The organism is Streptomyces sp. NPDC025806 (assembly GCF_055558275.1).
In genome coordinates this window covers 55403-168164 of sequence record NZ_JBVHMU010000004.1, presented here as the reverse complement: position 1 = coordinate 168164, position 112762 = coordinate 55403, and the positions used below count along the sequence as shown (strand labels likewise).

General features: G+C 70.1%; 106 protein-coding genes and 3 tRNA genes (2 of these 109 cut by a window edge). 48 read left to right on the top strand and 61 right to left on the bottom strand.

All coding sequences use genetic code 11. From position 1 onward, the window contains the following. A protein-coding gene (gene paaN, locus ACZ4E1_RS10785) for a phenylacetic acid degradation protein PaaN (protein ID WP_467537868.1) crosses the window boundary here: on the top strand, positions 1-1204 show its 3' portion. Its footprint begins 512 nt before the window's first position; 1204 of the gene's 1716 nt are visible here — the last part of the coding sequence; the start codon falls outside the window, past its left edge; the stop codon is at positions 1202-1204. Positions 1205-1209: 5 nt separating this feature from the next. Here the strand turns inward: paaN and ACZ4E1_RS10780 are convergent, their stop codons facing one another. The 3 genes from ACZ4E1_RS10780 to ACZ4E1_RS10770 are packed head-to-tail and all read right to left on the bottom strand — an operon-like array spanning position 1210 to position 4032. Then, entirely contained in the window at positions 1210-2010 is an 801-nt protein-coding gene (locus ACZ4E1_RS10780; RefSeq protein ID WP_467537866.1) for a TrmH family RNA methyltransferase, read from the bottom strand. Between the two features lie 10 nt (positions 2011-2020). After that, positions 2021-3247, bottom strand: a complete 1227-nt coding sequence (locus ACZ4E1_RS10775) for an HTTM domain-containing protein (RefSeq protein WP_467537864.1) — start codon at positions 3245-3247, stop codon at positions 2021-2023. Further along, entirely contained in the window at positions 3244-4032 is a 789-nt protein-coding gene (locus tag ACZ4E1_RS10770) for a DUF5819 family protein (RefSeq protein ID WP_467537862.1), read from the bottom strand. Before ACZ4E1_RS10770 ends, ACZ4E1_RS10775 begins: the two co-directional genes overlap by 4 nt. A 285-nt stretch (positions 4033-4317) precedes the next feature. Here ACZ4E1_RS10770 and paaA point away from each other — a divergent pair, with 285 nt between their 5' ends. From paaA to ACZ4E1_RS10740, 6 genes are all read left to right on the top strand, one after another. Further along, a complete protein-coding gene (gene paaA / locus ACZ4E1_RS10765) occupies positions 4318-5334 on the top strand; it encodes a 1,2-phenylacetyl-CoA epoxidase subunit PaaA (protein WP_467537861.1) in 1017 nt (338 codons plus the stop codon). Continuing rightward, entirely contained in the window at positions 5331-5645 is a 315-nt protein-coding gene (paaB, locus tag ACZ4E1_RS10760) for a 1,2-phenylacetyl-CoA epoxidase subunit PaaB (protein WP_467537859.1), read from the top strand. The genes paaA and paaB overlap by 4 nt, the downstream gene beginning before the upstream one ends. Next, positions 5642-6400, top strand: coding sequence for a 1,2-phenylacetyl-CoA epoxidase subunit PaaC (gene paaC, locus ACZ4E1_RS10755; protein ID WP_467537857.1), 759 nt, complete (start codon positions 5642-5644; stop codon positions 6398-6400). The genes paaB and paaC overlap by 4 nt, the downstream gene beginning before the upstream one ends. Continuing rightward, a complete protein-coding gene (gene paaD, locus ACZ4E1_RS10750) occupies positions 6394-6948 on the top strand; it encodes a 1,2-phenylacetyl-CoA epoxidase subunit PaaD (RefSeq protein ID WP_467537856.1) in 555 nt (184 codons plus the stop codon). The genes paaC and paaD overlap by 7 nt, the downstream gene beginning before the upstream one ends. Next, entirely contained in the window at positions 6948-8045 is a 1098-nt protein-coding gene (gene paaE, locus ACZ4E1_RS10745) for a 1,2-phenylacetyl-CoA epoxidase subunit PaaE (protein ID WP_467537855.1), read from the top strand. Before paaD ends, paaE begins: the two co-directional genes overlap by 1 nt. A 150-nt stretch (positions 8046-8195) precedes the next feature. Then, positions 8196-9365, top strand: coding sequence for an acyl-CoA dehydrogenase family protein (locus ACZ4E1_RS10740; protein ID WP_467537853.1), 1170 nt, complete (start codon positions 8196-8198; stop codon positions 9363-9365). A gap of 113 nt (positions 9366-9478) precedes the next feature. Here the strand turns inward: ACZ4E1_RS10740 and ACZ4E1_RS10735 are convergent, their stop codons facing one another. The 4 genes from ACZ4E1_RS10735 to ACZ4E1_RS10720 form a co-directional block, all read right to left on the bottom strand. After that, positions 9479-9826 carry a rhodanese-like domain-containing protein gene (locus ACZ4E1_RS10735; protein ID WP_467537851.1) on the bottom strand — a complete coding sequence of 116 codons (348 nt, stop codon included), beginning with the start codon at positions 9824-9826 and terminating at the stop codon, positions 9479-9481. Between the two features lie 31 nt (positions 9827-9857). Beyond that, the gene (locus ACZ4E1_RS10730) at positions 9858-10604 is read right to left on the bottom strand and encodes a J domain-containing protein (protein ID WP_223206416.1); all 747 of its coding nucleotides are present in this window, start codon (positions 10602-10604) and stop codon (positions 9858-9860) included. A 249-nt stretch (positions 10605-10853) separates the two neighbouring features. Further along, positions 10854-12365 carry a DUF2252 domain-containing protein gene (locus ACZ4E1_RS10725; RefSeq protein ID WP_467537849.1) on the bottom strand — a complete coding sequence of 504 codons (1512 nt, stop codon included), beginning with the start codon at positions 12363-12365 and terminating at the stop codon, positions 10854-10856. A 162-nt stretch (positions 12366-12527) separates the two neighbouring features. Further along, a complete protein-coding gene (locus ACZ4E1_RS10720) occupies positions 12528-12917 on the bottom strand; it encodes a winged helix-turn-helix transcriptional regulator (RefSeq protein WP_467537847.1) in 390 nt (129 codons plus the stop codon). Positions 12918-13046: 129 nt separating this feature from the next. On the opposite strand from ACZ4E1_RS10720, the gene ACZ4E1_RS10715 reads away from it, so the two are divergent. Then, a complete protein-coding gene (locus tag ACZ4E1_RS10715) occupies positions 13047-13700 on the top strand; it encodes an FMN-dependent NADH-azoreductase (RefSeq protein ID WP_467537845.1) in 654 nt (217 codons plus the stop codon). A gap of 192 nt (positions 13701-13892) precedes the next feature. On the opposite strand, the gene ACZ4E1_RS10710 is transcribed toward ACZ4E1_RS10715, so the two are convergent. Then, positions 13893-13976: transfer RNA gene (locus ACZ4E1_RS10710), tRNA-Leu, on the bottom strand. A gap of 391 nt (positions 13977-14367) precedes the next feature. Here ACZ4E1_RS10710 and ACZ4E1_RS10705 point away from each other — a divergent pair. The 6 genes from ACZ4E1_RS10705 to pknB all read left to right on the top strand — a co-directional run bounded on the left by ACZ4E1_RS10705 (position 14368) and on the right by pknB (position 22545). Next, the gene (locus tag ACZ4E1_RS10705; protein WP_467537843.1) at positions 14368-15219 is read left to right on the top strand and encodes an FhaA domain-containing protein; all 852 of its coding nucleotides are present in this window, start codon (positions 14368-14370) and stop codon (positions 15217-15219) included. A 10-nt stretch (positions 15220-15229) separates the two neighbouring features. Then, positions 15230-15745, top strand: a complete 516-nt coding sequence (locus tag ACZ4E1_RS10700; RefSeq protein WP_188337997.1) for an FHA domain-containing protein FhaB/FipA — start codon at positions 15230-15232, stop codon at positions 15743-15745. Positions 15746-15876: 131 nt separating this feature from the next. Next, on the top strand, positions 15877-17412 hold the full coding sequence (locus ACZ4E1_RS10695; RefSeq protein WP_467537841.1) for a Stp1/IreP family PP2C-type Ser/Thr phosphatase: 1536 nt from the start codon (positions 15877-15879) through the stop codon (positions 17410-17412). A 24-nt stretch (positions 17413-17436) separates the two neighbouring features. Beyond that, positions 17437-18864, top strand: a complete 1428-nt coding sequence (locus ACZ4E1_RS10690) for an FtsW/RodA/SpoVE family cell cycle protein (RefSeq protein ID WP_467537839.1) — start codon at positions 17437-17439, stop codon at positions 18862-18864. After that, positions 18861-20324: a peptidoglycan D,D-transpeptidase FtsI family protein gene (locus ACZ4E1_RS10685; RefSeq protein WP_467537837.1), complete on the top strand. Its 1464-nt coding sequence runs from the start codon at positions 18861-18863 to the stop codon at positions 20322-20324. Before ACZ4E1_RS10690 ends, ACZ4E1_RS10685 begins: the two co-directional genes overlap by 4 nt. A 229-nt stretch (positions 20325-20553) precedes the next feature. After that, on the top strand, positions 20554-22545 hold the full coding sequence (gene pknB, locus ACZ4E1_RS10680; RefSeq protein ID WP_467537835.1) for a Stk1 family PASTA domain-containing Ser/Thr kinase: 1992 nt from the start codon (positions 20554-20556) through the stop codon (positions 22543-22545). Positions 22546-22619: 74 nt separating this feature from the next. On the opposite strand, the gene ACZ4E1_RS10675 is transcribed toward pknB, so the two are convergent. From ACZ4E1_RS10675 to ACZ4E1_RS10650, 6 genes are read right to left on the bottom strand one after another with little or no spacing between them, the layout of a single operon-like run. Then, entirely contained in the window at positions 22620-23384 is a 765-nt protein-coding gene (locus ACZ4E1_RS10675; RefSeq protein ID WP_467537833.1) for a class E sortase, read from the bottom strand. A gap of 55 nt (positions 23385-23439) precedes the next feature. Next, a complete protein-coding gene (locus ACZ4E1_RS10670) occupies positions 23440-24564 on the bottom strand; it encodes a class E sortase (protein WP_467537831.1) in 1125 nt (374 codons plus the stop codon). Then, positions 24561-25208, bottom strand: coding sequence for an aminodeoxychorismate/anthranilate synthase component II (locus ACZ4E1_RS10665; protein WP_467537830.1), 648 nt, complete (start codon positions 25206-25208; stop codon positions 24561-24563). The genes ACZ4E1_RS10670 and ACZ4E1_RS10665 overlap by 4 nt, the downstream gene beginning before the upstream one ends. Continuing rightward, entirely contained in the window at positions 25205-25384 is a 180-nt protein-coding gene (locus ACZ4E1_RS10660) for a hypothetical protein (RefSeq protein ID WP_188341799.1), read from the bottom strand. Before ACZ4E1_RS10660 ends, ACZ4E1_RS10665 begins: the two co-directional genes overlap by 4 nt. A gap of 23 nt (positions 25385-25407) precedes the next feature. Next, positions 25408-26109, bottom strand: coding sequence for a class E sortase (locus tag ACZ4E1_RS10655; RefSeq protein ID WP_467538544.1), 702 nt, complete (start codon positions 26107-26109; stop codon positions 25408-25410). 26 nt (positions 26110-26135) lie between these two features. Then, a complete protein-coding gene (locus tag ACZ4E1_RS10650; RefSeq protein WP_467537829.1) occupies positions 26136-26942 on the bottom strand; it encodes a DUF881 domain-containing protein in 807 nt (268 codons plus the stop codon). Between the two features lie 153 nt (positions 26943-27095). Between ACZ4E1_RS10650 and crgA the strand changes: the two genes are divergently transcribed. Further along, entirely contained in the window at positions 27096-27353 is a 258-nt protein-coding gene (crgA, locus tag ACZ4E1_RS10645) for a cell division protein CrgA (protein WP_188337989.1), read from the top strand. A 275-nt stretch (positions 27354-27628) separates the two neighbouring features. Here crgA and ACZ4E1_RS10640 read toward each other — a convergent pair whose 3' ends face one another. Continuing rightward, positions 27629-28510, bottom strand: coding sequence for a rhomboid family intramembrane serine protease (locus ACZ4E1_RS10640; protein ID WP_467537827.1), 882 nt, complete (start codon positions 28508-28510; stop codon positions 27629-27631). Between the two features lie 97 nt (positions 28511-28607). Continuing rightward, positions 28608-29135: a peptidylprolyl isomerase gene (locus ACZ4E1_RS10635; protein WP_467537826.1), complete on the bottom strand. Its 528-nt coding sequence runs from the start codon at positions 29133-29135 to the stop codon at positions 28608-28610. A 270-nt stretch (positions 29136-29405) separates the two neighbouring features. Here ACZ4E1_RS10635 and ACZ4E1_RS10630 point away from each other — a divergent pair, with 270 nt between their 5' ends. After that, positions 29406-30110 (top strand): DUF5324 family protein, encoded by a 705-nt coding sequence (locus ACZ4E1_RS10630; RefSeq protein ID WP_467537824.1) that lies wholly within the window; start codon positions 29406-29408, stop codon positions 30108-30110. Between the two features lie 123 nt (positions 30111-30233). On the opposite strand, the gene ACZ4E1_RS10625 is transcribed toward ACZ4E1_RS10630, so the two are convergent. Beyond that, a complete protein-coding gene (locus ACZ4E1_RS10625; RefSeq protein ID WP_467537822.1) occupies positions 30234-31040 on the bottom strand; it encodes a hypothetical protein in 807 nt (268 codons plus the stop codon). Positions 31041-31045: 5 nt separating this feature from the next. After that, positions 31046-31219, bottom strand: coding sequence for a hypothetical protein (locus ACZ4E1_RS10620; protein WP_467537820.1), 174 nt, complete (start codon positions 31217-31219; stop codon positions 31046-31048). Positions 31220-31551: 332 nt separating this feature from the next. Here ACZ4E1_RS10620 and ACZ4E1_RS10615 point away from each other — a divergent pair, with 332 nt between their 5' ends. Further along, positions 31552-32571, top strand: coding sequence for a LuxR C-terminal-related transcriptional regulator (locus ACZ4E1_RS10615; RefSeq protein WP_467537819.1), 1020 nt, complete (start codon positions 31552-31554; stop codon positions 32569-32571). Here ACZ4E1_RS10615 and ACZ4E1_RS10610 read toward each other — a convergent pair. From ACZ4E1_RS10610 to ACZ4E1_RS10595, 4 genes are all read right to left on the bottom strand, one after another. Then, positions 32506-33555 carry a DMT family transporter gene (locus ACZ4E1_RS10610; protein WP_467537817.1) on the bottom strand — a complete coding sequence of 350 codons (1050 nt, stop codon included), beginning with the start codon at positions 33553-33555 and terminating at the stop codon, positions 32506-32508. The two genes, ACZ4E1_RS10615 and ACZ4E1_RS10610, sit on opposite strands and share 66 nt — an antisense overlap. Before the next feature lie 50 nt (positions 33556-33605). After that, positions 33606-34349 (bottom strand): 2OG-Fe dioxygenase family protein, encoded by a 744-nt coding sequence (locus ACZ4E1_RS10605; protein WP_467537815.1) that lies wholly within the window; start codon positions 34347-34349, stop codon positions 33606-33608. Positions 34350-34397: 48 nt separating this feature from the next. Further along, complete coding sequence (locus ACZ4E1_RS10600; RefSeq protein ID WP_467537813.1) at positions 34398-35630, bottom strand: argininosuccinate synthase-related protein; 1233 nt, start codon at positions 35628-35630, stop codon at positions 34398-34400. Between the two features lie 279 nt (positions 35631-35909). Then, positions 35910-35982 (bottom strand) — tRNA-Ala (locus ACZ4E1_RS10595). A gap of 183 nt (positions 35983-36165) precedes the next feature. Here ACZ4E1_RS10595 and ACZ4E1_RS10590 point away from each other — a divergent pair. Both ACZ4E1_RS10590 and ACZ4E1_RS10585 read left to right on the top strand, forming a co-directional pair. Next, entirely contained in the window at positions 36166-36714 is a 549-nt protein-coding gene (locus ACZ4E1_RS10590; RefSeq protein WP_467537811.1) for a helix-turn-helix domain-containing protein, read from the top strand. A 138-nt stretch (positions 36715-36852) separates the two neighbouring features. Next, entirely contained in the window at positions 36853-38505 is a 1653-nt protein-coding gene (locus tag ACZ4E1_RS10585) for a protein kinase domain-containing protein (protein ID WP_467537809.1), read from the top strand. Between the two features lie 72 nt (positions 38506-38577). On the opposite strand, the gene ACZ4E1_RS10580 is transcribed toward ACZ4E1_RS10585, so the two are convergent. Continuing rightward, positions 38578-40020 (bottom strand): hypothetical protein, encoded by a 1443-nt coding sequence (locus tag ACZ4E1_RS10580; protein ID WP_467537807.1) that lies wholly within the window; start codon positions 40018-40020, stop codon positions 38578-38580. A 303-nt stretch (positions 40021-40323) separates the two neighbouring features. Beyond that, a complete protein-coding gene (locus ACZ4E1_RS10575) occupies positions 40324-40452 on the bottom strand; it encodes a DLW-39 family protein (RefSeq protein ID WP_003999697.1) in 129 nt (42 codons plus the stop codon). Between the two features lie 325 nt (positions 40453-40777). Here ACZ4E1_RS10575 and ACZ4E1_RS10570 point away from each other — a divergent pair, with 325 nt between their 5' ends. Continuing rightward, the gene (locus tag ACZ4E1_RS10570) at positions 40778-41116 is read left to right on the top strand and encodes a DUF6344 domain-containing protein (RefSeq protein WP_467537805.1); all 339 of its coding nucleotides are present in this window, start codon (positions 40778-40780) and stop codon (positions 41114-41116) included. Between the two features lie 740 nt (positions 41117-41856). On the opposite strand, the gene ACZ4E1_RS10565 is transcribed toward ACZ4E1_RS10570, so the two are convergent. From ACZ4E1_RS10565 to dnaA, 9 genes are all read right to left on the bottom strand, one after another. After that, positions 41857-41930, bottom strand: a tRNA-Ile gene (locus ACZ4E1_RS10565). Positions 41931-42052: 122 nt separating this feature from the next. After that, positions 42053-42721, bottom strand: a complete 669-nt coding sequence (locus ACZ4E1_RS10560) for a DUF3566 domain-containing protein (RefSeq protein WP_467537803.1) — start codon at positions 42719-42721, stop codon at positions 42053-42055. Positions 42722-42739: 18 nt separating this feature from the next. After that, positions 42740-45361, bottom strand: coding sequence for a DNA gyrase subunit A (gyrA, locus tag ACZ4E1_RS10555; RefSeq protein ID WP_467537802.1), 2622 nt, complete (start codon positions 45359-45361; stop codon positions 42740-42742). Between the two features lie 42 nt (positions 45362-45403). Then, positions 45404-47482: a DNA topoisomerase (ATP-hydrolyzing) subunit B gene (gene gyrB, locus ACZ4E1_RS10550; protein ID WP_467537800.1), complete on the bottom strand. Its 2079-nt coding sequence runs from the start codon at positions 47480-47482 to the stop codon at positions 45404-45406. Between the two features lie 274 nt (positions 47483-47756). Beyond that, a complete protein-coding gene (locus tag ACZ4E1_RS10545; protein WP_467537799.1) occupies positions 47757-48314 on the bottom strand; it encodes a DciA family protein in 558 nt (185 codons plus the stop codon). Continuing rightward, positions 48311-49435 carry a DNA replication/repair protein RecF gene (gene recF / locus ACZ4E1_RS10540; protein WP_467537798.1) on the bottom strand — a complete coding sequence of 375 codons (1125 nt, stop codon included), beginning with the start codon at positions 49433-49435 and terminating at the stop codon, positions 48311-48313. Before recF ends, ACZ4E1_RS10545 begins: the two co-directional genes overlap by 4 nt. A 133-nt stretch (positions 49436-49568) precedes the next feature. Next, entirely contained in the window at positions 49569-50444 is an 876-nt protein-coding gene (gene gnd, locus ACZ4E1_RS10535) for a phosphogluconate dehydrogenase (NAD(+)-dependent, decarboxylating) (RefSeq protein ID WP_467537797.1), read from the bottom strand. Positions 50445-50613: 169 nt separating this feature from the next. Continuing rightward, the gene (gene dnaN, locus ACZ4E1_RS10530) at positions 50614-51744 is read right to left on the bottom strand and encodes a DNA polymerase III subunit beta (RefSeq protein ID WP_188337969.1); all 1131 of its coding nucleotides are present in this window, start codon (positions 51742-51744) and stop codon (positions 50614-50616) included. Between the two features lie 1085 nt (positions 51745-52829). Then, positions 52830-54911 carry a chromosomal replication initiator protein DnaA gene (gene dnaA, locus ACZ4E1_RS10525; RefSeq protein WP_467537795.1) on the bottom strand — a complete coding sequence of 694 codons (2082 nt, stop codon included), beginning with the start codon at positions 54909-54911 and terminating at the stop codon, positions 52830-52832. 384 nt (positions 54912-55295) lie between these two features. Between dnaA and rpmH the strand changes: the two genes are divergently transcribed. The 9 genes from rpmH to ACZ4E1_RS10480 all read left to right on the top strand — a co-directional run bounded on the left by rpmH (position 55296) and on the right by ACZ4E1_RS10480 (position 62282). Next, on the top strand, positions 55296-55433 hold the full coding sequence (gene rpmH, locus ACZ4E1_RS10520; protein ID WP_006381191.1) for a 50S ribosomal protein L34: 138 nt from the start codon (positions 55296-55298) through the stop codon (positions 55431-55433). 20 nt (positions 55434-55453) lie between these two features. After that, positions 55454-55825, top strand: coding sequence for a ribonuclease P protein component (gene rnpA, locus ACZ4E1_RS10515; protein WP_188337967.1), 372 nt, complete (start codon positions 55454-55456; stop codon positions 55823-55825). Then, positions 55822-56172: a membrane protein insertion efficiency factor YidD gene (gene yidD, locus ACZ4E1_RS10510; RefSeq protein ID WP_188337966.1), complete on the top strand. Its 351-nt coding sequence runs from the start codon at positions 55822-55824 to the stop codon at positions 56170-56172. Before rnpA ends, yidD begins: the two co-directional genes overlap by 4 nt. 8 nt (positions 56173-56180) lie before the next feature. Further along, on the top strand, positions 56181-57488 hold the full coding sequence (gene yidC / locus ACZ4E1_RS10505) for a membrane protein insertase YidC (RefSeq protein WP_467537794.1): 1308 nt from the start codon (positions 56181-56183) through the stop codon (positions 57486-57488). A gap of 27 nt (positions 57489-57515) precedes the next feature. Continuing rightward, a complete protein-coding gene (locus ACZ4E1_RS10500) occupies positions 57516-58022 on the top strand; it encodes a Jag family protein (protein ID WP_467537793.1) in 507 nt (168 codons plus the stop codon). 106 nt (positions 58023-58128) lie between these two features. Beyond that, entirely contained in the window at positions 58129-58845 is a 717-nt protein-coding gene (gene rsmG / locus ACZ4E1_RS10495; RefSeq protein ID WP_467537792.1) for a 16S rRNA (guanine(527)-N(7))-methyltransferase RsmG, read from the top strand. Positions 58846-59156: 311 nt separating this feature from the next. After that, complete coding sequence (locus ACZ4E1_RS10490; RefSeq protein ID WP_188341449.1) at positions 59157-60233, top strand: ParA family protein; 1077 nt, start codon at positions 59157-59159, stop codon at positions 60231-60233. Then, positions 60230-61360, top strand: coding sequence for a ParB/RepB/Spo0J family partition protein (locus ACZ4E1_RS10485; RefSeq protein WP_467537790.1), 1131 nt, complete (start codon positions 60230-60232; stop codon positions 61358-61360). Before ACZ4E1_RS10490 ends, ACZ4E1_RS10485 begins: the two co-directional genes overlap by 4 nt. A gap of 304 nt (positions 61361-61664) precedes the next feature. Further along, positions 61665-62282: a GNAT family N-acetyltransferase gene (locus ACZ4E1_RS10480; RefSeq protein ID WP_188337961.1), complete on the top strand. Its 618-nt coding sequence runs from the start codon at positions 61665-61667 to the stop codon at positions 62280-62282. 87 nt (positions 62283-62369) lie between these two features. Here the strand turns inward: ACZ4E1_RS10480 and trxA are convergent, their stop codons facing one another. The 7 genes from trxA to ACZ4E1_RS10445 form a co-directional block, all read right to left on the bottom strand. Then, entirely contained in the window at positions 62370-62702 is a 333-nt protein-coding gene (gene trxA, locus ACZ4E1_RS10475; RefSeq protein WP_467537788.1) for a thioredoxin, read from the bottom strand. 49 nt (positions 62703-62751) lie between these two features. Continuing rightward, the gene (trxB, locus tag ACZ4E1_RS10470; protein ID WP_188337959.1) at positions 62752-63729 is read right to left on the bottom strand and encodes a thioredoxin-disulfide reductase; all 978 of its coding nucleotides are present in this window, start codon (positions 63727-63729) and stop codon (positions 62752-62754) included. A 142-nt stretch (positions 63730-63871) separates the two neighbouring features. Then, a complete protein-coding gene (locus ACZ4E1_RS10465) occupies positions 63872-64801 on the bottom strand; it encodes an anti-sigma factor family protein (protein WP_467537786.1) in 930 nt (309 codons plus the stop codon). Then, positions 64798-65511 (bottom strand): RNA polymerase sigma factor SigM, encoded by a 714-nt coding sequence (gene sigM / locus ACZ4E1_RS10460; protein WP_467537784.1) that lies wholly within the window; start codon positions 65509-65511, stop codon positions 64798-64800. Before sigM ends, ACZ4E1_RS10465 begins: the two co-directional genes overlap by 4 nt. 33 nt (positions 65512-65544) lie before the next feature. Then, positions 65545-67263, bottom strand: coding sequence for a protein kinase family protein (locus tag ACZ4E1_RS10455; RefSeq protein ID WP_467537782.1), 1719 nt, complete (start codon positions 67261-67263; stop codon positions 65545-65547). 119 nt (positions 67264-67382) lie between these two features. Next, entirely contained in the window at positions 67383-69626 is a 2244-nt protein-coding gene (murJ, locus tag ACZ4E1_RS10450) for a murein biosynthesis integral membrane protein MurJ (protein ID WP_467537780.1), read from the bottom strand. Positions 69627-69671: 45 nt separating this feature from the next. Continuing rightward, positions 69672-72008, bottom strand: coding sequence for a DUF6049 family protein (locus tag ACZ4E1_RS10445; RefSeq protein ID WP_467537778.1), 2337 nt, complete (start codon positions 72006-72008; stop codon positions 69672-69674). 222 nt (positions 72009-72230) lie between these two features. Between ACZ4E1_RS10445 and ACZ4E1_RS10440 the strand changes: the two genes are divergently transcribed. Continuing rightward, on the top strand, positions 72231-73703 hold the full coding sequence (locus tag ACZ4E1_RS10440) for a CCA tRNA nucleotidyltransferase (RefSeq protein WP_467537777.1): 1473 nt from the start codon (positions 72231-72233) through the stop codon (positions 73701-73703). An 85-nt stretch (positions 73704-73788) separates the two neighbouring features. On the opposite strand, the gene ACZ4E1_RS10435 is transcribed toward ACZ4E1_RS10440, so the two are convergent. The 3 genes from ACZ4E1_RS10435 to ACZ4E1_RS10425 form a co-directional block, all read right to left on the bottom strand. Beyond that, positions 73789-75093, bottom strand: coding sequence for an MFS transporter (locus ACZ4E1_RS10435; protein ID WP_467537775.1), 1305 nt, complete (start codon positions 75091-75093; stop codon positions 73789-73791). Positions 75094-75224: 131 nt separating this feature from the next. Continuing rightward, on the bottom strand, positions 75225-76307 hold the full coding sequence (locus tag ACZ4E1_RS10430; protein WP_467537773.1) for an inositol-3-phosphate synthase: 1083 nt from the start codon (positions 76305-76307) through the stop codon (positions 75225-75227). 43 nt (positions 76308-76350) lie between these two features. After that, a complete protein-coding gene (locus ACZ4E1_RS10425) occupies positions 76351-77031 on the bottom strand; it encodes a PadR family transcriptional regulator (protein ID WP_467537772.1) in 681 nt (226 codons plus the stop codon). Between the two features lie 370 nt (positions 77032-77401). On the opposite strand from ACZ4E1_RS10425, the gene ACZ4E1_RS10420 reads away from it, so the two are divergent. Both ACZ4E1_RS10420 and ACZ4E1_RS10415 read left to right on the top strand, forming a co-directional pair. Next, entirely contained in the window at positions 77402-80143 is a 2742-nt protein-coding gene (locus tag ACZ4E1_RS10420; RefSeq protein ID WP_467537770.1) for a transglycosylase domain-containing protein, read from the top strand. A 109-nt stretch (positions 80144-80252) separates the two neighbouring features. Then, complete coding sequence (locus ACZ4E1_RS10415) at positions 80253-81761, top strand: glycosyltransferase family 87 protein (protein WP_467537768.1); 1509 nt, start codon at positions 80253-80255, stop codon at positions 81759-81761. A gap of 91 nt (positions 81762-81852) precedes the next feature. Here the strand turns inward: ACZ4E1_RS10415 and ACZ4E1_RS10410 are convergent, their stop codons facing one another. From ACZ4E1_RS10410 to ACZ4E1_RS10400, 3 genes are all read right to left on the bottom strand, one after another. Continuing rightward, a complete protein-coding gene (locus tag ACZ4E1_RS10410; protein ID WP_399124395.1) occupies positions 81853-82884 on the bottom strand; it encodes an alanine racemase in 1032 nt (343 codons plus the stop codon). A gap of 146 nt (positions 82885-83030) precedes the next feature. Continuing rightward, complete coding sequence (locus tag ACZ4E1_RS10405; RefSeq protein WP_467537766.1) at positions 83031-84152, bottom strand: lipid II:glycine glycyltransferase FemX; 1122 nt, start codon at positions 84150-84152, stop codon at positions 83031-83033. A gap of 129 nt (positions 84153-84281) precedes the next feature. Beyond that, entirely contained in the window at positions 84282-84602 is a 321-nt protein-coding gene (locus tag ACZ4E1_RS10400) for a hypothetical protein (RefSeq protein WP_467537764.1), read from the bottom strand. Positions 84603-84890: 288 nt separating this feature from the next. On the opposite strand from ACZ4E1_RS10400, the gene rpsF reads away from it, so the two are divergent. From rpsF to rplI, 4 genes are all read left to right on the top strand, one after another. Then, entirely contained in the window at positions 84891-85181 is a 291-nt protein-coding gene (gene rpsF / locus ACZ4E1_RS10395; protein ID WP_005482942.1) for a 30S ribosomal protein S6, read from the top strand. A 74-nt stretch (positions 85182-85255) separates the two neighbouring features. Beyond that, on the top strand, positions 85256-85858 hold the full coding sequence (locus tag ACZ4E1_RS10390; RefSeq protein WP_467537763.1) for a single-stranded DNA-binding protein: 603 nt from the start codon (positions 85256-85258) through the stop codon (positions 85856-85858). Positions 85859-85921: 63 nt separating this feature from the next. Then, positions 85922-86158, top strand: a complete 237-nt coding sequence (rpsR, locus tag ACZ4E1_RS10385; RefSeq protein WP_003949403.1) for a 30S ribosomal protein S18 — start codon at positions 85922-85924, stop codon at positions 86156-86158. Positions 86159-86176: 18 nt separating this feature from the next. After that, positions 86177-86623, top strand: coding sequence for a 50S ribosomal protein L9 (rplI, locus tag ACZ4E1_RS10380; protein ID WP_399124391.1), 447 nt, complete (start codon positions 86177-86179; stop codon positions 86621-86623). Between the two features lie 172 nt (positions 86624-86795). Here the strand turns inward: rplI and ACZ4E1_RS10375 are convergent, their stop codons facing one another. Further along, complete coding sequence (locus ACZ4E1_RS10375) at positions 86796-88142, bottom strand: MATE family efflux transporter (protein ID WP_467537761.1); 1347 nt, start codon at positions 88140-88142, stop codon at positions 86796-86798. Positions 88143-88592: 450 nt separating this feature from the next. Between ACZ4E1_RS10375 and dnaB the strand changes: the two genes are divergently transcribed. After that, positions 88593-90071 carry a replicative DNA helicase gene (gene dnaB, locus ACZ4E1_RS10370; RefSeq protein WP_467537759.1) on the top strand — a complete coding sequence of 493 codons (1479 nt, stop codon included), beginning with the start codon at positions 88593-88595 and terminating at the stop codon, positions 90069-90071. A 45-nt stretch (positions 90072-90116) separates the two neighbouring features. Here dnaB and ACZ4E1_RS10365 read toward each other — a convergent pair whose 3' ends face one another. Further along, on the bottom strand, positions 90117-91226 hold the full coding sequence (locus ACZ4E1_RS10365; RefSeq protein ID WP_467537758.1) for an FAD-dependent oxidoreductase: 1110 nt from the start codon (positions 91224-91226) through the stop codon (positions 90117-90119). Between the two features lie 74 nt (positions 91227-91300). On the opposite strand from ACZ4E1_RS10365, the gene ACZ4E1_RS10360 reads away from it, so the two are divergent. Together ACZ4E1_RS10360 and ACZ4E1_RS10355 are read left to right on the top strand one after the other, a co-directional pair. Further along, positions 91301-91990: a TetR/AcrR family transcriptional regulator gene (locus tag ACZ4E1_RS10360; RefSeq protein WP_467537757.1), complete on the top strand. Its 690-nt coding sequence runs from the start codon at positions 91301-91303 to the stop codon at positions 91988-91990. Between the two features lie 75 nt (positions 91991-92065). After that, a complete protein-coding gene (locus ACZ4E1_RS10355) occupies positions 92066-93475 on the top strand; it encodes a serine hydrolase domain-containing protein (RefSeq protein WP_467537755.1) in 1410 nt (469 codons plus the stop codon). A 46-nt stretch (positions 93476-93521) separates the two neighbouring features. Here the strand turns inward: ACZ4E1_RS10355 and ACZ4E1_RS10350 are convergent, their stop codons facing one another. The 8 genes from ACZ4E1_RS10350 to ACZ4E1_RS10315 all read right to left on the bottom strand — a co-directional run bounded on the left by ACZ4E1_RS10350 (position 93522) and on the right by ACZ4E1_RS10315 (position 98743). Beyond that, entirely contained in the window at positions 93522-93977 is a 456-nt protein-coding gene (locus ACZ4E1_RS10350; protein WP_467537753.1) for a GNAT family N-acetyltransferase, read from the bottom strand. 44 nt (positions 93978-94021) lie between these two features. Continuing rightward, complete coding sequence (locus tag ACZ4E1_RS10345; RefSeq protein ID WP_467537751.1) at positions 94022-94480, bottom strand: MarR family winged helix-turn-helix transcriptional regulator; 459 nt, start codon at positions 94478-94480, stop codon at positions 94022-94024. A gap of 195 nt (positions 94481-94675) precedes the next feature. After that, complete coding sequence (locus tag ACZ4E1_RS10340) at positions 94676-95548, bottom strand: GNAT family N-acetyltransferase (RefSeq protein WP_467537749.1); 873 nt, start codon at positions 95546-95548, stop codon at positions 94676-94678. Positions 95549-95553: 5 nt separating this feature from the next. Next, on the bottom strand, positions 95554-96090 hold the full coding sequence (locus ACZ4E1_RS10335) for a DUF2269 domain-containing protein (RefSeq protein ID WP_467537748.1): 537 nt from the start codon (positions 96088-96090) through the stop codon (positions 95554-95556). A gap of 108 nt (positions 96091-96198) precedes the next feature. Beyond that, positions 96199-96681 carry an NUDIX domain-containing protein gene (locus tag ACZ4E1_RS10330; protein ID WP_467537746.1) on the bottom strand — a complete coding sequence of 161 codons (483 nt, stop codon included), beginning with the start codon at positions 96679-96681 and terminating at the stop codon, positions 96199-96201. Between the two features lie 79 nt (positions 96682-96760). After that, complete coding sequence (locus tag ACZ4E1_RS10325) at positions 96761-97666, bottom strand: LysR family transcriptional regulator (protein ID WP_467537744.1); 906 nt, start codon at positions 97664-97666, stop codon at positions 96761-96763. A 202-nt stretch (positions 97667-97868) separates the two neighbouring features. Beyond that, complete coding sequence (locus tag ACZ4E1_RS10320; protein WP_467537743.1) at positions 97869-98354, bottom strand: low molecular weight protein-tyrosine-phosphatase; 486 nt, start codon at positions 98352-98354, stop codon at positions 97869-97871. A gap of 8 nt (positions 98355-98362) precedes the next feature. After that, the gene (locus tag ACZ4E1_RS10315) at positions 98363-98743 is read right to left on the bottom strand and encodes a phage holin family protein (protein ID WP_188337930.1); all 381 of its coding nucleotides are present in this window, start codon (positions 98741-98743) and stop codon (positions 98363-98365) included. 59 nt (positions 98744-98802) lie between these two features. Between ACZ4E1_RS10315 and ACZ4E1_RS10310 the strand changes: the two genes are divergently transcribed. The 4 genes from ACZ4E1_RS10310 to ACZ4E1_RS10295 all read left to right on the top strand — a co-directional run bounded on the left by ACZ4E1_RS10310 (position 98803) and on the right by ACZ4E1_RS10295 (position 101026). Further along, complete coding sequence (locus ACZ4E1_RS10310; RefSeq protein ID WP_188337929.1) at positions 98803-99120, top strand: cupin domain-containing protein; 318 nt, start codon at positions 98803-98805, stop codon at positions 99118-99120. A 164-nt stretch (positions 99121-99284) separates the two neighbouring features. Next, positions 99285-99497, top strand: a complete 213-nt coding sequence (locus ACZ4E1_RS10305; protein WP_467537741.1) for a DUF5326 family protein — start codon at positions 99285-99287, stop codon at positions 99495-99497. A 235-nt stretch (positions 99498-99732) separates the two neighbouring features. Further along, positions 99733-100458 (top strand): IclR family transcriptional regulator, encoded by a 726-nt coding sequence (locus tag ACZ4E1_RS10300; RefSeq protein ID WP_399124813.1) that lies wholly within the window; start codon positions 99733-99735, stop codon positions 100456-100458. A 100-nt stretch (positions 100459-100558) separates the two neighbouring features. After that, positions 100559-101026, top strand: coding sequence for an SsgA family sporulation/cell division regulator (locus tag ACZ4E1_RS10295; RefSeq protein ID WP_188337927.1), 468 nt, complete (start codon positions 100559-100561; stop codon positions 101024-101026). Positions 101027-101101: 75 nt separating this feature from the next. On the opposite strand, the gene ACZ4E1_RS10290 is transcribed toward ACZ4E1_RS10295, so the two are convergent. Next, complete coding sequence (locus ACZ4E1_RS10290) at positions 101102-102433, bottom strand: YibE/F family protein (protein WP_467537739.1); 1332 nt, start codon at positions 102431-102433, stop codon at positions 101102-101104. A 227-nt stretch (positions 102434-102660) separates the two neighbouring features. On the opposite strand from ACZ4E1_RS10290, the gene thiC reads away from it, so the two are divergent. Beyond that, positions 102661-104439 carry a phosphomethylpyrimidine synthase ThiC gene (thiC, locus tag ACZ4E1_RS10285; protein ID WP_467537737.1) on the top strand — a complete coding sequence of 593 codons (1779 nt, stop codon included), beginning with the start codon at positions 102661-102663 and terminating at the stop codon, positions 104437-104439. A 79-nt stretch (positions 104440-104518) separates the two neighbouring features. On the opposite strand, the gene ACZ4E1_RS10280 is transcribed toward thiC, so the two are convergent. The 3 genes from ACZ4E1_RS10280 to ACZ4E1_RS10270 all read right to left on the bottom strand — a co-directional run bounded on the left by ACZ4E1_RS10280 (position 104519) and on the right by ACZ4E1_RS10270 (position 107978). Then, entirely contained in the window at positions 104519-105379 is an 861-nt protein-coding gene (locus tag ACZ4E1_RS10280; protein ID WP_467537735.1) for a hypothetical protein, read from the bottom strand. 182 nt (positions 105380-105561) lie between these two features. Next, positions 105562-106650, bottom strand: coding sequence for a metallophosphoesterase (locus ACZ4E1_RS10275; protein ID WP_467537734.1), 1089 nt, complete (start codon positions 106648-106650; stop codon positions 105562-105564). 215 nt (positions 106651-106865) lie between these two features. Beyond that, a complete protein-coding gene (locus ACZ4E1_RS10270) occupies positions 106866-107978 on the bottom strand; it encodes a LacI family DNA-binding transcriptional regulator (RefSeq protein ID WP_467537733.1) in 1113 nt (370 codons plus the stop codon). 413 nt (positions 107979-108391) lie between these two features. Here ACZ4E1_RS10270 and hisC point away from each other — a divergent pair, with 413 nt between their 5' ends. After that, positions 108392-109471, top strand: coding sequence for a histidinol-phosphate transaminase (gene hisC, locus ACZ4E1_RS10265; protein WP_467537732.1), 1080 nt, complete (start codon positions 108392-108394; stop codon positions 109469-109471). 23 nt (positions 109472-109494) lie between these two features. Here the strand turns inward: hisC and ACZ4E1_RS10260 are convergent, their stop codons facing one another. Beyond that, a complete protein-coding gene (locus ACZ4E1_RS10260; RefSeq protein WP_467537730.1) occupies positions 109495-109866 on the bottom strand; it encodes a cyclophilin-like fold protein in 372 nt (123 codons plus the stop codon). Between the two features lie 256 nt (positions 109867-110122). Between ACZ4E1_RS10260 and ACZ4E1_RS10255 the strand changes: the two genes are divergently transcribed. The 3 genes in view from ACZ4E1_RS10255 to cydD are tightly spaced (at most 41 nt apart) and all read left to right on the top strand, a layout consistent with a single transcriptional unit that may run on beyond the window. Then, a complete protein-coding gene (locus tag ACZ4E1_RS10255; RefSeq protein ID WP_467537729.1) occupies positions 110123-111628 on the top strand; it encodes a cytochrome ubiquinol oxidase subunit I in 1506 nt (501 codons plus the stop codon). A gap of 20 nt (positions 111629-111648) precedes the next feature. After that, on the top strand, positions 111649-112653 hold the full coding sequence (gene cydB, locus ACZ4E1_RS10250; protein ID WP_467537727.1) for a cytochrome d ubiquinol oxidase subunit II: 1005 nt from the start codon (positions 111649-111651) through the stop codon (positions 112651-112653). A 41-nt stretch (positions 112654-112694) separates the two neighbouring features. Continuing rightward, positions 112695-112762 carry the 5' portion of a thiol reductant ABC exporter subunit CydD gene (gene cydD / locus ACZ4E1_RS10245; RefSeq protein WP_467537726.1) on the top strand. 3427 nt of this gene lie beyond the right edge of the window, so 68 of the gene's 3495 nt are visible here — the first part of the coding sequence; it begins with the start codon at positions 112695-112697; its stop codon lies off the right edge, out of view.

Sequence of the window (112762 nt, the reverse complement as noted above, 5' to 3'; positions counted from 1 at the left end):
GGAGCAGGTCCGCACGCCGGACGCGGCGGAGTGGTCCAAGCCGCAGGGCAAGCGCGACCCGCTGCTGCTCAGCAAGTCGTTCACCCCGGTCGGCCGCGGCATCGCGCTGATGATCGGGTGCAACACGTTCCCGACGTGGAACGGCTACCCGGGCCTGTTCGCCTCCCTGGCGACGGGGAACGCGGTCCTGGTCAAGCCGCACCCGCGCGCGGTGCTGCCGCTCGCGCTGACCGTCCAGGTCGCGCGGGAGGTCCTGGCCGAGGCCGGCTTCGATCCGAACCTGGTGGCGCTGGCCGCCGAGCGCCCCGGCGAGGGCATCGCCAAGACGCTCGCCGTCCGCCCCGAGATCAAGATCATCGACTACACGGGCTCCACCGAGTTCGGCGACTGGCTGGAGACCCACGCCCGCCAGGCGCAGGTCTACACGGAGAAGGCGGGGGTCAACACGGTCGTCATCGACTCGACCGACTCCTACAAGGGCATGCTGTCGAACCTCGCGTTCTCGCTCTCCCTGTACAGCGGCCAGATGTGCACCACCCCGCAGAACCTGCTGATCCCCCGCGACGGCATCACCACCGACGAGGGCCCCAAGTCGTACGACGAGGTCGTGACCGACCTCGCGCGCGCGGTCGGCGGCCTCCTCGGCGACGACGCGCGGGCGAACGCGCTGCTGGGCGCCCTGGTCAACCCGGACGTGAAGGCCCGCCTGGAGGCGGCCGCCTCGCTCGGCGAGGTGGCGCTGCCCTCCCGCGAGGTCACCCACCCGGACTTCCCGGACGCCGTCGTGCGCACCCCCGCGATGGTGAAGCTCGACGGCGCGCGCAAGTTCTGGGAGAACACCGACACCGAGGCGGCCTACATGGGCGAGTGCTTCGGCCCGGTCTCCTTCGCCGTCGCCGTCGACTCCACGGCCGACGCCCTCGACCTGCTGCGGCGCACGGTCCGCGACAAGGGCGCGATGACCGTCGGCGCGTACACGACCTCCGAGGAGGTGGCCGGCGCCGTCGAGGAGGTCTGCCTGGAGGAGTGCGCCCAGCTCTCGCTCAACCTGACGGGCGGGGTGTACGTGAACCAGACGGCGGCGTTCTCCGACTTCCACGGCTCGGGCGGCAACCCGGCGGCGAACGCGGCCCTGTGCGACGGCGCCTTCGTGTCGAACCGCTTCCGCGTGGTGGAGGTCCGCCGGGAGGCCGCCGCCTCCTGACCCTGCTAGGGCGCGTGCGTGCTGTGCGTGCTCCAGTGGAAGAGGGTCATGCCGACGCTGGTCGCCAGGTTGTAGCTGGAGACCTGGGGCCGCATCGGCAGGGAGACGAGGTGGTCGGCGCGCTCGCGCAGTTCGGGCGTCAGACCGCTGCGCTCCGAGCCGAACGCGAGCAGCGCGTCGTCGGGCAGCTCCAGACCGCGGATGTCGGCTCCCTCGGGGTCGAGCGCGTACAGCGGCCCCGCGGGCAGCTCGCCGACGTCCATGCGCGCCACGGCGGTCGCGAAGTGCAGCCCGGCCCCGCCCCGCACGACCGTGGGGTGCCAGGGGTCGAGGCTGCCCGTCGTGACGACTCCGGCGGTCCCGTAGCCGGCGGCGAGCCGGATGACGGCGCCCGCGTTGCCGAGGTTGCGCGGCTGGTCGAGGACGACGACCGGGGTCGTACGGTCCGTGCGGTGCAGGGCGCCGAGCCGCTCGGCCCGCGCGGGGCGGCCCGCGAGCGCGGCGACCCCGGTGGGGTGCAGCCGCGGCACGAGCGCCCGCAGCACGTCGTCCGGCACCTCGACCAGGCGCGCGGCCAGTTCGGGGGCGACGTCCGGGGCGAGATCGGCGGCCAGGGCGAGCGCGGCGGCCCGGTCGACGGCGAGCGCCACGGGCACGTCCGCACCGAAGCGCAGCGCGTGCTTGAGGGCGTGGAAGCCGTCCAGCAGCACGGCCTCCTGGGCGTGCTGCCGCCAGACCCGGACCGCGTCCGGTTCCTGCCCGCCGTGTGCGCCCCGCGCCGCCTGTGTGCCGTTCGCCCCGCTCATGCCGGGAAGCCTACGTGCGGGTGACCGGCACCTCGGACACGTCCGCGGCCCCCTGCGGCCCGTCCGCGGGACGCGGCCCGGGCACCGCGGGCCCGGCCGTCGCGCGCGTGCCGGGGAACAAGCGCTCACGCGCGCGTGCCACGCGCCCGCCCAGCCACTTCAGGAAGGGCGTCGGCAGGAAGACCGCGTCGGCGGCGATCATCGCGAGCGAGAAGAAGGGCAGTCCGAGCACGACGGCGATCCCCAGGTGCTCGATGATCATGAGCACGAGCAGGACGTTCTTGACCCGCCGGTTGAACACGGTGAACGGGAAGGCGACCTGCACGGCGACCGTCCCGTACGTCACGAGCAGCACCATCGGGCCGTACGAGGTCAGCAGGTCGCCCAGGGCGGGCCAGGGCGAGAAGTAGTCCAGGTGCAGCGGGTAGTAGACGGCGCTGCCGTCCTGCCAGCGGCTGCCCTGGATCTTGTACCAGCCCGCGGTGGCGTAGATCAGGCACGCCTCGATCATGATCACCAGCAGGGCGGCGTTGTGCACCAGGTTCGCGACGACGTCGCACAGCAGGCGCGGGTCGCCGTGCGGGGCGCGCCGGTTCAGGAACCACCACACGCCGTGGACGGCCCAGAGCGTCCAGAAGACGAGCAGCCAGCCGCCGCGGACGTCCCCGGTGAAGGTGATCGCCGCCAGGGCCAGGCCGGCCGCCCACCACAGGACGGGCCCGGCGCGGTCGGGCCGGGGCGCGCCGGTACGCGCGCGTGCCGCCCGCCGCGCGTCGAGCGACCACACCTGGCCGCAGCGCGTGAGGACGAGGTAGATCGACATGAGGTGGATGACGTTGTCCCCGCCGTCACCCACGAAGACGCTGCGGTTCTGCAGCGAGAGCACGCCGATCATGAACAGGACCGACATGGTGCGGGTGCGCCAGCCGAGGACCAGCAGGAACGACGCCAGGACGGCCGCCGCGTAGACGAGCTCGAACCAGGCGCGTCCGTCGGACCACATCAGCGCGCTGAACGCGTGGTTCTGGCTGATGAGCTGCTGCGCCAGGTCCCAGCTCCAGGGCCCGTCGGGGCCGTAGAGCTCCAGCCGGTGCGGGTACTCGCGCAGCAGGAACAGCAGCCAGGTCGAGGCGAACCCGATCCGGATCACGGCACTCTGGTACGGGGCGAGCGGGCTCGCGGTGATCTTCTGGAGGGCGGCGTAGAACTGCGCTCCGGCGCGGGCGAGGCGGTTCATCGGGCCTCACCGGCCGGCCCCTGCACACGCACCCGGGCGCCGGTGTCGAGCGGAGCGTCGTACGCGGTCACCGACCACCAGGGGATCTCTCGGTAGAACGGCTTGCGGTCCACCTTCTCCGTGCTCCACTTCGGTGGCTCGATGGTGACGGACTTCGAGCGCACCTGGACGCGTTCGAGCGTCTCGCCCTTCTCCGTCACGCCGAGCCGGTCCAGGCGCAGCACGAGGATGCGGCGCAGATAACGCTCGGACAGGGTGCCGCGCGGTCCGGTGGGACGGTTCTGCGCGTCGTGCGTCGACCCGTAGATGTCCCAGGCGCGGCGCAGTTCGTTCTGCTGGGTGTGGCTGGGCAGCAGGTTGCCGTCGATGGCGGCGCCGTCCTCGGCGGACAGGTCGTACCAGCGGGTCTGCCGCGTGTCTCCGTCGCGCGTGCGCACTTCGCCTCGGGCCTGCACGGCGATGTTCTGCTGGAGCGGGTTCGGGGCGAACAGCTTCCAGTTCTGCTCGAACTCGGGGTACACCCAGTCGTCGACGCCCTGGCCGTACTGCTTGCTCAGCGTGTTCGACGGCGCGACGTGCAGGAACACCATGAGGACGTGGAGTCCGGTGACGAGCGCGACCGCCGCCAGGGCCAGCGCGGCCGTCAGCTGGTAGCCGGGGGCGAGGCCCGCGATGCCGGCGCGGCCGGGCGGGGCCGACTGCGGATCCGATTCCGGCTGCGGCTGCGACTCCGGCTGCGGATCGGGCCGGACGGCCTCGTCCGCCGCCGCTGCTTCCGTGTCCATCGGTGCTCCCCGATCCCGATTCCCTGTTCCCCTGGCCGTTCCCCCGGCCCGCCGTGTCCCCGCGGCGCATCGGAACCGTACTGGGGAGCGAGCGCCAAACACAGTCGACCGCGGTTTTCCACAGGTGAAGGGACGGTGCAGACCGGACTTGTCCACAGGCGGACTGTTCAGGGTTGACACCCTACGGCGCCGGGTCCCACCATTGAACTCGACGAACCGAACGATCGGTCGGGAGCTGACGGAGCCCCCGGCCCCGTCGGTCACCCAAGGTCGAGGGGATCGGGAATGGCGACAGCAGCCCCGCACCACCAGGCAGCCGGGACGCGGCCGGACCAGGCCGCCGACCTCGGCGAGGCCGGCTTCCAGGCCGTCTTCGACGCGGCGGTGGCTGCGGACGAGCGCATCGAGCCCCGCGACTGGATGCCCGACGCCTACCGCGCGACGCTGGTCCGCCAGATCGCCCAGCACGCGCACTCCGAGATCATCGGCATGCAGCCCGAGGCGAACTGGATCACCCGCGCCCCCTCCCTGCGCCGCAAGGCCATCCTGATGGCCAAGGTCCAGGACGAGGCGGGCCACGGCCTGTACCTCTACAGCGCCGCCGAGACCCTCGGCACCAGCCGCGACGAGCTGCTCGACAAGCTCCACAGCGGCCGCCAGAAGTACTCCTCGATCTTCAACTACCCGACGCTGACCTGGGCGGACGTCGGCGCCATCGGCTGGCTGGTGGACGGCGCCGCGATCACGAACCAGGTGCCGCTGTGCCGCTGCTCCTACGGGCCCTACGCGCGCGCGATGGTCCGCGTCTGCAAGGAGGAGTCCTTCCACCAGCGCCAGGGGTACGAGCTGCTGCTCGCCCTGAGCCGGGGCACCGAGGCCCAGCACGCGATGGCGCAGGACGCGGTGGACCGCTGGTGGTGGCCTTCGCTGATGATGTTCGGCCCGCCGGACGACGAGTCGGCGCACTCCGCGCAGTCCATGGAGTGGAAGATCAAGCGCCACTCGAACGACGAGCTGCGGCAGCGCTTCGTCGACATCTGCGTCCCCCAGGCCGAGTCCCTCGGCCTCACCCTCCCCGACCCCGAGCTGCGGTGGAACGAGGAGCGGGGCCGGCACGACTTCGGTCCGATCGACTGGACGGAGTTCAAGGAGGTCCTGAAGGGCAACGGGCCGTGCAACGAGCAGCGCATCACCCAGCGCCGGCGCGCCCACGACGAGGGCGCCTGGGTGCGCGAGGCCGCCGCGGCCCACGCGGCCAAGCACTCCACCAAGGCCACGACACACGAAGGCAGGGCGGCATGAGCGAGACCCCCACCCCCGCGGCGCAGGGCGGCACGGACTGGCCCCTGTGGGAGGTCTTCGTGCGCTCCCGCCGCGGCCTGTCCCACACCCACGCGGGCAGCCTGCACGCCCCGGACGCCGAGCTGGCGCTGCGCAACGCGCGGGACCTGTACACCCGCCGCGGCGAGGGCGTCTCCCTGTGGGTCGTGCCCTCCGCCGCGATCACCGCCTCCTCGCCGGACGAGAAGGACCCCTTCTTCGAGCCCGCGGCCGACAAGCCCTACCGCCACCCGACGTTCTACGAGATCCCGGAAGGGGTGAAGCACCTGTGACGCAGCCTTCCGAGACCACGCTGCCTTCCGAGACGCAGCCGCTGACCGACACCGCGGCCGCCGCCCTCGCCCTCGGCGACGACGCCCTGGTGCTCTCGCACCGTCTGGGGGAGTGGGCGGGCCACGCCCCGGTCCTGGAGGAGGAGGTCGCCCTCGCGAACATCGCGCTCGACCTGCTCGGCCAGGCCCGCGTCCTGCTGAGCATGGCCGGCGACGAGGACGAGCTGGCCTACCTCCGCGAGGAGCGCGCCTTCCGCAACACCCAGCTGGTCGAGCAGCCCAACGGCGACTTCGCGCACACGATCGTCCGCCAGCTCTTCTTCTCCACCTTCCAGCTGCTGCTCCACACCCGACTGGCCGCGACGGACTCGCCGTTCGCCCCTCTGGCCGCCAAGGCGGTCAAGGAGGTCGCCTACCACCAGGACCACGCGGAGCAGTGGACGCTGCGCCTGGGCGACGGCACCGACGAGAGCCACGCCCGCACGCAGCGCGCGGTCGACGCCCTGTGGCGCTTCACCGGCGAGCTGTTCCAGCCCGTTCCCGGACTGCCGGTCGACTGGCAGGAGATCCAGGAGACGTGGACGGCGCAGGTCACGGACGTCCTCCGCCGCGCCACGCTGGCTGTGCCCGCGGGCCCGCAGACCGGCGCCTGGCGCGCCGGAGCCGGACGCCAGGGCCTGCACACCGAGTCCTTCGGGCGGATGCTCGCCGAGATGCAGCACCTGCACCGCAGTCACCCGGGGGCGTCATGGTGACCCTCGCCCACGAGCAGGAGACCCCGCTGGAGGCGGAGTTGCGCCGGCTCGCGGGCTCCGTGCCCGACCCCGAGCTGCCCGTGCTGACCCTCACGGAGCTCGGCGTGCTGCGCGCCGTGCACAGCCTGGGGCCCGGCCGCGTCGAGGTGGAGCTCAGCCCCACGTACACGGGGTGCCCCGCGATCGAGGCGATGTCCGACGACATCGAGCGCGTGCTGCACGAGCACGGGATCCCCGAGGTGACCGTCCGCCCGGTGCTCAGCCCCGCCTGGTCAACGGACGACATCACGCCCGAAGGGCGCCGCAAGCTCCGGGAGTTCGGCATAGCGCCGCCTCGCACCACCCGCGCCCCCGCCGGACCCGTCGCCCTGACGCTGAGCCCGACCCGCCGCACCGGCGCGGACACACCGGCCGAGGAGCCGCTCGCCTGCCCGCACTGCGGCTCGACCGACACCGAGCTGCTCAGCCGCTTCTCGTCCACCGCCTGCAAGGCCCTGCGCCGCTGCCTGGCCTGCCGCGAACCCTTCGACCACTTCAAGGAGCTGTGATGGCACAAGGAGCGGGAAGGGCCCGCTTCCACCGGCTCCGGGTCGCCGCGGTCGACCGGCTCACCGACGACTCGGTGGCTCTGACCTTCGTGGTGCCGCAGGAGCTGCGCGAGGCGTACCGGTTCACCCCCGGCCAGCACCTCGCCCTGCGCCGCACGGCGGACGGCACGACCGAGGGCGCCGAGATCCGCCGCACGTACTCGATCTGCTCCCCCGCCCCGGCCGGCACGGCGCCGGACACGCTGCGGGTCGGCGTGCGCATGGTCGACGGCGGCGCGTTCTCCACATACGCCCACAAGGAGATCGGCGTGGGCGACGAGGTCGAGGTGATGACGCCGGCCGGGCGCTTCGTCCTCGACCCGGCGCCGGGGCACTACGCGGCGGTGGTCGGCGGCAGCGGGATCACCCCGGTGCTCTCCATCGCGGCGACGCTGCTGGCGCGCGAGCCCGAGGCCCGGTTCTGCCTGATCCGCAGCGACCGCACCACCGCCTCGACGATGTTCCTGGAGGAGGTCGCCGATCTGAAGGACCGGTACCCGGACCGGTTCCAGCTGGTCACCGTACTGTCCCGCGAGGAGCAGCAGGCCGGTCTCTCCTCGGGCCGCCTCGACCAGGAGCGCCTGTCGGCCCTGCTGCCGGCGCTGCTGCCGGTCGAGCGGGTCTCGGGCTGGTTCCTGTGCGGCCCCTACGGGCTCGTGCAGAGCGCCGAGCGGACTCTGCGGGACCTCGGCGTGCGGCGGGACCGCGTGCACGAGGAGATCTTCCATGTGGACGACGCTCCGGCGGCGGCCCGGCCCGGGTCGGTGGCCGGGGCCCCCGCCCACGCCACCGTCACCGCACAGCTCGACGGCCGCGCGGGCAGCTGGCCCGTCCAGGACGGCGAGTCCCTCCTGGACACGGTGCTGCGCAACAGACCGGACGCGCCCTACGCCTGCAAGGGCGGCGTCTGCGGTACCTGCCGCGCGTTCCTCGTCTCGGGGTCCGTCCGGATGGACCGGAACTTCGCGCTGGAGCCCGAGGAGACCGAGGCCGGTTACGTGCTGGCCTGCCAGTCGCACCCGTCCACGGAGAAGGTGGAGCTCGACTTCGACCGCTGACCTCGGACGCCGCCCGGCCCTCCGTCCACCCCGGCGCCCCATCCTGTTCCCTTCTCGTAGAACCTGTTCTATCTTGACGCTCCGTCAGATTCCGCTAAGGCCCGGCGGACCGAGGCAGAGCGGCCGGGGCAGGCACGGGAGGGACAGCCGGTGGACTTCACCTTCTCCGAGGAGCAACAGGCGGCCGTCGAGGCGGCGAAGGCGGTGTTCGCGCCGGTCGCTCCCGACGGGGTGCCCAGCCCCTCGCTCACTCCGGGGGCCGTGGCCGAGGACTTCGACCGCGCCCTGTGGGCCAAGGCCGTGGACGCCGATCTGCTGAGCCTCCTCATCGCGCCCGAGTACGGCGGTGCCGGGCTCGACGCCGTCGCGCTGTGCCTCGTGCTGCGCGAGTCGGCGCAGGTCCTGGCCCGGCTGCCGCTGCTCGAGCACTGCGCGGCCGCCACGGCCGTACAGGCCCACGGCAGCGCGGAGTTGAAGCGGGAGCTGCTGCCCGGCGCGGGCCGCGGAGAGCTCGTGCTGACCGTCGCGTCGGCGGGCCGCACGGGCCACGACCCGGCCGAACTCGCGGTCACCGCGCGGAAGGAGAGTTCCGGGGGCCAGGCCGACGGGCCGGCGGGCTGGATCCTGGACGGGGCGCAGACGGCGGTGCCGTGGGCGTTCAACGCCGACCGGATCCTCCTCCCCGTGCACACCGGCGAGGGCGCACCGATGCTCGCGGTCCTCCCCGGCCCAGGCACGCGGACACCACCGGGCCTCACCTTCGCCGAGCAGATCTCCACCACCGGCGAGCGTCTCGCCGAGCTCCGCCTGGACGGCGTACGCGTCGCGGCCCACGACATGATCGAGGCGCCCGAGGCCTGGCCCCGGCTGCACGATCTCCTGGCCACCGGCACCTGCGCCCTCGCCCTGGGCCTCGGCACCGGCGCGCTCCGGATGACGAGCGACTACGCGGGCAAGCGCGAGCAGTTCGGCCACCCCATCGCCACGTTCCAGGCCGTCGCCGTGCAGGCCGCCGACCGGTACATCGACCTGCGGGCCATGGAGGCGACCTTGTGGCAGGCCGCCTGGCGCATCAGCAGCGGGGCCGGGGGCGCGCTGCCCGTCGCCGGTGACGTCGCGGTCGCCAAGACCTGGGCCTCCGAGGGCGTGCGGCGCATCGTGCAGACCGCCCAGCATCTGCACGGCGGCTTCGGCGCGGACACCGACTACCCGCTGCACCGCTATCACGCCTGGGCCAAGCACCTGGAGCTCTCGCTCGGCCCGGCCGCCGCGCACGAGGAAGCCCTGGGCGACCTGCTGGCCGCCCACCCCCTGGGCTGAGAGCACACCCCGACCACGGCACGAAAAAACGGCACGGAAGAAGGGCACGAAAAAGGGCCCCGGTGAAAACCGGGGCCCTCACTCAGCCGCGGACTGCCGCGAGAGGAAAAGGGTCAGAGCACCGCGCCCGGCTTGCCGTCGCCGTCCACGACGGGCCGCCCCGCCGCGGCCCAGGCCTCCATGCCACCGGCCACGTTCACCGCGTCGATGCCCTGTTGCACCAGGTAGGCGGTCACCTGGGCGGACCGGCCGCCGACCTTGCACACCACGTTGACCCGCCCGTCCTGCGGCGCCGCCTGCGTCAGCTCGCCGAACCGGGCGACGAACTCGCTCATCGGGATGTGCAGCGCCGTCTCGGCGTGCCCCGCCCGCCATTCGTCGTCCTCACGGACATCGAGGAGGAAGTCCTCCTCGGAGAGCTCGTCGACCGCGACCGTGGGCACACCAGAACCGAAAACCATGCGTCCGACGCTACCCGAAGAGGAAACGTGCTCAGGCCGAGGTGAGCCGCCGCAGCTCCGCCTCACGCTCCGCGACCTGCGCGAGCAGCTGCTCGGCGATCTCGTCGAGCAGGGTGTCCGGATCGTCGGGCGCCATCCGCAGCATCGAGCCGATCGCGCTCTCCTCCAGCTCGCGGGCCACGACCGTGAGCAGCTCCTTGCGCTGCGCCAGCCACTCCAGGCGGGCGTAGAGCTCCTCGCTCGGCGACGGCTCCCGCTCCGGCGGCACCGGCCCCGCGGCCCACTCCTCGGCAAGCTCGCGCAGCAGCGCCTCGTCGCCCCGCCCGTACGCCGCGTTGACCCGCGCGATGAACTCGTCGCGCCGGGCCCGCTCCGTCTCCTCCTGGGCCAGGTCCGGATGCGCCTTGCGGGCCAGCTCGCGGTAGAGCTTGCGGGCCTCCTCGCTCGGGCGCACCCGCTGCGGCGGCCGCACCGGCTGATCGGTCAGCATGGCGACGGCCTCGGGGAACAGCCCGTCCCCGTCCATCCAGCCGTGGAACAGCTCCTCGACCCCCGGCATCGGCATGACCCGGGCCCGCGCCTCCTCGGCCTTCGCCCGGTCCTCGGGGTCACCGGTCCGGGCCGCGGTCGCCTCGGCGATCAGCGCCTCCAGCTCGTCGAGCCGCGTGTACATCGGCCCGAGCTTCTGGTGGTGGAGCCGCGAGAAGTTCTCCACCTCGACCCGGAACGTCTCCACCGCGATCTCGAACTCGATCAGCGCCTGCTCGGCGGCCCGCACGGCCCGCTCGAGCCGCTCCTCAGGCCGCTCCGCAGCCTGCTCCTCGGGCCGCTCACCAGAAGCCGCCGCCTCGCTGCGCTCCTGAGCCTGCTCGGCCCGTTCCCGCGCCTGCTCCGCTCGCTCCTGAGCCTGCTCGGCCGAGCCGCCCGCGGGCTGCCCGTCCGTGGGCCGCCCCTCCGCCTGCTGCTCTGCCACGTCGCTCTCCGGGGTCGTCACCCGTCCAGCCTAGGCCCTGTCCTGGCCAGGGGCTCACACCCCGGTCTCGGCCGCCGTCCGCCCCTCGCGCACGGCTCGCACCAGCTCTCCGTGATCGGCCTCGGTCCGGTCCGCGTACGCCACGGCGAAGGCCGCCACGGCCTCGTCCAGCTCCTCGTTCTTGCCGCAGTAGCCGGCGATCAGCCGCGGGTCCGCGCTGTGCGCGTGGGCGCGGGCGAGCAGCGCGCCGGTCATCCGCGCGTAGTCGTCGACCTGGTCGGCGGCGAGTGCGGCCGGATCGACGCTCCCCTTCCGGTTCCTGAACTGCCGTACCTGGAACGGCCGTCCGTCCACCGTCGTCCAGCCGAGCAGCATGTCGCTGACCACCTGCATCCGCTTCTGCCCGAGCACCACCCGCTGCCCCTCGTGCCCGGCCTCCGGCGCCGCGAAGCCGGCGGCCGGCAGATGCGGCAGCAGCACGGACGGCCGCGCCTCCTTCACCTGCAGCACCAGCGGCTCGCCCCGGTGATCGAGCAGCAGCACCACGTACGAGCGCGTGCCGACGCTGCCCGTGCCGACGACACGGAAGGCCACGTCGTGGATCGCGTACCGCCCCAGCAGCGGCAACCGGTCCGCGGACAGGGTCTCCAGATAGGGGCCGAGCGCGGCGGCGACGGCCGCGGCCTCGGCGTCCGGGACCGAGCGCAGCACCGGCGGCGCGTCCACGAACCGCCGCCCGCCGCCCGGCACCGCCACCGTCGACTTCGCGGCGAAGCGACCACTGGTGTTGTTCCGCGCCTTCTCCGAGACGCGCTCCAGGGTGCCGAGCAGGTCGTGGGCGTCGGTGTGGGAGACGAGCTCCTCGTCCGCGATCGCGTTCCACGCGTCCAGCGCCGGCAGCTTCGCCAGCAGGCGCATCGTGCGGCGGTAGGCGCCGACGCTGTCGTGGGCGGCCTTGCGGCAGGTGTCCTCGTCGGCGCCGGCCTCGCGCCCGGCGAGCACCAGGGACGTGGCGAGCCGCTTCACGTCCCACTCCCAGGGGCCGTGCACGGTCTCGTCGAAGTCGTTCAGGTCGATGACCAGCCCGCCGCGCGCGTCCCCGTACAGGCCGAAGTTCGCCGCGTGGGCGTCACCGCAGATCTGCGCGCCGATGCCGGTGACCGGGGTGCGCGCCAGGTCGTACGCCATGAGGCCGGCCGAGCCGCGCAGGAAGGCGAAGGGGGTCGCGACCATCCGCCCGACCCGGAGCGGGGTCAGCTCGGGTATCCGGCCGCGCCCCGACTCCTCGACGGCGGCGACGGCGTCCGGCCGGCCCGCGTCCGGTGCGAAGTCCGCGTGCGAGGACCGCGGCACACCCCGCCGCAGCGCCTTCCCCGCCTCCTTTGGCGCGACGGCTCCCGCCGCCCCGTCCCCGGCGCCGCCGGACCGCGCGAATCCCGGCACCCGGGGCAGCCGCCCGCCCGCACCGAAGTCCTGCCCGTCGCCCTGCCGCGGCACCGCCGCCACCGTGTCCCCGGATCCGCCCACGCCGACCGCCTCCCCCGTACATCGCCTTGACCGGCGCATCGCTTCGCACTCTGACCGGTCACGACCGTACCGCCGCGCGAAATCCCCCGTCAGCGCCTGTGGAAAACCCACGGCCTGTGCACAAGCCCCTCACCCGAAGCCGGGAAACAGGCACCGCACCAGGGAAAGACAGTCACCCGAGCCGGGCGAACAGGCCCGGGACTACTCCGAGCAGGCCTTGCCCTCGGGCACCCCGAGATACCGCTCCGCCCAGTTCCCCAGCTCCCGCAGCGCCGGCTGCAAGGCCTCACCGGCCTCGGTCAGCCGGTAGGCGACCCGCAGCGGCGGCCCCGCGTCGACCTCCCGCAGGACGAGCCCCGCGGCCCCCAGCTCGGTCAGCCGGTCCGAGAGCATCCGCTCGCTGATCCCCGGGATCGCCCGGCGCAGATCCGAGAAGTGCACGGGCCCTTCCATGAGGACGGCCACGACCAGCCCGGTCCAGCGCTTGCCGAGCAGCGCGAAGACCCGCGTCATCCCGATGCCGACCGTCGTACACGACCCGGGCACGGCCGCCCGCGCCTCGACTCCCGCGACTTCCCCGTTACCCGCCATGCCCCCAGCGTACTGCTCTCCCGTACAGGGATGAAAAAAAGTAAGTACCTGTGTTATCAATAGCTGCATACTCATCTGCAGCACGTTTTGCGGCGTGACTGCGACACCCTCACCTCCGGGAGAGACCCCATGGCCACGCTTCTGCACCTCGACTCCGCCCTCCTCGCCGGCCCCGCGTCGTCCTCGCGCACCGTCACGGACGCCTTCCGCAAGGCCTGGCAGGAGCAGCACCCCGAGGGCACGGTCGTCTACCGCGACCTGGACACGAACCCGGTCCCGCACCTGAGCGCCCACGCCCACCTGGCCGGTTTCTCCGATCCGTCCGCGCACACCCCCGAACAGGCGGCGGCCTTCGCCGAGCGCGTGAAGCTCATCGAGGAGCTGGAGCAGGCGGACGCGATCCTGATCGGCGCCCCGATGTACAACTACTCGATCCCGTCGACCCTGAAGGCCTGGCTCGACAACGTGATCCTCTTCGGCCGCACCGCCGGCGTGGAGGCCCCGGCCACCAAGGGCACCCCGGTCACGGTCGTCGCCAGCCGCGGCGGCTCCTACGCGCCGGGCACCCCGCGCGAGGGCATGGAGTACGTGCAGAACTACCTGGAGGCCGTGCTGCGCGACACCCTCGCCCTCGACCTCGACTTCATCGTCCCGGAGCTGACGATGGCCCCGCAGAACCCGGCGATGGCCGAGCTGATCCCGCTCTACGAGGCCTCCCGCGAGAAGGCCCTCCTGGACGCGCAGCGCAAGGGCAAGGAGACGGCGGCCCGGCACGCCGCCTGACCCCCGCCGCCGGCACGACCGACCGGCACGACAGAGCCCCGCGGACCTTCAAGGTCCGCGGGGCTCTCGGCTGTCTCACACCGCACATCGGCCCGACGTGAGACAGGACACATCTACAAGTGCATCTATACGTACATCTACGGAAAAGCGAAACGGGCCCATCGTCTTCACGATGAGCCCGTCTCGGCTGTGTGCGCGAGGGGGGAGTTGAACCCCCACGCCCTTGCGGGCACTGGAACCTGAATCCAGCGCGTCTGCCTATTCCGCCACCCGCGCATTGGGTGTGTCCTCCGGCTCCGCTCCCTTTCGGGCCGCGGCGCCTTCCGACATGCAGAAGATTAGCACGCTGCGGAGGGTGGATTCACATCCGTTTCCCGCGGGCAGCCACGGTCACGGGGTGCGGCGACCGGCGACGGCCCACGAGTCACGTCCGCTCCGACCTGTTCCGCAGCCGCGTACGGGACACTGTCCCGAGACCCCCTCTACGATCCCTGTGGACGGGGGCGTGGCAGGGGCTGTGAGCGTCGACACTCATCGACCGGGCGGACAGGGGGAACCAGCCGATTTCCCGACGCGTGGATACGATCAGTAAGCAGTACCAAGTAGGCAGCACGAGCGAGCAAGGCAACAGCGACAAGCAGGACGGCTACGAAGGAGGAGGTGCCCCATGGGAGTCCTGAAGAAGTTCGAGCAACGTCTCGAGGGGCTGGTCAACGGCACCTTCGCCAAGGTCTTCAAGTCCGAGGTCCAGCCCGTCGAGATCGCCGGCGCCCTCCAGCGCGAGTGCGACAACAACGCGACGATCTGGAACAGGGACCGCACGGTCGTCCCCAACGACTTCATCGTCGAGCTGAGCGCGCCCGACTACGAGCGCCTGGCCCCGTACTCGGGCCAGCTCGGCGACGAGCTGTCCGGCATGGTCCGCGACTACGCGAAGCAGCAGCGCTACACCTTCATGGGCCCCATCAAGGTCCATCTGGAGAAGGCGGACGACCTGGACACGGGTCTGTACCGCGTGCGCAGCCGCACCCTCGCCTCGTCCACCAGCCAGGACCGGCCGGACCAGCCGCACCCCGGTGCCGCACCCCGGCCCCCGCAGGCGCCCGGCGGCTACGGGTACCCGCCCGCCGCCGCCCCGCCGATGCCGTCCGCACCGCCTCCCGGCCGCCCGGCGCACGCCCCCTCGGGGCCCGCCGCAGCGGACCGGCGCCCCGGCGCGGGACCGATGCCGGGCTCTCGTACCCGGCACTGGATCGAGATCAACGGCACACGGCACCAGATCTCCCGCCCCACCCTCGTGCTCGGCCGTTCCACCGAGGCCGACGTGCGGATCGACGACCCCGGCGTATCGCGCCGGCACTGCGAGATCCGGACCGGAACGCCCTCGACGATCCAGGATCTGGGATCCACCAACGGGATCGTGGTGGACGGGCAGCACACCACCCGCGCTACGCTCCGCGACGGCTCGCGGATCGTCGTGGGCTCCACCACCATCGTTTACCGGCAAGCCGAAGGGTGAAGCGGGGGCAATGTCAGAGCTGACCCTGACGGTCATGCGGCTGGGTTTCCTGGCCGTTCTGTGGCTGTTCGTGATCGTGGCCGTCCAGGTCATCCGCAGCGACCTGTTCGGCACGCGTGTCACACAGCGCGGCGCACGTCGTGAGAGCGGGCGTGCCCAGCAGGCCGCCCGCCAGGCCGCGCCCCCGCAGCAGCGCCAGCAGCAGTCGGGCGGCGGCCGCCAGCGCCGCGGCGCCCCGACCAAGCTGGTCGTCTCCGAGGGCACCCTCACGGGCACCACGGTGGCGCTGCAGGGGCAGACCATCACGCTGGGCCGCGCGCACGACAGCACGATCGTGCTGGACGACGACTACGCGTCGAGCCGGCACGCCAGGATCTACCCGGACCGGGACGGCCAGTGGATCGTCGAGGATCTCGGGTCCACCAACGGCACGTATCTCGACCGGACCCGCCTCACGACGCCCCAGCCGATCCCGCTGGGCGCGCCGATCCGCATCGGCAAGACCGTCATCGAGCTGCGGAAGTAGTGCTACGTCATGAATGAGCGCGAGCGGAGCGAGCGAGCCGGCGCGGCAGTCCCCGACGGGGACTTCGGCGCGCTCCCGACCGGAGGGTGGGCACCGTGCGGATGTACCCGGAGCCGACGGGCGAGGTGCGCATGAGTCTGTCACTGCGCTTCGCCGCCGGATCGCACAAAGGAATGATCCGCGAGGGCAACGAGGACTCCGGTTACGCCGGTCCCCGGCTGCTCGCGATCGCCGACGGCATGGGGGGCCAGGCCGCCGGTGAGGTGGCCAGCTCCGAGGTGATCTCCACGATCGTCGCGCTCGACGACGACGTGCCGGGGTCCGACATCCTGACCTCGCTCGGCACCGCCGTGCAGCGGGCCAACGACCAGCTGCGCATGATGGTCGAGGAGGACCCCCAGCTCGAGGGCATGGGCACCACCCTGACCGCCCTGCTGTGGACCGGCCAGCGGCTCGGCCTCGTGCACGTCGGCGACTCGCGCGCCTACCTGCTGCGCGACGGCGTGCTGACCCAGATCACGCAGGACCACACGTGGGTGCAGCGCCTCGTCGACGAGGGCCGCATCACCGAGGAGGAGGCCACCACGCACCCGCAGCGCTCGCTGCTGATGCGTGCGCTGGGCTCCGGCGACCACGTCGAGCCGGATCTGTCGATCCGCGAGGTGCGCGCCGGTGACCGCTACCTGATCTGCTCGGACGGCCTGTCCGGCGTCGTCTCGCACCAGACGATGGAGGAGACGCTCGCCAGCTACCAGGGCCCGCAGGAGACGGTCCAGGACCTGATCCAGCTGGCACTGCGCGGCGGCGGCCCCGACAACATCACGGTGATCGTCGCCGACGTCCTCGACATCGACAGCGGCGACACCCTCGCGGGACAGCTCTCGGACGCCCCGGTCATCGTCGGCGCGGTCGCGGAGAACCAGCACCAGCCGCACGACGGCGGCGCCATGGAGACCCCGGCCGGACGGGCCGCGGGCCTCGGCAGGCCCGCGCCCCGGCAGGGCGGCGGCGAGTTCGGCCCGCCCGGCAGCGGCGACCCCGTCGGCTACGCACCCGAGGGGGGCTTCGGCGCGTACGCGGACGAGGACTTCGTCAAGCCGCGGCGCGGCCGGAAGTGGCTCAAGCGGTCGCTGTACTCGGTCCTGGCGCTCGCGGTCATCGGCGGCGGCCTGTACGGCGGCTACCGCTGGACGCAGACCCAGTACTTCGTCGGCTCGAACGACGAGCACGTGGCGCTCTACCGCGGCATCAACCAGGACCTCGCCTGGGTGAGCCTGTCCGCGGTCGAGAAGGACCATCCGGAGATCGAACTCAAGTACCTGCCGCCCTACCAGCGCAAGCAGGTCGAGTCGACCATCGCCGAAGGCGACCTGGCGGCCGCGCAGGACAAGATCGTCGAGCTGTCGGCGCAGGCCACCGCGTGCAGGAAGCAGGCCCAGCGGCAGCAGGCCGAGAGCGAGAGCAACGCGAAGTCCGGTGAGGGCGAAGCGGGCGGCACGACCTCGGGCGGCACCGCGTCCAAGGCCTCGTTCCGCAAGGTGCCCTCGCCCGGCCCGTCGCAGACGCCGTCCGGCAAGGCCAAGTCATCGCAATCTCCCAAGCCCACCCCTGGCCCCACTCTCTCCGAGGAAGAGCAGCAGCTGGCCAAGGCGTGCGCACAGCAGTAGAGCCGTTGGGGGCCTCAGCACGCCATGAGCAGTAACTCCACGACCCATACGTCGACCATCGGCGCCATCGGGGCGCCGAGCCGGCGCAACACCGAGCTGGCGCTCCTCGTGTTCGCCGTGGTCATCCCCGTCTTCGCGTACGCCAACGTGGGCCTGGCCATCGACGGCGAGCTGCCCGCGGGCCTGCTCGGCTACGGGCTCGGGCTCGGCCTGATGGCCGGCGTCGCGCACCTCGCCGTGCGCAAGTTCGCGGCCTACGCGGACCCGCTCCTCGTGCCGCTGGCCACGCTGCTCAACGGGCTGGGCCTGGTCGCCATCTGGCGGCTCGACCAGTCGAAGCTGCTGCAGTCCATCGATCAGGCGGGCAACGCGGCACCGCGGCAGCTGATGTACTCCGCGATGGGCATCGGCCTGTTCATCGTCGTGCTGATCTTCCTGAAGGACCACCGCGTCCTGCAGCGCTACACCTACATCTCGATGCTGGGCGCGATCGTCCTGCTGCTGCTCCCGCTGGTCCCGGGCCTCGGGCAGAACATCTACGGCGCGAAGATCTGGATCCACGTCGGCGGCTTCTCCATCCAGCCCGGTGAGTTCGCCAAGATCGTCCTCGCGGTCTTCTTCGCCGGCTATCTCATGGTGAAGCGGGACGCGCTGGCGCTGGCCAGCCGCCGCTTCATGGGGATGTACCTGCCGCGCGGCCGTGACCTCGGGCCGATCCTCGTCGTCTGGGGAATCTCGATCCTCATCCTGGTGTTCGAGACCGACCTCGGTACGTCGCTGCTGTTCTTCGGAATGTTCGTCATCATGCTGTACGTCGCCACCGAGCGGACCAGCTGGATCGTCTTCGGTCTGATGATGTCCGCGGTCGGCGCCGTGGGTGTGGCGAGCTTCGAGCCGCACATCCAGCAGCGTGTGGACGCCTGGCTCGACCCGATGAAGGAGTTCATGCTCAGCCGGCAGAACGTGGTCGGCCACTCCGAGCAGGCGATGCAGGCCCTGTGGGCCTTCGGTTCCGGCGGCACCCTCGGCACCGGCTGGGGCCAGGGCCACTCCGAGCTGATCCGCTTCGCCGCGAACTCCGACTTCATCCTCGCCACCTTCGGCGAGGAGCTGGGTCTCGCCGGTCTCATGGCGCTCCTGCTGATCTACGCACTGATCGTCGAGCGCGGCGTACGCACCGCCCTCGCGGCCCGCGACCCCTTCGGCAAGCTGCTGGCCGTCGGCCTGTCCGGCGCCTTCGCACTGCAGGTCTTCGTGGTCGCCGGCGGTGTCATGGGCCTCATCCCGCTGACCGGTATGACGATGCCGTTCCTCGCGTACGGCGGTTCGTCCGTGATCGCCAACTGGGCACTCATCGGCATCCTGATCCGCATCAGCGACACGGCCCGCAGGCCCGCGCCCTCGCCCGCTCCCAGTCCCGACGCCGAGATGACCCAGGTGGTCCGACCGTGAACAAGCCCCTGCGCCGTATCGCGATCTTCTGCGGGCTGCTGATCCTGACCCTGCTCATCCGGGACAACTGGCTGCAGTACGTCAAGGCGGACACCCTCGCCTCGGACAAGGACAACCGCCGCGTCCTCATCGCCCGCTACTCGACGCCGCGCGGCAACATCATCGTCGACGGCAATCCGATCACCGGATCGGTGAAGACCAAGAACACCGACCTGAAGTACAAGCGGACCTGGAAGAACGGGCCCATGTGGTCCCCCGTCACCGGGTACTCCTCGCAGGTCGTGGGCGCCAGCCAGATCGAGAACCTCGAGGACGGCATCCTCTCCGGCAACGACGACCGGCTGTTCTTCCGCCGCACGCTCGACATGATCACGGGCAAGCCGAAGGAGGGCGGCAACGTCGTCACGACCCTCGACGCCGCCGCGCAGAAGGCCGCGTACGACGGCCTGAAGAACCGGGGCAAGGGCGCGGTCGCCGCGATCGAGCCGTCCACCGGCAAGATCCTCGCGCTCGCCTCGACGCCGTCCTACGACCCGTCGTCGTTCGCCGGCAACCTCAACGAGGACGCCAACACCTACTCCAAGCTGGAGAAGGACAAGGACAAGCCGCTCGTGAACCGGGCGCTGCGCGAGACGTATCCGCCCGGCTCCACCTTCAAGCTGGTCACGGCCGCCGCCGCCCTGGAGCACGGCCTGTACTCGGGCGCCGACGAGCGCACGGACTCGCCGCTGCCCTGGACGATGCCGGACACGACGACGGAGCTGAAGAACGAGGGCAACCTGCCCTGCAAGGACGCGACGCTGCGCGAGGCCCTGCGGGTCTCCTGCAACACCGTGTTCGGCAAGGTCGGCTCGGACCTCGGCAAGGACAAGATGCGGGAGACCGCCGAGAAGTTCGGCTTCAACGAGGAGCAGTTCATCCCGGTCCGCGCGAGCGCCTCGAACTTCGACAAGGAGATGAACAGGCCGCAGACCGCGCTGTCCGCCATCGGCCAGTACGACACCGCCGCGACGCCGCTCCAGATGGCGATGGTCGGCGCGGCGATCGCCAACGACGGCGCCCTGATGGAGCCGTACATGGTCGACGAGCTCAAGGCTCCGAACCTCGACACGATCGAGAAGCACGAGCCCAAGGAGATGAGCCGCCCGCTCTCGAAGGAGAACGCGCAGAAGCTCCAGTCGATGATGGAGACGGTCGTCAACAGCGGCACCGGCACCATGGCGAAGATCCCCGGCGTGACGGTCGGCGGAAAGACCGGTACCGCGCAGAACGGTGTGAACAACGAGGGCACCCCGTACGCCTGGTTCGTCTCGTACGCGAAGACGAGCTCGGGAACCCCGGTCGCCGTCGCCGTCGTCGTGGAGGACAGTGACGCCGACCGCGGTGACATCTCCGGTGGTGGTCTCGCCGCCCCGATCGCGAAGAGCGTCATGGAAGCGGTCATCAACGGCAAGAAGTGACGTACGTGACGGAAGTGACGTACACATCGACAGGCACGGCCGGGTTCACCTCTTCATGTGAGCCCGGTCACCTGTTCTTCACGAAGTCGCACGTGGCGATACCGGTCCTGTCACGGCTCCCGACGCTGGCCAGGTCACGTCGGGTGAGACGGGTACGGTATGCCGGACGGCACACCGCCCGACCCCGCACGGGACGGACGGAACCGACGGAGAGGGCTGGTAGGTAACCATGGAAGAGCCGCGTCGCCTCGGCGGCCGGTACGAGCTGGGCCAGGTGCTCGGCCGTGGTGGCATGGCGGAGGTCTACCTCGCGCATGACACCCGGCTCGGCCGCACCGTGGCGGTGAAGACGCTGCGGGCTGACCTCGCGCGCGACCCGTCGTTCCAGGCCCGGTTCCGCCGGGAGGCCCAGTCGGCCGCCTCGCTCAACCATCCCGCGATCGTGGCGGTGTACGACACCGGCGAGGACTACGTCGACAACATCTCCATCCCGTACATCGTGATGGAGTACGTCGACGGTTCCACGCTGCGCGAGCTGCTGCACTCGGGGCGCAAGCTGCTGCCCGAGCGGGCCATGGAGATGACCATCGGCATCCTCCAGGCCCTCGAGTACTCGCACCGGGCGCAGATCGTCCACCGCGACATCAAGCCGGCCAACGTCATGCTGACCCGCACCGGACAGGTGAAGGTCATGGACTTCGGCATCGCCCGCGCCATGGGCGACTCCGGCATGACGATGACGCAGACGGCCGCGGTCATCGGCACCGCCCAGTACCTCTCGCCGGAGCAGGCCAAGGGCGAGCAGGTCGACGCCCGCTCGGACCTGTATTCGACGGGCTGTCTCCTCTACGAGCTGCTGACGGTCCGCCCCCCGTTCGTCGGTGACTCGCCGGTCGCGGTCGCGTACCAGCACGTGCGCGAAGAGCCCCAGGCCCCCTCGGTCTTCGACCCCGAGATCACGCCCGAGATGGACGCGATCGTCCTGAAGGCCCTGACCAAGGACCCGGACTACCGCTACCAGTCGGCCGACGAGATGCGCGCCGACATCGAGGCCTGCCTCGACGGCCAGCCCGTCGCGGCCACCGCGTCCATGGGCGCGGTGGGCTACGGCGGCCACCCGGACGACCAGCAGACGGCCATGCTGCGCCCGCAGAACGGCGGCGCGGCCCCGACCTCGATGCTGCCCCCGGTCAACCCGGACGACGGCGGCTACGGCTACGACGAGCCGCGTGGCGGCCGGCGCAAGCAGGGCAAGAGCCACACGTCGACGATCCTGCTGGTCGCGGCGGGCATCCTCGTGCTTGTCGGCGCCATCCTGATCGGCAAGTGGTTCAGCAGCGGCAGCAGCGGCGACGGCCAGGTCGAGGTACCGAGCCTGGTCGGCGAGAGCTTCCCGGACGCCAAGGAGAAGGCGGACCGCGTCGACCTCAAGGTCGTCAAGGGCGAGCCGATGGCCTGCAAGGACAGCCCGAAGAACACGGTCTGCGAGCAGGACCCGGAGAGCGGCAAGGTCGACAAGGGCGAGACGATCACCCTGCGCATGTCGACGGGCGCGCCGAAGCTGACGATCCCGGACGTCACAGGACTGCCGTACGCCGAGGCCGAGGCCGACCTGAAGAGCAAGGGCTTCACGAACATCTCCCGGAAGACCGAGGAGTCGGACCGCAAGCCCGGCTTGGTGATCAAGCAGGACCCGCAGAGCGGCAAGGTCGAGAAGGGCACCGAGATCACCCTGACCGTCGCCACGGAGAAGCAGACGGTCGTCGTCCCGGACGTGTCCTCCGCGAAGAACCTCACCTGTGAGCAGGCCACGGCCACGCTGAAGTCGAACAAGCTGGCGGCGACCTGCACCGAGGAGGAGGCCGCCGATGTCGAGCCGGGCAAGGTCTTCGCCCAGAGCCTCGCGGCGAACTCCGAGGCGGAGCCGGGCTCCACGGTGACCCTGAAGGTCGCCAAGGCGGCCGAGCAGCTGACCGTCCCCGGCGACCTCGGGGGCAAGAAGCTGAAGGACGCCCGCAAGCAGCTCTCCGACATGGGGCTCAACGTCCAGCTGGCGGCGGGCTCCCCGGGTGACGACAACGCGGTCGTGATGGGCAGCCAGCCCGGCGCGAACAGCCCGATCAACAAGGGCGACACCATCACCCTGGTGACGGCGCCCGGCGGTGGCGGCAACGGCGGCAACAACGGCGGCGGCCTCTTCGGCGGCCTCGGCGACGGCTGACCCGCCCGCGACACACATGAGAGGGCCCCGGTCCCCCTGTGGGGGACCGGGGCCCTCTCATGTGCGCTCCGGCGTCAGCGCAGTTCCTTCGGAGGTGTGCGCTCGCTGTCGACCTTCTCGACGCGCTCCAGCTCGCCCCACACCACGTACCGGTAGCGGGAGGTGTAGACGGGCGTGCAGGTCGTCAGGGTGATGTAGTGCCCGGGCTTCTTCTTGCCGGACTGCTTGGGCACCTGGTCGATGACGTCCACGTCGAACTTCGAGGTCTCGGGAAGAATGTCGAAGACCTTGTAGACGTACCACTTGTCCTTCGACTCGAAGACGACCGGGTCACCCTTCTCGATCTTGTCGATGTTGTGGAACTTGGCTCCGTGGCCGTCGCGGTGCGCGGCGAGCGAGAAGTTGCCCTTCTTGCCGCTCGTGGGCAGGACGGCCTTCACCGGGTCCGTGTAGTAGCCGGCCACGCCGTCGTTGAGGATCTCGCTCGACGTGCCCTTCTCGACGAGGACCTCGCCCTTGCCCATCGCGGGGACATGCAGGAAGCCGATGCCGTCCTTGGTGTCGAGAGCGCCGGGGCCCTTGTCCGCGGCCCAGTGGTCGCGGACCTTGTTGCCCTGCTTGTGGGCCTCCCGGTCGGCCATCACGTTCGTCCACCACAGCGAGTACGCGACGAACAGCCCGAGGATCACGCCCCCGGTGATGAGGAGTTCGCCGAAGACGCTGACGGCCGCCGCGATCCGGCCCCTGCGGGGCGGCGGCGGAGATGCGGGTGAGGCGGGGGCGCCGTCGCGCTCCGCGTCCTGCTCGTGGTCGCTCTCGCGGCCGGTCGTCGCTGCCACTGACTGATCGCCCCGTCCTGTGCCGTGCCCGTGATGCCCGCCGCCGGTGTGCGCCCTAGTCGACGAGGGCGTCCGGCTTGCCCTTGCCGCGCGGCCGCTCCTCGACCATCTTGCCCCAGACGATCATCCGATAGGTGCTCGTGAACTCCGGCGTACAGGTGGTCAGTGTGATGTACCGGCCGGGCTTGGTGAAACCGGACCCGGCGGGGACCGGGTCGATCACCGCGGTGTTCGACGGCGGCGTCTGCGGCAGGATGCTCGCCATCTTGTAGACGAAGTACTTGTCGCGCGTCTCGACGACGATCGGATCGCCGGGCTCGAGGCGGTTGATGTACCGGAACGGCTCGCCGTGCGTGTTGCGGTGCCCCGCGATCGCGAAGTTCCCCCGCTTCGCGTCGGGCATCGCCGTCGGGATGCTGTCCTTGTCGTAGTGGCCGACCATGCCCTGGTCGAGCACCTTGGGCTTGCTGATGCCCTCGGCGATCGGCACGACGACGTCCAGCTTCGGGATGTGCAGGATCGCGAAGCCCTGGCCCGGCTCGAAGGTCCCGGGCTTGCCCTTGCCGTTGGCCCAGTCGTCCTCGAGATGGCTGCGGGCGTCTCCGGCGATGTTGTGGGCCCGCACGTTCGACCACCACAGCTGGTACGTGACGAACAGAAGCATCAGGACGCCGAGGGTGATGAAGACCTCGCCGATGGCGCGGCTGGCCAGCACACCGGCGCTCGGGCGCGCGGCCCGTGCGGCACGGCGGGCCTCGACGCGCGTGAGCGGCCTGTCGGCGGGCGTCTCCGGGTCCGCGGCGGGCACGGTGGCCGCGCCGCCCGCATGGCGCCCTCCGCCCTTCCTGGCCGCCTTCCTGCGCGCGGCACGACCGCCGGTGACGACGGGCTCCGCCGCGCGCCGGGTGTCGGCCGTGCGCAGAGCAACCGTTTCGTCGTCCCGTACGGGCGTCTGCGGGTCCGGCTCGTGGAGCTCCGGCTCCGGGTACCAGTCCTGGGCGTAGCCCTCGGGGTCGTACCACTCGGGCTCCGGCTCGGGGGCCGGCTCCTGGACCGGCTGCTGCTGCTCCGGGGCGCCCAGCGGCCGGAACCACGGTGACGGATGCTGCTGCCCCTGCTGCCCCTGTTGCTGCCCCGGCAAGGGACCACCGAGAGGGTCGTCGGGGCGCAGTTCGGTCACGCCGAGGCCCTGCCCACGACGGGCGCGAGACCCGCCGATCTGGCCGGCGCGCCCGCGTCGCCGCACTCCACCAGCCAGTTGGCCAGCATCAGATGCCCGTGCTCGGTCAGCACGGACTCGGGGTGGAACTGGACGCCCTCCACCGGCAGTTCACGGTGGCGCAGGCCCATGATGATGCCGTCCTCGGTACGGGCCGTGACCTCGAGGACGTCGGGCACGGTGTCCGGCTCGGCGGCCAGCGAGTGGTACCGGGTCGCGGTGAACGGGTCGGGCAGGTCCTTGAAGACGCCCTTGCCCTCGTGCCGCACCAGAGAGGTCTTGCCGTGCAGCAGCTCCGGCGCACGGTCCACGACGCCGCCGTACGCGACCTGCATGGACTGCATCCCGAGGCAGACCCCGAAGACCGGGACGCCCGTGTCCGCGCAGTGCCGCACCATCTCGATACAGACGCCCGCCTGCTCGGGGGCGCCCGGACCAGGGCTCAGGAGCACCCCGTCGAAGCCGTCCTGCGCGTGCGCGGTCGTCACCTCGTCGTTGCGCACCACCTCGCACTCCGCGCCCAGCTGATACAGGTACTGGACGATGTTGAAGACGAAGCTGTCGTAGTTGTCGACGACGAGAATGCGGGGCTTTCGCGTGCTCACTGACCGTTCACCGTCACATCGTTGAAGGGCAGCAGCGGCTCGGCCCAGGGGAAGACGTACTGGAAGAGGACGTAGACGACCGCGAGGACGAGCACGATCGAGATCAGCGCCCTCACCCACGCGTTGCCCGGCAGATTCCGCCAGATCCAGCCGTACATGCCGGTCGCTCCTTCCACGCCGTCTTCGTACGCGCACCAGACTAACGGCGCAACGCCTCCGGTTTCCCGGCCTCCACAGGCTGAGTGGCATCAAGATGCGCCCAGACGATGAGCCGGTGGCTGTGACCCCACTCCGGCTCGCACGTCGTGAGCGTCAGATAGCGCCCCGGTTCCTTGTACCCGGACTTGCGCGGCACGGGGTCGATCACGCCCACGTCGCTGGGCAGCGTCTTGTAGGGCTCGGTGTCGATGACGTACGTGAACCAGGTCGTGCCGTCGGTGAGCACGACCTGGTCACCGGGCCGCAGCCTCGGGAAGTCCTTGAAAGGGTCGCCGTACGTGCGCCGGTGGCCGGCGACCGCGAAGTTGCCCTTCTGCCCGAGCCGAGCGGTGCCCGCGTAGTGGCCGAGTCCCTTCTTGAGGGTGCCGACCTCCGTGTTCTGCAGCACGGGCTTGTTCCACGTGAAACCGAACCGCGGGATGTACATCACGGCGAACGGTTTGCCGTCCCGGTACGCGGCCGGCTCGGGCGGCGACGCGTCGGTACCGGCGTCCTCACCGGGCGCGGGGGAGGCGGTCGCGACGGGTCTGCGCGCCCATGCGTCCTGGAGGCCGTCGATCTGGTGACTCATCGCACTGTCGGCCTTCACACCGGTCCAGAACAGTACGTAGACGACGAACAGCACGATCGCGGCACCGACCGTGATGCACAGCTCGCTGAACGTCCGGACGACGACTCGCACCGACACCCCCCGGTGTCCTGTGGCGGCTACTGGCTGACGGGCTTCGCGTAATGGAGATCCACTGTGCCCGAGTAACCGGGAAGAGTCACCGCCCCGTCGTCCTCGACTTTCCAGCCGAGCCCGTACGCGTTGACGTAGAGCATGTAGTTCTGGATCTCCGGGGAGGCGGCGACGGCCTGCTTGAGCTCGTCCGGGTCGCCGATCGCGGTGATCTTGTAGGGGGGCGAGTAGACGCGGCCCTGGAGGATCAGGGTGTTGCCGACGCAGCGCACGGCGGAGGTGGAGATCAGCCGCTGGTCCATGACCTTGATGCCCTTGGCGCCGCCCTTCCACAGGGCGTTCACCACGGCCTGGAGGTCCTGCTGGTGGATGACCAGGTCGTTGGGCTGCGGCTCGGGGTAGCCGGGGAGCTTGGCGGTCGCGTTGGGCGGGGCGTCGTCGAGGGTGACGGAGACGGCCTGACCCTTCAGCTTCTTCGTGCCGGACGCCTTCTCCAGCGCGTCCAGCTTCTTGTCCTCGGCGGAGGTGGAACCGTCGTCGCGCTCGGCGAGAGCCTCGACATCGTCGCGGACGCCGCTGTTCCCCTCCTCCAGTTCCTTGTTCTTGTGGCTGCGCTCCTGAATGAGATCGGAGAGCTTCAGAAGGGACGCATCCGTACGAATATTGGTGCCCTTGGCCGTATTGAAGCTGGTGAAGAAAATCAGCCCGGCAAGGGCGAAAACGCCCACCGTGAGCAGCCGCACGGGACGGAAACGGCCACGCGCGGAACCGGCGCCGCCACCGTGGTCGTGCTCGGCACCGGGCTCGTTCCGGGAGTCGGCAGAATTGGTCAACGTACCCTTATCTCCTTCGACGCCGCGGAAGCACTACGCTAACGGACGCCCGGGGGAGCACTCAGATTCCGTTGAAGTTCCGCTTGTACGCTGCTCCGGAGCCCGTCCACGTTCCCTGCGCGGCCACGCAGCGCATCGACAGGAGAGACCCTCGTGCCGAAGTCACGTATCCGCAAGAAGGCCGACTACACCCCGCCGCCGGCGTCGAAGCAGGCGACGAACGTCAAGCTGACCAACCGCGGCTGGGTGGCCCCGGTGATGCTCGCGATGTTCCTCATCGGACTCGCCTGGATCGTCGTGTTCTACGTGAGCAACGGGTCGCTGCCCATCGACGCTCTGGGCAACTGGAACATCGTCGTCGGCTTCGGTTTCATCGCCGCCGGATTCGCCGTCTCCACGCAGTGGAAGTAAGCCCGGTCCCGGCTTCGGCCCGAGCTTTCCACTGAGCCTTCCACTGAGTTATCCACAGGTTGTCCACATGGGGAAAAGGTCAGACGATCTGTGGATAACCAGTCCGGGATTGACGCCGGTGTGACCGGCGAGGTTACGGTCGACCATCTGTTCGCCCCTTGCCCTTCCTGGGAAAACCCAGGTCAGCGGCAGGGGGCGCGGTCGTCCTCCACGACATGCACAAGATCCGGCACACGCTGTGGACAACGGCGGTCGACATCGGTGGAGGACCGAGCTCAAGTGAGCTGCCCGGTCCGCACGACGACCGTCCCGACGACGGCCAGCAGCACGAGCGCACAGACCCCGTACTGCACGAGGGCGCGGTGCTCCCGCGGGGCGTGAATCATCCCGTACCCGACGACCAGGCCGCCCACGAGACCGCCGATGTGGGCCTGCCAGGCGATGTTGAACGCCGGGTTGAACGTGAAGATCAGATTGATCACCAGCAGTGCGACGACCGGCCGCAGGTCGTAGTTGAGCTTCCGCATGAGGACGGCCGTCGCGCCGAAGAGGCCGAAGATCGCTCCGGAGGCGCCCAGCGAGGGCTCGTTCTGCGCGGCGAGCAGATAGGTCAGGGCGCTGCCCGCGAGCCCGGAGACGAAGTAGAGCGCGAGATACCGGGCCCGGCCGAGGGCGGCCTCCAGGGGGCCGCCGATCCACCACAGGCCCAGCATGTTGAAGGCGATGTGGACAAAGCCACCGTGCAGGAACATCGCGGTCACCAGCCGGTACCACTGCCCCTCGGCGACGCCCTGGGGGGTGGCGAATCCGGGCACCCAGGCCCGCCCGAGCATCTCGAACCGGTTGGTGAAGTGATCGCCGACGGACAGCTGCACGAGGAAGACCGCCAGGCAGATCCCGATCAGCACCTTGGTGACGAGGCGCGGGTCCGCGGCGACGGCGCCGCCGGCGAGCGTGCGCGGCTGCGTCGCGGTGGGCCGGTGCCCGGTGCCCGAACCGCTCCGCACACACTCGGGGCACTGGAACCCCACGGAGGCGCTGACCATGCACTCCGGGCAGATGGGCCGCTCGCAGCGGGTGCAGCGGACCCCGGTGGGACGGTCCGGATGCCGGTAGCAGCCGGGCAGTCCTTCTCCGTCCTGGTGCGTGTCGGCCATGTCGGTCCGTCCCCTCAGGTGAAGCGGCCCCGCCCATCTTTACGGACGAGCGGGGCGAAAAGGTTCCCTGAGGCCGAAGACACGGCCGGGCCGCGCGTCAGCGGGTCTCGACGACCACGGACTCGATGACCACGTCGCTCAGCGGACGGTCGGTGCGCGGGTTGGTCTGCGCGGTGGCGATGGCGTCCACGACCTTCTTGCTGGCGTCGCCGACGACCTCGCCGAAGATCGTGTGCTTGCGGGTGAGCCAGGCGGTCGGCGAGACGGTGATGAAGAACTGCGAGCCGTTCGTCCCCGGGCCCGCGTTGGCCATCGCCAGCAGGTACGGCTTGTCGAAGGCCAGGTCGGGGTGGAACTCGTCCGCGAACTGGTAGCCCGGTCCGCCCGTCCCGTTCCCCAGCGGGTCGCCGCCCTGGATCATGAAGCCGCTGATCACCCGGTGGAAGACCGTGCCGTCGTAGAGGGGGGCCGTGGACGTCTCGCCCGTCTCGGGGTTGGTCCACTCGCGCTCGCCCTTGGCGAGCTCCACGAAGTTCTTGACCGTCTTCGGTGCGTGGTTCGGCAGCAGCCGGACCTCGATGTCGCCCTGATTGGTCCTGAGGGTGGCATAAAGCTGCTCGGCCACGATCTGCCTTCCGTCGTCTCCTGTGCCGTCCCGATCCTCGCACGGCACGGGCACCCCGGCGCCCGCTCGACTGTCAGGGTTGTGCGGGGGTTTCCGGCGGAAAAACCCCACTGGTCCACTGCCGACCGGGCGCGTCCCGCCGGGATCCGTGGCATTGTCGTCGGCAGGCCCCTTTCCGCGCGTTACCACCGCATTGCCGCCTCTGGCAGGCATGATCCGCAAAAGGGTGGAAAGGTGAAAAACCTGTACGCCACCGAGGAGGAGGATCACGTGACCCGCATCGACAGCGTGCGCGCCGCGACCGGCTCGGCGAAGGACAGCGTGCTGCACGCCGCGGACGTGGTGGCGCCCTACGCCGAGACGGCCAAGGACAAGGCCGCTCAGTACACGCACGACGCCCGTGTCGCGCTCGCCCCGCACCTCTCACAGGCCGCCCGGCAGGCGCGCGTCCAGTACGACGCCCACCTCGCCCCGCGTCTGGAGCAGGCGCGCACGCATGTACCGCCGAAGGTCGACCTGGCCGCCCACGAGGCCGCCGCACGCACGCGCCGCGCCGCCCAGCAGGCCGCCGCGTATTCGAAGCCCCGTATCGAACAGGCCGTGGCCGCCGCCCAGCCGGTCGCCGAGGAGGCCGGTGCCCGCAGCGCCGCCGCCCTCGCCGCCCTGCGCAGTCAGGTCTCGGCGGACGAGATCCGTGCCCTGGCCCGCAAGCACGAGCGCCGTCACCGCGGTCGTCGCGCCCTCAAGGGCATCGCCCTGATCGGCCTCCTGGCCGGCGGAGCGTTCGCCGCGTGGAAGTGGTGGGACAAGCAGGCCAATCCGGACTGGCTGGTCGAGCCCCCGGCCGCCACCGAGGTCGCGGACAGCGCACCGCTCTCCTCGGTCGACGGCAGCGGCCAGTCGCACCTCGACCCCGAGGTGCAGGCCAAGCAGGCGGAAGCCGAGGCGGAGGACGGTCCGGACGAGGGCCGCTGAGGCCACGCCGGCCTCGCCCGGACACGCATTGAGCCCCTCGGGCCCGGTCGCCACGACCGGGCCCGAGGGGCTTTTCGGGTGGGGTGGTGGAACGTCACCCTCGTCTCCGGGTCAGGGCCGCGTTCATCGCGTGCACGACCGGCCGGGCCCGCACACCTCTCGTACGCGCGAGACGCGCCACCCGTCGCCGAGGATTCCGCCGCGGGTGGCGAGGAGGGCGGCTGAGCGGGCGCGGATCGCGGTGGTCAGGGCCGGGCCCGACAAGCCCGTCTCCAGGGCCTGGGCGAGGGCCGTCACCGCGGTCCAGGCGCGGCGCGGCGCACAGGTGTGCGGGTGGACGGCCCATATGTCCTGATCCGCCGCCGCGTCGCGGAGGGCGAGGAAGGAGGCGAGGCCGCACTCGGCGAGGGCGAGCACGGGCCCGGCCGTGGGCGGCCTGAGTGCCGGGAAGCGCTCCTGCGGCGCGAGGACCGCGGGCACGCCGTCCGGCGCCAGGCCCATGGCGGCGGCCTCTGCGGTGACCTGGTCGGCGAGCGCGGCCCAGTAGGGTCCGTCATCGCGGACGACTGTGAGGCCGGTGCCGAGCGTGGCCGCGGCCAGGGCGATCGTGGAGGCGAGGCCCACGTCGTCGGGGGCCCAGCTCAGGGCGGGCGGTCCGGCGTGGACGAAGGGGAACAGGCTCGGCAGCCCTGCCGCCTGGTAGGTCTTGCGGGCGCGCGCGGTGATCGCGGGGTCGCTGTGTCCGAGGACCGCCGTGCAGCCGAGGCCGACGACCGTGGCGGCCACGTCCGGGGTCTCGTCGTGCACCTGCCAGTCGACGGCGCCCGGCTTGGCGGCCCGCGCCCGGGCCAGTTCGCGGAGCAGGACGGCGCCCCAGGCCGCCCGCGGCCCGGTGAGCGGGGCGATGACGGCGACGCGAGGTGCCGGCACGGAGGTCAGCCCCAGATGAGCGAGTCACCGGATGCGGCCGTGACCACCGCACCCCGCTGACCGGCGTCGACGCCGGCCGCCACCGCACCGCCGAGGGCGAGAGCGGCGACCAGTACGGTGAGCAGCCCGCGGAAGGCGTACGGGCGGCGCGTGCGGGCGGCAGTCTGGGCAGCAGGCACAGGAATCCTCCTGGAACGGGGCTCGGTGGGTGTGCGCCCAGCATGTTCCGGTGGGGTGATCCGTGGCTACGCCTGACGGGGTTCCGGGTCCGGCCATGGCCTGGAGCGGACCCACGCCGACGACTCCATGCCTCGACCGGCCCGTGAGGCCCGAGGCCCGACGCCCGACGCCCGACGCCCGACGCCCGCCCGTAGCGTTCAGCCCCCGTCCGCATGGCGAACCATGCCTGGCAGGGGGAGACCCGGCTCTTTAGGATCTTGGCAGGCATTGGGGCCGCGTCACGGAACGGGACCCCTGGGCTCCCGACCGTGCGCGCAAGGGGGGGGTTCAGGTGGAGGACGTCGTACGCGCGCGGGCGCGGGAGATCTATCGGGCGGCGCTGGACGCGGCCGACTGGCATCCCGAGGCGCTCGTCGAGGCCCGGGGCTGGAACGGCACCGAGTTCGCGGAGGCACTCCAGCTGCTCGGCGAACTGGGTCTGTTCACCCCGTCGTCCGACACGAGGAGCGGGTGGACGGCACTCTCGCCCGACACCGCGCTGCGCAACCTCCTGCTCGAGGAGGATCGCAGCACCGGCGCCTACCTCGACGCCATGCGGCAGACCAGGGCGGCCCTCGACCGGCTCGTGGTGGATTTCCACCCGCTGCGCGTCCGTGGCCTGCTCGACGCCCAGCTGGAGGTGGTGACGGGGGCGGCGAACGTGTCGGCCGCGCTGGAGGACGCCTCGCAGCGGGTCGAGGACGAGGTGCTCTCGCTGCACCCCGGCCGCGCGCTGCCGACCGAGATGATCGAGGCGGGCCTGGAGCGCGACCGGCTCGCCCTCGGCCGGGGCGTGCGCATCCGCACGATCCATCTGGGGGCGGTGGCCGCGGTACCGCACATGACCTCGTACCTGCGGCGGCTGAACGCCGAGGGTGCGCAGGTGCGCACCGCGCACACCCTTCCCCTGCGGCTGATCGTGCTGGACCGCTCGTCGGCCATCGTGCCCGCGCCTCGGCCCGCGGACGGGAACGACGAGGAGATCGCGGCCGTCGTCCTGCGCGGCGAGACCCTCGTCGGGGTGTTCCGGGAGATCTTCGAGCACTGCTGGGCGTCGGCGAGTGTGCTCGCCGACGCCCATGACGAGCCGGACCGGCCGGACGACGGGAGCGGCTGGCTGCCGTCGGGCCGCCACCGCGAACTGCTGCGGATGCTGGCGGGCGGCCTCACGGACGAGGCGATGGCCCGCAAGCTGGGCCTGTCCGAACGCACGGTCCGCCGCCTGGTCGCCGAGCTGTCCGAACGGCTAGGCGCGGCGAGCCGGTTCCAGGCCGGGGTGTGTGCCGTCCGTTCCGGCTGGCTCGACGACTGATCCGAGGGCGTCCTCGGGCTGCGGTGCGGGCCCGGCGGTGGTCCGCACCGGGGCCGCCGCGGCAGGCTCTTCGGGCTCCGCCTCGGGTGCGGGCTCGGCCGCGGTGCGGCCCCACGACGTACCGACGAGGACGAGGACGGCGCCCGCGAGTCCGAGCCAGCCCGGCCGGTCGCCGGCGAGCGTGATGCCGACGACCGCGGCCCAGACCGGCTCGGTGCCGAGCAGCAGGCTGACCCGGGACGGGGAGGTGCGCCGCACGGCCCACATCTGCACGAAGAAGGCGAACAGGGTGCAGAAGACGGACAGGTAGAGCAACCCCAGCCAGCCCGTCGCGCTGAGGTCCGCGGCGGCCCTCCAGGGTGCGGTGCCGGTGCCTGGCACCGCGCTGAGCAGCGCGAACACCAGGACCGCGGAGGAGAGTTGGACCGTGGTCATGGACAGGGAGTCGGCGCCCTGCGCGGACTTCATCCGGGACATCGCGAGGACGTGCACGGTCCTGGCGACCGCGGCGCCCAGCATCAGCAGGTCGCCGAGGGACGGCTGGGTGAAGCCGGCGCCCTGGGTGAGGAGCACCACGCCGAGCACCGAGAGCGCCGCCGCCGCGACGAACGATCGGGGCAGCGGGGTCCCCCGCAGCCTGCTCTCCGCGATCGGCGTGAGGATCATGGTGAGGCTGATGATGAGCCCGGCGTTGGTCGCCGAGGTCTGCACGACGCCGTACGTCTCCAGGAGGAAGATCCCGGCGAGGATGAGGCCCAGGGTCCCCGCTCCGCGTATCTGTGTGCGGTCCATGGCGCGCAGCTTGCGCCGGCCGACGGCGATGAGCGCGGGCAGGACGACGGCGAAGCGCAGGACCAGTACGGCGAGCACGGTCTGGGCGGTGGTGACCTCCTTCGCGGCCAGATAGCTGGACCCCCAGACCACCGCGACCAGCAGGACGGGCAGGTCGGTCAGCCAGGCACGGCGGGGCGCGGTGGCGGGCATGGGGCTCCTCGGTGGCTCGGGAAAGCGGGCGTAGGGGGACGGCGTACGCGTCAGCGCGCGGTGTAGGCGATCACCAGGACGTCGCGGTGCGCGGGGAGGCTGGGGTCCTTCGGCTGTACCGGGGTCACCGAGTGCAGCGTGCGGCGGTCGTCGCCGAGCAGGATGTCGCCGGGCCGGGACAGCGTAGTGGTCATGAGGTGCTCGCCCTCGTCGGTGTACACACCGCTCTCGCCTCCGGTCACGTTGGTTCGGCCGATCATCAGCGAGGTGATGAAGGTGACGCCGTCGCGGTGCCGCCCCTCGGGTGCGGGCTGGCCCGTCTGGTCGGCGGACGCGGCGATGCGGTACGGGTGGAGCTTCACGTTCCACGCGGTGGTGCCGTCGGCCGCGCTGAAGATCCGGCCGAGCTCGACCAGGACCGAGCGCAGCAGCGGGTCGGTGGCGAAGGACTCGGTCAGCGGGTCGAAGATGCGCTCGACGCCGCCGTTGAGCGGGTTGACGTCGGTCTCCTGGCGGTACGGCCCGTGCGGCAGGAGCGTGAGTTCCGCGGTGGCCGGGTCGAGGTCGAACTGTCCGTAGCGGCGGTGGCGGTAGGTGCCGCCGTCGGCCATGTGCGTGTCGAGGGTCAGCTCGTCCCAATGTCGGGCGAAACGGTTCCACTCGGCCGGGTCCGCGCCGACGAGCGCGGAGAAGTCGGCGGCGGGGATCAGGTGCCCACCGGGGCCGGTCAGGGCCTCGACGGCCTCGGCGGTGACGGGGTGGGTGGCGACGGGATGGGCGATGGCGGTGGCCATGAGGTGCTCCAGAGGAAGTGCGGGGTGGCGTCGGTCCGGTCTGCCGGGTCAGACGGTGGCGAGCAGCGTCGGCTGCGGGGCGAACGGCGCGGACTCGGCGGCGATCGTGCGCTCCTCCCACAGCTCGCGGTCGCGCAGATAGAGCGGGCTGCGGGCGCTGATGGACCGGGTGTCGGCTCCCCCGGTGCGCAGCTGCCAGGTCACGGACCCTGTGGTGCGGGCGGCGCAGCTGTCGATGAACGCCTGGACGGACAGCCGCAGTTCGCCGAACCAGCGGCCCTCCAGGACCTCCCGGGTCCACACCTGCTCCAAGTGCCGCTTCTCCCGGATGAGTTCGGCATCCAGGCAGGCGCTCTCGATGTGCCGGTAGGTGTTCAGGAGCAGCCAGGCGGCCGGCATCTCCCGGATCTCCAGGACCTTCTCGCCGTGATCGAGGTGCTCAAGGCCCGAGTAGCGGCCGAGGCCGTACGCGCCGACGCGCCGGTTCAGCTGGTCGATCATCTCGGTCAGCCCGAGGGGAACGCCGTCGACGGCGACCGGCAGGCCGTGCTCGAACGCCACGGTCAGGCGCTCCGTCTCACCAGGAGCGGCGGTGGGCCTGCTCCAGGAGTACATCTCCTCCGGCACCTCGTGCAGCTCGGGATCGTCGAGGATGCCCGACTCGAACTCCCGGCACCACAGATTGGAGTCGCCGCTGACGATGCGCCCGGCCAGCAGCCCGACGCCCGCTTCGCCCAGCTCGGCCAGCTTCTGCTCCCGGGTGACCGGGTCCAGGTCGTACGGGCTGCCGAAGGCACCCTCGTAGCCGAGCAACCCCAGCGCCCCGTTGAGTCGGCGCAGCGTGTTCTGCGAGCGGTTGGCGGTGTGCAGTACGGCCTGCGCGCTGATGTCGCGGGCGAGGTCGACCGCGGCCTGGGCGATGAGCGGGCGGCTGAGGCTGGAGCTCACGGGATGGATGCCCAGGTAGACGGCTTGTGCGGCGATGGCGGGTGCCACGTGCCGGGCGGCGAACTCCTCCCGCCGGTCGAGGATGTGGATCCGGGCGCCGAGCGCCTCGGCCACCTGGCGCTTGTAGGTGCCGGACTCGTCCTCGCCGATGTCGATGCTCACCGCGTGGATCTCGCGGACGCCCATCCGCCGCAGCCGCAGCAGTAGGTACGAGCTGTCCAGGCCACCGCTGAACAGGGTGACGACGGGCCGGTCCGGATCCAGCGACGCGAGCTGCGCGAAGGACCGGACGAGCGGGGGACGGAGGTCTTCTCCAACCAGATTGCTGATCACGTGATCGAGCCTCGCGGCTGCGCCGGGTCACGGACAACGGTTTCCGCCGACCGCCACCGGCCATGACCGCACCAGGAACGGGAGGGCCACCCCTCAGCCCGGGTACAGGTACAGGAGGCACCGCGGAATCAGCAGGCGCAGCAAACACCGCCGGCCCCCGAGCCCCCGGGCTCATGAAGCCGCCCGTCCGTACAGCCGCGCCGGCACCGTCGCACGGAAAACCGGGACAAAAAAGACCCCCCTGATCGCGTTTCCGCAGATCAGAGGGGTCTGTGCAAGTGGAGCCTAGGGGAGTCGAACCCCTGACATCTGCCATGCAAAGACAGCGCTCTACCAACTGAGCTAAGGCCCCGAAAACAACGCACCGCACCGGAAGATTCGCGCTCCGGGCGGGCATCGCAGACCAGAGTACCGGGTCACCCCCCGGGTACCGCAAAAGGATTGGGGGTCCCGGCGGGCGACCACTCTCCGTAAGATGCCCCACGTGCTTCGCGGCAGCGAAGCGCCGTACTTGGGGAAGCGATGGGGAGACGCAATGGACGCCGCACAGCAGGAAGCTACCGCGAGAGCACGGGAGCTCCAGCGCAACTGGTACGGGGAGCCGCTGGGGGCGCTCTTCCGTCGGCTGATAGAGGACCTCGGCCTGAACCAGGCCCGTCTCGCGGGCGTGCTCGGACTGTCCGCGCCCATGCTCTCCCAGCTGATGAGCGGCCAGCGCGCCAAGATCGGCAACCCGGCCGTGGTCCAGCGGGTGCAGCTGCTGCAGGACCTGGCGGGGCAGGTCGCGGACGGCAGCGTGAGCGCGGTCGAGGCCACCGAGCGCATGGAAGAGATCAAGAAGTCCCAGGGGGGTTCGGTGCTCAGCAACGCCAGTCAGGCCACGTCCAGTTCGGGTGCGCCGACGGTGAAGCGCGTGGTGCGTGAGATCCAGTCGCTGCTGCGCTCCGTGTCCGCCGCCGGCGACATCATCGAGGCGGCCGACTCCCTCGCCCCCACCCACCCGGAACTGGCAGAGTTCCTCCGGGTGTACGGCGCCGGACGCACCGCCGACGCGGTCGCCCACTACCAGTCGCACCAGAGCTGACCCCGGGCGAGCCCGACGCCGGCCGCCGCCGCGTGACCACCCGCCCCGGCGGCGGTCGCGCGGCGGACCGGAGGACCGTACGTGACGTCCGAAGGGCCCGTGCCCCGCACGGCCCCGGGAGGGGAGCGACGCACGACCATGGGTGAGGTCTTCGCCGGCCGGTACGAACTGGCCGACCCGATCGGCCGTGGGGGAGTGGGCGCGGTCTGGCGCGCCTGGGACCACCGGCGCCGTCGCTACGTCGCGGCCAAGGTCCTTCAGCAGAGCGACGCCCACACGCTGCTCCGCTTCGTGCGCGAGCAGGCCCTGCGCATCGACCATCCGCACGTCCTGGCCCCGGCGAGCTGGGCCGCGGACGACGACAAGGTCCTGTTCACCATGGATCTGGTCGCGGGCGGCTCGCTGGCGCATCTCGTCGCCGACTACGGCCCTCTGCCGGCCGGGTTCGTCTGCCTGCTGCTCGACCAGCTCCTGGCCGGCGTCACCGCCGTGCACGCGGAGGGCGTGGTCCACCGTGACATCAAGCCCGCCAATATCCTGCTCGAGGCGACCGGCACCGGCCTGCCCCATCTGCGCCTGTCGGACTTCGGCATCGCGATGCGCAAGGGCGAGCCGCGGCTGACCGAGGCCGACTACGTGGTCGGGACGCCCGGCTGGTTCGCCCCCGAGCAGGCGCTGGGTGCCGAACCGGACTTCCCCGCGGATCTCTTCGCTGTGGGGCTCGTCGCCCTCTACCTCCTCGAAGGGGCCAAGCCCGACGCCCAGGCCCTGATCGAGCACTTCGCCGAGCGAGGCACGCCCAGCGCTCCGCGCGGAGTACCGGGACCTCTGTGGGGCGTCCTGGCCGGACTGCTCCAGCCCGATCCCGAGGCCCGCTTCCGCACCGCCACCGGGGCGCGCAAGGCGCTGCTCGCAGCCGCCGAGCTGCTGCCCGAGCCCGGCCCCGACGATGAGCTCATCGAGGTCTTCGACCAACTCGGCCCGCTCCCTCCGGGGTTCAGCCCCGACGGGCCGGCCGTGCGCGGGCGCAGGGCCCGCCCCCTGAACGCCACCGGCAGCCCTGTTCGGCCTCAGACGGCCGATGACCTGCGCGAGGCCTCCACCTCCGTATCGACCACGCCGGCCGCCCCCACGGCCCCTGTGATGCCCGCCGCACCCCTCATGCCCCCTGCTCTCGTCGTACCCCCACCCCCAGTTCCGCCACCGCTCCCGGAACAGCCCGCGTCCCTGCGCTCCGTACCGCAACCAGCACCGGATTCGAGGTCCGGGTCCGCTGTCGGCGCTGAGCCCGGCCGGCCTCTGATGTCGGAGACGGGCAGCTTCCATCTCCCGCCCCCGTCGCCCCGCGACGAGCCGCTCCCGCCACCTCCACCACCGGTGCCTCCGATGCCCGTGCTTTCCCCGTCGGTCGGGGCGGCTCTCGGCGCCGCCGAACCCGAACCCGAACCCGAGCCGGAGGCCGACCCCAAGCCCGCGCCCGACAGCACGGGATTCCGTCCGCTCGATCCCACGCCGCCCCCACCGCACCCCGAGACCTTCCACGACCGCTCCCCTCAGCCGGCCCCTGCGGTGACCACCGTGGTCCCGGACGAAGAAGGCCGTCACTCTCTGTACACCGCTCGCGGCCAAGAGGTTCCACAACCAGCGCCCCGACCTCGACCCGAGCCCCGAGACGTCCAGGCAACGGCTCCACGACGCAAACCGGGCCCTCCCCCTGCCGTGGCGATCCCCGTCCTCCTCGTCGCCGCCCTCTGCTTCGCCGTGGGAATCTGGGCCCTGACCCAGGCGTGAGCAGGCGCGGAGGAGTCCCAGAGGAGTCACCGGAAACGGGGAACAGCAGCTCCGACGGGAGCCGGCGGGGACTCAGCCTCGTACGCGCACTCTCCGCACCGCGACCACCCGCCAGATCCCCATCCACAGCACCAGCGCGGTGCCCGTCCCCACCCCCGCGAGCCCCCATACCCGCATCAACGGCCGACCCTCCGCCGAAGCGGCAGACGCTGCGCCCCCGGCGCCTCCGCCGCCTCCGCCGCCGGTCCCGCGCCCCGATCCGGCCGCGGTCGTGGGCCCCGCGGACCCGCCCCCGGACCGCTCCCCTCCGGCACCAGCCCCGCCGCCGCCCACACCGAGGTCCGCCCACTGCGCGCCGCCGTCCCCCCGCTGCGCCGCCGCCCGATCCTGCGCCGTCACCTGGAACTCCCCCGGGTCCCGCACATAGTCCGGAGCCCGACCCGACTCCCCCTCCACCCTCACCTTCAGCGTCACGTCGGACGCCTTGTCCCCGAACTTCCGCGCCATCGCCGGGTTGAGCGTGACTTCGAGGTAGTACCAGCCCGCGAGCCGCATCGCCGCCTGGTCGTCCGGCACGAGCCGCCGGTTCTCGTAGGCGACAGGAGGCAGCGGGTCGAACCCCGCCGAGGTCGGCTCGCCCGCGTACACGGCCTGCTCCGCCCCGACCTGCGCCCGGGCCGGATTGAACAGCTCCACCTCCAGCGCGCCCGGCACGGCTCCCCTGCCCCCCGCGTCCCCCGCCGAACTGCCCAGCTCGGCATCGACGAAGAGCTGCTGCCCCCAGTCCACCGGAACCCGGTAGAAATGGCTCTGCCCCGGCCCGATCCGGTCCGTCCACACGCCGTCGTCCAGCGCCTTCGCATCGTTGAACCCGGTGCCGCCCGCACGCCGCCGGCCGGCCCCCGACGCCGCGCCCGCGGGCGGGGACCCGGACGGCCAGGTCGTCGCACCCGCGCCCGGACCCGGCGTGACCAGGCCCGGCTCGGTGGCGACCCGCAGCTCCAGCCCCCACTTCTCCCGCGTCGACGCCGCCTCGGACGCCCGCTCGACGACGACGTAGTACGTCCCCGCCGACTGGCAGCGCAGCCCACCCGGCCGGACGAGACGCCCGGCGGCCGCGGCGATCGGCCGCGGAGAGGCCCCGGACCGGAAACCGGCCCGCGCCGAGTCGCAGCGATTCCCCTTGGTGTCCTGAAGCGAGACGGTGATCCCGTCGGCGTAGGCCACCTTCACCGACGAGCCGATCGGGGGCACGGCGACGACGGAGGCGTACGCGTCGGCGGCGCCGTCCAGCTCGACGCGGTAATAAGCGATGCCGCTCGCGCCCGTGCCGAGCGTGCTCCGGTAGCTCTCACCAGCCGTGAGTCGCGGTGCGTCAGCGCTGTTCGCAGCCGCGCCGATCTGCCGGGCACCCTGGGCGTAGACGTACGGGGCCTCGGACGCCGGTGCCGCCACCGCGGCGCCGGGCACCACCGGTACCGCGCAGACCCCGAACGCAACGGCCCCGGCGGCCACCGCGACCGCCCGACTCCGCAGCGTCCGGCCACCGCGCTCGTACGGTCGCGATGGCCTCTTCAACCCCGGCCGCTTCATGAGTCCCCTCATGGACGGTCATCCTGCCGTTCCCACCCGCGCACTGTCCGCCCAGCGGAGCAATCCCGCCACAGCCCCACGACTTTGCTCACGCAAGGGGGTGCGTCACGTCCGTGAATACCGCCGCCGCGCGATGCCCGCAACACGGGACGAACCTCCTCCGGGCAACACAAAGCCCCGGCCGCTGCTGCGACCGGGGCCTGCGAAGAGTCTGTTGTCGAAGACTCACGAACCCGTGGGCACGGAGTCAGTCGCCTCCGTCCACAGGTCCTGCTCGGCGCGATCCGCCTGGATCTGGCGGTACACGAGGAGCCCGCCGATGGCGGCCAGTGCGACCAGGAGAAGCTTCTTCACCGCGCGACCTCGTCTTTCCTTGACGTAGGGGACCTCTGGCGCCCGACTATACACACCGACCGATACCGATCGGTGACCTGGATCAGCATCAACTCCCGCCCTGATCACAGCAGTAGATCCGGAGTCCGCAGCTCCGCGAATCGCCCGTCGATCACTCCCAGGACGGGAAATCCTTTTCAAATACGGCCATACCTGGTCACTTGCACCCATCCGAGTGGTGTTCATCTGAAGATCGACGCGCCACGGGCGTCGCTCCCGCACTCCGGACCCCGCGTACACATCATTGGGAAAGTACGCAAATCGCCCAACCTGAAAGTGAGGGGCCATGACCAAGAACAAGGTCATGACGCTGTGGACCATCGTCATCTCTGCCTTCATCGCGCTCTTCTCGGCGCTCGGTCTCGTCTCCCCGGCCGCCGCGGCCACTCCCGTCCAGCAGTCGGAGGAGGTTCAGGCTCCGGCGCCGCAGGCCGACCCCGCTCCCGCGGCCGCAGCGGCTCCCTTCTGGGCCGTCAAGAGGTCACTGCCACCGACGATGAAGCAGCGCATCCGCGCCGAGGCCCACGGTTCCTCCCCCAGCTGCCGCCACCGCCCGCCGGCCGACATCGACCAGCGCGCCGCAGAAGCCGAGCTGGCCACACCGGACCTGCCGCCGGCGCCGTAGCCCAGCAGGCACAGAGAATTCAACAGGACCAGCACGAACAGCAGACCCAGCGCAGAACAGCACGACCCGCAAGACCCGCAGGAACAGCAGGAACAGCAGGAACAGCAGGACCCGAACTAACAGCAGGTCCCGAAGTAACAGCAGGACCCGCAAAACCAGCAAGCGCAGCAAGAACAGCACCACCAGCACGACCTGTACGACGACGTGTACGACCAGCAGTAGCGAAAGAACGACGTAGCGAACTACACGCAGCACTCTCAGCGGTCACAGCACTTGCAGGACCGCAGTAGCGCAGGACCGCAAGCTCAGAAGAAACAGAAGAAGCAGTAGAGAAGGCTCAGAACCAACCCGCCGGCACGTCCAGCGGCGAGGCAGCACGGCCCCGTGCCCACGCTCCACCAGCTCCACCAGGGACGGGCCCGCAAGACCGCGCACAGAGCAGCCCGAGCTGCCAGAGCAGCCAAAGCGCTCGTACACGCGCGCGTGCCCGCCAGACAACCTGCCCCTGTACGGCCGGAAGACAGACGGTGCCGCACTCAGGCCCCCGAGCCGGTCAGCCGGAACAGCCCCGCACAACCGAAAAGCCCCACACACAACCGAAGAGCAGCACCGCACAGACGAGGCCCCAGCCATCACTCCCGGCTGAGAGGGCCCCTTCGGCATGCCCGGACCGTACGGGCCGGCCCGTACCCGAACAGCAAAAGACCCCCAAGCGTTTCCGCTTGAGGGTCCTCGTGCTGTGGGGCTAACAGGATTTGAACCTGTGGCCTCATCCTTATCAGGGATGCGCTCTAACCAACTGAGCTATAGCCCCGCCGCGCTCTGCGGTGTGTGTCCCGCGCGCTGACTCCTGAAGATTAGCGCACAGGGGGGCCAGTCCCAAAATCGATAGTCCCGGCCCGCCCACCAGCGGCTACGCGAACGCGTGAACCGCGCTCACTCGTCCTCGGCGAGCGTGAGCTCGATGCCGCCGACGAAGCCGGCGGAGAGGTTGTAGATGAACGCGCCGAGCGTCGCGAGCGCCGTCGCCAGGACGACGTCGATGACCGCGATGACGGTCGTGAACATCAGCACGCGCGGGAGCGACAGGAACGACTGCAGGTCGAAGCCGTTGGACTCGTTGGAGCCCGTGGCCTCGGAGATCGTGCCGCCGACCGTCGAGAAGACGCCCATGGCGTCCATGACCATCCACAGCACCGCGGCCGCGATGATCGTGCAGATGCCGAGCGCGATGGACAGCAGGAAGCTGACCTTCATCACCGACCACGGGTCGGCCTTGGCGACCCGCAGCCGCGCCTTACGCGTGCGTGGCGTCGTGCGGGCGCCGGTGCGCGGGCGGCGCACGGCCCCCGCAGGCGCGTTCTGATACGCCTGCGGCGGGTGGTACGGCTGGCCGGCCTGCTGGGGCTGCTGACGCTCCCCGGGCAGGGCGCCGCCGCCGTCCGCGTAACTCTGGGTCTGCGGACCTCGGGTGTCCGTCACAGTTCCCCCCTGGGATCCATGAGACTCGGGCGAGTCTTTCGCATCATGAGCGGAGCCACGGCCGCCCTCGGTTTCCGTACCGGTGGATGTCCCGGTAGAGCCCGCGCCCGTGGCTCCGCTCACGATGACTCACTCCTCGCGCTACTCGGCCGAGGGCTGCCCGCCCTCGTCCGCCGTTCCGGAGGCCGTCTCGTCCGGGGTCGATTCGTCGGTCACGACATCGTCCGCGTCCTGCGGGACATCGCCGTCGACTTCCTCGGCCTCGCGACCGGCCTCGGCATTACGAGCGATACCGACGACGGCATCGCGCTTGCCCAGGTTGATCAGCTGGACGCCCATGGTGTCACGGCCCGTCTCCCTGACCTCGTTGACTCGCGTACGAATCACACCGCCGGACAGCGTGATGGCGAGGATCTCGTCGGTCTCCTCGACCACCAGGGCGCCGACGAGGGAGCCGCGGTCCTCCACGATCTTGGCGGCCTTGATTCCGAGGCCACCGCGACCCTGGACGCGGTATTCGTCGACGTTGGTCCGCTTCGCGTACCCACCGTCGGTGGCGGTGAAGACGAACGTACCCGGCCGGACGACATTCATCGAGAGCAGCTCGTCGCCCTCGCGGAAACTCATGCCCTTCACACCCGAGGTCGCACGGCCCATCGGGCGCAGCGCGTCGTCCGTCGCGGTGAACCGGATGGACTGCGCCTTCTTGCTGATGAGCAGCAGGTCGTCCTCGGACGAGACGAGCTCGGCGCCGATCAGCTCGTCGTCCGAACCGTCCGCGGCCTCGCGCAGGTTGATCGCGATGACACCACCGGAACGGGGCGAGTCGTAGTCCTTCAGAGGCGTCTTCTTGACGAGGCCGGCCTTGGTCGCGAGGACCAGGTACGGCGCCGCTTCGTAGTCGCGGATCGCGAGGATCTCGGCGATGGCCTCGTCCGGCTGGAAGGCCAGCAGGTTCGCCACGTGCTGACCGCGTGCGTCACGGCCGGCGTCGGGCAGCTCGTAGGCCTTCGCGCGGTAGACGCGTCCCTTGTTGGTGAAGAAGAGCAGCCAGTGGTGCGTCGTGGACACGAAGAAGTGGTCGACGATGTCGTCTTCCTTGAGCTTCGTGCCGCGCACGCCCTTGCCGCCGCGCTTCTGGGAGCGGTAGTCGTCGGTCTTGGTGCGCTTGACGTAGCCGCCGCGCGAGATGGTGACGACGATGTCTTCCTCGGCGATGAGGTCCTCGATGGACATGTCGCCTTCGAAGGGCACCAGCTTGGTGCGGCGGTCGTCGCCGAACTTGTCGACGATCTGCTGCAGCTCTTCGCTGATGATCTGGCGCTGCCGCTCGGGCGAGGCCAGGATCGCGTTGTACTCGTTGATCTTCGCCTGGAGCTCGTCGTGCTCCTGGACGATCTTCTGGCGCTCCAGGGCGGCCAGTCGGCGCAGCTGCATCTCGAGGATGGCGTTGGCCTGGATCTCGTCGATCTCCAGGAGGTCCATGAGGCCCGTTCGCGCCACGTCCACGGTGTCGCTGCGCCGGATGAGGGCGATGACCTCGTCGATGGCGTCCAGGGCCTTCAGGAGGCCGCGCAGGATGTGTGCGCGCTCCTCGGCCTTGCGCAGGCGGAACTTCGTCCGGCGGACGATGACCTCGACCTGGTGCGTCACCCAGTGGCGGATGAACGCGTCCAGGGAGAGGGTGCGCGGCACGCCGTCGACGAGCGCCAGCATGTTGGCGCCGAAGTTCGTCTGCAGGTCGGTGTGCTTGTACAGGTTGTTCAGCACGACCTTGGCGACCGCGTCCCGCTTGAGGACGATGACCAGGCGCTGGCCCGTACGGGAGCTCGTCTCGTCGCGGACGTCGGCGATGCCGCCGATCTTGCCGTCCTTGACGAGGTCGGCGATCTTCTGGGCGAGGTTGTCCGGGTTGACCTGGTAGGGCAGCTCGGTGACCACCAGGCACTGGCGGTTCTGGATCTCCTCGACGGCGACGACCGCGCGCATCGTGATGGAGCCGCGGCCCGTGCGGTACGCCTCCTCGATGCCCTTGCGGCCCACCACGAGGGCGCCGGTCGGGAAGTCCGGGCCCTTGATGCGCTCGATGAGGGCGTCCAGGAGCTCCTCGTGGGAGGCCTCCGGGTTCTCCAGGTACCACTGGGCGCCGGCGGCGACCTCGCGCAGGTTGTGCGGCGGGATGTTGGTCGCCATGCCGACCGCGATACCGGCGGAGCCGTTGATCAGCAGGTTCGGGAAGCGGGCCGGCAGGACGGTCGGCTCCTGGGAGCGGCCGTCGTAGTTGTCCGTGAAGTCGACGGTCTCCTCGTCGATGTCGCGGACCATCTCCATGGACAGCGGCGCCATCTTGCACTCGGTGTAGCGCATGGCGGCCGCCGGGTCGTTGCCCGGAGAGCCGAAGTTTCCGTTGGAGTCGACCAGCGGCATGCGCATCGACCACGGCTGGGCGAGGCGCACCAGGGCGTCGTAGATCGAGGAGTCGCCGTGGGGGTGGTAGTTGCCCATGACGTCGCCGACGACGCGGGCGCACTTGTAGAAGCCCTTCTCGGGCCGGTAGCCGCCGTCGTACATGGCGTACAGGACGCGGCGGTGGACGGGCTTGAGCCCGTCACGTACGTCGGGCAGCGCGCGGGACACGATGACGGACATCGCGTAGTCGAGGTAGGAGCGCTGCATCTCCGTCTCGAGCCCGACGGGCTCGATGCGCATCGCGACCTCGCCCTGGCCCTCTTCGGGAGTGCTGGGAGTGTTCTCGTCGGCCATTGCTGGTGAAGATCCTTTCTGCGGCGGTCAGCTGAGACCGACTCAGATGTCGAGGAAGCGGACGTCCTTGGCGTTGCGCTGGATGAACGAGCGGCGCGCCTCGACGTCCTCACCCATGAGGACCGAGAACAGATCGTCGGCCTGGGCGGCGTCGTCGAGCGTGACCTGGCCGAGGACGCGGTGCTCCTGGTCCATGGTCGTGATGCGCAGCTCCTCGGCGTTCATCTCGCCGAGACCCTTGAAGCGCTGGACCGAGTCGTCACGGATGCGCTTGCCGGCCTGCTTGCCCAGCTCGATGAGCGCGTCGCGCTCGCGGTCCGAGTACGCGTACTCGAAGTCGTCCCGGCCCCACTTGATCTTGTAGAGCGGCGGGCGCGACAGGAAGACGTGACCGGCCTCGACCAGCGGGCGCATGAAGCGGAACAGGAACGTCAGCAGCAGCGTGTTGATGTGCTGGCCGTCGACGTCGGCGTCCGCCATCAGGATGATCTTGTGATAGCGCAGCTTCTCGATGTCGAAGTCCTCGTGGACTCCGGTGCCGAAGGCCGAGATCAGCGCCTGGATCTCCTGGTTCTGCAGGATCTTGTCGATCCGCGCCTTCTCGACGTTCAGGATCTTGCCGCGGATGGGCAGGATGGCCTGGTACTGCGGGTTGCGGCCGGACTTGGCCGAGCCGCCGGCGGAGTCACCCTCGACGATGAAGATCTCGCACTTGGTGGGGTCGTTCGACTGGCAGTCGGAGAGCTTGCCCGGCAGCGAGGCGGACTCGAGCAGGCCCTTGCGGCGGGTCAGGTCGCGCGCCTTGCGGGCCGCCACGCGCGCGGTGGCCGCCTGGATCGACTTGCGGATGATGTCCGCGGCCTCGTTCGGGTTCCGGTCGAGCCAGTCGTTCAGGTGCTCGTGGACGACCTTCTGGACGAAGGTCTTCGCCTCGGTGTTGCCCAGCTTGGTCTTCGTCTGGCCCTCGAACTGCGGCTCGCCGAGCTTGACCGAGATGATCGCGGTCAGACCCTCGCGGATGTCGTCACCCGTGAGGTTGTCGTCCTTCTCGCGGAGCAGCTTCTTCTCGCGCGCGTACTTGTTGATGAGCGCGGTCAGCGCGGAGCGGAAGCCCTCTTCGTGGGTGCCGCCCTCGTGCGTGTGGATCGTGTTCGCGAAGGAGTAGACGCCCTCGCTGTAGCTGCTGTTCCACTGCATCGCGACCTCGACGGACAGGAGCTTTTCCTTGTCCTCGGCCTCGATGTCGATCACGGAGGGGTGGACCGGCTCGCCCTTGCGCGAGTTGAGGTACTTCACGAAGTCGACGATGCCGCCTTCGTAGTGGTACGTCACCGAGCGCGGCTCGAAGGCGGTGTCGTCCGTCGCCTCCTTGGCGTCCGCGCCGGCCGTGGCCTTGGCGGACTCGCGCTCGTCGGTGAGCTTGATCGTCAGGCCCTTGTTGAGGAAGGCCATCTCCTGGAAGCGCCGCGAGAGCGTCTCGAAGGAGTACTCGGTGGTCTCGAAGATGTCGCCGTCGGCCCAGAACGTGACCGAGGTGCCGGTCTCGTCGGTGGCCTCGTGCTGCGCGAGGGGCGCGGTCGGGACGCCCATCTTGTAGTCCTGCGTCCAGCGGTGGCCGTCGGTCCTGATCTCGACGGACACGCGCGTGGACAGCGCGTTGACGACGGAGACGCCGACGCCGTGCAGACCACCGGAGACGGCGTAGCCGCCGCCGCCGAACTTGCCGCCCGCGTGCAGGACGGTCAGGACGACCTCGACGGCCGGCTTCCCCTCGGAGGGGATGATGCCGACGGGGATGCCGCGGCCGTTGTCGATGACGCGGACGCCGCCGTCGGGAAGGATCGTGACGTCGATCGTGTCCGCGTGACCGGCCAGCGCCTCGTCGACGGAGTTGTCCACGACCTCCTGCACCATGTGGTGCAGACCACGCTCACCGGTCGAGCCGATGTACATGCCAGGTCGCTTGCGGACCGCGTCCAGCCCTTCGAGGACGGTGATCGCGCTCGCGTCGTAGGAGGCGTCTGTCGCTCCTACGTTCGCGCGCGCGTCAGCGTCGGTGGTCGGGATGTTCTCGTTGGGGTTGCCGGAATCGGCCACGAAGCGCCCTTTCTGGCACAGCACAAGCCAAGCTCCCGGTTGGTGGCCGGAGCGGCTGCGGCGTGTTTGTTCGGTAAGCCCTGTCAGCGTTGCTCGGTGCGTCCCACAAGTGGGGCGGGATTGCTCTCCAGTGTACCGGTAGCACTGACAGTGATGGGGGTTTGCCGGTACCTGAGTCCGCATGTGCCGCCCTCAACCGGTCTCGGCCGACTCCCCCTATGCGGAGCGGGGCTCCAAGAGGCTCACAGCGGCACTCAGCGCTTCGGGGTGTCAACCCCCAGCAACCGTGGCCGACCTGTCACCCGTAGGTGTCGTCGTGACCGGTGCTTCCAGGGGCGCGCAGAGGGCCGTAGCGACGAGGTCCGGAGCCCGGGTTCTTGATGTCGATACGGCGCACGGTGCCGTGGCCGAGATCCTCGTTCAGCCTTCTGACCAGCTGCGGAGCCAGCATGCGGACCTGCGTCGCCCAGGCCGTCGAATCGCACTGCACGACCAGGACGCACTCGTCCTCGTCGTACTTCTGCGGCACACAGTGCTTGGCGAGGTCGTCGCCGACGATCTGCGGCCAGCGGCCCATGACACCGCCCACCGCGGCCGGGGTCTCCCAGCCGCGCTCGGTGATCAGCCGGTTGATGGCCGCGCCGAGGCCCATCGGGTCGCGGCCGTCGGCCCGCGCCCCGGAACGCAGGCCGCCGCCGCGGCGGACCTGCTTCTTCTGCTGCGCGGAGGCTCCACGCGCGCGTGCGGCCTCTTTCGCGGCGCGCAGGGCCACGCGCGCGAGGTCGACACCGGACGGCTCCGGCGCCGGCTTCGACTCGGGGCCGGGCTGCTCCGAGCCGGACGTCTGGTCGCTCACAGCCGCTCCACGGTCCCCTCGGACACCGCGTACCGGGTGCCCGTCAGCACGTCCGGCACGTCGTCGTCGACGGCGGCCGTCACGAGGACCTGCTCGCCGGGTGCCACAAGCTCCGCGAGACGCTCCCTGCGGCGCGCGTCGAGCTCCGCGAACACGTCGTCGAGGACGAGCACCGGCTCGTTCCCCTCCGCCCGCAGCAGGTCGTACGAGGCCAGGCGCAGGGCCAGCGCGTACGACCAGGACTCGCCGTGACTCGCGTAGCCCTTCGCCGGCAGCCGGCCGAGCTTGAGGAGCAGCTCGTCGCGGTGCGGGCCCACCAGGGTCACCCCGCGCTCGATCTCCTGCTTGCGGGCGCCTTCCAGGGCGGCGAGCAGCTGCTCGTAGAGCTCCTCGCGCGCGTGGCCGACGAGTTCGGGCGAGGACGGCTTGTACTCCAGGGCGAGCGGGCCGCCGCCGGGCGCCAGCTGCTCGTACGCCTTGTCGGCCAGCGGCTCCAGCGTCGCGATCAGGTCGAGACGCTGGGCGAGCAGCTCCGCGCCGACGCGCGCGAGGTGCTGGTCCCACACGTCGAGCGTGGACAGGTCCATGGTGCGGCCACCGTGCCGGCGGGCGAGGGCGGCGGACTTCAGGAGCGTGTTGCGCTGCTTGAGGACGCGGTCGTAGTCGGAGCGCACGCCTGCCATACGGGGCGAGCGGGCCGTGATCAGCTCGTCCAGGAAGCGGCGCCGCTCACCGGGGTCGCCCTTGACGAGCGCGAGGTCCTCGGGCGCGAACAGGACCGTGCGCACGATGCCGAGCACGTCACGCGGCCTGACCTGCGAGGACCTGTTGATACGGGCGCGGTTGGCCTTGCCCGGGTTCAGCTCCAGCTCTATCAGCTGCTGGCGCTCGCCCTGACGCACCTGCGCCCGGATGACGGCGCGCTCGGCGCCCATGCGGACGAGCGGGGCGTCGGAGGAGACGCGGTGGCTGCCGAGGTTGGCGAGATAGCCGACAGCCTCGACCAGGTTCGTCTTGCCCTGCCCGTTGGGCCCCACGAACGCGGTGACGCCCGGTTCGAGCGCCACCTCGGCCCGGGCGTACGAGCGGAAGTCGGCCAGCGACAGATGCGTGACGTGCATGGTCGTGGGCCGACCTCCCCCAACGTGCTCGGTGATGCGGTTACTGCAGGTGCTTCGGTCGCGGCGTCCACACCTGTGGACGCCGCCGCACCGGTCTACAGCGGTGGACTACGTTCTCGACTGCTTCTGTGGACTACTTCTTCTCGACGGCGTGGCCGCCGAACTGATTGCGCAGCGCCGCGATCATCTTCATCTGCGGCGAGTCCTCCTGGCGCGAGGCGAAGCGTGCGAAGAGGGACGCGGTGATCGCGGGCAGCGGCACCGCGTTGTCGATGGCGGCTTCCACGGTCCAACGGCCCTCGCCGGAGTCCTGAGCGAAACCGCGCAGCTTGTCGAGGTGCTCGTCCTCGTCCAGGGCGTTGACCGCCAGGTCGAGCAGCCAGGAACGGATGACCGTGCCCTCCTGCCAGGAGCGGAAGACCTCGCGCACGTCGGTCACCGAGTCCACGGCCTCCAAGAGCTCCCAGCCCTCGGCGTAGGCCTGCATCATGGCGTACTCGATGCCGTTGTGGACCATCTTGGCGAAGTGGCCGGCGCCGACCTTGCCCGCGTGCACCGAGCCGAACTCGCCCTCCGGCTTCAGGGCGTCGAAGACCGGCTGGACCTTCGCGACGTCCTCGGCGGAGCCGCCGTACATGAGCGCGTAGCCGTTCTCCAGGCCCCAGACGCCGCCGGAGACACCGCAGTCGACGAAGCCGATGCCCTTGGCCGCCAGCTCCTCGGCGTGCTTCTCGTCGTCCGTCCAGCGCGAGTTCCCACCGTCGACGACGACGTCGCCGGGCTGCAGGAGCTCACCGAGCTCGTCGATGGTGGACTGGGTCGCGGCACCGGCCGGGACCATCACCCACACCACGCGGGGCCCCTGGAGACGGCCCACGAGTTCCTCGAGGCTGTGGACGTCCGCGAGGTCGGGGTTGCGGTCGTAGCCGATGACGGTGTGGCCTGCGCGGCGGATGCGCTCGCGCATGTTGCCGCCCATCTTGCCGAGGCCGACGAGACCGAGCTCCATCAGTGGTGATCCTTACGTTGCGACGGGGCGAGAGGTGGTGTGCACCGGTACGAGCACGCACGCGTCGCGCGGGGCTCGTACCGGGTCCGAGCCTAAACCCGGACCCCCGTGCACACCTGTGGACGTAGCCGCGCGGGCGAACCCGGGCGGCCACCTCCGCTCAGCCGTCTCAGCCCGACAGCCGCACCGGCATGATCAGGTACTTGTACGCGTCGTCCGCCTCGGCGTCCACGGCCGGCTTGCCGCTGAGCAGCGCGGGCTTGGTGGACGTCGTGAAGGACAGCTGGGCGACCGGGGAGTTGATCTCCTTCAGGCCGTCCAGCAGGAACTGCGGGTTGAAGGCGATCGAGATGTCGTCGCCCTCCAGCTGTGCGTCGAGACGCTCCACAGCCTGTGCGTCGTCGCTGGAGCCGGCCTCCAGGATGAGCACGCCCTGCTCGAAGCTGAGCCTCACCGGGGTGTTCCGCTCGGCGACGAGGGCCACACGCTTGACGGCCTCCTCGAAGGGGGCGGTCTCGATGACGGCCACGGAGTTGAACTCCGTCGGGAACAGCGTGCGGTACTTCGGCAGGTCGCCTTCGAGCAGCCGGGTCGTCGTGCGACGGCCGGCGCCCTCGAAGCCGATCAGGCCCTCACCGGCGCCGGAGCCCGACAGCGCGAGCGTGACCGTGTCACCGCTGGTCAGCGCCTTGGCGGTGTCCAGGAGCGTCTTGGCGGGCACCAAGGCGACCGCGGACGCCTCCGGGTCCTCCGGCTTCCACAGGAACTCGCGCACCGCGAAGCGGTAGCGGTCGGTGGACGCCAGGGTCACCGTGTCGCCCTCGATCTCGATGCGCACACCGGTGAGGACGGGCAGCGTGTCGTCGCGGCCGGCGGCGATGGCCACCTGCTGGGCGGCGGCGGCGAAGATCTCGCCCGGGACGGTGCCCGTCGCGGTCGGCATCTGCGGCAGCGCCGGGTACTCCTCCACAGGGAGGGTGTGGAGTGTGAATCGCGAGGACCCACAGACCACGGTCGCTCGTACACCGTCTGTGGAGATCTCCACCGGACGGTTGGGGAGGGCGCGGCAGATGTCGGCGAGGAGGCGGCCGGAGACGAGCACCGTGCCTTCCTCATCGACCTCCGCGTCCACCGAGACGCGTGCCGAGACCTCGTAGTCGAAGCTCGACAGGCTGAGTGCGCCCTCCTCGGCCTTCAGCAGAAGGCCCGCGAGGACGGGCGCAGGCGGTCGTGCCGGGAGGCTGCGCGCCGCCCAGGCCACCGCCTCCGCGAGTACGTCGCGTTCCACCCGGATCTTCACCGTAAGCCGCCTCCTGCTATTGCCTGGCTGCTCTCGCCCTGCGTTCGTCATCGGTCTGCGGTCTGCGTCGGCAGACGTGGTGTCGCTCGGCCCACAGCTGGGGAGAACACCGGGGACCAGTCTGACGCACCGCGCTGACAGTCGTTGCCCGCCTCGGTCAAGTCGCGTCGAGGCGCGGTCGGGGTCCCGGCGGCAAGTTGTGCACAGCCCCCACTTCGAAACGAATTCCCAGCTCTCTCTAGTTGGGAGTAGTAGTAGGGGCTGTGGAAACCGTGGATAACTGCCTTTGCGCAGGTCAGGCCCGGTTTTTTGTCCACCGAGCCTGTGGGTCGAGCCGGTGGACAACCCGCCCTCGCTGTGGACGGCGAAAAGTTCTGCACACGTGATGCACAGGCAGGGGCGACTTCTCCCCAGAGTCGTCCCCAGCTTCGGGCGGGTTCCCCACAGGGTGACAAGGGCGATCGGTGTGACGCCTTTCACTCGCCCCGGTGACGAGGCGCGTCGGGTTGCCGAACAGTGGACAGCCGTGTGGAGAAGCTCCTGATCGCTGTGCACAACCGCTGTCATCCTGTGGGTCGGCGGTGGACAACGAAATGCACAGTCTGTGGAGGAAATCTCTGTCCACAGCCTGTGGATATCTTTTGTCCACGAATCCACAGCCACCTGACCTGGACTGATGATCTGTCACCAGGCCTGCCTGTGGATGGGATCTGGACAACTTTGCGGTCCCCAGGGTGTGGATCGCAAAAACCCGGCAGATCTGTGGAGAACTCCCGTAACCAGCCCGGTAATCGAACACCGGCGGGCTGTGGACGGCGGCGCGGCCGGCGCCGACGAGGCGTGCGGACCCCTGCCGACGGCATGAAAGAGGGCCGGAGAAGGCTGCCGGAGGGCGTGTGAGCGCCGCCGGAGGGCGCCGGTGAGCGCTGTCGGAGGGCTGGTGAGCGCCGCCGGATGCCTGGAGGAGGGCATGAAAAGGGCGCCCCGGAGTCGTTCCGGAGCGCCCTGGAGGGTGCTGGAGGCCTGGGAGAGGACCTGGGAGAGGACCTGGGAGAAGGCCGGCGGGCCGTGAGCGGGGAGAGCCGTCAGCCGTTCTTGATGCGGTTCGTGAGCTCGGTGACCTGGTTGTAGATGGAACGCCGCTCGGCCATCAGCGCGCGGATCTTGCGGTCCGCGTGCATCACGGTCGTGTGGTCGCGACCGCCGAACTGCGCGCCGATCTTCGGCAGCGAGAGGTCGGTGAGCTCACGGCACAGGTACATCGCGATCTGCCGGGCCGTCACCAGGACGCGACTGCGAGAGGACCCGCACAGGTCCTCGACGGTGAGGCCGAAGTAGTCCGCCGTCGCCGCCATGATCGCCGAGGCCGTGATCTCCGGGGCCGAGTCCTCGCCGCCGGGGATCAGGTCCTTGAGGACGATCTCGGTCAGCCCGAGATCCACCGGCTGCCGGTTCAGCGAGGCGAACGCCGTGACCCGGATCAACGCCCCTTCCAGCTCACGGATGTTGCGCGAGATCCGGGACGCGATGAACTCCAGCACCTCCGGAGGCGCGTTGAGCTGCTCCTGCACCGCCTTCTTGCGGAGGATCGCGATACGCGTCTCCAGCTCGGGCGGCTGGACGTCCGTGATGAGGCCCCACTCGAACCGGTTGCGCAGCCGGTCCTCCAGGGTCACCAGCTGCTTGGGCGGCCGGTCGCTGGAGAGCACGATCTGCTTGTTCGCGTTGTGGAGCGTGTTGAAGGTGTGGAAGAACTCCTCCTGCGTCGACTCCTTGTCCGCGAGGAACTGGATGTCGTCGACCAGGAGGATGTCCATCTCGCGGTACCGCTTGCGGAAGGAGTCGCCCTTGCCGTCACGGATCGAGTTGATGAACTCGTTGGTGAACTCCTCGGAGCTCACGTACCGCACGCGCGTGCCGGGATAGAGACTACGGGCGTAGTGCCCGATGGCATGCAGAAGGTGGGTCTTGCCGAGGCCGGACTCCCCATAGATGAAGAGGGGGTTGTAGGCCTTGGCCGGCGCCTCGGCCACGGCGACCGCGGCAGCGTGGGCGAAACGGTTCGAGGCGCCGATCACGAACGTGTCGAAGAGGTACTTGGGGTTCAGGCGCGCGGTCGGCTCCCCGGGGCCCGCGGCCGGCGCGGGCTGCGCGGCCAGCGGGCTCGGGGCGCCACTGGGCACACCTCGGCCGCCGCCGGGTCCGCTCGGGCCACCGTCCTGGGCGTGGCGCCCGGTGTCCTGCGCGTGCCGGCCGCCGCCCCTCGACGAGGTCTCGCCCGGCTCCCGCCGCTGCGGCCGCTCGTGCGAGGGCCGGGAGGAGTGCGACCCGTCGTAAGAAGAGCGCTCCTCATAAGAAGCGCGCTCTTCGTAGGGTCCGCGGTCCTCGTAGGAGGGCCGCTCTTCATAGGAGGGGCGTTCCTCGTACGAGGAGGGCTCGGGCTGCTGGCCGTACCGGCCGCCACCGCGCTCCGGCTCGTACCCCTGCTGCTCGTAGGGCGGGCGCTCCTGCTGCCGGTAGTCGTGCTGCGGCTGCTGCGGAGGCGTCGCGTACGGGTCGCGCTCGGGGAAGCCGAGCCGCGGCTGCTGCCAGCTGTACTCGTCCTGCTGGGGGCGCGGCCAGGCGCCCGGCTGGGGGCGCTGGTAGTCGGGGTAGGCGGGACGCGCGGTGGGCAGCGGGTCCTCGCGGGGCGCCTGGGGGGCCGGCTGCTCGCCGCGGCCGCCCTGCCCGTGCTCGTCCATGCCGCGCCGCTCGTACCCGCCCTCGTAGGTCTCACGGCCGTCGCGCTGCTCGTACGGGTCGTGGGCCTGGCCGCCCGGGGAGGGCTGCGGCTCGGTGTCCTCGTAGCGGTGCTGCTGGGGCTGCGGGGCGGCCGGTGCGGGGGCCTCGCCCACGGAGTCGTCGACGGTGATCGCGATCCGGATGGGTCGGCCGCACTCGCGGCTCAGGGTCTCGCTGACGACCGGGGCGAGCCGGCCCTCGAGTACGCCCTTGGCGAATTCATTGGGGACGGCCAGCAGGGCCGTGTCGGCGACGAGTGCCAAGGGCTGGCAGCGCCGGATCCAGTGTTCGTCCTTCGTCTCGACGCCCTGCCCGCGGCCTTCCCCGAGGAGTTGCTCCAGAACTCGTGGCCACACTGCGGCAAGATCGGCAGGTACGTCAGCCACAGGGCACGCTCTCTCGCTGGTCCCACGAACGTGTGGTTCTCGGGACGGATCGGGAAGAAAATCGGGTGGGGTGGGGGGAAGGGAACGAATCGGGGTCCGGCCACGGTAGTCAGCGCGACCGTCGCGGTTCAAGTTGTTGTCCCCAGCCTGTGGACAGTGTCCCTCACGCGCTGTCGGTTTGACCGGATGGCGTAGCCGCGCGTACCGTAACCAGGTCGAGTTGTCGATGGCTGCTGCCGCCTGCCTCCGATGGGCAAGGTCACGAACCGGGCATTGTTGCGGTACGTGTAGCGGTGCACTCGGGCGTATTGCGAGCTTCTCGTGGGCGCACGGTGACAGCCAGGCGATGTCCCGCCACCACCCGATTTCTTCTGGAGCCCCCGAGTGAGCAAGCGCACCTTCCAGCCGAACAACCGTCGTCGCGCCAAGACCCACGGTTTCCGCCTTCGCATGCGGACCCGCGCCGGTCGTGCGATTCTCGCCAACCGTCGTGGCAAGGGTCGCGCCAGCCTGTCCGCCTGATCTCGTAATCAGGTCATGACGTGCTGCCTACCGAGTATCGGCTGAGGCGGCGCGAAGACTTCGCGACCGCGGTACGCCGAGGACGTCGGGCTGGACGCCCGCTTCTCGTCGTCCATCTACGCAGCGGTTCAACGGACCCGCACGCGCCTGGGGAGAGCGTTTCCCCGCCGCGTGCGGGTTTCGTCGTGAGCAAGGCAGTAGGTGGCGCCGTCGTACGGAACGCGGTGAAGCGCAGACTTCGGCACCTCATGCGCGACCGAGTGGCTTCGTTGCCCCCAGGTAGCCTGGTAGTCGTACGCGCGTTGCCCGGTGCGGGCGACGCCACCCACGCACAGCTGGCCCGAGACCTGGACGCCGCACTCCAGCGGCTCCTGGGAGGGGGCGCGCGATGAAGTACCCACTGCTCGCCTTGATCAAGATCTATCAGTGGACGATCAGTCCGCTCCTCGGTCCGGTGTGCAAGTACTACCCGTCGTGTTCCCACTACGGCTTCACGGCCATCGACCGGCACGGTGCGATCAAGGGAACAGCCCTCACCGCCTGGCGCATCCTTCGGTGCAATCCGTGGTCGCCCGGCGGCGTCGACCACGTTCCGCCGCGCAAGCGTCCGCGCTGGCACGAGATGCTCCGCAACGCCTTGCGCGGGGACAAGAAAGCGGCCCCCGTCGTTGACGGCGACAGACAGCCTGCCCAGGACACCCCGTCCACAGCGACCCCGCCCCATGCCCAAGGAGCCTGATCAGGGACATGATTTCCGATATCGTCAACGCGATTTCCGGCGTCTTCGCGTTTCTCACCTACCCGGTGTCCTGGGTCATCGTCCAGTTCCACAAGGTCTTCGGGGCCATCTTCGGGCCTGACTCCGGCTGGGCCTGGGGCCTGTCGATCGTCTTCCTGGTGGTGCTGATCCGCATCTGCCTGATCCCGCTCTTCGTGAAGCAGATCAAGGCCACGCGGAACATGCAGCTGCTCCAGCCGCAGATGAAGGCGATCCAGGAGCGCTACAAGAACGACAAGCAGCGTCAGTCCGAAGAGATGATGAAGCTGTACAAGGAGACGGGTACCAACCCGCTCTCCTCGTGCCTTCCCATCCTCGTGCAGTCGCCGTTCTTCTTCGCGCTGTACCACACGCTCTCGGGCATCGCCGACGGCAAGAAGGTCGGCGTCATCACGCAGTCGCTGCTCGACAGCGCGCAGAAGGCCCACATCTTCGGTGCCCCGCTCGCCGCGAAGTTCACGGACAGCGCCGAGGCCGTCGCCAAGATGGGCGGCTCCTCGCTGACGGACGTGCGGGTCGTCACCGCCGTCATGATCGTTCTGATGTCGGCGTCGCAGTTCTACACGCAGCGCCAGCTGATGACCAAGAACGTCGACCTGACGGTGAAGACGCCGTTCATGCAGCAGCAGAAGATGCTGATGTACGTCTTCCCCCTGATCTTCCTGTTCATGGGCATCAACTTCCCCGTGGGTGTGCTCGTCTACTGGCTGACCACCAACGTCTGGACCATGGGTCAGCAGATGTACGTGATCAACCGGAACCCCACCCCGGGCAGCAAGGCCCAGGCCAAGATGCTCGAGGGCCTGCAGAAGCACGTCATCACGCACAGCGCCACGCGGACCAAGCGCGAGAAGACGATCGTCAAGGCCATCGTCGCCAAGGGCCGCGACCGCAACGAGTACGAGCGCAAGTTCATCAACGGCCTGACCAAGGCCCAGCTGGCCGCCCAGGCGGACGGCACCGTGGTGAAGAGCACGGCCGCGACCGCGGTTCTGGACGAGGACGGCGCCCCCAAGGCCGCCGGCCCGCAGAAGCGGCAGCAGCCCAAGCGTCAGTCGAAGTCGCAGCGCCAGTCCGGCCCCACGCAGGGCGCCGAAGACGCGGCCTCTGCCAAGACGTCGCTGGAGAAGAAGGACACGCCCGAGGACGCCGCTCCGAAGGCCAAGCAGGCCGGTGACGGCAAGCAGGCCGGCGGGACCTCCAACGGCCGCAGCCGCGCCAAGTCCAACCAGCGCAAGGGCCAGCCGCCGCGCTCCAAGTCCTCGTCCAAGAAGTAAGCCTTGACCCAAGAAGGAGCCCCTCCAGTGACGGAAGGCACCACCTCTCCCGAGGGTGGCGACACCCTGACCCGCCTCGAGCAGGAGGGCGAGATCGCCGCGGACTACCTCGAGGGTCTGCTGGACATCGCCGACCTCGACGGCGACATCGACATGGACGTCGAGGCGGACCGTGCCGCGGTCTCCATCGTCAGTGACGGCAGCGGCCGCGACCTGCAGAAGCTGGTCGGCCGCGACGGTGAGGTCCTGGAAGCCCTCCAGGAGCTGACCCGCCTCGCGGTGCACCGGGAGACCGGAGACCGCAGCCGCCTGATGCTGGACATCGGCGGCTACCGCGCCCAGAAGCGCGCCGAGCTCACCGAGCAGGGTGCCAAGGCGGCGGCCGAGGTGAAGAACAGCGGCGAGCCCGTCAAGATGAAGCCGATGACTCCGTTCGAGCGCAAGGTCGTGCACGACGCGGTCAAGGCCGCCGGTCTGCGCAGCGAGTCCGAGGGCGAGGAGCCGCAGCGCTTCGTCGTCGTGCTCCCCGCCTGAGCGGTACGACGCTTCCCGGCCCCGTCTGTTCGCAGGCGGGGCCGATCTTTGTCAGCCTGTTAGTCAGCCACCCATTGCGGTAGTGCGGTACGGAAGGACGGTCCCCGTGACGGAGGCAGCAGAACTCCCCCCGGCCCCGGAGCAGGCCCGGGCGGTATTCGGCGACCGCTACCAGGACGCGGTCCGGTACGCGGAACTCCTCGCCGACGCGGGAGTGCAGCGCGGCCTCATCGGCCCGCGCGAGGTGCCGAGGCTGTGGGAGCGGCACATCCTGAACTGTGCCGTGCTCTCTGAGGTCGTCCCCGAAGGCGTCACGGTGTGCGACGTCGGCTCGGGCGCCGGCCTGCCGGGCATCCCGTTGGCCCTGGTCCGCCCCGACCTCAAGATCACACTGCTGGAGCCGCTACTGCGGCGGACGACCTTCCTCACCGAAGTCGTCGAGCTGCTCGGGCTCGACCACGTCACGGTGGTGCGCGGTCGGGCCGAGGAGGTCCTCGGCAAGCTGACGCCCGTGCACGTCGTCACCGCACGAGCCGTCGCACCGCTGGACCGTCTCGCGGCCTGGGGCGTACCCCTGCTGCGTCCGTACGGAGAAATGCTGGCGCTCAAGGGTGACACCGCCGAGGAGGAGATCAAGAGCGCCGGCGCCGCCCTGAGCAAGCTGGGCGCGGTGGCGACCTCGGTCCTCCAGGTGGGTGAGGGAGTCGTCGACCCGCTGTCCACCGTGGTCCGCGTCGAGGTCGGCGAGAGCCCCGGGGGTGTGCGCTTCGCCGCCAAGCGAGCCAAGGCCGCCCGTACTGGACGTGCCCGTCGTAGGCGTTGAGTTGCCGGCCGCCTGTACCGGTCGGCCCGTGGACGAGTGCCGCTGATCCACTCTGACGAACAGCGGTACTCCACAAAAGCTGTCCCCCGTACGCATTTCGGGGTGTCGCGCCGGGTGGCATCGGCCTGCGGTGCATCGTGTTTCACGTGAAACGTCGCTCACTGCTGCAGGGCATCATCAGTCGCGGTCGCGCTGCGGCCGCCCCCCGCGACCGAAAACCTCTGGGATCCCTCGCCAAGGGCATGGAGTTGTCCACAGAAGGGGTTTCATCCACAGAAGACAGGGCCTCGCTGGTTCTCGACCCCGAAGGCATGGGAGGCTCTGTTCATTGCGAGCCTGAAGTCGAGGAGAGTGAATCCTTGCGGTCCGACGCCAACATCGCGGGACCGATGACCGATCCGGTCCCCGGTCCCCGTACCGAGTCGGCGGGGGAGGATGTTTCACGTGAAACACCGACCCCGATGGACGACACACCCATCGGTCGCGCTGCCCAACTGGCAGTGGAAGCTCTCGGTCGCGCGGGCGAGGGCCTGCCACGTCCTGAGCAGACCCGCGTCATGGTGGTGGCCAATCAGAAGGGCGGCGTCGGCAAGACCACGACGACCGTCAACCTCGCCGCTTCGCTCGCGCTGCACGGCGCCCGCGTCCTGGTGATCGACCTGGACCCTCAGGGCAACGCCTCCACGGCACTCGGCATCGACCATCACGCCGAAGTTCCCTCCATCTACGACGTCCTGGTCGACAGCAGGCCGCTCGCGGAAGTGGTCCAGCCCGTCCCCGACGTCGAGGGTCTCTTCTGTGCCCCGGCGACGATCGACCTCGCCGGTGCCGAGATCGAGCTGGTCTCCTTGGTGGCACGCGAGAGCCGGCTGCAGCGGGCCATCCAGGCGTACGAGCAGCCGCTCGACTACGTCCTGATCGACTGCCCGCCCTCGCTGGGTCTGCTGACGGTCAACGCTCTGGTCGCGGGGGCCGAGGTGCTGATCCCGATCCAGTGTGAGTACTACGCGCTGGAGGGCCTGGGGCAGCTGCTGCGCAATGTGGACCTCGTGCGCGGCCACCTCAACCCGAACCTGCACGTCTCCACGATCCTTCTCACGATGTACGACGGGCGCACCCGGCTGGCCTCTCAGGTCGCCGAAGAGGTCCGCACCCACTTCGGTGAAGAGGTCCTGCGCACGAGCATCCCGCGCTCGGTCCGCATCTCGGAGGCTCCCAGCTACGGGCAGACCGTGCTGACCTACGATCCAGGGTCGAGCGGTGCACTCTCGTACCTCGAAGCGGCGCGAGAGATGGCGCTGCGCGGGGTGGGGATCCACTACGACGCCCAGCAGGCCCACTCGGGCACGCAACTTGACCAGCAGAGCACGCCGGAGGGTATTCAATGAGCGGACAGCGGAGGGGACTGGGCCGAGGCCTCAAAGCCCTGATTCCGGCGGCTCCCACTTCTGAGGACTCGGTGTCCGCAGGCCCGGCGGGCGGCGTCTCGACGTCCCCCAGCACGCTGCCGACGCTGACGTCGGAGCGCGGTGTGGCGGCGGCGAAGCTGGCCTCGCTCCCGCAGGCAGCCGTTTCGCTGGAGCAGACCACTGTTTCACGTGAAACAGAGGAGCCCACCGCGTCGAGCGCTCCGGCCGCCGGCGCCGAGACGTCCGAGGTGGCGTACTTCGCCGAGCTGCCTCTCGACGCGATCACCCCGAACCCGCGGCAGCCGCGCGAGGTGTTCGACGACGAGGCTCTCGCGGAGCTCGTGACGTCCATCAAGGAAGTCGGGCTTCTGCAGCCGGTCGTCGTGCGGCAGGTCGGCCCCGAGCGCTTCGAGCTCATCATGGGTGAGCGGCGCTGGCGGGCCAGCCATGAGGCGGGACTGGAGCGGATTCCGGCGATCGTCCGGGCCACCGACGACGAGAAGCTTCTGCTCGACGCGCTCCTGGAGAACCTCCACCGGGCCCAGCTGAACCCGCTCGAAGAGGCGAAGGCGTACGAGCAGTTGCTCACCGACTTCAACTGCACGCACGACCAGCTGGCCGACCGCATCGGCCGTTCGCGGCCGCAGGTCTCCAACACGCTGCGTCTGCTGAAGCTGTCGCCGGCCGTGCAGAAGCGCGTGGCCGCGGGCGTGCTGTCCGCCGGTCATGCCCGCGCCCTGCTGGCCGTGGAGGACTCCGAGGAGCAGGACCGCCTCGCGCTGCGCATCGTCGCCGAGGGGCTCTCGGTGCGGGCCGTCGAGGAGATCGTGACCCTGATGGGCTCGCACTCCAAGAGCATGACGCGGGCCAAGGGGCCCCGGGCCGGGGCGCGGGTTTCCCCGGCGCTCACCCAGCTGGCGACGCGCCTGTCGGATCGCTTCGAGACGCGCGTGAAGGTCGACCTGGGCCAGAAGAAGGGCAAGATCGTCGTCGAGTTCGCCTCGATGGAGGATCTCGGCCGCATCCTCGGCACGCTGGCTCCGGGCGAGGGCCCGGTGCTGCAGAACGGTCTGCCGGAGACGGCGGAGGCCGACGACGAGGACTGAGTCACCCCTCGCTCGACAGGGCGGGCCGTGTCCGGTGTGTACCGGAACACGGCCCGCTCTTTGCTTTCTTACGGTATCGGTGGAATCTCATCGTGGTTACGATGCGACGGGGGAAGGACGGAGCCATCCGGTAGCACCTCTGAGAGGAAGCAGTGGTCATGCGATCGGTGAGTCGCAGCGGACTGGTGACCGCAGGTCTCGGCCTGGGCGCTGTCGGCGGTTTCGTCGGCGGTCTGCTCAGGGAACGGAGCGCTCTGACCGCCGCCCGGGTCGCGGCGGGAGAGGGAAGCGAGGAACTGTCTTCATGGGGCGTCGCCTCTTACCGCTCACGTTGGACAACCTTCCGGACCTTCCCAAGCGCTGTCGCTCGTGCGTCTTCTGGGAACTGGACCCCGTCAGCGGCGAGGCAGCGGTAAAGGCCGGTACCCCGGGGCTGGAGAAGGAAGCCTGGATCTCCGCGGTCCTCCTCGAGTGGGGCTCCTGTGGCCGCGTGGTCTACGTCGACGACAACCCGGTCGGCTATGTGCTCTACGCCCCGCCCGCCTATGTGCCGCGCTCCACGGCTTTCCCGACGAGCCCCGTGTCGCCGGACGCCGTCCAGTTGATGACCGGCTGGATCGCGCCGAGTCACCAGGGCCAGGGACTGGGGAGGGTCATGGTGCAGACCGTCGCCAAGGATCTGCTGCGCCGCGGCTTCAAGGCCATCGAGGCGTTCGGTGACGCGCGCTGGAAGGAACCGGCCTGTCTCCTCCCCGCGGACCATCTGCTCGCGGTCGGCTTCAAGACGGTGAGGCCCCATCCTTCGTACCCGCGGCTGCGGCTGGAGCTGCGTACGACGCTCTCCTGGAAGGAAGACGTCGAGATGGCACTGGACCGACTGCTCGGGGCAGTGCAGAAGGAGCCGGCGCTGCGCCCCCTGTGAATGCCGAAGGGACCAACCCAGAGGGCTGGTCCCTTCGTGTTTCACGTGAAACATCGGCTGCCGACCGCGGGACGGCGGCGCATCGCCTTAGTCGGCGATGAACTCCTCGAGGTCACGCACGATGGCGGCCTTCGGCTTGGCACCGACGATGGTCTTGGCGACCTCGCCGCCCTGGTAGACGTTCAGGGTCGGGATCGACATGACGCCGTACTTGGCGGCCGTGCCGGGGTTCTCGTCGATGTTGAGCTTGACGATCTCGATCTTGTCGCCGTACTCAGCCGCGATGGCCTCGAGCGACGGCGCGATCTGGCGGCACGGACCGCACCACGCGGCCCAGAAGTCCACCAGGACGGGCTTGCCGCTCTTGAGGACGTCCTCGTCGAAGGAGTCGTCCGTCACGTTCTTCAGGTTGCCGGCCACAGCTGGCTCCTCTTTTTCTCGGGGGGAATGCGGGAGGGGAGTTCTGGGGTCAGACGTTCGCGGTCTGGGTCTGCTCGGGCTCGGCGGCCTCGCCGTCGGCGAGCGCGGCGAGGAAGCGCTCGGCGTCGAGGGCGGCGGAGCAGCCCGTGCCGGCGGCCGTGATCGCCTGGCGGTAGGTGTGGTCCACGACGTCACCGGCGCCGAAGACACCCGTCAGGTTGGTGCGCGTCGAGGGGGCCTCGACCTTCAGGTAGCCCTCGTCGTCGAGCTCGAGCTGGCCCTTGAAGAGCTCGGTGCGCGGGTCGTGGCCGATCGCGATGAACAGGCCGGTGACGGGCAGCTCGGACGTCTCGCCCGTCTTCAGGTTGCGCAGCGTCAGGCCCTCGAGCTTCGGGTCGCCCTTGATCGCGGCGACCTCGCTGTCCCACACGAACTTGATCTTCGGGTCGGCGAAGGCACGCTCCTGCATGGCCTTGGAGGCGCGCAGGGTGTCGCGGCGGTGCACGATCGTCACGGACTTGGCGAAGCGCGAGAGGAAGGTCGCTTCCTCCATCGCGGTGTCGCCACCACCGATCACGGCGATGTCCTGGTCCTTGAAGAAGAAGCCGTCACAGGTCGCGCACCAGGAGACGCCACGCCCGGAGAGGGCGTCCTCGTTGGGCAGACCGAGCTTGCGGTGCTGGGAGCCGGTGGTGACGATGACGGCCTTCGCACGGTGCACGGTGCCCGCGGTGTCCGTCACGGTCTTGATCTCACCGGTGAGGTCGACGGCCACGACGTCGTCCGGGACGAGCTCGGCGCCGAAGCGCTCGGCCTGGCCGCGCATGTTGTCCATGAGCTCGGGGCCCATGATGCCTTCCTGGAAGCCCGGGAAGTTCTCCACCTCGGTCGTGTTCATCAGCGCGCCACCGGCGGTGACGGCGCCTTCGAACACCAGCGGCTTCAGCGACGCGCGCGCGGTGTAGAGCGCCGCCGTGTAGCCGGCGGGCCCGGAGCCGATGATGATCACGTTACGGACGTCGCTCACGGCTGGATTCCTCGTCTCTGCGGGACTGCTGCGTACTGCCGGGGGGAGCCTCTTCGCCGGACTCTCACCCCACCCAACGGATCCTACGGGGCGTGCATTCCCAACGTGTCCGAGCGCACGTCGGGAGTGCGTTCGGACCGGGTCAGCCGCGGTCGTAGGAGTGGGTGTAGAGCAGCTCGCCCGGTGTCGCCGAGGACTTCTGGGCGCAGGAGGCGTCCACCACGAAGGCCGTGACCCGGTGCTCCGGGTCGCTCTTGTGGGGCAGCACGACGAGGTACGCCTTCTTCCCCTGGTACGTGCCCTGCTCGGACGCCAAGGGGGCCTCGGTGCGGTGGGTCCCCCGCTGGACGCAAGGCGGCACGTCGTCCGACGCGAGCTTCGGCACAGGAGAGTCCGACCGCGGGGTCTTGGGCCCGCTGTCCTGGGTGCTCAGAGAGCGGTCCTTGGTCTTGCGGTCGAGGAGCTCGGTGACCTTGTTGCCGAGCGTGCCCGCTGCCAGGGTTCCGGGCTCCGGTGCCTGGGTGGCGGCCGGCGACTTGTGGGCGGTGGGTGTACCGCCTCCACCACCGCTCTGCAGCAGCAGCGTCCCCATACCGATCGCGGCGACCGTGAGCACCGTGCCGATGGCGGCTGTGGTGCGCCGGCGGACGCGGCGGGTCTTGCGGCCCGGGCCGGTGCTGGTGCTGCGGGCATGTCCGGTGGGGCGGTCGGCGGACCGTGCCGTGTCGGGCGTTGTTTCACGTGAAACACCGACGGTTTCACGGACGGGATCTTCGAGCCCGTCGCGCCCCGCGTGCTGCTCGTCGTCGGGTGCGAGCGTGTCGAGGAAGGCCTCTGCCGCGAGCGCCGCGTCGATGCGGCCCGCGATGTCCTCGGGCATCCGGGGCGGGCCGGGCAGGGTCCCGAGCATGCCGCGGATCTCCTGCAGGGACGCGTAGACGTCCGCGCAGAGCGGGCAGCCGTCGAGGTGGCGTCGGATCTCCGTCGTGCGGGACGGCGGCAGCAGGCCCTCGGTGAGATCGGAGATCTCCGTGACCTCAGGGTGCTCCGCCGTGCCGGTCGTGGAAGTCACGCTCGTCCACCTCCGCCCTTCACCGCAGCCGAATCATTGGGTCCTGCCTCGCCCGGCGGCCCCGCTGCAGGTGGGACGGATGTCCCCTGCGTCCGGTTCCGTCCGGCCGACGGGTTCTCTCCGTCGGCCTTCCCGCTCCGCTCGGCGCGGAGGTGAGTGAGCAGGGGCAGCAGTTTGGCGCGGCCACGTGCGCAGCGGCTCTTGACCGTGCCGATGGGGACGTCGAGGACCTGCGCGGCCTCCGCGACCGGGTACCCCTGCATGTCCACGAGGACGAGAGCCGCCCGCTGATCGGCCGGGAGCGAGCGCAGGGCTGCCAGGAGCTCGCGGTGCAGATCAGCACGCTCCGCCGGAGCCTCCGCCGACTCGTGCGGCTCCAGGAGCTGCTCCAGGCGCTCGGTGTCCTCCATGGGGGCCGTCCGGCGGGAGGCCGTCTTACGGGCCCGGTCCAGACAGGCGTTCACGGTGATCCGGTGCAGCCACGTCGTCACCGCCGACTGCCCGCGGAAGGTGTGGGCGGCACGATAGGCGGACACCAGGGCGTCCTGGACCGCGTCCGCCGCCTCTTCCCGGTCGCCCAGGGTGCGCAGCGCGACGGCCCACAGCCGGTCCCGGTGCCGCCGCACGATCTCGCCGAACGCGTCCTTGTCCCCCGCGACATGACGCGCGAGGAGGTCCTGATCGCTCGCTTCGCCGTAGGCGTCGTCCACTGCCGAACCCCCTCCCCCTGGTGTTCTGCTCCGTCAGCCGGTGAACTTCACTTCCGTGATGCCCTGCTTGTACCCGGCGCCGCTGTAGCCGTCCTGGCCGGCGTGCGGCAGCGCGGTCAGCCAGACGAGCACGTAGCGGGTCTTCACCGGCTTGTCGGCCTTGATCTCCGCGGAGTCCTTCGCCGTCTGTGTCCGGGAGCCGATCCGCTTCAGGCCGCTGACCGCTCCCGGGCTGAGGGAATCGGAAGCGTACAGGGACACGGTCGTGTGGTCACCGCTGTAGCGCAGCCCGATCGTCGCCGCCGAGACGTCCTTGGCGGAGCCGAGGTCGTAGACGATGCCGACGCCCGGCTTTATGACCATCGGCGGGCCGTCGAGGAAGGACTTCGTGCGCCAGAACGTCGAGCGGTCCCCGTCGTAGGTCTTGCCGACCTCGCCCGCGGCCTGGGCGCTGCCCTCGGCCACGTACTCCTGGGCACCCGAGATCGCGAGCGGCGCGGCGGGCTTCTTCTCGCCCTTCTCGCCGCCGTCCGTGGTGTGCGTCGTGTCCGTGCCATCGCTCTTGCCGCGATCCATGAGCGCGTCCGCCAACTGCCAGCTGCCCAGGCCCAGGGCGGCGATGAGGAGCGCCGAGACGGCCCACTTGAGGGCCTTGCCGGTGCGGCTCTGCAACGGGGGCGGAGGCGCCGGCACGGGCTGGGTGGCGACACTCGTGCGGCCGTAGTTGCCCTGCTGGTAGGTGGTCCGCTGGTACTCGGGCGGCGCCGTGAACGCGGGCTCCGGCGGGCGGATCTTCGGCATCTCGCCGATCGCCTTCACCAGGTCCTCCGGCGTGGTGCACGGAGGCTCCTGACGGGACGCCGTCGCCCCGTCGTTGGCGAGCGCGCGCATGGCGAGCTCGGCGAGGCCGCGATGGACACCGGCCCGCACCTGGTCGGGCGCGATGAGACCGACGCCCTTGGGCAGCCCCGACAGGCCGTACGCGTCGTTCTCGTAGGGCCAGCGCTGCGTCAGGGAGGCGTACAGGAGCGCGCCGATCGCCTCGGTGTCGGTGCGCTGCGGGGTGTCGGAGGAGATGCCGCGCAGGGCCGCGTTCACAGCGAGGCCGCGGATGCGCCACTGGCCGGTGGAGGTGCGCAGCACGGCGCTCGGCGTCAGGCGCAGATGGGCGAGGCCCTCGCGGTGCGCCGCCGCCATGGCGAACGAGACCTGACTGACCATCTGGTAGGCGTCGTGCGCCTCCAGAGAGCTCGCGGCCAGCAGCGCGGTCAACTCCGTGGCGTCGGGCAGCCACTCGTGGACGACGTAGACGAGCTCGTTCTCCTCGACCGCGTCCAGGACCTGGACGAAGCGAGGGTCACCGAGGAGGGCCGACGAACGAGCCGCCGCGAGCACCGAGCGGGCCCGCGGATGGTCGGCGGGCAGCAGGTGCACGCCGACGGCGCGCCGCAGCTTCTCGTCGACCGCACGCCAACTGCTGAAACCGTCCAGACGGGTGACACATTCTTCGAGCCGGTAGCGCCTGGCGAGCTTGTGGCCGCTGTGCAACTCGGGAGGCGAGGACGTGGCGGGGCTCAGGTGCGTACCCGTCTCCGCGGTGTCCACGACCTCCTCCTGCGCCGGTGCGTCCTGCTCTTCGGTCTTGGCCACCCCGTCGGCCGTCGCCTGTTCCGCCTTGTCCGTCTCGGCGGTCAGCGGCTCGTCGCCGCCGTTGTCGGCCACGTCGACGGCAGCCGTGCTCCGTTCCGCCACCGTCGTTCCTGCCTCCCCATCCGTTGCACTCACTCCGACGCCAAAGCCAATTGTGCCCACAGTCCGACGCTATGCACGACACGCGGTGCTCGTCGAAGGTTGTAGGCGCATCCGGCCGACTAGCGACCGAGGCGACCGCGGACCATCCCGACCATCGAATTCAGCTCCTCGATGCGCATCTTGCGGGCCGCCACGTAGAACACGGCGAGCAGCGCCGCGCCACCGACGACCAACGCCGCGATGGAACCGAACACGCCGTGGCCGAGCACTTCGGTGAGCGCGTACCCGATTCCGCCGCCGATGACCGCAGCGGGCACGGATGCGAGGCAAAGTCGTGCGTAGGTCCGCACGACCTGGCGGCCGTCGAGGTCGCCGCCGAGCCGGTTGCGCAGGCGCCGCCAGGCGATGCCGACGCCGATCGCGTACGCGAGACCGTAGGAGAAGGCCATGCCCACGACGGCCCACTGCGCGGGCAGGATCACGTAACAGATGGCCGAGGCCGCCGCGTTGACCGCCGCCACGATGACCGTGTTGTAGAAGGGCGTCCGGGTGTCCTCGTAGGCGTAGAAGCCGCGGAGCACCACGTACTGCACGGAGTACGGGATGAGGCCCAGGCCGAACGCCATGAGGATGTACCCCATCGACTGGGCGGCCTCGGTGCCGCTGGAGCTGAAGAGCAGGGTGCACATCGGGACGCCGAGCGCCACGAACATGAAGGCCACCGGGACGATCGCCACCGCCGAGGTGCGCAGACCCGAGGAGATGTCGTCGCGGACCGCGCCCGGGTCGCCGTCGTGGGCCGACCGCGAGATGCGCGGCAGCAGAGCGGCCATGACCGAGACGGTGATGATCGCCTGCGGCATGCCCCAGATCAGCTGGGCATTGGAGTAGCCCAGGATGCCGGTGCCCTTGACGTCCGAGGCCTTGCCGGCCGCGGTCGCGAGCTGGGTGACGACCAGGACGCCCGCCTGGTTGGCGAGAACGAACAGGACGGTCCACTTGGCGAGCCGGACGGCCTTGCCGAGACCGTGGCCCTTCCAGTCGAACCGCAGGCGGAAGCGGAAGCCGGTCTCGCGCAGGTACGGGATCATCGCGAGGGCCTGGACGACCAGGCCGAGCAGCGTGCCGACACCGAGGAGGCGGACGCCCTCCGGCGGGATGGTGTGCACCGTCATGTTCGAGTCGGCAGCGGTCCCGTAGACCCACAGGAACAGGCCGAACGTGGTGATCATGACGATGTTGTTGAGGACCGGGGTCCACATCATCGCGCCGAACTTGCCGCGGGCGTTCAGGATCTGACCCATGACCACGTGCACGCCCATGAAGAAGATCGTGGGCAGGCAGTAGCGCGCGAAGGTGACGCCGACGTTGTTGGCCGCCGGATCGTCGGCGACCGAGGTCGACATCAGCTTGATGAGCAGGGGCGCGGCGAAGACGACGATCGCGGTGATCGCGGCCAGCGCGACCATGACCAGCGTCAGCAGGCGGTTGGCGTAGGCCTCGCCGCCGTCCTCGTCCTCCTTCATGGAGCGGACGAGCTGCGGCACGAACACCGAGTTCAGACCGCCGCCGACGGTCAGGATGTAGATCATCGTCGGCAGCGTGTACGCGACGGTCCAGGTGTCACCGAGCAGGCCGGCGCCGAGCGCGGCGGTGATGACCACGGTCCGGACGAATCCGGTGAGCCGGGAGACGAGCGTGCCCGCCGCCATCACCGCGCTCGACTTCATGAGGCTCGCGGCTCGGCCCGCCTTCTTCGGCGCGACGGCCGGTGCGGCCGCCGGCGTGGGGGCGGGCACCGCTGCCTTGCCGAGGTACTGGGTCTGGTCGTCGACCGCAGGCCCGGTGGCGGCGCGCCCGCCGCCGTAGCCCGGCTGCTGGTCCCGGAACAGGTGCGCGAAGGCGTCCGGCTCCTCCTGCTCCTCGCCGGCCAGCGTCACGAGGTCGTCGACGCCCACGAACTGCGTCGTGCGCGCGTCGTCGCCGTACGGGAGGTACTGGGTGGGGCCCTCCGGCTCCGGCGCGGGCGTCTGGGCCCACACCCGGGGGTCGGGCTGGTACTGGTTCGCGGGCGGCGGGTCGTACAGCGGCTGCGACTGGTACGTGCCGGGGGGCGGCGGCGGGTGCGCGGCGCGGTCGTACAGCGCCTCGGTCACCGGGTCCTGGGCCGCGAGGTCGTTCGCGCGGTACGGGTCCTGGTCGTAGGCGTCCTGCAGATAGGCGTCCTGCGGGTACGCGTCGGGAGCGGGCTGGGGCGGCGGCACCTGCCCGCCGGCCCCGTGGGCCCCGGTGCGCGGGTGGCCATCGCCCGAGGCAGAGCCGCCCGAGCCCTGGCCACGGTCACCGTTGTACGGCGCGTTCATGGATACCCCACCTCATCGTCCCCGGCCCACCGGCCACGACATCGCTCAACGGTCCACTCTCTCACCCGGGCCCGACGGGGCCGTGCTTTCCGAAGCGGTGTCAGCGGTCGGGTCACTCGCCTGCTGCGGAACCTGCGCCTGAGGGGTGGCCCCCGGCACCTCCTCGGGCGCGCCGTCGGCATCCTCCTGCGCCTCGCCCTGCGGAGCGTCCTCGCCGTCGCGGTCGGCGGCGGCGCGCTTGCGCTGGATGTACATCCGGAAACCGGCCAGGACCAGCAGCAACACACCGCCGGCGATGACGAGCATCACGGTCGGGGTGATCTCCGTGACGTCGACCTTGAAGTCGAGCTCCTCGCCGTACGGCTGCCCGTCCTCGGTGTAGAGCTGCGCGTGGACGGTGATCGGACCGGTCGCCTTGGCCGTCGTGGTGAACTTCACGGACTGGCTGTGGCCGCTCGCGATCGTCACCACCTTGTCCTCGAAGTCGTGGTCGCCGACCTTCAGGCGGGTGCCGTTGTCGGAACGCAGGCGCAGGACGAGATGGTCGACGTCCTGCCACAGGTTGTTCTGGACCGACACCGGGATGGTCGCGCTGCGGCCGGAGAGCCGGACCGTGGACTTCTCGATCAGTTTGACCTGGCCGGTCAGCCCGGACAGATACGTCGAGACGCCGTCCCGGAAGGACCGGGAGTCCTTGGCACGGCCGCGCCAGGACGTGGACATCTCGCGGTCCATCGCCCGGCCGAACGGCGTCGCGACGCGGGACTCGTCGGTCAGGACGACCTTGAAGTTCTCCAGATCGCGCTGGGTGGCGGCGATCTGCTCGAAGGCCGGCCGGGAGAGCTCCTGGCGGCGCAGCGACGCCGGGTAGGACCGCGTGGAGGGGACACGGGTCGTCGCACCCGGATCGGGCTTGGCCTTGGCCGCCGCGCTCAGGGACTGGGACTGGGACCAGCCGCTGCCCTGCAGGTCCCGTACGGCCCGGGCCATCGCCTGGGCCTGACTGGCCGACGGCATGCGCTGCGGGGCGATCACGACGCTGCGCTGCTTGTCGGTCTGCATGTTGAGCATCAGGCTCTGGGCGAGGAACTCCTGGACCGCCAGCGTCGCGTTCTCCGCGCCCGTCATGTCGCCCCGGAAGGCCGTGGAGAGGCGCGCGTCGCTGACGATCGCCGTGGCGCCGCCTCCGATCGGGCGCGCCGCCGAGGGCGTGTACGGCAGGTTGCCGGCCTCACGGAGAGAGTCGCTGCGCGCGATGATCTTGTCGGCGCCGGCCGATGTGGCGACCTTCACGACGTCCGGGTCGAGGGCGCCCTCGGCGGGCCAGGCGTAGGACGTGTCCGGCCGCACGTGCAGCACCGTGTCCACGGTCGCCACGGCGGCGTCCGTGGCCGCCTTGAGGTGGCCGAGCGAACCGCCGACCTTCGTGCCCGAGTGCGCGAGCGAGGCGAGGTCGGGATCGGCGAAGGGCAGCGTCACGACCTTCTGGTCGCGCACCGCCGTCTCCAGCTGCCCGAGCCACTCCTTGGCGACGGCCTGGTCCTTGCCGGACGTGAGCTTCCCGTCCGCGCCCTTGATCTTGTACGACTCGGTCATCGCGTCGACCGAGGCCAGGAGATCGGGGTCGATCACCCACGTGACGTCGAGCTCGCTGCCCAGTGCCAGCATCTGCTGGAGCCGCCCGCCGGGGCCGATCTCCTTGGCCAGGCTGTCGTCGTCGAAGACCGGCGTCTGCTCCTCGTTCGTGCCCGTCTCGGCCGTGAGGTGCGTGTCGGAGATGAGCGGCCACAGGACCGTCGTCCGGGTCCGGGTGTCCGCGCCGCCGGGCTGCCAGGGCAGGAACGTCCGCTGGATGCCGAGCGTCTGCTGGAACCGCTGCGCGGCCGTCTGCCCCATGAGAGCCACGCTGATCTCGTAGACGCCGTCGGCGCCCAGGTGCAGCTGCTTGACCGGTACCGAGAGGGTGAAGTCCTGCGGGACCCCGGGGTCGAGGCGAGTGAACTTCTGCGCGTACTTGCTCGCGACTTCCGTGCCGTCCGGGACGCCGCCCGTCGATCGCCGTGCGGCGCCGTCGATCGCTGTCCGGCCGCCGTAGGACGTGCCGACCCGCAGCCCCACGTGGGCGTCCGTCACGGCCTGCTTGCCGTGGTTGGTGACCCGGCCCCGGACGGTGACCGTGCCGCTGTCGTCAGGAGCGGTGGGCGAGAGCGAGGTCACGGCGACATCGACGGTGTTCGTCCCCGTGGCGGCCGTCACGGCCGCGGGGGAAGACGCCTGGGCCGCGGTGGCACCGGGCAGCAGAGGCAGCGCCGCGAGCAGCGGCGCGGCGGCCAGTGCCGCTCCGGTGCGCCGCAGCAGTCGGCGGGCAGGAGAGGGATTCATCCCTGGGAAGTCTGCCGCCTCGGCCACGCGCTCGTCCGTCCCTCGTCGTCGTCAGTGGTCGCAGATGTGTCCACGCATGGTAACGAGGCGCGCTGTGGCTCAGTGCCTGGGTCCGCCTCACAAGATCGTGGAGACAGGGTAGGGGCGCGGCGGGCCCGGTCGCGCCACCGCCCCGGCAAACGGTTCGGCCGGGGGTGCCGGGGGCACGTACCCTGTCCTGTTGTGCCGAACGCCAATGAAGACAACGCCAGTGCCCTGAGCGAGGTGCAGCACCGCGCCGTCAGCGAGCTGCTGCGGGTTTCGCCCGTCGCCGACGAGCTCGCCCGCCGATTCCAGGAGGCCGGGTTCTCTCTCGCCCTGGTCGGCGGTTCGGTACGCGACGCGCTGCTCGGCCGGCTCGGCAACGACCTGGACTTCACCACCGACGCTCGCCCCGAGGACGTCCTCAAGATCGTCCGTCCCTGGGCCGACGCGGTGTGGGAGGTCGGGATCGCCTTCGGGACCGTCGGCTGCCAGAAGGATGCGCGGGTCGACGGCGTCGACCAGAGCTTCCAGATCGAGGTCACGACCTACCGCTCCGAGGCCTACGACCGCACCTCGCGCAAGCCCGAGGTGTCCTACGGCGACTCCATCGAGCAGGACCTGGTCCGCCGCGACTTCACCGTGAACGCGATGGCCGTCGCACTGCCGGAGAAGACCTTCGTCGACCCGCACGGAGGTCTCGAGGACCTGGCCGCCCGGGTCCTGCGCACGCCCGGCACGCCCGAGGAGTCCTTCTCCGACGACCCGCTGCGGATGATGCGCGCAGCCCGCTTCGCCGCGCAGCTCGACTTCGAGGTGGCCCCCGACGTCGTCACAGCGATGACGGAGATGGCCGACCGCATCGAGATCGTCTCCGCCGAGCGCGTCCGGGACGAGCTGAACAAGCTCATCCTCTCGGCGCACCCGCGCAAGGGCCTCACCCTGCTCGTCGACACCGGCCTGGCCGACCGAGTTCTCCCCGAGCTGCCGGCCCTGCGCCTGGAGCGTGACGAGCACCACCGGCACAAGGACGTCTACGACCACACGCTGATCGTGCTCGAGCAGGCGATGGCGCTGGAGACGGACGGCCCGGACCTGACGCTGCGCCTCGCGGCCCTGCTGCACGACATCGGCAAGCCGCGCACCCGCCGCTTCGAGAAGGACGGCCGCGTCTCCTTCCACCATCACGAGGTGGTCGGCGCCAAGATGACGAAGAAGCGCATGACCGCGCTCAAGTACTCCAACGAGCTGGTGAAGGACGTCTCGCGCCTAGTCGAGCTGCACCTGCGCTTCCACGGGTACGGCACGGGCGAGTGGACCGACTCGGCCGTGCGCCGTTACGTGCGCGATGCGGGCCCGCTGCTCTCGCGCCTGCACAAGCTCACCCGCTCCGACTGCACGACGCGCAACAAGCGCAAGGCGAACACGCTCTCGCGGGCGTACGACGGGCTCGAGGAGCGCATCTCTCGGCTCCAGGAGCAGGAGGAGCTCGACTCCATCCGCCCGGACCTCGACGGCAACCAGATCATGGAGATCCTGGACGTGCGCCCCGGCCCGGTGATCGGCGAGGCGTACAAGTTCCTGCTGGAGCTGCGTCTGGAGAACGGTCCGATGGAGTACGACGCGGCCGTGGCGGCTCTCAAGGAGTGGTGGGCCGAGCACTCGCAGGGCTGAGTACACACAGGCAGACGGGGCGTTGTTTCACGTGAAACAACGCCCCGCGGCATGTCCGGAGCCGGCCTTTCGGGGGCGTTCCTTTTCAGGAGTCGTGGTCGTGCGGCGATGTTTCACGTGAAACAGCGTCCTCGGGGCGGCGGCCGACGCGGGCCATCACCACGCAGACCGCTCCGTACAGCGCCGCGACGAGAACCACGAGAGGGACGGACCGGCCGTCGGGCGGGAGCATCAGCGCCGCGACTCCGGCGGCTCCGACGAACGAGACGTTGAACAGCACGTCGTAGACGGAGAAGATCCGGCCCCGGAAGCCGTCGTCCACCGAGGACTGGACGAGAGTGTCCGTGGAGATCTTCGCGCCCTGGGTGGTGAGTCCGAGGACGAAGGCGGCCACCAGCATCGGCGGAGGTTCGAAGGCGAGGCCGAGGGCGAGCTCCAGGACAGCGGCGACGCCCGCGCAGATGGTGATCCATCCACTGGGTCCGAAGCGTCCGGCCGCCGCCGGGGTGACGATCGCCGCGACGAAGAAGCCGGCCCCCGACACCCCCACGGCGAGGCCGAGCAGGGCCAGCCCCTGGGACTCGGTGGACGACCAGGCGTACCGGCACAGCATGAGCACCATGACGAGCAGGGCGCCGTAACAGAAGCGCATGACGGTCATGGCGGCCAGAGAGCGCGTGGCGGCGGGTCGGGAAGCAAGGTGCCGCACACCGGAGAGCAGGTCTCGTGCGGTCCCGGCGAGGGCGACCCTCAGCCGGGGCTGCACCAGCTCGGGATCGGGGCCGAGCAGCTCGGCGTCCATGGACAGGGACGCCAGCGCCGCGCAGAGGTAGAGGAAGGCACCGAGCAGGACGACGGCCGCGTCGGAGTCCGAGGCGATCACGCGGACGCCGAAGGTCAGGCCGCCGCCCAGCGTCGCGGCGAGGGTGCCGGCGGTCGGGGAGAGCGAGTTCGCGATGACGAGCCGGTCGTCGTCGACCACGCGCGGCAGCGCGGCCGAGAGTCCGGCGAGCACGAAGCGGTTGACCGCCGTCACGCACAGGGCGGAGGCGTAGAAGAGCCAGTCCGGGGAGTGGAGCAGCATCAGAACGGCTGTCGCGGAGGCGAGCAGCACGCGCAGGAGGTTGCCGTAGAGGAAGACCTGGCGGCGGCGCCAGCGGTCCAGCAGGACACCCGCGAACGGCCCCACGAAGGAGTACGGGAGGAGCAGGACGGCCATCGCCGAGGCGATCGCGGCGGGCGAGGTCTGCTTCTCCGGAGAGAAGACGACGTACGTGGCGAGTGCGACCTGGTACACGCCGTCGGCTCCCTGGGAGAGCAGTCGCAGCGTGAGCAGGCGCCGGAAGTCGCGCAGGCGCAGCAGGAGGCGCAGGTCACGGACGACAGCCATGGGGCACAGCCTCACACACGAGGAAGGCCCCCGGAGGCACGACGTGTGCGATTCCGGGGGCCAGTGCAGCCCTCAGGCCGCGGGTGCTCGGCACGTTTCATGTTTCACGTGAAACACCCGCCTGGAGAAGGTCAGCGCTCGACCTCGCCCTTGATGAACTTCTCGACGTTCTCGTAGGCCTCGTCGTCGAAGTACTGAACCGGCGGGGACTTCATGAAGTACGAGGACGCGGAGAGGATCGGGCCGCCGATGCCGCGGTCCTTGGCGATCTTCGCGGCGCGCAGGGCGTCGATGATGACACCCGCCGAGTTCGGGGAGTCCCAGACCTCGAGCTTGTACTCCAGGTTCAGCGGGACCTCGCCGAAGGCACGGCCCTCGAGGCGGACGTACGCCCACTTGCGGTCGTCGAGCCACGCGACGTAGTCGGACGGGCCGATGTGGACGTTCTTCTCGCCCAGCTCACGGTCGCGGATCTGCGAGGTGACGGCCTGGGTCTTCGAGATCTTCTTCGACTCGAGGCGGTCACGCTCGAGCATGTTCTTGAAGTCCATGTTGCCGCCGACGTTGAGCTGCATGGTGCGCTCGAGACGGACACCGCGGTCCTCGAACAGCTTCGCCATCACGCGGTGCGTGATGGTGGCGCCGACCTGCGACTTGATGTCGTCGCCGACGATCGGGACACCGGCCTCGGTGAACTTGTCCGCCCACTCCTTGGTGCCGGCGATGAAGACCGGGAGGGCGTTGACGAACGCGACCTTGGCGTCGATGGCGCACTGCGCGTAGAACTTCGCGGCGTCCTCGGAACCCACGGGCAGGTAGCAGACGAGAACGTCGACCTGCCGGTCCTTGAGGATCTGGACGACGTCGACCGGGGCCTCGGGGGACTCCTCGATCGTCTCGCGGTAGTACTTGCCGAGGCCGTCGAGCGTGTGACCACGCTGGACCTGGACGCCCGAGTTCGGGACGTCGCAGATCTTGATGGTGTTGTTCTCGGAGGCGCCGATGGCGTCGGCCAGGTCGAGGCCGACCTTCTTCGCGTCGACGTCGAACGCGGCGACGAACTCGACGTCACCGACGTGGTAGTCGCCGAACTGGACGTGCATGAGGCCGGGGACCTTGGTCTCCGGGTCAGCGTCCTTGTAGAACTCGACGCCCTGCACCAGCGAGGCGGCGCAGTTACCTACGCCGACGATGGCTACGCGAACCGAACCCATTCCGGTTGCTCCCTGTGTGTACTGGTGAAGTCCTGATCGGACTTCACATGGCGGTGTCGTCGGACGGATCCGGCCGGGTGCTGTCCCGATGCCGGGGCAGGCCGCCCGTCTCTCCAGATGTGTCCTGCTGAGCTGCGTCCCCCGGACCCGACCGTTGCTGGTCGCGACCCGCGCGCTCGCTCTCGATGAGCTCGTTCAGCCAGCGCACTTCGCGCTCCACGGACTCCATACCGTGGCGCTGCAGCTCGAGCGTGTAGTCGTCCAGGCGCTCCCGGGTGCGGGCGAAGGAGAGGCGCATCTTCTCGAGGCGCTCCTCCAGCCGGCTGCGACGGCCCTCGAGGACGCGCATCCGCACGTCGCGCGACGTCTGCCCGAAGAAGGCGAATCGCGCGGCGAAGTGCTCGTCCTCGTACGCATCGGGGCCGGTCTGCGAGAGCAGTTCCTCGAAGTGCTCCTTACCTTCCGCCGTCAACCGGTAGACGATTTTGGCGCGACGCCCTGCGAGCGGGGCCGCGGGAGCGTCCTGGGGACCGCCACCCGACTCCTCGATCAACCAGCCGTTGGCGACCAGCGTCTTGAGGCAGGGGTAGAGGGTCCCGTAACTGAAGGCTCGGAAGACTCCAAGCGACGTGTTGAGTCGTTTGCGCAGCTCATAGCCGTGCATCGGAGACTCGCGGAGCAGTCCGAGGACGGCGAACTCGAGGATGCCGGAACGCCGGCTCATGTCGCCTCCTCACTGCCGCGGGCCTGTGTATCGACTCTTTATGTCGAGCTGATGTATCGGCTCGATACATCCCGACGATAGAACGAGGTCACGGTTGGGACAAGAGGGATCACGGTGAACGGCGTCACATCACCGATTCGTAGGAAGCAACTTGCCTGATTTGGGGTGAACTTCGCCTCTCGGTGGGTTTTGACGGTGCGTAGTCTGTCCGCCATGCAGACCACCGGGAACCAAGCGATGCCTGAGGGCGTCGTCGTCCCCGGTGGAGTACGGGTGAGTGCCGGAACGGGCTCGTCCGTAGTTCGGGGGGACCGGAAACCAGCCGCCGTCCAGGTGCGACAGCCGCGCCTGCCCTAGGAGTAGTCGTTCGATGAGCGAGCACCGTCGCAAGCCCCCGCAGCCGCAGGGCGGCGGGCGCGCCGCGGCCCGTCGCGGAGCATCCGGAGCATCGTCTGGGCGCCGTGCGGCGCCGCGCGACAACACTGTGTCACCGTCTGATTCCTATGGAGGCGGCGGAGAGGCCTCCTGGGGCGGCCGCGCGGAGGCGCGTCGTGCCGCGCAGCGCGGTGCCGGAGGAAGCCGGCGCAGGGCGCCCGAGGGCGCCGCGGGCCGTGGTGGAGCCGGTGGCGGCGGACGCCGCGGCGGAGGCGGCCCCGGTGGGCCCGGTGGGCCCGGCCCGAACGGGCCCGGACGCGGCAGGGGTCGTGGGCCGGCCCGCCCGGAGAAGAAGAGGTTCATCGACTACCCGCGCGCCTACAAGGACGGCTGGCGCCGCTGGGTGCCCTCCTGGCGCCTGGTGACCGGACTCGGCCTGGGCTTCCTCGGCAGCGTCATGGCCGTCGCGGGCGTCGCGTACGCGCTGGTGGGCGTCCCGAACGTGGCGATCGCGGCCAAGCAGCAGAACAACGTCTACTACTGGTCCAACGGCAAGCCGATGATCGCGACCGGTGGTGTGACCAACCGCCAGATCATCAAGTACGCGGACATCCCGGAGGAGATGCGCTTCGCCGTGATGTCGGCGGAGAACAAGACCTTCGAGACCGACAAGGGCATCGACCCGATGGGTATCGCCCGTGCCGTGGTCAACATGGCCAAGGGCGGCGAGACCCAGGGCGGCTCGACGATCACCCAGCAGTACGTGAAGAACGCGATGCTGGACGACCAGTCGCAGACCGTCTCCCGCAAGTTCAAGGAGCTGCTCGTCTCCATCAAGGTCGGCCGGACGGTCGACAAGGACGACGTGATGGCCGGCTACCTGAACTCGGCGTACTACGGGCGCGGCGCGTACGGCATCCAGGCGGCTGCCCGCACCTACTTCGGTGAGGACGCCTCGGACCTCGACGCGAGCCAGTGCGCGTTCCTCGCGGCCGTGCTCAAGGGTGCGACCTACTACGACCCGGCCGGCTCGCCGGGTATCGACCCGGTCAACGCCACGGCGGACAAGAACCGCGCGCGTGCCACCGCGCGCTGGAAGTGGATTCTCGACGAAGAGGTCAAGGACGGCCGACTCACCCAGGCTCAGCGGGACAAGTTTCACGAGTTCCCCAAGCTGCAGAACCCGCGCTCCAACGCCCAGCTCGGCGGTCAGATCGGCTATCTCGTCGACCTGGCCAAGGCGAGTGTCCTCAGGAAGGGGGACATCACCGAGCAGGCGCTGAGCAAGGGCGGCTACGAGATCCACACGACCTTCAGCCAGAAGAAGGTGAAGCAGCTCGAGAACGCGGTCAAGAAGGTCCGCAAGGAGAACCTCGACCCCAAGCGCACCTTCCAGGGCAAGAAGGTCGACACGCACGTCCAGTTCGGTGGCGCCTCCGTGAACCCCAAGACCGGGGCCATCGAGGCCATCTACGGCGGTGAGGACGCGACCAAGCACTTCACCAACAACGCCGACGTCACCGGTGTCCAGGTCGGTTCGACCTTCAAGCCGTTCGTCCTGGCGGCCGCCTTCGAGTACGGCGTCAAGGACCCGGAAGCCGGCAACGACCAGGACGAGAGCACCCGCACGATCGTCTCGCCGAAGAGTCTGTTCAGCGGCAAGAACGGGCTGAAGATCAAGGACTACGACGGCACCATCTGGCGGAACGAGAAGGGCGAGGAGTGGAACCAGGAGAACGACGGCAAGCAGTCCTACAACCCGCCCAGCTACCAGATCGACCTGCGTGAGGCCATGCGCGAGTCCGTGAACTCGGCCTATGTGCAGCTGGGCATGGACGTCGGCCTCGACAAGGTGAGGGCGACCGCGACGCAGGCCGGCCTCCTGGAGGACAGCTTCGCGGACTCCAACTACCCGTCCTTCTCCCTCGGCACCTCCGACCCCAGCGCGATCCGTATGGCCGGCGCCTACGGGACGTTCGCGAACAGCGGTCAGCAGAACGACCCGTACTCGGTGAAGTCCATCGACCACGAGGGCGAGACGATCTACCGGCACGACGACCCGCCGAAGCGCGCCTTCGACAACAAGGTCGCCGACAACGTCACCGACGTGCTGAAGACCGTGGTCGACAAGGGCACCGGTACCGCGGCGAAGCTGCCGGGCCGTGACGTGGCCGGCAAGACGGGTACGACCGACGGCAACAAGTCGGCCTGGTTCGTCGGCTACACGAAGCAGCTGTCCACCGCGATCACGATGTACCGGATGGACGACAACGAGAAGAACAAGAAGCGCGAGTTCCTCGAGATGTACGGCACCGGCGGTCAGGACAAGATCCACGGTGCGTCGTTCCCGGCGGAGATCTGGCACGACTACATGGCGCAGGCCATGGAGGGCCAGCCCTTCGAGTCGTTCCCGACGCCGGAGCCCATCGGTTCGGTCGTCGGCAAGCCGAGTCCTTCGCCGACCCCGTCGATGACGACGTCGCCGTCCTCGTCCGCTCCGGCGACCCCCTCCCCGAGCCAGTCGACCGAGAGCACGTCTCCTTCGCCTTCGGAGACCTGCAACAAGTGGAAGGACTGGACGTGCACGACTAACGGCGGCACGACCAACGGAGGGACGACCGACGGCGGGACCACGGATGGCGGAGTCACTCCGGATCCGTCAGGCAGCGCCACGGACACCACCGGGAGCACACGGGGCAACGGCAACGGAGGTGGCCTCTTCGGAGGCACAGGCTGAGTGAACACGCTGTGTTTCACGTGAAACACAGCGTGACCGAGGTCGACGAGGGCCGCCACACCATTCCGGTGCGGCGGCCCTCGCCCTGTACTCAGGCTCGTACGGCAGGATGTGCGGCATGCCCAGTGCAGAGACGACGCAGGTGAAGCCGGAGGAGCCGGAGCAGGTGCGGCCGACCAGGGAGGACAAGGTCGCCGCCGCCGGCAGCGAGTTCCTCGGGGGCCCGATCGGATGGCGGGCCCTGACCGGCCGGTCCTGGTGGACCCCCGTACGGGTCATCGCGCTCGTCATGATCGGCATGTTCGCGCTCGGCATGGTGCAGAAGTTCCCCTGCTACGACGGTGCCTGGTTCTACGGCGCCAGCTCGCAGTACACGCACGCCTGCTACTCGGACATCCCGCACCTCTACCAGGGCCGTGGATTCGCCGACGGCCTCATCCCGTACTTCGACCGGCTCCCCGGCGACATGGAGTACCTCGAGTACCCGGTGCTCACCGGTGTGTTCATGGAGGTCGCCGCCTGGCTCACGCCCGGCAGCGGCACCATCCAGCACCAGGAGCAGGTGTACTGGATGGTCAACGCCGGGATGCTGATGATCTGCGCCGCGGTCATCGCCGCGTGCGTGGCCCGGACGCACCGCAGGCGGCCCTGGGACGGCCTCCTGGTCGCTCTCGCGCCCGCGTTCGCGCTGACGGCCACCATCAACTGGGACCTCTTCGCCGTGGCGCTCACGGCCGCGGCCATGCTGATGTGGTCCCGTGGCCGCGCGCTCGCCTTCGGCATCCTCATCGGGCTCGCCACGGCGGCCAAGCTCTACCCCGCCCTGCTGCTCGGGCCGCTGTTCGTCCTGTGCTGGCGGGCCGGGAAGTGGCGGGAGTTCGCGGTGGCCGCGTCCGGCGCGGTCGTGGCCTGGCTGGCCATGAACCTCCCGGTGATGCTCATGGCGCCGGACGGCTGGTCGAAGTTCTACACCTTCAGCCAGGAGCGGGGCGTCGACTTCGGCTCGTTCTGGCTCGTCATCTCCCAGCACATGGACACCCCGCTCGACACGGACGTGGTGAACACCCTGGCCTCGGCGCTCATGGTCCTGGCCTGCCTCGGTGTCGCGGGGCTCGCGCTGACCGCGCCGCGCCGCCCGCGCTTCGCGCAGCTCGCTTTCCTGGTCGTCGCGGCCTTCATCCTCACCAACAAGGTCTACTCGCCGCAGTACGTCCTCTGGCTGATCCCGCTCGCCGCCCTGGCCCGGCCCAAGTGGCGGGACTTCCTCGTCTGGCAGGCCTGCGAGGTCGTCTACTTCCTCGGGATCTGGCTGTACCTCGCGTACACGACCAGCGGCGACAAGCACCAGGGCCTGCCGACCGACGGCTACCAGGCCGCCGTGATCATCCACCTCCTGGGCACGCTCTACCTCTGCGCGATCATCGTGCGCGACATCTGGCTGCCCGAACGCGACGTGGTGCGGCGCTCCGGCGACGACGATCCGTCGGGCGGGGTGCTGGACGGGGCCGAGGACCGGTTCGTCTTCGGGCACGCGGCCTACATGGCGTGGGAGAAGGAGCACGAAGCGGAGCCGCCGCCACCGGTGAACTGGGGCAAGGACCCCGACAGTTCGCCCTGAGCGAACAGCCCTCAGAGCGGACGCTGAGCACGCGGAAGGGGCCGGACACCACATGGTGTCTGGCCCCTTCCGTTTGGCTCCGTGGTGCCCGTCAGCGGTCCACGAGACGGTCGAACTGCGTGGTGGTGTGCCGCAGGTGAGCCACCAGCTCCTCGCCGACCTGCGGCTCGGGAGCGTCCGCGGGCACGAACAGGATCGACACCTGCATGTGCGGGGGCTCGGCGAACCAGCGCTGCTTGCCGCCCCAGACGAACGGCGCGAGGTTCCGGTTCACCGTGGCGAGGCCGGCGCGGGCGACACCCTTGGCGCGCGGCATGACGCCGTGCAGCGCCTTAGGGGCCTCCAGGCCCACCCCGTGCGACGTACCGCCCGCCACGACCACCAGCCAGCCGTCGGAGGCCGCCTTCTGCTGCCGGTAGCCGAACCGGTCGCCCTTGGCGACGCGGGAGACGTCCAGCACGGCGCCGCGGTACTCGGTCGCGTCGTGGTCGCCCAGCCACAGCCGCGTGCCGATGCGCGCGCGGAAGCGGGTCTGCGGGAACTGCTGTTGCAGGCGCGCCAGTTCCTCGGCCTTGAGGTGGCTCACGAACATCGTGTGGAGCGGCAGACGGGCCGCCCGCAGCCGGTCCATCCAGCCGATGACCTCCTCGACGGCGTCCGAGCCGTCGGTGCGGTCCAGCGGCAGGTGGATGGCGAAACCCTCCAGCCGCACGTCCTGGATGGCGTGCGCGAGCTGCGGCAGGTCCTGCTCGCTCACTCCGTGCCGCTTCATCGAGGACATGACCTCGATGACGACACGGGCACCGACCAGGCCATGAACGCCGTCCACGGAGGAGACGGAGCGGATGACGCGGTCGGGCAGCGGCACCGGCTCCTCGCCGCGCCGGAACGGCGTCAGGACCAGCAGGTCACCGCTGAACCAGTCCTTGATCCGGGCGGCTTCGTACGTGGTGCCCACGGCGAGGATGTCCGACCCCATACGGGTCGCCTCCTCCGCGAGGCGTTCGTGGCCGAAGCCGTAGCCGTTGCCCTTGCAGACGGGGACGAGCCCCGGAAACTGCTCGAGCACGTGCTTGTGGTGTGCCCGCCAGCGCGCGGTGTCGACATAGAGCGTGAGCGCCATGGCCGGTCCCGGAACCTTTCTCGTGGCTGCGGTGTATCAGAGGTATGAAGAAACTTTGGAGCTACGTGAATTGTGCCGGGTCCGCCGCGAAAGCGAAGCGGGTGGGGCCGGGGAGGACCTGTGACGGTCCCCCGCACGGCCGCCGGTCAGCGCCGCGACATGTAGATGTCGAGCGCCTTGTGCAGCAGCTTGTTGAGCGGGAAGTCCCACTCGCCGAGGTACTCGGCGGCCTGCCCGCCCGTGCCGACCTTGAACTGGATGAGGCCGAAGAGGTGGTCCGTCTCGTCGAGCGAGTCGGAGATGCCGCGCAGGTCGTAGACGGTGGCACCGAGCGCGTAGGCGTCGCGCAGCATGCGCCACTGCATCGCGTTCGAGGGCCGGACCTCACGGCCGATGTTGTCGGAGGCGCCGTAGGAGTACCAGACGTGCCCGCCGACGACGAGCATCGTCGCGGCCGACAGGTTCACCCCGTTGTGCTGGGCGAAGTACAGCCGCATGCGGTTGGGGTCCTCGGAGTTGAGGGCCGTCCACATCTGCTGGAAGTACGAGAGCGGGCGCGGCCGGAAGTGGTCGCGCGTGGCCGTGATCTCGTACAGGCGCTGCCACTCGGCGAGGTCCTGGTAACCGCCCTGGACGACCTCGACGCCAGCCTTCTCGGCCTTCTTGATGTTGCGCCGCCACAGCTGGTTGAACTGCTTGTGGACCTCTTCCAGGGAGCGGTTCGCGAGCGGCACCTGGTAGACGTAGCGGGGCTGCACGTCGCCGAAGCCGGCGCCGCCGTCCTCGCCCTGCTGCCAGCCCATGCGGCGCAGCTTGTCGGCGACCTCGAAGGCGCGGGGCTCGATGAAGTCCGGCTCGATGTCGCGCAGGCGCTTCACATCCGGGTCCTGGATGCCCTTCTTGATGGAAGGGGCCTCCCAGCGGCGGATGATGACCGGCGGGCCCATCTTCACGGAGAAGGCGCCCTGCTGCTTGAGGTGCGCGAGCATCGGCCGCAGCCACTCTTCGAGGTTCGGCGCGTACCAGTTGATGACCGGGCCCTCGGGCAGATAGGCCAGATAACGCTTGATCTTGGGCAGCTGGCGGTAGAGCACCAGACCCGCGCCGACCATCTCGCCGGTCTTGTCGTCGAACCATCCGAGGCTCTCGGAGCGCCACTCCGACTTCACATCTGCCCATGCGGGGACCTGCATGTGGCTAGCCGACGGCAGGCTCTGGATGTATGCCAGATGCTGCTCGCGGCTGATGGTCCTCAGGGTCAGGCTCATTCGGGGCGCTCCTCGGGCTGGTGTGTCCCCATGGGTACAGGGGCTCCGGCTCTCGCGCCGAAGCCTACTGCGCCCTGCGAGCGCCCCGACTGGCCGTATCGAGGTCAGTCTTCGTCAGACCGTGTCACCTCAGCCGATGACACCGCCGAAGAGACCTCCGTGCGCCATGCCGATGAAGAAGCCGACCGCCGAGGCACCGAGCCCCAGAATCATCCCGAAGCGCTCGCGGGTCGTCTCGGAGATGAACTGTCCGTACGCCCCGGTCAGGATCCCGACCAGCCCCGCCCAGGAGCTGAGCAGGTGCAGCCCGCTCCAGATCGAGGTGATGATCGCGATCGCGCCGAGCACCACCGTCACGCCGAGCAGCGTGTCCTGGAGCGGGTGGGGCTTCCCGTCCGTGGCGAGAAGAGAGCCGGCCGTGGTGCTGTTGGGTCGCATTGCTTGTGCCATGAGGGCACCTCCTGCGGAAGGCGGCGCATCGTAGCGCCATACACACCCGATGTGTACAGAGTGCGGCCGTCCGCTGCCGGATTTCAACCGGAAGCCGAGGTGCGGGTAGTCTGTACCGTCTGCATCGGTGTCTGTCCACATCCCGACCAGGGATGCAGGCCCGCTGATCTGCTCGGCCCTCTTCGACGAGGGCCGATTGTCAGTGGTCCCCGATACCGTTGCTACGCATAACAACCCTCCTGCCACGGAACGACCGTGGCCGCTGAGTCCAAAGGAGGTGGGTTCCACATGCGTCACTACGAGGTGATGGTCATCCTCGACCCCGATCTGGAGGAGCGCGCTGTCGCCCCCCTGATCGAGAACTTCCTCTCCGTCGTCCGTGAGGGCAACGGAAAGGTGGAGAAGGTCGACACCTGGGGCCGTCGTCGTCTCTCGTACGAGATCAAGAAGAAGCCTGAGGGCATCTACTCGGTCATCGACCTGCAGGCCGAGCCTGCGGTCGTCAAGGAGCTCGACCGCCAGATGAACCTGAACGAGTCGGTCCTCCGGACCAAGGTCCTCCGCCCCGAGACCCACTGAACTTCCTAGTTCAGCGGCACTCGGGATTCGAGTAGCAGCAAGCAGTCCGCAGCAAACCCGCCGAGAGGTTTTCCATGGCAGGCGAGACCGTCATCACGGTCGTCGGCAATCTTGTCGACGACCCCGAGCTGCGCTTCACCCCCTCCGGTGCGGCGGTCGCGAAGTTCCGTGTCGCGTCCACTCCCCGCACCTTCGACCGTCAGACGAACGAGTGGAAGGACGGCGAGAGCCTGTTCCTGACCTGCTCGGTCTGGCGTCAGGCGGCGGAGAACGTCGCGGAGTCGCTCCAGCGAGGCATGCGCGTCATCGTGCAGGGCCGGCTGAAGCAGCGGTCCTACGAGGACCGTGAGGGCGTCAAGCGCACGGTCTACGAGCTGGACGTCGAGGAAGTCGGCGCCAGCCTGCGCAGCGCCACGGCCAAGGTCACCAAGACCAGCGGTGGCGGTCGCGGCGGCCAGGGTGGCTACGGCGGTGGCGGCGGCCAGCAGGGCGGCGGCTGGGGCGGTGGCTCCGGCGGCGGTCAGCAGCAGGGTGGCGGCGGTGCTCCCGCCGACGACCCCTGGGCGACCGGTTCGCCGGCCGGCGGCGGCCAGCAGCAGCAGGGCGGCGGCGGTGGCGGCTGGGGCGGAAGCTCCGGCGGCTCCGGCGGCGGCTACTCGGACGAGCCCCCCTTCTAGGGACCAGTGCCCTTCCGGGGCCGGGCTCGTACCCACACTTCTTGATCACACAGGAGAAACACCATGGCGAAGCCGCCTGTGCGCAAGCCGAAGAAGAAGGTCTGCGCATTCTGCAAGGACAAGGTCACGTACGTGGACTACAAGGACACGAACATGCTGCGGAAGTTCATTTCCGACCGCGGCAAGATCCGTGCCCGCCGCGTGACCGGCAACTGCACGCAGCACCAGCGTGACGTCGCCACGGCCGTGAAGAACAGCCGTGAGATGGCGCTGCTGCCCTACACGTCCACCGCGCGATAAGGGAAGGGTGACCGAAAAATGAAGATCATCCTGACCCACGAGGTCTCTGGCCTCGGCACCGCCGGCGACGTCGTCGACGTCAAGGACGGGTACGCCCGCAACTACCTGGTCCCGCGTGGTTTCGCGATCCGCTGGACCAAGGGTGGCGAGCAGGACGTGGCGCAGATCCGCCGCGCCCGCAAGATCCACGAGATCGCGACCATCGAGCAGGCCAACGAGATCAAGGCCCAGCTCGAGGGTGTCAAGGTCACGCTGGCCGTCCGCTCCGGCGACGCCGGTCGTCTCTTCGGTTCCGTCACGCAGGCTGACGTCGCTTCGGCGATCCAGACCGCCGGCGGCCCGAAGGTCGACAAGCGCCGCGTCGAGCTGGGCTCGCCGATCAAGACGCTGGGCGCCCACTCGGCGACCGTGCGTCTGCACCCCGAGGTTGCCGCCAAGGTCAACGTCGAGGTCGTCTCTGCCTGAGCCCTGCTCTGAGCAGCGCTGAAGCGAATGTGGGGCCGCACCCTCCGGGGTGCGGCCCCACATGCTTGCCGGGGTGGGATCAGGGCAATGGCGCACCCGGGGTTTCACGGCCCCGGCGCGGTGTTTCACGTGAAACGGTGCCCCATGGCGCGCTTGCGGCCGTATCGGACGGTCAGCGGGTCGCGCCGGTGATGGCCCAGCGGCCGGAGCGGTAGCGCATCCAGAGGGTTGCCATCCGTACCGCCATCATCAGGGTCATCGCACCCCAGAGGGCGGTGAGGCCGCCACCGAGGACCGGTACCAACAGGGCGACCGGGGTGAAGACGGCCAGGGTGATCAGCATGGCCCAGGCCAGGTAGGGGCCGTCGCCCGCGCCCATGAGGACACCGTCGAGCACGAAGACGATGCCGCAGATCGGCTGGGACAGGGCCACGACGACGAGGGCGGGCAGGGCGGCGTCCTGCACGACCGGGTCACTGGTGAACAGCGGCACGAAGAGCGGGCGCGTGAGGATCACCAGGACACCGAGGACCACGCCGGACGCGATGCCCCACTGGACCATGCGGCGGCACACGTCGCGGGCGCCCTGGGCGTCGTCGGCGCCGAGGTATCGCCCGATGATGGCCTGGCCCGCGATGGCGATGGCGTCGAGGGCGAAGGCCAGCAGGCTCCACAGCGACAGGATGATCTGGTGGGCCGCCACGTCGGCGTCGCCGAGCCGGGCCGCGACCGCGGTGGCGATCATCAGGATCGCGCGCAGCGAGAGCGTGCGGACCAGGAGCGGCGCGCCGGCCTGGGCGCAGGCTCGGATGCCGGCCGCGTCCGGGCGGAGCGAGGCGCCGTGGCGCCGGGCTCCCCGGACGACCACGACGAGGTAGACGACGGCCATGCCGATCTGGGCGATGACGGTGCCCCAGGCGGAGCCGGCGATGCCGAGGTCCGCGCCGTAGACCAGGCCCGCGTTGAGCGCGCCGTTGGCGATGAAGCCGGCGACGGCGACGTAGAGCGGGGTTTTGGTGTTCTGCAGGCCGCGCAGGACGCCGGTGGCGGCGAGGACGATGAGCATCGCGGGGATGCCGAGGGCGGAGATCCGCAGATAGGTGACCGCGTAGGGCGCGGCGGTGTCGGAGGCGCCGAAGAGGTCGATCAGAGCGGGAGCGGTCGGCAGGACGACGGCGATGACCGCGGCCCCGAGGATCAGGGCGAGCCAGATGCCGTCCATGCCCTGCTGGATCGCGGCGCGCAGATCACCGGCGCCGACCCGGCGGGCGACCGCGGCGGTGGTCGCGTAGGCGAGGAAGACGAAGACGCTGACGGCGGTCGTCAGCAGGGCCGAGGCGACGGCGAGGCCGGCGAGCTGGGACGTGCCGAGATGGCCGACGATGGCGCTGTCGGCCATGAGGAAGAGCGGCTCCGCGACGAGTGCGCCGAAGGCCGGGACGGCCAGGGCGACGATCTCGCGGTCGTGCCGGCGCCGGGCGGCCTTGGGTGTCGCGGGAGCCTGTGTCATGGGCACCAATCTAATCTTCCACAGGTAAGAGATGCAATTGCCTTGAGACCCTTACTTGTGGAGGTCTTCCGCGTGTCGCGCGGTGGTATCCACAGAGATCTTGCGCCGACCGGGGAAGTTTTTCTTCTGCACAGCCGGTGGACGGTAAAAGAGCAGGTCAGCGACTGTGTGCAGAAAGGCCTGAGGGCTTGTTCACAGGGCTGTCCACCGTGTCGTGCACAGGTTTTCCCCAGTTGTCCACAGCGAGAGGCCCGTCGTCCACACCGCCTGTGGATAACCAGATTGGCTGACGGTGCCCGCGCGCCTACCGTGGTGCGGCGCCCACCGTGTCCTGACACCGCGGAAACCTCGCGGATCCGACGCGTCAGAAGCGGAATCGGGCCCCTGTTTTGTCAGTGTCGTGCCGTAGGAATGAGAGGCACGGCGAGGTCCGCTCGGCGGACGGGAGGAGGTGGCCCGGTGAGTATCTCCGAGCCATTGGACGACCCCTGGGCCGACAGCGGTCCGAGTGATCGTCTGCCCCCCACCCGCCGTCGGCGGGACGGCGGGCGAGGTCCGGGAGACCAGCACGAGCGAGGCCGGGAAGAGGGTGGCTGGGACGAGGGTCCGGCCACCTTCGAGCGCGTTCCGCCGCAGGACCTGGACGCCGAGCAGTCCGTGCTCGGCGGCATGCTCCTGTCGAAGGACGCGATCGCCGACGTCGTCGAGGTCATCAAGGCGGCGGACTTCTACAAACCCGCCCACGAAACGATCTTTCAGGCGATTCTCGATGTCTACGCCAAGGGCGAGCCGGCCGACCCGATCACCATCGCCGCCGAGCTCACCAAGCGCGGCGAGATCAACAAGGTGGGTGGCGCCTCCTATCTGCACACCCTCGTCCAGACGGTGCCGACGGCGGCGAACGCCGAGTACTACGCGGAGATCGTCCACGAGCGAGCGGTCCTGCGCCGTCTGGTCGAGGCGGGCACGCGCATCACGCAGATGGGATACGCGGCCGACGACGAGGTCGACGAGATCGTCAACAAGGCGCAGGCCGAGATCTACGCGGTCACCGAGCAGCGCACCAGTGAGGACTACCTCCCGCTCGGCGACATCATGGAGGGCGCGCTCGACGAGATCGAGGCGATCGGTTCGCGCAGCGGCGAGATGACCGGTGTGCCGACCGGGTTCACCGACTTCGACTCGCTGACCAACGGCCTGCACCCCGGCCAGATGATCGTCATCGCGGCCCGCCCCGCGATGGGCAAGTCGACGCTCGCCCTGGACTTCGCCCGCGCGGCGTCCATCAAGCACAACCTGCCGAGCGTCATCTTCTCCCTCGAAATGGGGCGCAACGAGATCGCGATGCGTCTGCTGTCGGCTGAGGCGCGGGTGGCCCTGCACCACATGCGCTCCGGCACGATGACGGACGAGGACTGGACGCGCCTCGCGCGCCGGATGCCCGAGGTCTCGGCCGCTCCGCTCTACATCGACGACTCGCCGAACCTGTCGATGATGGAGATCCGCGCCAAGTGCCGCCGCCTCAAGCAGCGCAACGACATCAAGCTCGTGATCATTGACTATCTCCAGCTGATGCAGGCCGGTGGTTCCAAGCGTTCCGAGAGCCGTCAGCAGGAGGTCTCGGACATGTCGCGAAACCTGAAGCTGCTCGCCAAGGAGCTCGAGGTCCCGGTCATCGCGCTCTCGCAGCTGAACCGTGGTCCCGAACAGCGCACGGACAAGAAGCCGATGGTGTCCGACCTGCGTGAGTCCGGCTCCATCGAGCAGGACGCGGACATGGTCATCCTGCTGCACCGTGAGGACGCCTACGAGAAGGAGTCCCCGCGCGCCGGCGAGGCGGACATCATCGTCGGCAAGCACCGTAACGGTCCGACGGCCACGATCACCGTGGCCTTCCAGGGCCACTACTCCCGCTTCGTGGACATGGCGCAGACCTGATCCAGGGCGGCCGCTCAGCCGGGGCCGGATCCAGCCGGGCCGGAGTCAGCCGGGCTGGAAGAACGCGAGCATCTTCTGGGCGGCGTCCGGCGCCATCAGCATGTTCTGGAGGTCCGTGGACATCCGGGCGGCGGCGCCGGTCCGCTCGAACATCTCGCGCTCGTACACGCTGACCGCCGCGGCGAAGTCGCCCGGGTGCGCGGCCAGCGCGAGGCCGAGCCTGGCGCCGTCGAGCAGTGCCATGTTGGCGCCCTCGCCCACCGGCGGCATCAGGTGCGCGGCGTCGCCGACCAGCGTGACGTCGGGCGCCGACGGCCAGGTCAGGCCGACCGGCAGCGTGAAGACCGACCGGGGCACGACCGTGTCGTCGCAGGCCTCGATCAGCGCGGTGAACCGCGCGTCCCAGCCGGGGAGCAGCTCGATCAGCCGCGCCCGGGCCGCCGCCGGGTCGTCGAGCGGTATCCCGCTGGTGGCGAACCAGTCCTCGGGGGTGCCGTAGAAGCTGAGGCCGATGCGCACGCGACCGTCGCCGTTGCGCTGCGCCGCCAGGGACTTTCGGTCGCCGAGCACCCAGTAGGTGCCGCGTCCGACCATCGCCGCGAGCTCGGGGTGCGTGCGGTCGATGTCGGGGATGCCGATCTCCACGACGTTCTGACCGATGTGCGCCGGCCGGGCGGTGGTGAGCAGCGGGCGGACCCGTGAGTGGGCGCCGTCCGCGCCGATCAGCAGGTCGTACGGGGCACTGGAGCCGTCTGCGAAACGCAGCAGGCCGTCGTCGGCGGACGTGAACGCGTGTCCCCAGCGCACCGTGCCCTCGGGCAGGGAGTCCAGCAGCAGATCGCGCAGATCGGCGCGGTCCACCTCGGGCCGGGCGAGCGGGGCGTCGTCGGGGGTGTCCTCCTGGAGGAGCAGGGTGCCGTCCGGTTCGAGCAGGCGCATGTCCTGCCCCTCGGCACGGGCGATCTTGTGGAACCCGTCCATGAGGCCCGCCTCGCGCAGCGCCCGCTGTCCGGAGTGGATGTCGAGCATGCCGCCCTGGCCGCGCGCGTGGCGGGACGTCTCCCGCTCGTAGACGACGGCCTCGATGCCGTTCACCTGGAGGACCCGGGCGAGGGTCAGGCCGCCCAGGCCGGCTCCGACGATCGTGATGGTCATGGTCGTCTCCCCTTCAGTGATACACCGTATCTGCCGATACACTGTATCGCCCCATGCGTTGTATGGTGAGCGGCATGTTGGTGTGGGAGAGGCCGGAGCCGCCGGAACGACCGGTCCCGGCCCCGTTGAGCAGGGAACGGATCGTGCGAGCGGCGATCCGGCTGGCCGACGCGGACGGCCTGGACGCGGTGTCGCTGCGCAAGGTCGCCACCGTGCTCGACGTCCGCCCGATGCGGCTGTACGGCTACATCGACAGCAAGGACGAGCTGCTCGACCTGATGGTCGACGCCGCCCACGCCGAGATCCGGCCGGACGGAGACGGCTGGCGGGAGGTGCTCCGGTCCCTGGCCGAATCCACCCGGCACGCCGTTCACCAGCACGAATGGCTCGCCGATCTCCTGGGCGGCCGGCCCCAGCTCGGGCCGCACGCGCTGGCCACCGGCGAGAGCGTGGTCGCGGCCCTGGGCGAGGTCGACCTGGACGCCGTCATGCCGCTGGTCGCCGCGGTCAACGCGTATGTGATCGGGGCGGTGCGCCGGGAGATCGCCGACCGGCGTGCCGAGCGGTCCACCGGGATGGACGAGAAGAAGTGGCAGGCCTCGCTCGGGCCTTACCTGGAACGGAGCTTCGCCACCGGCCGGTTCCCCGCGCTGGCCACCGTGGTGCACGACGCCGCCCATCTGGACGCCGACGCCACCTTCCGGATCGGCCTCGACTGCCTGCTCGACGGCATCGCCGCCCGGATCGCGCGGATCGCGCGGTGACGCGCGGCCGATCGGCCGCACGGGCCGGGCGGTAATCGGCTCGACGGGCGCGCGTGCGCACGATGAACTGGGGCGATGACGACATCGCCGGTGTCCCCGGTACCCCAGGCAACCCCGGAAGAACTCCTGCCCGCCACGCGGCGCGCGCTCCTGCACCGCATCGCCGTGGCCCAGAGCGAGGGGCGCGCCCCGTCGCTCGTCGCCGCGGTCGCCCGGGACGGCGCCCTGGTGTGGACGGGGTCGCGCACCTCCGTGGACGGCCACGGCCCGGACGAGAACGTGCAGTACAGGATCGGCTCGATCACCAAGACGTTCACCGCCGTGCTCGTGCTGCGGCTGCGTGACGAGGGTCTTCTCGATCTGGGCGACCCGCTGGAGAAGCATCTGCCGGGGACCGGCGCGGGCGAGGTGACCGTCGCCGAACTCCTCGCACACACCGGCGGGTTGGCCGCCGAGACGCCGGGCGAATGGTGGGAGCGGTCGTCGGCCGAGCTCCGGCCGACGCTGGCGGAGGTCCTCGGCGAGCAGCCGTTCCGGCACCCGGCGGGCCGCCGCCACCACTACTCCAACCCCGGTTACACGCTCCTGGGTTCGCTGGTCGAGAAGCTGCGTGGGGCGCCCTGGGCCGAGGTCCTCCGGCGGGAGGTCCTCGAACCGCTCGGTCTGACCCGCACCAGCGCCGATCCGCAGGCCCCGCACGCCGGGGGATGGGCCGTGCACCCGTACGCGGATGTGCTGCTGCCCGAGCCCAGCCAGGATCTGGGCCTGATGGCACCGGCGGGGCAACTGTGGTCGACCACCCGGGACCTGGCGGTCTTCGCCGCGTTCCTCGTGGCCGGGGACGAGCGCGTGCTCGGGGCGGACTCGCTGCGCGAGATGCGGGCGCCGGCCGCCCCCACGCTGCCCGGCGACTGGGGCGCCTCCTACGGCCTCGGTGTGCAGGTGGCGCGCCGCGACGGGCGCACGCTCGTGGGGCACAGCGGGTCACTGCCCGGATTCGTCGCCGGGCTCTGGTTCTGCGAGGAGGAGGGGCTCGCCGCCGTCGCGCTGGCCAACTGCACGTCGGGCGTGCCCGCGGCGTCCGTCGCCGCGGAACTCCTCGCGATCGTGGCCGACGCCGAACCGAGGATCCCCGAGCCCTGGCGGCCCCTCCCCGAAGTGGACTCCTCTGTCCTGGAGTTGGCCGGGCCCTGGTACTGGGGCACCCAGGTGGTGGCGCTCCGCCTCACCGACGGCGACGGAGTCACACTGGGCCCCGTGGCCGGCGGCGGACGCAGCTCCCGCTTCCGCACGAACGGCGACGGCAGCTGGACCGGGCTCGACGGCTACTACGCCGGAGAGGTCCTGCGGGCCGTACGGCGGCCGGACGGCTCGGTGAGCCATCTCGACCTCGGTTCGTTCATGTTCACGCGCGCGCCGTACGACACGGACGCGCCGGTGCCCGGCGGCGTGGACCCGGAGGGCTGGCGCGGTCTTCCGCGGTGAGCTCGATGAGGAGCGGCCGCCTGTTTCACGTGAAACAGGCGGCGCCTCAGAGCTGGAGCTTGAAACCCACGTGCGAGGCCACGAAGCCGAGGCGCTCGTAGAAGCGATGGGCGTCGGCGCGGGTCACGTCGGAGGTCAGCTGGACCAACTGGCAGTCCTGGCGCCGGGATTCCTCGACGGCCCAGGTGATGAGCCGTGTCCCCAGACCGCTGCCGCGCTCGTCGCCGTGCACGCGCACGCCCTCGATGATCGAGCGCGTGGAGCCTTTGCGGGAGAGTCCGGGGATGACGGTGAGCTGCAGGGTGCCGACGACGCGCTCGCCGCGCACGGCGACGACGACGTGCTGGTTCGGGTCGTCGGTGAGGCGGGCGAGCGCGGTGAGGTACGGCGTGAGGTCGTCCGGTGACTCGCGCGTGGCTCCCAGCGGATCGTCCGCCAGCATCGCGACGATCTCTGGGACGTCCTGGGCCACGGCCGGCCTGATCTCAAGATCTTCTTCCATGGGCCGCAGCCTAGGCGGACGGCAGCGGTGCCTCACGCCCTTTTCTACACAGGCGTGCGGAGTCCCTCGACGGCCCGGACGAGCGGAGCGAGCTCGGGGTTCTCGGCCGCGGCGTCGAGGGCTTCGCGCAGGGCGGCCTCGTTGGTGGGGCGGGCTTCGGCGAGGAGCTGGAGTCCCTGGTCGGAGACGTTGGTGTAGATGCCGCGCCGGTCGGTGGGGCACAGGTAGCGCATGAGCAGGCCGCGGTCCTCGAGGCGGGTGACGAGGCGGGTGGTGGCGCTCTGGCTGAGGACGACGGCGTCGGCGACCTGCTTCATCTGGAGGTGGCCGCCCTCTCCGTCGTGCTGGCGGCTGAGGACGTCCAGCAGGGAGTACTCGCGCACGCTCAGGTCGTGGCGGGACTGCAGGGCGCGCTCGATGTGGGCCTCGATCCTCCCGTGGAGCAGGGAGAGGGCGCACCAGCCCTGAGCGAGGGCGGTGAGTGCGGGGTCTGTGGCGGTCATGTCGGGTGGATCCTCCGTTCCGGAGTGGCTGCACACCAGGGTAGTCGATGACGTGAAATTGCCAGCGTCTGCAAGTAATCAGGAGTGGCGTCCACAGTCGGCCCTCGCGCCGCCCCGGCTCACGCGCACGGATCCGCCCCCGAGCAGCCACGGTCACACGGTGCTCGGGGGCGGATCCGGTCCGGCCGCGTTGGTTCAGCCGGCGGCCACCGTCAGCGGGGCGAAGCGGCGGGTCCAGTCACCGGGGAGGTCCGGCGCGGCGAAGTTCATCACCGCGTTCATGGAGACGCCTTCGAGGCCGCGCTCCTTCAGCCAGGCGAGCAGCTCCTCGTGGCGTACGTCGATGTCGGTGCGCAGCGGCCGGTCGGTGCCCTCCGCGAGCGAGGCGACCAGGGCCTTCGCGGTCTCGGTGTCGCGGGCGACCAGCGGGCCGACGACATGGGTGTCCATGTTGGGCCAGGCGGCTGCGTAGCCGGTGATCCCGGTGCCGTCCTCGGCGACGCGCAGCTGGTCCGCGAAGGCCGGGAGGCGGGTGATGACGTGGGTGCGGTCGGAGCCGAAGACCTCGGCGTCCAGCCGCAGGATCGCCGGAAGGTCCTCGGCGGTGGCCGGACGGGTACGGACCGGGGAGTCCGTGCCGTCCGGGGACGGGGTGAACCGCCCGCGCACCATCTCGGCCCGCCCGGTGACCTTGAAGCCCAGCTCCTCGTAGAGCGGCTGTCCGTACGGCGTCGCGTGCAGGGTCAGTGGCGTGGTGCCCGCCGACTCGACGATGTGCCGCATCAGGCGCCGGCCGACCCCCTTGCGGGCGTGGCGCTCCGCGACGAGGACCATGCCGATGGCGCTGAGCTCGGGCCGCTCCCGGGGTCCGTAGTCGGTCACGACGCAGGCGGTGACGAGTCCGCCGGCGGGGTCGTCGATGCCGTAGCCGGTTCCGGCGGCGAGCAGCAGACCCCATTTGTGTTCCTCACGCGGCCAGCCTCGGTCCTCGGAGAGGTCGGCGCAGGCCTGGAGATCACGCGGGGTGAGAGGGCGGATGGGCAGGTCGGAGAGCGAAGGTGTCGACACGCAGGTCAGGCTGTCGGATGCGGCACCCCGCCGTCCACCGTTTTGCGGGCGGCGACCCGGTGCTTTCGGCCACGTCGGGTCAGGCCCCAGGGCTTGAGCACCGAGAGGGCCGTCATGAAGACGTACGAGGTCAGCGAGACGATGGGCCCGGCGAGGAGGTCGCTCGCGCGGGACAGCTGCCCGCCTGTCGCGAGCGTCGTGACGGCGTCGTTCACACCCGGCCGCAGGGCGAAGACCGATGCGGCGGTCGTGGCGAGCGTGAGCCAGAACTTGACGTAGACCCATCGGTGCCGGGCCAGGCCCCACGGCGTGCCGAGCGAGAGCACGAGGCCGCTCAGCAGGGTCAGGAGGGCGAGCGGGATCACTAGCCAGTCCGCGAAGAGCTTCATGGCGCGGGCGGAGGCCTCCACGGACGGGCCGGCCCCGGTGGTCGTCGCGGTGACGGCCAGCGCGAGCAGCCCGAGCGTGACGCCCAGCCAGGAGGCGGAGGCGGCGACGTGGACCACGAGGAGTGCCCGTCGAGGGCGGCGCGGAAGTTTCACGTGAAACACGGTGCCGCGCACCGGCCCCGGGCACGTCTGACAGCGGGAGTATCCCCGTGTACTGGCTCAGGCGTACGGGGCCGTCCCCCCTGGCCCGCCTCGGGCGGATCAGCCCAGATCGGGAGCGTGCATCGCGCGTACGCCCTCGATGTTGCCGTCCAGGTAGTGGCGCAGGGAGAGCGGGACGAGATGGACCGAGGCGATGCCGACGCGGGTGAACGGCACCCGGACGATCTGGTACTCCCCGCACGGCTCGTCGATCTCGGGGCCGTGCCGCTGGGCGAGGTCCATCGACTCCAGCCGGCAGACGAAGAAGTGCTGGACCTTCACGCCGGTGGCGCCGCCGTCGTCACCGATGTGTTCGACGGTGTCGACGAAGCAGGGCACCACGTCGGTGATCTTGGCGCCGAGCTCCTCGTGCACCTCGCGGTGCAGGGCGTCCACGACGGTGGTGTCCTCGGCCTCGACGCCGCCGCCGGGGGTCACCCAGTACGGGTCGATACCGGGCTTGGTCCGCTTGATCAGGATGAGGTGGTCGCCGTCGAGCAGGATGGCGCGTGCGGTGCGCTTGACCACGGGTCGTACGGTCATGGGAGAAATGTGGCCCCGACGGTTCCACGTGAAACATCCCGCACCGTCCTTGTCTCTCCTCGCCCCTCTTCGTCCGTCCTCACGTCCAGTCGACGGCGGCGCGCAGCAGCCATTCGTGCGCCCGCGCGATGTGCGGCAGAGCGAGTGTGCCGGTGCGCACGACGAGGAAGTACGTGCGCAGGGGCGGCACGGGCGGGTCGAGCAGCGCGACGAGCTCCCCGCTCTCCAGGGCGGGTGCGGCCAGATAGCGGGGTACGACCGCGAGGCCGGCGCCCGAGGCGACGCAGGCCAGCACCGCGCGCAGATCGGGGACGACGACCGTCCCGGACACGGCGGGGCGCGCGTCGAAGACCGCGGTCCAGTAGCGGGAGACGAGCGGAAGCGACTCGTGCACCTCGACGACCGGGAACTTCTCCAGGGAGGGCGCGGCGTCCCGGTGCAGCTTGCCCGGGCCGATCCGGGCCGCCCATCGCGGTGCCGCGACCAGGACGTGCTCCTCGTCGCAGAGCGGGGTCGCGGTGAGCAGGGTGCCGCGCGGCCGGGCGGTGGTGATGGCCAGATCGTGATGCCCGGCGCCGAGCCCCTCGAGTGACTCCTCGGCCGTGCCGAAGCTCGCCCGCAGTGCGATGCCGTGGCCGTCGTCGCGGGTCAGTGCGGTCAGGGCGGGCAGGGCGCGCTCGGCGGTGAACTCCGGTGGCCCCGCGAGGTGCAGGGTCCGTACGGAGGACTCCTCGTCGAGTCCCGCCTCGGTGATCTCCACCAGGGCGTCGAGGTGCGGGGCCGCCTTGTGGGCCAGCTCGTCGCCGATGGTCGTGGGCGTCACGCCGCGGGCCTGCCGGAGGAACAGCGGGCGCCCCAACTGGCGCTCCAGGGTGCGGATCTGGGAGGTCACGGCGGGCTGCGAGAGCCCGAGCAGTGCGGCGGCGCGGGTGAAGGACCCGGCTCGATGGACGGTCACGAAGGTGCGCAGCAGGGCGAGATCCATGGGTGACGGCGTCCCTCCCCTCCGGAGTCCCGGTCGCGCCCCACTATAAATATGTCGATAGGTCTCTGTCGCTACCGTGATTGGACACTGACACAGAGTCAACTAGCCTTGTTGATGCGGTTCTTCGCGCGCAGAACCGGGACGGTCCGAGCCACGAGGGGGGAGGCTCGGACCGTCCGTCATGTGTGGCGGGGACCCGGCGCTAGGCGCTGAGCCGGGCGCGTACGGCGTCCAGAAGGCCGTCGCTCGCCGCCTCGACGAGCTTGAGGCAGTGCGCGAAACCGGCCGCGTCGCCGTAGTACGGGTCGGGGACGTCGAGATCGTCCGGGTCGGCGGACGGATCGAAGGAGCGCAGGAGCCGCACCTTCTCCGCGTCCTGCGGTGTCGGGGCCAGCCGGCGCAGCGTGCGCAGGTGCCCCGCGTCGAGGGCGACGACCAGGTCGAGCCGGTCGAACCAGTCGCGCCGGAACTGACGGGCGGTGTGCCCCGAGCCGTGGCCGGCCTCCCGGAGGACGTGGACGGTGCGCGGATCGGCGCCGTCGCCCTCGTGCCAGCCGTCCGTGCCCGCGCTGCCCACCTCGACGAGGTCGGCGAGCCCGGCCTCCCGGACGCGGGAGCGGAACACGTGCTCGGCCATGGGGGACCGGCAGATGTTGCCCGTGCAGACGAAGCAGACGCGGAAGGTCATGGCGGGCGTCAGTCCTTGTCGTCGGGCAGCACGACGTTCAGCGCCCACGAGACGATCGAGATGATCAGGCCGCCGAGGACCGCGGTCCAGAAGCCGTCGACGTGGAAGCTGAGGTCCAGCTTGTCGGCGAGCCAGGAGGTCAGCATCAGCATCAGGGCGTTCACGATCAGCGTGATCAGGCCCAGGGTGAGGATGAAGAGCGGGAAGGTGAGCACCTTCACGACGGGCTTCACGAGGAAGTTGACCAGACCGAAGATCAGGGCCACCAGAAGCAGCGTGCCGACCTTCTTGCCGGTGCTGTCCCCGGTGAGCGTGATCTTGTCGAGCAGCCAGACGGCGACGGCGAGGGCCCCCGCGTTGGCGAGCGTCTTGACTACGAAATTCTTCATGTGTCTGATCGTGGCAGACAAGGGCGTTGACGAGGGTGGACAGGGGTGGACGAGCAGCGATGAAGGCATTCCGGCTGGACGAACTGGAGGCGGAGCGGGCCGCCAACGACGGCGCGTATCTGCAGTTTCTGCGCGAGCGGAACATGTCGGTCGGCCTCTACGCGCTGAACGCGGGGGAGCACGACCCGCAGCAGCCGCACCAGCAGGACGAGGTCTACCTCGTGGTCAGCGGTCGCGCCTCGATCACCGTCGGCATGGAGACCACTCAGGTCGGGCGCGGCAGCGTCGTGTACGTCCCGGCCGGTGTGGCCCACAAGTTCCACCACATCAGCGAGGACCTGCGGGTGATGGTCGTCTTCTCGCCGCCGGAGGGCTGAGCTCCCCGCCGCGCGGCCGATGCCGGACCCCAGGGTTCCCTCAGGGTCGGGTCAGGGGAGGACAAGGGATCCGAGGCCCCCGATCGGCTCTTCGGCATGTCAGCATCGAGTACAGGACGTCGGAGGAGCCCCGTCGGGGGACCGCGAACGAAGGAGCGAGGGCCGTGCGAGAGATATTCGTGAGCATGCCGTGGTGGGTGAAGTGGGTCGCGGTGCCGATCATCGCCCTCCTGGTGTTCGGCGGGCTGATCTTCAGCATCATCAACTTCGTCGTCTGGCTGCTGTTCAAGGTGCTGGTGTTCGCCGCGATCGTCGGTGGACTCGTCTACGTCGTACGGAAGTTCATGGCGGGGTCCTCGTCGCGCAGCGACTGGTGACCCGGGCGCAGGACACACCCGAGGCCCCCGGTCGGCGCGTCGCGCGAAGGTTCGCACGACCGGGGGAAGTTTCTGTTCCGGGCCTACGCCCGGTGCCGGCCACGGTTTAAAGTCCGGATTCCGACGGCTTCACCCCCGTGAGCCCTGGGTATGCGGGGGCCTCACGCATCGGGAGCGAACCTTGGCCACGGCTGCTGACTCCGCACCCCCAGCCCCGCAGACACTCATCGGCTCCGTGCAGCGCGCCATGCGGCTGCTGGAAGCGGTCGCGGCGCACGAGGACGGGGCCCCGGCCAAGCAGCTCGCCCGGGAGGCCGGCGTCGCCCTCCCCACCGCCTACCACCTGCTGCGCACGCTCGCCCACGAGGGATATCTCCGCAAGGAGCAGGGTCTCTTCGTCTTCGGTGAGGCGGCCGAGCGCCTCAGCAGCGCGGCGGCCCAGCAGAATCGTCGCAGCATGATCACCGACGCGCTGCGGCACTGGCGGGACACCATCGGCGTCCCCGTCTACTTCGCGGTCTACCGCGACGGTGAGATCGAGCTCGTCGACGTCGCCGACACTCCGGCCAACCCGGCCGTCGAGGAATGGGCCGACTTCCGCGAGACGGGCCACGCGCACGCGATCGGGCAGTGCCTGCTCTCCCAGCTCGACGACCGCGCGCGCCGGGACCACCTCGACCGTTACCCCGCACGGTCCATCACGCCGTACTCCGTTCGTGACGATCAGTCACTGCTGCGCAAGCTGAACGGGGTCGGACGGATGGAACCGCTCGTCGAAAGACAGGAGTACGCGCTCGGAACGGCCTGTGCCGCGTTTCCCATCACCATCGGCTCGACGGCGGCCACTCTGGCGGTCTCCCTCCCAGCTCATCAGGCCGAGCGGCTCCTGCCGGTGGCACGCCGGCTGCAGCACGAGATCGGGCGACTCGTAGCGACACTCGCCTTCTCTATCAGCATCTGAAAACTCACTCCTTGTGATCCTCTGTGTACGTTGAGCAAGATGCGAACAGTGTCAGGAAGCTCATTCCTGGCCAATCGGCGGCAAGTTGACGGGGTAGGCGATGCGCGAGTCGGTACAAGCAGTTCAGGCAGAGGTCATGATGAGCTTCCTCGTCTCCGAGGAGCTCTCGTTCCGGATCCCGGTGGAGCTCAAGTACGAGCCCACCGATCCGTACGCGGTGCGGCTCACCTTCCACCTTCCCGGAGACGCTCCGGTGACCTGGGCGTTCGGCCGCGAGCTGCTGGTCGACGGGGTCAACGGGGCGACCGGCGACGGCGATGTCCGGGTCTCCCCCGTGGAGCCGGCGGGAGGGCGTGACACCGACGAGCTGCCCGGCGAGGTCCACATCCGGCTGCAGGTCGGCAGCGACCAGGCCCTGTTCCGGGCCGGGGTCGCGCCGATCATCGCGTTCCTGGACCGCACGGACAAGCTGGTCCCGCTCGGCCAGGAGCAGGCGATGGCCGATTTCGAGGCCGATCTCGACCAGGCCCTGGACCGGATCCTGGCCGAAGAGCAGAGCGCGGGCTGACTCTCCGGCAGCCTGCGGGACGGCAGACGTAACGCTTCAGCAGCGCGGTGCGCCCGAGCAGTTCCGCGTGCGGATTCAGTGCTTGCGTCGCCGCCCCCGGCCGGACCGCCCCGGTACGGCCTTCGCGGGCTCGTGGGACCCGGGACGGTCGGCGGACACCACCAGAGCGGCCAGCAGGGTCGTCACCGGCACGGAGGCGACCAGGCCGATCGAGCCGACCAGCGTGCGCACGATCTCCTCGGCGACCAGTTCGCTGTTGGCGAGGTCGGACACGCTGCTCTGTGCGATCGAGAAGAGCAGCAGGAGCGGCAGCGCCGCGCCCGCGTACGCGAGCACCAGCGTGTTCACGACCGACGCGATGTGGTCGCGGCCGATCCGGATGGCCGCCCGGTACAGACCGCGCCGGCCCATCGACGGGTTCGCCTCGTGCAGCTCCCAGACGGCCGAGGTCTGGGTGACCGTCACGTCGTCCAGGACGCCGAGCGAGCCGATGATGACGCCGGCGAGCAGCAGACCGCTCATGTCGATGTCCGGGTACAGGCCGTGGATCAGGCCGGTGCTGTCGTCCGTGTTGCCGGTCAGCGCGGCCCAGCCGATGAACAGCGAGCCGAGCAGGCCGATCAGCAGCAGCGACACGAGGGTGCCGAGCACCGCGACGGAGGTGCGGGCCGACAGGCCGTGACACATGTAGAGCGCGATGAGCATGATCGCGCTGGCCCCGACCACCGCCACCACCAGCGGGTTCGAGCCCTGGAGGATCGCGGGGAGGATGAAGAAGGTCAGCACCATGAAGCTGATCGCGAGCGCGACGAGCGCCATGACCCCGCGCATGCGGCCCACGACGACCACCGCCAGGGCGAAGATCCCGGCCAGCAGCGTCATGGGGATCTTCCGGTTCGCGTCCGTGACCGAGTACTGAAGATTCTTCGGGGCGTCCGGCGCGTAGGCGACGATCACCTGCTGGCCCTCGTTCAGTTGACGGGGCGAGTCGGGCTGTACGACCTCGACGAACGTACGGCCCTTGTCCTTGCCGGTGTCCACGCGCACCGTCGCGTTCTCGCACTCGCCCGCGGCGGCGCCGGGCTTCCCGTTCGCGGGCACGGCGCCCGGGGCGCCGCTCGGCGCCCCGCCCGAGGCGTGCACCGACTTGCAGTCGACCTTCTCGATCCTGGTCACCGTGGCCTGCTGCGTCTGCCGGTCGAAGCCCACACCGGTGCGGTCGTGGGCCGGTGCGCCACCCGGCCACAGCACCGCCAGGCCCACCACGACCGCCACGGAGAACGGGATCAGGATGGCCGCGATGACCTTCCGCAGATGCCGGGACACAGGGGCCGCCGGGCCGTGGCTGTGGGAGTGCCCGTGCGGCGGCGGGGACTGGGGAGGCGCGGGCTCATGCGTCGTGGTCACCGCCCGATCATCGCAAGAACGGGAGGGGCCCTCTGTTCAACGTGTCCGACATGACGCTAGCGTGGGGGCACCTTTGCAAACGCGGGAGCTCGGAGCACCGGGCTGAGAGGGCGCTGACCTTCGTCCCAGCGCGTGTTTCACGTGAAACGTGAAACGCCGTGGACGAGAGCCGCTGCGTCGACCGCCGAACCTGTTACCGGGTAATGCCGGCGTAGGGAGTAGGTCTCATGACCACAACGGACGCACGCACGCCTGCCTCCAACGGCTCTGAGCCGGAGGCCGGGAAGTCCATCGGCTGGCACAAGGGGTACATCGAGGGCTCCCGCCCCGACCTCAAGGTGCCGGTCCGCCAGGTGCACCTCACCAACGGGCAGGACGTCACGCTGTACGACACCTCCGGCCCGTACACCGATCCGACCGTCGACACCGATGTCCGCAGGGGCCTCGCGCCGCTGCGGGAGAACTGGATCATCGGCCGCGGAGACACCGAGGAGTACGCGGGACGCCCCGTCCGCCCCGAGGACGACGGCATCAAGCACACCTCGCCGCGCGGCGGTCTGCGCAACCTCGACGCGGTCTTCCCGGGCCGCCCGCGCCAGCCGCGCCGGGGCCGCGACGGCCAGGCCGTGACCCAGCTCGCGTACGCCCGCCGGGGCGAGATCACCCCGGAGATGGAGTACGTGGCGATCCGGGAGAACGTCGCGCCCGAGGTCGTCCGCGACGAGATCGCGGCCGGCCGGGCGGTCCTGCCGGCGAACGTGAACCACCCGGAGATCGAGCCGATGATCATCGGCAAGCGGTTCCTGGTGAAGGTCAACGCCAACATCGGCAACTCGGCCGTGACCAGCTCCATCGAGGAGGAGGTGGAGAAGATGACCTGGGCGACCAAGTGGGGCGCCGACACGGTCATGGACCTCTCCACCGGCCGCAACATCCACACCACCCGCGAGTGGGTGCTGCGCAACTCCCCCGTGCCGATCGGCACCGTGCCGCTCTACCAGGCCCTCGAGAAGGTCGACGGCCGGGCCGAGGAGCTGACCTGGGAGATCTACAAGGACACGGTCATCGAGCAGGCCGAGCAGGGCGTGGACTACATGACGGTCCACGCCGGCGTCCGCCTCCCGTACGTGCCGCTGACCGCCAACCGCAAGACCGGCATCGTCTCGCGCGGCGGCTCGATCATGGCCGCGTGGTGCCTCGCGCACCACAAGGAGAGCTTCCTCTACGAGAACTTCGAGGAGCTCTGCGAGATCCTCGCGGCGTACGACGTCACGTACTCGCTCGGCGACGGCCTGCGCCCCGGCTCCATCGCGGACGCCAACGACGAGGCGCAGTTCGCGGAGCTGCGCACGCTCGGCGAGCTGAACTCCATCGCCAAGCGGCACAACGTGCAGACCATGATCGAGGGCCCGGGCCATGTCCCGATGCACAAGATCAAGGAGAACATCGACCTCCAGCAGGAGATCTGCGAGGAGGCGCCGTTCTACACGCTCGGCCCGCTGACCACCGACGTCGCCCCGGCGTACGACCACATCACGTCCGGGATCGGCGCCGCGATGATCGCCTGGTGGGGCACCGCGATGCTCTGTTACGTCACGCCCAAGGAGCACCTGGGCCTGCCGAACAAGGACGACGTGAAGACCGGCGTCATCACGTACAAGATCGCGGCGCACGCGGCCGACCTCGCCAAGGGGCACCCCGGCGCGCAGGAATGGGACGACGCGCTGTCGGACGCCCGCTTCGAGTTCCGCTGGGAGGACCAGTTCAACCTGGCCCTCGACCCGGACACGGCACGGGAGTTCCACGACGAGACGCTCCCGGCCGAGCCCGCGAAGACCGCGCACTTCTGCTCGATGTGCGGTCCGAAGTTCTGCTCGATGAAGATCTCGCAGGACATCCGCCGCGAGCACGGCTCGACGAAGTCCGAGGTCGAGGCGGGCATGGAGCAGAAGTCGAAGGAGTTCGCGGCGAGCGGCAACCGCGTGTACCTCCCGCTGGCCGACTGACCCGACCCGGTCACCGACGGAGCGCCCCCGGCCCCGGCCGAGGGCGCTGCGGGAGCACGGCCCCGTGCGCCGCCGGACCTCAGTCCGGGCGGTGCTCGGGGCCGCCGAAGTCCGGGCTCGTGAAGTCCGGGCTGGAGAAGCCGGCGCGCTGGCCCGTGGCCGTGCCGCCGCCGCTCTCCGGGCTCGTGAACCCCGGCCGGTTGTAGCCGAGCTGCGGCATGCGTCCGGCGGGGCCGCCGTGGCCCCCGCCGAGCGGTGTGCCGCCCTCCGGCGGGTCCGTCTGGGCCTCCCGCAGGAACGGCACGATGCCGCGCTCGAGCAGCGCCTCTCCCCAGGCCTCCCTGGCCCGCGCCAGAGCCTCGTCGGCCTCGTCCGGCGTACCGGCCCGCACCGACGTCGAACCGTTGCGCAGCGCCGCGAGGAGCAGGCAGACGGCCGCGACGAGGATGCCCGCCGCGGTGCAGGCCGCGAAGATCCAGCCCGCCATCAGCATCGTGTCGGCGAAGTCCGGTGCCGGGTCGAGCATCTTCAGGATGTAGCCGACCAGCAGGAAGATCGCGGCGGCCGTGCCCGCGAGGACCGGGGCGAGGACGACGGCCACCGCGGCGACGCCGGGTCCCGCCGTCTCCGCGACGAGCCCCATCGGACCGGTGCCCTGCGTCGCGGCGGGGCTGTCTCCCTCCCCTTCGGGACGGACGGGCCGCGGGGCGGTGCGGATGTCCTCGCGGACCTTGAGGAAGTGCTGGTACTCGGTGGCGGCCGCGGTGTTGATGAGTGCGGCGGCGCCCTGCGCCATGGTGCGCAGTTGTTCGGGGTTGAGCCGCCTGCCCACGGCGGCGAGTTCAGGGCGGTCGGTCGCGGTACGCAGCGCCTCATCGAGGATCCGCTCGAACTCGGGGCGGTCCTCGTTCAGCAAATGCGGAGCGCTGTTCATGTGCATCCCCCGATGCTCCGTAGGGCTTGGTGGCCCGCATGGTTACGAGCCGTAGGGCAGAAACGGAGGGGAGCCTGCTACGGATAAGCCGATGGTAGAGCGGTCACGGCACGCGGTGACAGGGGGTTTCCGGAAATTGGCCCGGTGGCCAGCCGGATCCTCCGCTTACGCGCCTGCCCGATCAACCGTCATTCATCCATGGGGAGTTGCTGGACCAGCAGCTTTCCGGCCATGGTCACGCCACCGTCCATGGCGATCGCCAGACCGCCGGCGTACACGTGCGGTCCTTCGACGGCCGGCCTGCTGTCCTCGCCGTCGGCGTCCTCGCCGCCGACCTCGCCCAGGAGGTACGGGATCGGGCTGTGACCGTGGACGACGCGCGAGCCGCCGTACGCGCCGAGCAGCTCGCGGACCGCGCCGGGCCCGGACTCCTCGTCGCGGAACGCGAAGCGCTTGGTGAACTTGCGGAACAGGTCCCAGCACTCGTCCGCGTCGTTGCGCGTGAGGGTCTCGCGGACCGTGTCGTTGACCGCCTCGATCGAGTCGCCGTAGTCGAGGTAGGCGGTGGTGTCGGAGTGCATGAGGAGGTGGTCGTCCTCCAGCTCGATCGCGTCGAGCCGGGACATCCACTGGAGGTGCACGTCCTGGAGGCGGTCCATGTCGGACTTCTGCCCGCCGTTCAGCAACCAGGCCGCCTGGAAGGTGGCGGTGCCCGCGCCGGAGTTGACGGGGGTGTCGCCGAAGCGCTTGGCGCCGAGCAGCAGCAGCTCGTGGTTGCCCATGAGCGCCTTGCAGTAGCCGCCCGCCGCGGCGGCCTCGGCGGAGAGGCGCATGACGAGGTCGATGACGCCGATGCCGTCGGGGCCGCGGTCGGTGAAGTCGCCGAGGAACCACAGGCGCGCGTTGCCCGCGGCCCAGTTGTCGTTCTCGTCGAGCAGGCCCTTGTCCCGCAGCGCCGCGATCAGCTCGTCGAGGTAGCCGTGCACGTCGCCGACGACGTACAGCGGGCCGAGGCCGTCGGCCGCTCGGGCCGCCGGCGCGGGCTGCGGGAGCTCGACCTGGACGGTGTCCCCGCGGTTGATGACCGGGAGGTTCCGCTCGGTCGGGGTGTAGCCGTCCGGGTAGGCCGCGGTGTCCTCGTCGGAAGCCGGGCCCGGTCCGGGAACGGGGTCGGCGGGCACCATGCTCGTCGGTACGTCGTGGACGTACGCGGGAACACGGAAGTCACGCAGCGTCTCCGTGCGCGCTGCGGATCCCTGACCGGCCCCCTGAGTCATCGACCCCTCCACCCTTGCGCCGCCTGTGCACCGGATCGGACTGCCTGGTCGCAGCGGCCCGCGGTGTCGTGCGCCCATCATAGGAACGCCGCTCGGGCTGTGTGATGCACCAGGGGTGGTGAATCCGTGACGGACGGCTGTTCACCGTGCTTTTCTCCCGAATTGGTGTGGACTTTTCCTCTCGGTCAGGGGCGCGCGGAGGCGGCGGGCGGCGGTCAGCCCTTGCCCGGGGAGCGGGGCGGACTGACGGTGGTGCGGTGCGGGCGGCGCTGCGAGGAGGCGCGCACGATCAGTTCGGTCGGTATCACCTGCTCGACCGGCTGGTCGGACTCGACGCCCTCGATGGCGTCGATCAGGAGCTGGACCACGGCCGTGCCGATGCGCCGGGGCTTCAGCGAGAGCGTCGTGATGGGCGGCTCGGTGTTGGCGTACATCGTGGACTCGCTGCAGCAGACGAGCAGCAAGTCGTCCGGGACGCGCAGGCCGTAACGGCGGGCCGCGGCGAGCAGGTCCGTGCCGTTGGGGTCGAAGAGGCCGTAGACGGCGTCCGGGCGGTCGGGCCGGGCGAGCAGCCGGTCGGCGGCGACGGCGCCGGCGCACGGGTCGTGCGCGGGGTAGGACTCGTAGACCGGTTCCTGGCCGATCCGCTCGCACCAGCGCAGGTAGGCGGAGGTGGACAGGTGGGTGTAGGTGTCCGTGGTGGTGCCGGTGAGCAGGCCGATGCGGCGGGCGCCGGCCTCGGCGAGATGGTCGAGGATGCCGAGGACGGCGGCCTCGTGGTCGTTGTCGACCCAGGCGGTCACGGGCAGGGTGCCCGCGGGACGTCCGTCGGAGACGACCGGCAGGCCCTGGCGGACCAGCTCGGTGACGACCGGGTCGTGGTCGGAGGGGTCGATGACGACGGTGCCGTCGAGCGCGACGTTCGACCACACGTCGTGGCGTGAGGTGGCGGGCAGGATGACGAGGGCGTAGCCGCGGGCGAGCGCGGCCGAGGTCGCGGCTCTCGCCATCTCCGCGAAGTACGCGAACTCCGTGAAGGTGAAAGGTTCATCCCCGTACGTCGTCACGGTCAGACCGATGAGGCCCGACTTCCCGGTACGGAGGGTGCGGGCGGCCGCGGAGGGGCGATAGCCCAACCGGTCGGCGACCTCGCGGACATGGCGTCGGGTGGCGTCGGGGAGCCGGCCCTTGCCGTTGAGCGCATCGGAGACAGTCGTGATGGAGACCCCGGCGGCGGCGGCAACGTCTCTGATGCCCGCCCGTCCCTGCCGGGTGCCCCTGCGGGTGGTCTCCGCCCGGCTCACCTGGTGCTTCCCTGCTGCTGTCATGGCGAGCCGATAGTAGGGCTCATGCGGCTGCATGGCGGGGGCGCATATGCCGGGGTTGACAGGCACGTTTCTGCAAGGTGATACATCGTCAATGACCATGGATTGAAAGGCAGTTACTGGCTCTGACTGTAATACCTCACTTGTCGGTACGCGTGGGCCTGCCAAGTCGGCGATGTTGCGAACAGGTCTCAACTCACCTTCACGGGTGATGCGCGCCACGGCGCGAGCCACCGGCGCACGCCAGGGCGCCGAGCGCTCCCCCCTGGGACGTACGCCTCGGGTGTGCCGCCGGTGCGCCCGTCGCACGCCGCCCGGGGGCCCCTCGAGCACCTCCTTGCCCCGCCCCCATTGGGGTGCGCGCCGAATCCTCTTAAGGTGTGCAGTATTGGAACGGTGGCCTTAGGAGGACTGCGGTGAGCGAGACGAACCCCAAGCTGCGTGCCGAGCTGGCGGGTGTCCCCGCCTACAAGCCGGGCAAGCCCGCAGCTGCCGGGGGCCCGGTGGCATACAAGCTCTCCTCCAACGAGAACCCGTATCCGCCGCTCCCCGGCGTCATGGAGCGGGCGATCGCCGCGGCCGGCACCTTCAACCGCTACCCGGACATGGCCTGCACGGGTCTGATGAACGAGCTGGCGGACCGGTTCGGCGTGCCGGTGACGCATCTGGCCACGGGCACCGGCTCGGTCGGCGTCGCCCAGCAGCTGCTGCAGGCGACCAGCGGGCCCGGCGACGAGGTGATCTACGCCTGGCGGTCCTTCGAGGCGTACCCGATCATCACGCAGATCAGCGGCGCGAAGTCCGTCCAGGTGCCGCTCACCGACGGTGAGGTGCACGACCTGGACGCGATGGCCGACGCCATCACGGACCGCACGCGCCTCATCTTCGTCTGCAACCCCAACAACCCCACGGGCACCGTGGTGCGCCGGGCCGAGCTGGAGCGCTTCCTCGACCGGGTGCCCTCCGACGTGCTCGTCGTGCTCGACGAGGCGTACCGCGAGTTCATCCGGGACGCCGAGGTGCCGGACGGTGTGGAGCTCTACCGGGACCGGCCCAACGTGGCGGTGCTGCGCACCTTCTCCAAGGCCTACGGCCTGGCCGGGCTGCGGGTGGGCTTCGCCATCGCCCACGAGCCGGTGGCCGCCGCGCTGCGCAAGACGGCGGTGCCCTTCGGCGTCAGCCAGCTCGCGCAGGACGCGGCCGTGGCCTCGCTGCGCGCGGAGGACGAGCTGCTCGGCCGGGTCGGCACGCTGGTGTCCGAGCGCACCCGCGTCGTGACGTCGCTGCGCGAGCAGGGCTGGACGGTGCCCGAGACGCAGGCGAACTTCGTGTGGCTGCGGCTCGGGGACCGGACGATGGACTTCGCGGCGGCCTGTGAGGCGGCCGGTGTCGTGGTGCGGCCCTTCGCCGGTGAGGGGATGCGGGCCACGATCGGCGAGACCGAGGCCAACGACATCTTCCTGCACGCGGCGCAGCAGTTCCGCAAGGAGCTCTGACCGCCCGGCGGATCAGCGCCGGATCAGGCCAGTTCGACGCGGATCGGGTCGCCGCCGCGCACCGTCGCGAGCACCCGTGGGTCCCCGTCGAGCCGGCCGAGCAGATTGCACGGGCTCGCGAGGCGGCATTCGTCGCCTCGCGAGATCGGCGTGGGGCCGTAGGGGAGGGCGAGGGCGTCGCCGTCCGTCCAGAAGGCGACGGTGCCGGGCTCCACGACCTGCTGGGCGTCGTCCTCGGCCGGGACGCTGACGCCCGTGTCGAAGTAGACCTCCTCGCCCCAGGTGTTCGCCGTCGAGCTCAGCGGCAGTTTCGCGAGCAGGGCCTTGCCGGTCGGGGTGGACTCGACCGTCGCCGTGGTGTGTCCGGCCGGCCAGGAGATGCGAATGCGCGTCATGCCGCGGATTCAACAAGATGTTGAAGTCTCCGGGAAGCCCCTGTCCATCCAGTGAGCCCGACCCGGTGAACTGCCGCGCCCGCCCCCTGTGGTGTTCCTCGCAGTAAGGGGACCCCCGTGCGGATCCCGACAGCCAGTACGACATAATGCTTGTGAATGTGAACGCGTTCACAAGCGTGTCCCGGTTCCTCCTAGGATTTGTGGGATTAAAGGGGCAAACTGTCGCTGTGACCACGGCGAGGTAAGGAGTGACGCAGTGAACCTGGCTCTGGCGCCGGAGACGCTGGCGCGATGGCAGTTCGGCATCACCACCGTCTACCACTTCCTGTTCGTCCCCCTGACGATCTCCCTCGCGGCTCTGGTCGCCGGGCTGCAGACCGCCTGGGTGCGCACGGAGAAGGAGAAGTACCTCAGGGCGACCAAGTTCTGGGGCAAGCTCTTCCTGATCAACATCGCCATGGGTGTGGTCACCGGCATCGTGCAGGAGTTCCAGTTCGGCATGAACTGGTCGGACTACTCCCGCTTCGTCGGTGACATCTTCGGAGCGCCGCTGGCCTTCGAGGCCCTCATCGCCTTCTTCTTCGAGTCCACCTTCATCGGGCTGTGGATCTTCGGGTGGGACAAGCTGCCGAAGCGGATCCATCTGGCCTGCATCTGGATGGTGTCGATCGGCACGGTCCTGTCCGCGTACTTCATCCTCGCGGCCAACTCCTGGATGCAGCACCCGGTCGGCTACCGGATCAACAAGGCGAACGGCCGCGCCGAACTCACCGACTTCTGGCACGTGCTGACGCAGAACACGGCGCTGACCCAGTTCTTCCACACCCTGACCGCCTCGTTCCTCACGGGCGGAGCGTTCATGGTCGGCATCGCCGCCTTCCATCTGGCCCGCAAGAAGCACGTCGGCGTCATGAAGACCTCGCTGCGGCTCGGCCTGGTCACCGTGGTGATCGCCGGCCTGCTCACCGCGGTCAGCGGCGACCTGCTCGGCAAGGTGATGTTCAAGCAGCAGCCGATGAAGATGGCCGCCGCCGAGGCCCTGTGGGAGGGACAGGACTCGGCGCCCTTCTCGGTGTTCGCCGTGGGTGACGTCAGCAAGGGCCACAACACGGTCGAGCTGTCGATCCCCGGGATACTGTCCTTCCTCGCCGACGACGACTTCACCTCGTACGTCCCCGGCATCAACGACACCAACAAGGCCGAGCAGGAGAAGTACGGGCCCGGCGACTACCGCCCGATCATCCCCGTCACCTTCTGGGCCTTCCGCTGGATGATCGGCTTCGGGATGGCGTCCTTCGCGCTCGGCATCCTCGGACTCTGGCTCACCCGCAAGAAGTTCATGCTGCCGCAGCATCTGAGGGTGGGTGAGGACGATGTGCCGAACCTCGTCCTCTTCAAGAACAAGGCGCTGAACCCGAAGTTCACCAAGCTCTACTGGCTCGTCGCGCTGTGGACGCTCGGCTTCCCGCTGATCGCCAACTCCTGGGGCTGGATCTTCACCGAGATGGGCCGCCAGCCGTGGGTCGTCTACGGCGTCCTGCGGACCCGCGACGCGGTCTCCCCCGGTGTCTCGCAGGGCGAGGTCATCACCTCGATGACCGTCTTCACGCTGCTCTACGCGGTGCTCGCCGTGATCGAGGTCAAGCTCCTCCTGAAGTACGTGAAGGCCGGCCCGCCCGAGCTCACGGAGGACGACCTCAACCCGCCCACCAAGATCGGTGGCGACCGGGACGCCGACAAGCCGATGGCCTTCTCCTACTAGGCCCTGGGAGCTGACGAGTCATGGAACTCCACGACGTCTGGTTCGTACTCATCGCCGTCCTGTGGATCGGCTACTTCTTCCTGGAGGGATTCGACTTCGGGGTCGGTGTGCTCACCAAGCTGCTGGCCCGCGACCGCACCGAACGCCGGGTGCTGATCAACACGATCGGCCCGGTCTGGGACGGCAACGAGGTGTGGCTGCTCACCGCGGGCGGCGCGACCTTCGCCGCCTTCCCCGAGTGGTACGCGACGCTGTTCTCCGGCTTCTACCTGCCGCTGCTGATCATCCTGGTGTGCCTGATCATCCGCGGGGTGGCCTTCGAGTACCGGGCGAAGCGGCCCGAGGAGCGCTGGCAGGCCAACTGGGAGCAGGCGATCTTCTGGACCTCGCTGATCCCCGCGTTCCTGTGGGGTGTGGCCTTCGGCAACATCGTGCGCGGCGTGAAGATCGACAAGGACTTCGAGTACGTCGGCAACTTCTGGGACCTGCTCAACCCGTACGCGCTGCTCGGCGGGCTGGTCACGCTCAGCCTGTTCACCTTCCACGGAGCCGTGTTCAGCGCGCTCAAGACCGTCGGTGACATCCGGATGCGGGCGCGGAAGACGGCGCTCGCGGTGGGGCTGGTGGCCGCGGTGGCCGCGCTCGGCTTCCTCGTCTGGACGCAGGCCGACCACGGGGACGGCGGCTCGCTCGCCGCGATGATCGTGGCCGTGGTCGCGCTCGTCGGGGCGCTCGGCGCCATCAAGCTCGGCCGCGAGGGCTGGTCGTTCGCACTGTCGGGGATCACGATCGCGGCGGCGGTCGCGATGCTCTTCCTGACGCTGTTCCCGAACGTCATGCCGTCGTCGCTGAACGCGGACTGGAGCCTGACGGTCAGCAACGCCTCGTCCAGCCCGTACACGCTGAAGATCATGACCTGGTGCGCGGGCATCGCGACCCCGATCGTGCTGCTCTACCAGTCGTGGACCTACTGGGTGTTCCGCAAGCGCATCGGCACGCACCACATCGCCGACGCCGCGCACTGAGTCCCCTGGGGCGACCCACCTGATGTGAGGGTGTGTTTCACGTGAAACCGATCGACCAGCGTCTGCTCCGGTACGCCCGGGCCACCCGCTTCTTCCTGATCGCGGTGGT

What these genes read in the sequence shown, in the direction of transcription:
- yidC (WP_467537794.1), top strand. Translation starts at nt 56,181, where the DNA reads ATGATTTCCGATATCGTCAACGCGATTTCCGGCGTCTTCGCGTTTCTC.
- ACZ4E1_RS10700 (WP_188337997.1), top strand. Translation starts at nt 15,230, where the DNA reads ATGTCAGAGCTGACCCTGACGGTCATGCGGCTGGGTTTCCTGGCCGTT.
- ACZ4E1_RS10430 (WP_467537773.1), bottom strand. Translation starts at nt 76,307, where the DNA reads ATGGGTTCGGTTCGCGTAGCCATCGTCGGCGTAGGTAACTGCGCCGCC.
- rpsR (WP_003949403.1), top strand. Translation starts at nt 85,922, where the DNA reads ATGGCGAAGCCGCCTGTGCGCAAGCCGAAGAAGAAGGTCTGCGCATTC.
- ACZ4E1_RS10435 (WP_467537775.1), bottom strand. Translation starts at nt 75,093, where the DNA reads ATGGCTGTCGTCCGTGACCTGCGCCTCCTGCTGCGCCTGCGCGACTTC.
- ACZ4E1_RS10735 (WP_467537851.1), bottom strand. Translation starts at nt 9,826, where the DNA reads ATGGTTTTCGGTTCTGGTGTGCCCACGGTCGCGGTCGACGAGCTCTCC.
- ACZ4E1_RS10590 (WP_467537811.1), top strand. Translation starts at nt 36,166, where the DNA reads ATGGACGCCGCACAGCAGGAAGCTACCGCGAGAGCACGGGAGCTCCAG.
- ACZ4E1_RS10260 (WP_467537730.1), bottom strand. Translation starts at nt 109,866, where the DNA reads ATGACGCGCATTCGCATCTCCTGGCCGGCCGGACACACCACGGCGACG.
- ACZ4E1_RS10695 (WP_467537841.1), top strand. Translation starts at nt 15,877, where the DNA reads ATGAGTCTGTCACTGCGCTTCGCCGCCGGATCGCACAAAGGAATGATC.
- gnd (WP_467537797.1), bottom strand. Translation starts at nt 50,444, where the DNA reads ATGGAGCTCGGTCTCGTCGGCCTCGGCAAGATGGGCGGCAACATGCGC.
- paaA (WP_467537861.1), top strand. Translation starts at nt 4,318, where the DNA reads ATGGCGACAGCAGCCCCGCACCACCAGGCAGCCGGGACGCGGCCGGAC.
- ACZ4E1_RS10355 (WP_467537755.1), top strand. Translation starts at nt 92,066, where the DNA reads ATGACGACATCGCCGGTGTCCCCGGTACCCCAGGCAACCCCGGAAGAA.
- ACZ4E1_RS10325 (WP_467537744.1), bottom strand. Translation starts at nt 97,666, where the DNA reads ATGGATCTCGCCCTGCTGCGCACCTTCGTGACCGTCCATCGAGCCGGG.
- ACZ4E1_RS10350 (WP_467537753.1), bottom strand. Translation starts at nt 93,977, where the DNA reads ATGGAAGAAGATCTTGAGATCAGGCCGGCCGTGGCCCAGGACGTCCCA.
- ACZ4E1_RS10610 (WP_467537817.1), bottom strand. Translation starts at nt 33,555, where the DNA reads ATGCCCGCCACCGCGCCCCGCCGTGCCTGGCTGACCGACCTGCCCGTC.
- ACZ4E1_RS10275 (WP_467537734.1), bottom strand. Translation starts at nt 106,650, where the DNA reads ATGACTCAGGGGGCCGGTCAGGGATCCGCAGCGCGCACGGAGACGCTG.
- ACZ4E1_RS10400 (WP_467537764.1), bottom strand. Translation starts at nt 84,602, where the DNA reads ATGGCACAAGCAATGCGACCCAACAGCACCACGGCCGGCTCTCTTCTC.
- ACZ4E1_RS10405 (WP_467537766.1), bottom strand. Translation starts at nt 84,152, where the DNA reads ATGAGCCTGACCCTGAGGACCATCAGCCGCGAGCAGCATCTGGCATAC.
- ACZ4E1_RS10330 (WP_467537746.1), bottom strand. Translation starts at nt 96,681, where the DNA reads ATGACCGTACGACCCGTGGTCAAGCGCACCGCACGCGCCATCCTGCTC.
- ACZ4E1_RS10390 (WP_467537763.1), top strand. Translation starts at nt 85,256, where the DNA reads ATGGCAGGCGAGACCGTCATCACGGTCGTCGGCAATCTTGTCGACGAC.
- cydB (WP_467537727.1), top strand. Translation starts at nt 111,649, where the DNA reads ATGGAACTCCACGACGTCTGGTTCGTACTCATCGCCGTCCTGTGGATC.
- ACZ4E1_RS10445 (WP_467537778.1), bottom strand. Translation starts at nt 72,008, where the DNA reads ATGAATCCCTCTCCTGCCCGCCGACTGCTGCGGCGCACCGGAGCGGCA.
- ACZ4E1_RS10725 (WP_467537849.1), bottom strand. Translation starts at nt 12,365, where the DNA reads ATGCGCCGGTCAAGGCGATGTACGGGGGAGGCGGTCGGCGTGGGCGGA.
- ACZ4E1_RS10690 (WP_467537839.1), top strand. Translation starts at nt 17,437, where the DNA reads ATGAGCAGTAACTCCACGACCCATACGTCGACCATCGGCGCCATCGGG.
- ACZ4E1_RS10280 (WP_467537735.1), bottom strand. Translation starts at nt 105,379, where the DNA reads ATGCACATGAACAGCGCTCCGCATTTGCTGAACGAGGACCGCCCCGAG.
- ACZ4E1_RS10480 (WP_188337961.1), top strand. Translation starts at nt 61,665, where the DNA reads ATGGGGCGTCGCCTCTTACCGCTCACGTTGGACAACCTTCCGGACCTT.
- ACZ4E1_RS10320 (WP_467537743.1), bottom strand. Translation starts at nt 98,354, where the DNA reads ATGACCTTCCGCGTCTGCTTCGTCTGCACGGGCAACATCTGCCGGTCC.
- murJ (WP_467537780.1), bottom strand. Translation starts at nt 69,626, where the DNA reads ATGAACGCGCCGTACAACGGTGACCGTGGCCAGGGCTCGGGCGGCTCT.
- ACZ4E1_RS10360 (WP_467537757.1), top strand. Translation starts at nt 91,301, where the DNA reads ATGTTGGTGTGGGAGAGGCCGGAGCCGCCGGAACGACCGGTCCCGGCC.
- gyrA (WP_467537802.1), bottom strand. Translation starts at nt 45,361, where the DNA reads ATGGCCGACGAGAACACTCCCAGCACTCCCGAAGAGGGCCAGGGCGAG.
- ACZ4E1_RS10780 (WP_467537866.1), bottom strand. Translation starts at nt 2,010, where the DNA reads ATGAGCGGGGCGAACGGCACACAGGCGGCGCGGGGCGCACACGGCGGG.
- ACZ4E1_RS10775 (WP_467537864.1), bottom strand. Translation starts at nt 3,247, where the DNA reads ATGAACCGCCTCGCCCGCGCCGGAGCGCAGTTCTACGCCGCCCTCCAG.
- yidD (WP_188337966.1), top strand. Translation starts at nt 55,822, where the DNA reads ATGAAGTACCCACTGCTCGCCTTGATCAAGATCTATCAGTGGACGATC.
- ACZ4E1_RS10585 (WP_467537809.1), top strand. Translation starts at nt 36,853, where the DNA reads ATGGGTGAGGTCTTCGCCGGCCGGTACGAACTGGCCGACCCGATCGGC.
- ACZ4E1_RS10485 (WP_467537790.1), top strand. Translation starts at nt 60,230, where the DNA reads ATGAGCGGACAGCGGAGGGGACTGGGCCGAGGCCTCAAAGCCCTGATT.
- ACZ4E1_RS10270 (WP_467537733.1), bottom strand. Translation starts at nt 107,978, where the DNA reads ATGACAGCAGCAGGGAAGCACCAGGTGAGCCGGGCGGAGACCACCCGC.
- rpsF (WP_005482942.1), top strand. Translation starts at nt 84,891, where the DNA reads ATGCGTCACTACGAGGTGATGGTCATCCTCGACCCCGATCTGGAGGAG.
- paaE (WP_467537855.1), top strand. Translation starts at nt 6,948, where the DNA reads ATGGCACAAGGAGCGGGAAGGGCCCGCTTCCACCGGCTCCGGGTCGCC.
- ACZ4E1_RS10605 (WP_467537815.1), bottom strand. Translation starts at nt 34,349, where the DNA reads ATGGCCACCGCCATCGCCCATCCCGTCGCCACCCACCCCGTCACCGCC.
- ACZ4E1_RS10715 (WP_467537845.1), top strand. Translation starts at nt 13,047, where the DNA reads ATGGCCACGCTTCTGCACCTCGACTCCGCCCTCCTCGCCGGCCCCGCG.
- recF (WP_467537798.1), bottom strand. Translation starts at nt 49,435, where the DNA reads ATGCACGTCACGCATCTGTCGCTGGCCGACTTCCGCTCGTACGCCCGG.
- ACZ4E1_RS10295 (WP_188337927.1), top strand. Translation starts at nt 100,559, where the DNA reads ATGCGCGAGTCGGTACAAGCAGTTCAGGCAGAGGTCATGATGAGCTTC.
- ACZ4E1_RS10315 (WP_188337930.1), bottom strand. Translation starts at nt 98,743, where the DNA reads ATGAAGAATTTCGTAGTCAAGACGCTCGCCAACGCGGGGGCCCTCGCC.
- ACZ4E1_RS10705 (WP_467537843.1), top strand. Translation starts at nt 14,368, where the DNA reads ATGGGAGTCCTGAAGAAGTTCGAGCAACGTCTCGAGGGGCTGGTCAAC.
- pknB (WP_467537835.1), top strand. Translation starts at nt 20,554, where the DNA reads ATGGAAGAGCCGCGTCGCCTCGGCGGCCGGTACGAGCTGGGCCAGGTG.
- ACZ4E1_RS10310 (WP_188337929.1), top strand. Translation starts at nt 98,803, where the DNA reads ATGAAGGCATTCCGGCTGGACGAACTGGAGGCGGAGCGGGCCGCCAAC.
- ACZ4E1_RS10640 (WP_467537827.1), bottom strand. Translation starts at nt 28,510, where the DNA reads ATGGCCGACACGCACCAGGACGGAGAAGGACTGCCCGGCTGCTACCGG.
- ACZ4E1_RS10770 (WP_467537862.1), bottom strand. Translation starts at nt 4,032, where the DNA reads ATGGACACGGAAGCAGCGGCGGCGGACGAGGCCGTCCGGCCCGATCCG.
- ACZ4E1_RS10345 (WP_467537751.1), bottom strand. Translation starts at nt 94,480, where the DNA reads ATGACCGCCACAGACCCCGCACTCACCGCCCTCGCTCAGGGCTGGTGC.
- ACZ4E1_RS10415 (WP_467537768.1), top strand. Translation starts at nt 80,253, where the DNA reads ATGTGCGGCATGCCCAGTGCAGAGACGACGCAGGTGAAGCCGGAGGAG.
- ACZ4E1_RS10720 (WP_467537847.1), bottom strand. Translation starts at nt 12,917, where the DNA reads ATGGCGGGTAACGGGGAAGTCGCGGGAGTCGAGGCGCGGGCGGCCGTG.
- ACZ4E1_RS10420 (WP_467537770.1), top strand. Translation starts at nt 77,402, where the DNA reads ATGAGCGAGCACCGTCGCAAGCCCCCGCAGCCGCAGGGCGGCGGGCGC.
- ACZ4E1_RS10365 (WP_467537758.1), bottom strand. Translation starts at nt 91,226, where the DNA reads ATGACCATCACGATCGTCGGAGCCGGCCTGGGCGGCCTGACCCTCGCC.
- ACZ4E1_RS10570 (WP_467537805.1), top strand. Translation starts at nt 40,778, where the DNA reads ATGACCAAGAACAAGGTCATGACGCTGTGGACCATCGTCATCTCTGCC.
- paaB (WP_467537859.1), top strand. Translation starts at nt 5,331, where the DNA reads ATGAGCGAGACCCCCACCCCCGCGGCGCAGGGCGGCACGGACTGGCCC.
- rplI (WP_399124391.1), top strand. Translation starts at nt 86,177, where the DNA reads ATGAAGATCATCCTGACCCACGAGGTCTCTGGCCTCGGCACCGCCGGC.
- thiC (WP_467537737.1), top strand. Translation starts at nt 102,661, where the DNA reads ATGACCACAACGGACGCACGCACGCCTGCCTCCAACGGCTCTGAGCCG.
- ACZ4E1_RS10490 (WP_188341449.1), top strand. Translation starts at nt 59,157, where the DNA reads ATGGGAGGCTCTGTTCATTGCGAGCCTGAAGTCGAGGAGAGTGAATCC.
- ACZ4E1_RS10425 (WP_467537772.1), bottom strand. Translation starts at nt 77,031, where the DNA reads ATGAGCCGGCGTTCCGGCATCCTCGAGTTCGCCGTCCTCGGACTGCTC.
- paaD (WP_467537856.1), top strand. Translation starts at nt 6,394, where the DNA reads ATGGTGACCCTCGCCCACGAGCAGGAGACCCCGCTGGAGGCGGAGTTG.
- ACZ4E1_RS10410 (WP_399124395.1), bottom strand. Translation starts at nt 82,884, where the DNA reads ATGGCGCTCACGCTCTATGTCGACACCGCGCGCTGGCGGGCACACCAC.